Below are 102,237 nucleotides of genomic sequence, written 5' to 3'. Positions count from 1 at the left end.
CTCGATACGATAAGTTAGAAAGGAATTATGCCAGTATGGTATCACTGGCATTTATGTTAATGTGGCTGCCAATGTATTGTTGAGTGATTTATGTACAGCAAAGATCAACAGCCCCTACAAAACGAGATAGTTGGCTAATCAAGCACTATTTGAATATATTGAAATCTATTATAATCGGATACGCCGTCATTCAGCCAATGGCTGGGTATCACCGCAGCAATATGAACAACAATATTACCAAAACGAAAAAATGATAGAGGCGGGCACTGTCTAATATTTTGGCGAGGATCACAGTGAAGCTAAAATAGGTTTTACCTAGCTAGTATGATACTCATTTTAACTTTAATCTTTAATTATTTTTTATTCATTTTATGATGGAGATCAACATGAATCGTATTATCTATCAATTTAATATAAAAACCTAGCTAGAGCACATAGTTGATTATTATGGCCATATCGGTTTTAATGCGCATCCTTCAGCTTGGATTTTAAGAGATAATTAAAATGAGAATCATATTAGCATCAACATCTGTATCCCGTAAAAAAGTGCTTGAAAAATTAGCTATCCCTTTTGAGTGTGTGCCGCCAATTTGTGACGAAACACCACTAGCAGGTGAGTCAGCTAAGCAATTGGTGGTTCGCCTAGCTAAACTTAAAGCCCAATCATTAGCTATGCAGTTTGCTGATAGTTTAATTATTGGCTCTGATCAAGTTGGTGTGTTAGACGGTAATATTGTTTGCAAACCGCATACAATTGATAATGCCCGTAAACAGCTTCGACAAAGCAGCGGTAAAGCTTTCTATTTTTATACAGGTATGACAGTAATTAATACCAAAACACAACAACAAACCACTATTTGCGAACCATTTAAGGTAACTTTTCGGCATTTAACTGATTCAGAAATTGATGCCTATATTAGCAAAGAGAAGCCACTACAATGTGCTGGTAGTTTTAAATGTGATGAACTGGGCATCACCCTGTTTGATAAACTTGAAGGTGATGATATTAATTCATTAGTTGGGTTGCCATTATTAAAACTCAATAAAATTATGATCGACATGGGTTGTAATCCACTTTTAATATAATAATTTAGTTAATAAATAAACCCATTAGTCAATAAATCGCCCTGCTGACATTTTCATGATTTTTTGGCTATAACAAGCAACATCATGATCATGAGTGACAATTAATAATGCTGTACCTTGTTGATGAATTTCTGACAGTAGTTGCATAATTTCGGTCGCGCTTTCTTCATCAAGATCACTGGTTGGCTCATCAGCAATAATCATTTGTGGTTTACAAATCAGTGCTCGCAATATCGCAATACGGCGCATTTCACCGCCCGACATATTAGCTGGATATGCATCTTGCAAATGGCTTATTTTAGCTTTTTCAAGCAGACTTTTGGCTTCATTTAGGGAATTTTGATTTGCTCGCTTGGTTAAATAAAAAGGCAGTCGAATATTATCAATTGCGGTTAAATTAGGCAGTAAACTGCTACCTTGAGGAATATAACCAATATGCTGATTGCGAAAGGCGGATACTTGCTGATCATTAAGCTCAAACAAATTTGTATTATTAATGGTGATTTTTCCTTGTGTTGGCGTAAGTAACCCAGCAATCATATTTAGTAAAGTGGTTTTACCACTGCCTGATTTTCCCATAATGCAAATAAAGTCATCTTTTGTCATTGAAAAACTAACATTATTCACAGCTGAAAAGGTTTGCTGTCCTCTGGTGTAATCTTTGCGTAGGTTTTTAACATTCAGTAACATTATTCGCCCTCTCTAAGGGTGCTATAAGTATCAAATTTAGTCATTGATAAGGCACTATAGGAACTTGATAAAGGTCCTATAATTAGCGTAAGAATAAAAACAACAATTGCATATAATAATGCATTAAATAGTGAGATATTTACACACGGCAAACCAATAGATTGGCAGATCAATAAGCTAAATGCATAAAGTAATACCGAGGCGATAACAATGCCACTAATTCCACCTAATGCACTAATAATTAAAGATTCACGAAGCAACATTTTGACTAAATCACGTCGTGAAGCGCCTAATATTCGTAATAAGCTAATTTCACGCTTGCGTTCATTTAAGCTTGAAGAAAATATCACAAAAATCACAATAATAGCTAAAACCCAAAAAATAGCCGATAGGCTATATACAATGGTTGAAAAGCCTGTTAACCATTTTGATATATTACTTAACATACTTTTGGTCATAATAAAGTCAATATTATAGTCAATGGCGTATCTGGGCATAATTTGATTAACAATATCTTTAGGTTGATAATCTGAATTGACCTTAATGAAAATCGACGAGGCATAATCAGCAAAATGGTCAACATCCCCTTCAATTAATTTTGCATTTTTCATTAATGATTGGGCTGCCGACATAGTCATAAAGACGGAGGTATCAAATCCCATCCCTGTGCTATCCATTTTAGCAATAATTTTAAAAGGATGATTAAAAAATAAGATTTCATCCCCCACATTAGAACTAATTTTAGAACCAACAACGACTTGATTATCAGTCAATGGCTCTGAAAGTTGTGATTGTAACCAAGGCTTAATTATAAAATCAGTATGCTGTTCAAAACCAATTAATTGGACTTTAGACGAACAACATCCTGCATTTAATGAAGCAATAAATAGCTGAGGTGAAATGGCCTCAATCCCTTTGATACCTTTTATTTTATCAATCAAATCTACTTTTAAATAAAAAGTACTCGGTTCACCACGCAATAAGGCAACTTCCATATTTTTTTCGTAACCATTAGGCACAATAAGAATATCAGCCCCTAACCTGTTAGCCATGCCTGAAATACCAAGGCTGAGATTTTTCATCAGTATACTTCCACCAAACAGCGTTGCCGAAAAAAGCGTAATGATGATAATCAAACAGCAACTTCTAAATGGTCGCCGCTGAATATTTCGCCATGCTAAATTTGCCATGGTAATCGGTTTTTCGTGCATATTGACTTTCCTGCTTGTTGGATTTGAATATTATCTTTACCTATATCAGGTAAAGATAAATATGGTATTTGTTTGCTAACAAAGGCTATCTATTTTTTGTTTTTTTATTTAAATAATAAATATTAACTGCTGAGGCAATAAATAATAAACCCGATAATAATACTAAGGCAGGCTTAGAGCCCATATTGCACCGCATCATTTCGTTAGAACAAACGCCAATTAGGATCGTTGGAATTGCAGCGGCTAACAACGATATGCAAGCTGTCGCCATGCTTAATCCCATTCGAATAAAAGCCGTACGACTAATCAGTAGTAATGCACCGATGACTATCACTAAACAACCGATCCCTATTTCGGCTCTTGCTGTCCAAAAACATTTCATAATTTTTCCTGTACTAGCGTGCATATGTCCACTATGTGCAAGCTCACCACTAACACCGTTCATTGCATTACTCATACTATGGCTCATAGTGTCAACAGGTGTTACAACAGACTCTGGCGGTGGACAAACTGGCAATATATATAATGGAAATAAGATAATTAATACGCCAATAATAATAAAGGTACTTGATGAAATAAGACGGTTTTTCATATACGACAACCTTTTGTTGGTTAGTTGTTAATTACACGCGCGACTTTGCCGTGCTCTAGTACTACGGTGGTTTGTGCATGTTTTGACACTTCTAGTGAGTGAGTAACCACAATGATTGTACTGCCTTCTTCGTGCAGTTGATGCAGTAAATTCATGACCATCGCTTCATTGCTTTCATCTAAATTACCCGTTGGTTCATCGGCTAAAATTAATTTTGGATAATTAATCAATGCTCTAGCAATACAAACACGTTGTTGCTCGCCACCTGATAACTGCCTTGGTAAGTGTTTAGCACGAGCTGCAAGCCCAACACGTTCAAGCGCTTGCATGGCTTCTTTTTCGTCGACCATACTATGATAATACTGAGCAAGCATGACATTTTCGAGTGCGGTTAAATACGATACTAGGTGAAATTGTTGAAAGATTAGACCTATTTTGTCTCGACGTATTTCAGTTAATTGTGACAAAGAAAGCTGAGTAATATCTTGCCCGTCTAAAATAACCGAACCAAGTGAAGGTTTATCCATACAACCAATGATATTCATCAAAGTTGTTTTACCGCTACCAGAAGGTCCCATAATTGATAGCCATTTACCTTCTTCAACTGTTAAATTTACTTCAGACAGTGCATGTAGTGAACCATAAATTTTAGACACATTATTTACTTCGAGTATATTCATACTTTATATCCTATTCGCCACGTAAAACTAACGCAGGTTCGACTTGTAGTACTCGTTTTACTGGAATTAAACACGCAATTACCGTAACTATCACTGAGATAATAACTGTGGTTGGAATCAGATAAAACTCAATAATAATTGAACGGCCAAACACATTGGTACTAATGATTTGTGCAAAAATAAGCCCACAAATTGCACCAATAATGCCACCAAGGATACCTAAAACGATCCCTTCAGCTAAAAATTCTTTGGCGATACTTTGGTTATTAGCTCCAATTGCCTTTTTAAGCCCAATTTCTTTACGACGCTCCATTACCACTGTCATCATTGTTGTGGCCACGCAAATCATCGTTAGTACTAATACCACAAAAGTGACCAAATAAAGTAATGAGGACAATTTGCCAAGTACCGATGTTTCAGATTTTGTCACCCATTTGATCAAATGCGGTGTTATTGTAGTGGATTGTTGCTTGATATTTTCAATATACTGCTTTAACTCAGCTTCAGTCGCCGTAATGCTTACTTCAACCACTTCGGCTTGTTCATTTTCTTCTAATAGTTTTTGTAAATCATGTAAATCAATAAAAATAAAACCATCTTCGGCTCGTCCTGTTTTAACAATGCCAGTTATTTTTAGATCCTCATCAAAACGTGAATTTTGCTTAGATTTACCTGAAATTGGCATAGTACCACCAACGCTTAAGTTAGCAAAATTAGCAATATCAATACCAATCATTATTTCATGTGGGTTTTGTGGCAATGCGCCTTCAATGTGCCAATAAGGGCTAGTTTTTGTTACTTGTTTAAAGTCAGTGCCCACAATAGTATAAGGATGCTGATTACTGCGAATTGACGCATAACGAAACGGGGTTACGCCGAGTAATTTATCTTTCGGTAAAAAACTCACTGCGTTATTAACATCCGTCATTGCTACCGTTGGCTGGTTATTAGCAGGTAACAATAGAAGATTAGCACCATAGGAACGGAACTCTTGTCCCATTTGCCTTGGGATATCATAACAAAGTGTGATCATACCAAGAAGCACTGTTGCACCAATAGCAACGCCAAGCAAAGCGATGGTAATACGAGACCGACGACGGATAAGTGAACTTAACACGGTTTTAATTATAAAGCGTCTATTTTTATTGATCATGAAACTTCCTTTCACTTTATCTACCATGTAATACATCAGTTGGGCGTAAAAACATCATCATCCGAAGTGCAGGTAAACTACCCAAGAGCGTAATTAAAAAGACCATTATTATGGTTAATGGAATAATCAACATTTTGGGTTCAACAAATGCCCCAAATACTGTATAACCAATAATTTGAGCAAAACCAATGCCGATAAAATATCCCAAAACCCCACCTAAAAAAGCAATAAGGAATAATTCAGTAAAAATGAGCAAAGATACTGCCATATTTGTTGCACCTAATGCTTTTAATAAACCAATTTCGGTACTACGCTCGATAACGTTAGCTGTCACTAAATTGGAAATCGCTAGCGCCGAACAAATCAATGACAAAATGGTGAGTAATAACATTAGTAATTGTGTTTTTTGTAAAATCGAACCTTCAGATTCAGCCACTTGCATAATGGCTTTAACTCTAACATCAGGCATTAATTCTTCAAGTTGATAAGCGATTGAGCTGATATAAGCTGTGCAATACCATGTATCCCACTCAGTTCTAGATAAACTATTAGGATCTTGCGCCGCTTTGCGCGCTAATTCATTTTCGGGGGTGGTTAATGCACTCACCTCAACACGTTCAACTAGCCCTTTTTTCTCAGCAAGATCTTGTGCAACTGGCAATGATAAATAAATTTGCGTATCTTCTACACCTCCGCTATGAAAAATATTGTGCACTGTGAGTGTAAGCTTTTTGTGGCTTTGCATTGAGATAATATCTATGGTATCGCCCAGCTTTAAATTCCATTGTCTGGCTACAGATTCACCCACCATAGCTCCTTGCAAATTATCATCAGTCATGGTGTTTCCTTCAATGGTCCACCATGATTTCATAGCTAACATGCCCGTATCAACCTGATCACCTGTTGGAATATTAAGGTGTTTATTAAACCAAGTACCTACCACCGTAATTGGCTTATCATGAAATGTCGCTTGAGTTGTTAGGAAAGGGGCAAAATCAACAATATTATAAGCCCAAAAGATCATCTTAATTTTGACAAGTTCTTCTTCTTTAATATACTGCACAGCTTGCCCACTATCATTGTTATCAAGTTGGTACATTTCATTAATGACAGCACTACCACGAGGAACGATATTGAGATTAGCACCATAGGCTTTTAGCTCTTGATTCACCTTATCACCTACGTCAAACATTACATTTAGCATAGCAGTAGCAAGCGAAACACCTAAAGCAACCGTTAAAGCAATAAGAAAGAGTTTCTTTTTTTGGCGAACTAATACACTCAGTAACATTCTGCAAAACATAATCTATTCCTTTTAATTCGCCTTTATTTAAAACGGTTTTTTTCTGCTTCAAGATTTGCAGGGCGAATCACCATATTACCGTCAATAATTTCATACTTAAGTGGCACAGGATTACACCCACCAGAAAACCCAATCGTTGCAATATTCATTACTACATCACACAAAATACAGACTACTTGATTTCCACGTTGGTAGTAACCACTTGCACCACAAATATCACAAGCATCAAACCCAACGCCATACGCATTTTCACTTTTTTTAATAACAATAAAACGAACTAAAGTACCATCCGTGGCTTGATAGCCATAACGGTGTAAATTGCCATCATTTACTTTATCAAGGGGAATAACAATTAAATTATCGGTATTCGGTGTTACTGGCTCAGCAGGTGTCAGTTCTACCCCTTTTTCAAAAATATAGCGAGCGCGAGTTACGGTATAAGCAGTGATCGCTGTACCTGCCATAATCATTAAAGCGCATCGTCTATCACTACGTAATTGGGCTTTAAGTTTACGAATTTGAGCAGGGTTACTACCGACTAACGAGGTTGTTTTTGATTTGATATATAAAACAATAGCTAAACAAAGCACAATAGCGATAAATATAAAAGTAAAAAAGTTAACGTGCCCAAGAATGAAAATAACCAATTTCATCATCCATGGTTGTGATGAAATAAAGCGTCTAACAATTAAGATTTGTAAAATGTTAATACTATTTTGCAGGGTAAAAATAACGATCGACAGTGAAGTAATGGCAAATACAAATCGCGCTGATAATCGGCCACAAGTATGATAAACAAATAACCCTGTCAACAAAATTACTAATAGAGCAACCCCATAGCCCACCCATTTAAACAAATAATCATGATTAAAAATAGAGTCCATCCCGACAGAAAATTCGAATGGATAGAGCATTAAATTAGGTAAACACTGGGCGCTTATCAAACCAATACTGAGTGCAAATAGTAGTGTAAAAAAGAATTTAGCTGTTCGCTTATAAGTGGATTTTTGTAAGCAAATAGCAATAATCAACGGTATAGCAATAATAACCCAAGGTATGACCACTCCAAGATCATAATATTCACGAACAGCAAAACCTGTATTACGTTTTAAAACGGCATAGGCCAATGCAGCAATAAATCCCACAATAAAACCGAATAAAATAATTTTTTTACTGTAATTAGGTATTGATTTGGCAATCGTCGCACTAAGTAGTGCCATTATCATGGCAGAAACAAATGTATTATCGGTAATATTGATAAGGTATTGAAGCATATTCATTGCCTAGCTATTGCAAATATTATTGGTGAGCATAATGCTCACCATAACTGACTATTAATTATGATATTAATTATATTTAGTATCTAAAAAAAATTACCATGCACGCGGAATATAATCAAAGTCCCAAGAAACTTCAATCGGTTTAGTCCAGAAGCGACCTTCTACACCAGTTTCTTTATCAACGTGTAATAAATAACCTTGTTTTTCAGGATTTTCAATAATAAAAGTTACTTTATATTTACCAGCACCTTCAAGTTTAATGTTATTACCATAGTGAGGACCATCTGATGCGTTCATTGGCATAAAGTTACCTTCAAGAACTTTATCACTGCCTTCTTTTTTGATTTTGTATTTAACTGTTAAGTAAGGAACAAAATCACCAACGCCATAACCTAATTTATTACCTTCGGCTGCCGAAATATCTGCTTCAATATGCATGTCTGATTTTGAAGCTGGTAAACCACCCATACCAGCAGGTTCCATATCAACAGGTTGGAAATAAACAGCACCAATATGTAATGGGCCAACAGTAACTTCATCACCAATAGGGAACTCTTCAAAACCTTTTTGTTCACCTGGCGCTGGCGCTGCAGCATGAGCAAATGAAGATAGAGCCAGTATTGAAGCAATACCCGCCGATAATACTAATTTTTTCATTGAAAACTCCTTCACTTTGTTTTTAAAGACTTTTTTAATAATTATTTCTAATTATTTAATATTATGAATTTTTTTATAATTTGTGATTTTTATGACTACGTTCAAATGTGTAATACATAACTGAAAACACCACAATTAACACCATAATTATTTGTGGAATTAATGTTTCGAGCGTTGGATAAATACCTAAAATTTCAACAGAATGAACAAAATCAACTGGAGTAACTGAAATAATATCCGCTTCTTGTAACTCTTTCATTCCTCCACCCGCAAAAGCAATGGCCATAACGTACATTAATACACTAGTACCAATAAAAAATGGCTTAAGAGGTAATTTGAGCGAACCAAAACGGATCACCATAAAAATTACCGCCAAAACTATTGTTCCAACAGCAAGCCCATACCAAACCTTATCCATATGATCTTGTGTATCAGCTAACATAGCTTGGTAAAACAAAATTGTTTCAGCTCCTTCTCGAAAAACAGCTAAAAAGGCAGCAAATCCTAATGCAAAGCGGCTTCCTGACGAAATTGCTGTTTGCACTTTGCCTTGAACATAATTTTTCCATGTTTCAGCTTCGGCTTTAGAAAACATCCAATTACTAATAAAAAATAACACCACTGTCGCAAGCAACATTGCCGAGCCTTCAATAATTTCTTGATTAGCGCCGCTGATTTTAATTGCAGAACGTAGCGCTATTGCGGCAAGTACACTGACAAAAACAGCAGCAAGCGAGCTCATATAAACCACTTTTACCATTGCTATATTGCCTGAACGAACAAGGTAAGCCGAAATTGCCGCAATGACTAAAATCGCTTCTAATCCTTCCCGAAATAGAATAATAAATGAAGCAAAGAAAACACTCCAACCACTCTCTTTTTTACCATCCAATTCATTGGCATCTTCGTGCAACATTTTTAAAATTGTATCGATCTCAACACGAACAGCTTTATTAGGCGCCCCACTGCTCATCAATCGTTTGATTTTAGCAAATTGATATTCGGTATCAGTTCCTCGTTTCCCTGAAATATAAGACATTACCGCTCGCTCTACTCCATGCTTTTCATAAAAGCCGAAATAGGCATTATTGACTTGCGCTTTAGCACGCTCAGCATCTTTCATAAAATAGATATCATAAGCGTCATTTAAAATCACATCCATTTCATCAACAATGGCATTCCAACTTTCATATTTTTTTTCCGCAGCATAAGATGATTGAGCAAAAGTCATTAAGCTCACAATAAGAAGTAAAACAAGTGTCAAAAATCGTTTCATATTGTGTTGTTACCTGTTATTTTCCTAATAAGAGCATACCAAGTGGCTTACTGCCTTCGGGTAATTGTAGTTCTTGGCTTATGACTTCGGGTTTGATAGAGTGAATATAACGAGCACTTAATTTTAACGCTGCTGCTGCTAAATAAGCATTTTGACTCATGCCGCCAACAGCTGTGTAACTAAAGTTAGTGATCTGTTCTGGATTGATATCAGTAAATGCACTAGCGTCTGACACAAAAATCAACGAATAAGCAGCTCGCCTAGTAAAATTTTGCAAACCAATATCGGCACGTATATCTTTATTATTAATTTCTTTTAGATAATGACCTTCCCATTCATATAAAAAAGTTCCCTTTTCGCTAGCGACATAAATTCTTACATAAGGAGAATTGCCATTAGCCATGGGCACTGTCCAACCATTTTTGCCCCGATTTAAGCCACTTGCCGCCCAAAGTACAGTTGACAGTTCATCATCAGAAACTTGACCAGCAGGGAAACCTCCTCCTGATGTTGAAGATCGTTTTTTTAAACTTTCAAATAAACTCATACCATCTTTAGTTTGCGGTGTTGGTAATGTGATATCGGCATAACAAAAAGAAAAGCAAAATAAAGATAAAATAATAATGATTTTCCTTACAAAACACGGCATAACAATTCCTAACATTATAAGTATGGGATGGGAATATATTATTGCGAATGACATTAATTATCAATATTAAATAATAACAGTTATCATTTTAAATATTAATACCACATATTTTATGCTGTAATTTATAAAGCAAATTAGCCAATATTTTTATTTTTTTATGCATTAAGTATATACTTAGGCAAAATTGATTATTGAATAGATTGAGCAACATATTTTATGCCATTATCGACACTGATTGTTTTACCGCTTTTTATTATCACTATTGTTTTTGCTTCGCTTTTTAAACAAAAAAAGTGGCAACTTTTAAGTATAACGTTATTCACGATCTTTATCGTAATGGAGCTTACTTCCATCTACTTTAGTGGTGGATTTATTGATTATCAGTTTTATGTCAATTTAAATATCAATGACATTATAGAAGGGTTATTTATTTTTAAATTGCAAGCGCTCTTAGTTATTGTGGTCTTTTTTGCCCTTATTTTTTTGCTATCAAAACTCGCAAATTGGTGTAAACGCAAATGCCATTTAATTGTTCGTTTGTTATTAGCCGTTGTAGCAATCATCTCAATTAGTTATCACAATGGACCATTAAGCCGTTTGTACGAAATTTATCAAGTCACAAGTGCCCCACGTGAGCCGTTTGAGCAAGCATTACAATCACTCAACATGACTAACTACACAAATAAAGATCAGCTTGTTAGTCATCAGGGGAAAAATATTATTGTGCTATCATTAGAATCATTTGAACAAGGCTTTTTAGATTTTCAAGAAATAACCCCAAATTTACAAAAACTTAGTCAAGACTATACTTTTTTCGCTAATATGCCAATGAGTTCAGGTAGTAGCTGGACTACCGCATCAATGTACACCTATATGACTGGCATGCCTTTTTTAATTGGAGGTTACACAACATCACCATTAATGCGTGCAAACGAAACAAATCTCGTGAGCTTGGGAGATGTACTTAAAAAAGCTGGCTACCAAACCCGTTATGTAATAGCCGGGCCTGAGTTTGCAGGTATTGGCCATACAGTGGATATGTTAGGTATACAAGTCATTTCAGAAAAAAACTATGTTGGACAATATCCATCAGCACCATTTGGGTTATATGATAAAGATATTTTTGATATAGCGAAAAAACAAATTACGCAAATGCGTCAAAACAGTCAACCGTTTGCCCTATTTGTGTCAACGATTTCAACCCATGCACCAAATGGTTTTGATGATGAAAGAATGAAACCCATCATTTCGCCTAAATCTGATAATATGTCGTTCGTTGCTGCATCTTTAGATCATAATTTAGGAGTTTTTATCAATCATTTAAAAGATGAAGGATTATTGGAAAACACCGTATTTTATATTTTTCCTGATCATTTGATGATGGGATCAGGCACACCAATGATCAATCGCCTGTCACAAAAAGAGCGCAAACTTTACTTATTAACGAATGCTAACACGCAAGATCTACAAAAAACAACGGATCAAACTATTTATCAAATTGATTTGCCTCGTTTAATTCTAAATGGTGCAAAAGTTGAAAGTAATGCCAAATTTTTGACAGACTATTTAACCGAACCTAATTTTGATAAAAAACAGTTTATTGAGCAAAATAAAGCCAATATAGCAACAATCAATAATTCAGCACAAGTATACAAATAGGTCAACAAAATGACGTTTGATACATTAATTTTAGTCACTACAATTAACTTTTTAGGAATGATTTCACCAGGGCCTGATTTCTTTTTGGTATTAAAAAATAGCTTGAGTTATAACCGAAAAGTAGCATTACTCACTGGTTTAGGTGTAATTACAGCCATCTTAGTTCATATGAGCTATTGTGTTGCGGGCGTTGCAGTGCTTATCGCTACCACACCATTACTTTATAACGCTTTACGCTATGCCGGCGCTACTTACTTAATATGGCTTGGCATAAAGGCTCTAATGGCTAAAAAGACAAATATAACCTATATTGGTGAACAACAAATTTTGCAGTCAATTTCAGGTAAATCAGCCTTTATGCAAGGCTTTTTATGTAATTTACTTAATCCAAAAGCAACATTATTCTTTTTAGCTACCTTTACTCAAGTACTCAATGCAGAGTCATCAATCTTTGATAAGCTCATTGTCGCATCTATCATTTGGATGGAAGCTATTTTTTGGTGGCCTTTTGTGGTATTTATTTTTCAAACGCAAAGCATACAACATCGTTACTTTAAACTTCAATTTATCATTGATAAATTACTGGGTATTATTTTAATTATACTAGGGATCAAAGTTGCTTTAGGTTTTTAGATTATTAAAAGTTAACAAGTAGATATTGATATGATACTTTTTTGAATATTCAACCGTTAATTGTTAAACTAATACCAATTTAGCTTTTATAATCGTTATACCGCTATTCACCGATTATATTTGCCGTTTATTTATTTTTATTCGATAGGTTAATTAAAATGGATAAAATATTACAATATGGTCGAGAGCTTCTAGAATTAGAGTTACAAGAAGCAAAAAAATTGCCTAATCGGCTTGGCAAAGATTTTATTAATGCTTGCCAACTAATTTTAAGTACCAAAGGTAAAGTTGTTGTTTCAGGTATTGGAAAATCTGGACACATAGGAAAAAAAATTGCCGCTTCGTTAGCAAGTACAGGTAGCCCAGCTTTTTTTATGCACCCATCGGAAGCCTTACATGGTGATTTAGGAATGGTCACCCAAAACGACGTAGTCATTTTAATTTCTTATTCTGGTCGAGCTAAAGAATTTAATTATATTTTACCTATTCTTGCTGAAATGAATGTACCTGTTATTGCAATTACCGGAGGGCTAGATTCTCCTCTAGCTAAATCAGCTCAAGCAATTCTTGATATTTCAATTGAAAAAGAAGCCTGCCCAATGGGACTTGCACCGACATCAAGTTCAACCAACACATTATTAATGGGCGATGCGCTAGCAATTGCTGTAATGCGCGCACGAGGGTTTAAGGAAGAAGATTTTGCACGATCTCACCCTGCTGGTAGCTTAGGAGCTAAATTACTCAACCATGTACGGGATATAATGCGAACTGGGGATCGAATACCTAAAGTGCCACAAACAGCAACAGTTCTTGATACAATGTTAGAATTAAGCCGTACAGGTGTAGGCTTAGTTGCAATCTGTCAAGATAATAATAAAATAGTTGGTGTATTTACCGATGGTGATTTACGTCGATTATTATTAAAACAGGGAACACTGCAAGATAATATTATGGACGTTATGACCTGCCCTGGACATCGTATTCCTGAAAATTGGAAAGCGGTTGAAGCATTAAAATCATTTAATGATCATAACATTACCGCCGCACCAATTGTTAATAGCAAAGATGAATTAGTGGGCGTTTTAAACATCCATGATTTGCATCAAGCTGGTATTAGCTAAAACTATTGGTAAATACCTATTGCCAAAAGGTACTATCTATTGAGATAATTACCAACCTAAATTTTTGTCGTTAGACGGAGATCCAAGAAAAGTTACACAGTGATAACTAAAATAATTTTATAAATTATAATGAGTTATCAGTGTGTTGTATATTTTTAACCCAAATTAATAGATGATGAAACTACAATGGCAGAAAAGCGAAATATCTTTCTAATTGGCCCAATGGGGGCGGGAAAAAGCACAATAGGCCGACAAATTGCACAACAGTTAGGCATGGATTTTTTTGACTCAGATCAAGAGATTGAAAAACGTACTGGTGCAGATATCGCATGGATTTTTGACCTAGAAGGGGAAGAAGGGTTCCGTGCCAGAGAAGAAAAAGTCATTAACGAATTGACTGAAAAACAAGGTGTTGTTCTTGCAACAGGCGGGGGGTCGGTCTTATCTAAAGAGACACGCAATCGATTATCCGCTCGGGGAATCGTTGTCTACCTTGAAACAACTATCGAAAAACAAATGGCAAGAACGCAAAAAGATAAACGTCGCCCATTGTTACAAGGTAGTAGCACGCCGCGTGAACTTTACGAAGATCTTGCCAGTGAACGTGAACCTCTTTATGAAGAAATTGCTGATATTACCATTAAAACCGATGAACAAAGTGCCAAAGGTGTTGCAAGTTATATTATTGATAAAATAGAACAAATTTAAGTAGCTTATTTTAAAAATAATAACTAATCATGAAGCAATAAATCTTTTGATAGGTTAAGGAGTAAGTATGCGTGTAGATAAAGATGACCGTTATATATCAGAACAACCTAATAAGGACTCTACGCCCCCATTAAAATTGCTCGGTTTTCTTCAAGATTTTCCAAAGAGAAAGTTAATTATTTTGGGGTTAGCAATTATTATTTTTTTATTACTTTGTTTGATTATCTTTTATTCTTCTCACAAAAAAACAGAAACACCATTAACGCCTCCAGAAGTTAATGGAGTAACGTCAACAGAAGAAACCAATGATACAATTGCTGATGAACAAAACATTAGTGAGGTTAATGGAAATCAAATTAGAGGTACTGATTCAATAATAGAAACATTATCAGACAATGCTTTGAATCAATCTAATACGCAACTTGAATCTTTTGGTAATACAGATGATAGCTTAGATTCACCAACTAATAACCAAAATAAAGGTTATAAAGCAAATCATCATACAGCTACAACATCCAATGGTAGGGCCATCGCTAGTAAGACAGATACGAAAAAAAATAACCATAATTTGGTTAATAGCAAAAATGAAAATGTTGGTTTAGAAAAAAATATTAAGATAAAAAATGATCGCTATGTTATTCAGCTTAGTGCATCTAAATCATTGGAAGGATTAAAAAAATTTATCAAACAAAACAATATAACCGATTACCATATTTATCAGTCTAAACATCAATCTGGTTCGTGGTTTGTTTTAATAAAAGGTAATTATTCATCAATAGATGAAGCGAACGAAGCGCTTAAGTCCTTACCAAGCGCACTGCAAAAAGACAAACCATGGGTTAAATCTGGCGCAACGATTAACAAAGAAAAAGTAAGTAAATAACAAAGAATATCGTTTATTTATCCGATCAACGACAAATAGGAGTTTCCGTTGAAGAAGCAACGAGCCTTTTTAAAATGGGCTGGAGGAAAATATGAGCTTGTGGACACAATTAAACGGTATCTACCAGAAGGTGAACAACTGATTGAACCTTTTGTCGGGGCTGGCTCCGTGTTTTTAAATACTAACTACAACAGTTATATTTTAGCAGATATCAATCATGATTTAATTTCATTATTTAAATTGTTACAATCAAGACCTGATCAATTTATTGGTGACCTGCGATTGCTATTTGACACTCAAAATAATAATCCCGATGCGTTTTATCAACTGCGCGATTTATTTAATGGTAGTAAAGACCAATATTTGAGATCACTTTTATTCGTCTACTTAAATCGTCATTGCTATAACGGTTTATGTCGTTATAACAACAGCGGGCTATTTAATGTCCCATTTGGGCGTTATAAGACAATTTATTTCCCTGAAAAAGAACTTTACTTTTTTGCAGAAAAAGCGCAAAAGGCTCAGTTTATTTGTGCGCCTTATCATGAGGTGATGAAGCAAGCCAAAAAAAATTCAGTAATTTATTGTGATCCACCCTATATATCGCCGAATGAATCTGCGGGCTTTACAGCTTACTATTCAAATATATTTGGATTTGAAGAACACAAAAAACTATCAAAATTAGCTGAAACCATGGCATATAAAAAAAATATACCTGTACTTGTTTCTAATCATTATACTGATTACACAATGACCCTTTACAGTAAAGCAAGTGAGCTTTATCGGGCAGAAATGCGGCGCTCAATTAGCTGTGCGGGTGAAGGCCGTAAAAAAATCGACGAGATTTTAGCGTTATATAAAAAGTCATAAGCAGGCTTGATTACAGTAAAAGTTATTAGAGGTAGGTTATGAAAAAATACATTATTGCGCCATCAATATTATCAGCCGATTTTGCGCGTCTTGGTGAAGATACTCAAAAAGTGCTTGATGCAGGAGCCGATGTTATCCATTTTGACGTAATGGACAATCACTTTGTTCCCAACCTAACCATGGGTTCAATGTTTTGTAAAGCTTTACGAGACTATGGCGTTAGCGCACCTATTGATGTGCATTTAATGGTATCACCAGTTGAAGATCTAATAACTAGTTTTGCCAATGCTGGGGCAAGCAATATATCAATCCACCCTGAAGCCACTATTCATTTAGATCGTTCATTGCAATCAATAAAAGATCACGGTTGTACAGCTGGCATTGTATTTAATCCCACAACCCCGTTAAGCTATTTAGATTATGTCATAGATAAAATTGATATTATTTTATTAATGGGCGTTAACCCCGGCTTTGGTGGACAATCATTTATTCCATCAACCTTAAAAAAACTACGACAAGTAAAAAAACGTATTATTGAATCAGGACGCGATATCCGATTAGAAATTGATGGCGGCGTAAAAGTAGAAAATATTGCTGAAATCGCTAAAGCTGGTGCAGATATGTTTGTAGCTGGTTCGGCCATATTTAGCCAACTTAATTATAAAACCGTTATTGATGCAATGCGAAAAGAGTTAGCAGGAGTTCAACATGACTAAATTAAATGACATCCAGGCCGTAGCTTTTGATTTAGATGGTACACTTGTCGATAGTGTCCCAGGGCTTGCACTGGCCTCACAAAAAATGCTAGCAGATTTAAACCTACCAACAATCAGCAATGAACAAATCAAAAACTTTGTAGGTAATGGTATTGATATCATGCTAGAAAGAGTATTTAAAGCAATTGCAGTTGATCCATCAACAGAACTCTTTGCCAAAGCTAAAGATCTATTTAATCAGCACTATGATAAAGTCATTGATGCAGAAACTATATTATTTCCCAACGTTAAAGAGACCTTAAAAGCACTTTATGATAATAATTATCCACTCGCATTAGTAACTAATAAACCCGCACAATTTTTACCAGCTTTACTGACTTCTTTAGGTATAAAAGAGTACTTTTCATTAGTGCTTGGTGGTGGAGATGTGATTAAATTAAAACCACACCCAGCACCTTTATATCAAGTTATGGCAACATTTGGATTGTTTAGTGATCAGCTCCTATTTGTTGGTGATTCTAAAAACGATATTACAGCAGCACAAAATGCCAACTGCCCGACAGTGGCATTAAGCTATGGTTATAACTATGGCATCTCGATCGTCACTAGCAATCCTGATTTCTTATTGGATGATTTTAAAGACATATTAACATTATTGCCTCAGCCCAAAGCTGATGCAAAAAAATAATTAGCATAGATTAGGAATAAATTATGAGTAAACCGATTGTATTTAGTGGCGCTCAGCCATCAGGAGAACTAACACTTGGCAACTACTTAGGTGCATTAAAAAATTGGGTGGCTTTGCAAGGTGAATATGATTGCGTTTATTGTATTGTCAATCAACATGCGATCACAGTACGTCAAGATCCCAACAAATTACGCAAAGCCACATTAGATACACTTGCCCTTTATTTAGCTTGTGGAATTGACCCCAAACAGAGCACTATTTTTGTACAATCACACGTCCCTGCACATGCAGAACTTGGTTGGGCATTAAATTGTTACACCTATTTTGGTGAACTCAGCCGTATGACACAATTTAAAGATAAATCATCACGCCATGCCGAAAACATTAACGCAGGTCTATTTGACTATCCAGTACTTATGGCAGCAGACATTTTGCTTTATCAAGCAAACTTAGTACCTGTGGGCGATGATCAAAAGCAACATCTTGAATTATCGCGTGATATTGCTATGCGCTTTAATGCACTTTATGGGGATGTTTTCACCGTTCCAGAACCGTTTATTGCTAAAGTTGGTGCACGCGTTATGTCATTACAAGAACCAACCAAAAAAATGTCAAAATCAGACGAAAATCGCAATAACGTAATAGGGTTACTTGAGAACCCAAAAGATATTGAAAAGAAAATAAAACGCGCAATGACTGATTCTGATGAACCACCAATCGTTCGTTACGACATAAAAAATAAAGCTGGTGTATCAAACCTGCTTGATATTTTAACGGGTATCACAGGAAAGTCTATTGCTGAGCTTGAAAAAGAATTTGAAGGCAAAATGTATGGTCACTTAAAAACCGAAGTGGCAACCCAAGTTATTGACATGTTAACCATCTTGCAAGCTAAATATCATGAATATCGTAATGATGAAAGCTATCTATTTTCAATCATGCAAGAAGGTGCCGAAAAGGCACGCTCAAAAGCCGAACCAACATTGAAAAAGGTCTATGACGCAATTGGGTTTGTTTAATTACTAAAACAATACTCTATTGTTACAAAAATAAAATAGTATGTAATGGCTTTAATAAAGTAGATAAACAAGCAACCATTAAAGCCATTTAACGATACAGGGTAGTTATGAAGATTATTATTCTTGGTGCCGGACAAACAGGTAGTGCACTTGCTGAATATCTCGTTACCGAAAAACAAAATGATGTTACAGTGGTTGATGAAGATCACGACAAATTACAATCTTTGCAAGAACGCTTTGATTTACAAATAATTTGTGGCAAACCATCTTATCCGCAAGTCTTAAAAGACGCTGGTGCCGAATCGGCAGACATGCTTGTTGCCGTTACTAACTCTGACGAAATCAACATGATAGCTTGCCAAATTGGACATGTGATGTTTCACATTCCCCAAAAAGTCGCGCGTATCAGAGAGCCCGAATACAATAACGAAGATTACCCCTCCTTCAACAAAGATTGCATTAACATTGATCATATTATTGCTCCAGAAAACCTTATCACCAACCATATTAGCCAGTTAGTACAATACCCTGGTTCACTGCAATTTGCCTCTTTTTGTGATAATCGTGTCTGCTTAGTAGCTGTAACTGCCTATTATGGCGGTGCTTTAGTGGGTAATGAACTATCCGAACTCAAAGAACATTTACCGCATGTTGAAGCTCGTGTTGTTGCCATTTATCGTAAAAATCGCTTTATTCGCCCACTCGCCTCAACCTTAATAGAAGCGGGTGATATGGTCTACTTCATCACACCGCCAGTCAATATTAAAGCCGTTACTAGCGAATTACAACGATTAGAAAAACCCTATAAACGAATTATTATCAGCGGTGGCGGAGGTGTAGCTGTTGCTTTAGCAAAACGTTTAGAAAATGACTATCAAGTCAAACTAATTGAACGAAATGCAGAGCGTGCAGAATTAATTGCCGAGCAACTTGTTAACACCACTATATTGCATGGAGAATCATCTGACCAAGAATTACTATCACAAGAGCAAATTGAGCTTACCGATCTATTTATTGCGGTAACTAGCGATGATGAATCCAATATTATGTCATCCATGCTTGCCAAAAGAATGGGTACTAAAAAAGTTATTGTATTAATTCAACGCCAAGCCTATCTTGAACTCATTAATGACAGTGTGATTGACATTGCCATTTCCCCACAACATGCCACCATTTCAGAACTATTAAGTCATGTAAGGCAAACTGGCGTAGTTAAAGTTGTCTCGTTAAGGCAGGGCGAATCTGAAATTATCGAAGTCGTTGCTAATGGTGATAATGACACCTCAAAACTTGTTGGCAAAAATATTAATAGCCTAAAACTCCCTTCAGGGGCAACTATTGGCGCTGTAGTTCGTGGTGAAGATATCATTATTGTCAATACCGATCTTACCATTGAAGACAATGATCATCTTATTATCTTCCTACCTGATAGAAAGGCAATTACTGATATAGAAAAATTATTACAATAGCTTGTTAAAAACAAATAGTCAGTTCATAATAACCAATAATTTTGACTCGGGGTGTTTTTTGTTCTAACAAAAAACTGAGATCTTACCCGTTGTACCTGATCTGGATAATACCAGCGTAGGGAAGTCTCAGCCATAAAAACCCTAGCTTAAATTTGGCACATTCTTCCCTGCATTTACCGATTAATAAATAAAAAAGGAAGGAAAGAATATGCCAATAGCCCAACCATTCCAAACTGCGCAAGCAATTACATTTATCAACCATATAAAACAACAGTGCCCACTAGTACATTGTATCACCAACGACGTAGTCCAAAACTTTACGGCTAATGTGCTCCTTGCTATTGGCGCATCGCCAGCGATGATTATTGCCGAACAAGAAGTTGAATCATTTGTGATCATTGCCGATAGCTTACTAATTAATATTGGCACCATCCACAACAGCACAGCTAACAGCATGCTACTTGCAGCCAAAAAAGCCCAACAAACACAAACCCCATGGGTACTTGACCCTGTCGCAGTTGGACCAGCGCTTAGTTATCGAACCGATATTGCTCATCAATTGTTATCATTTAATCCAACAGTAATACGCGGTAATGCTTCAGAAATACTCGCGTTAAATGGACAAAACGCCTCATCCAAAGGACCAGATAGTCAAGACTCAACCCAATCGGCTTTAAATACTGCCAAAGCACTTGCTCAACAATACCAAACTATTGTTGCTATGACTGGTGATGTCGATTACATCACCGATGGCAACACCACCTATAGCATAACAGGTGGTGATGTAGCGTTAACAAAAGTGACAGGAACGGGATGTTCATTATCTGCCATGGTAGCGGCTTTTATTGCAAACTCACCCGATCCATTACAAGCCACTGCATCAGCATGTTTAATGATGAAAAAGGCAGGCGAGCTTGCCAATAAACAGCAAGGACTAGGCACCTTTGCTGTTTCAATATTAGATCAGCTCTCTACATTTAACTCAACGCACGAATAAGGAAACAAATGAAAAAACAACTCGATCTTACTCTTTATTTAGTTCTTGATCCCTTATTATGCGAAGGAATTAATGGCATGGTAAACACCACCAAAATTGCCATTGCCAATGGTGTAACTGCAATTCAATTAAGATCAGAACAAACATTTTCAGGTAAAGATTGGTATTACGCCGCATTAGCATTAAAAGAAACACTGAAAGGCACGCCTGTACCACTATTTATAAACGATCATGTTGATATCGCACTTGCTGTTGATGCTGATGGTGTACACATAGGGCAAAGCGATCTTCCTGTCGATGTTACACGACAACTTATTGGCAATAAAAAATGGTTAGGATTTTCAATCTCAAACTACCAGCAACTTAATGCTGTGCCTTGGCAAAAAGTCGATTATTTAGGAATTGGTCCAATCTATCCAACTGCAACCAAAAAAGATGCCGCCAAAGCGCTTGGTACTAAGCAATTAACCGAATTAGTAAAATTAAAACTGTGCCCAGCTGTTGCTATTGGAGGTATTGATGAAAACAATATCACTGACGTCATTCACACAGGTATTGAAGGAGTTGCCGTCGTTTCGGCAATTTGTGGTAAAAAAGATATTCAACAAGCAACATTATCACTTATTAACAAAATCAAACAAGCTAAATAGGAAAGATTATCATGACAACAATTGCACTCACCATTGCAGGATCAGACCCTAGCGGTGGTGCAGGTATTCAAGCCGATTTAAAAACCTTTTCGGCACTTGGTACTTATGGCATGTCAGTTATCACCGCGCTAACGGCACAAAGCACACAAGGCGTTGATGCGGCACTTGCAATATCGCCCGAATTTATTGAAGCCCAATTTAACACGCTTTATCAAGATATCAAAATTGATAGCGTAAAAATAGGCATGCTGATGAATAAAGAGATAGTCACAACCGTTCACCATCTTCTTAAAACAAACCCAATTCCAGCTATCGTATTAGATACCGTAATGGTTGCCAAAGGTGGGCACCCTCTTTTAAAATCCGATGCTGTAACGGCCATTCGTGAGCTTTTATTACCCCTAGCCACCATTATCACTCCCAATCTACCAGAAGCTGCTGCATTACTTGATTGTGATGAAGCAAAAACCGAAGATGAAATGCAAAACCAAGGACAAAAATTACTCAAGCTAGGTTGCAAAGCAGTATTAATGAAAGGTGGACACTTACCAAGCAAAGAAAGCCCTGATTATTTGATCACACACAATAATATAATAAGAATGACCTTTCCACGCATCCAAACTAAAAATACTCACGGAACGGGGTGCACATTATCAGCAGCTATTGCAGCATTATTACCTAAAAATAATTTAGAAGAAGCAATCGCCCAAGCAAAAAATTATCTACAAGGCGCAATTAGCCATGCCGATGATTTAAATATAGGGAAAGGAATTGGAGCAACGCATCACTTTTACCAATGGTGGTAAAAATACAATATTATAATTTGTCGCCCTGTAGAGAATCCAGTTTTTGCTACAGATTAATTTTACCAAGGAATAGAAATGAAGCATTTTATCTCATATTGTTATTTAATTTCATCTATTTACCTTTGCAGTTGCGACTCAGCAGAAAATCCTTTTAATTGTTTAAATGAAGAACCTTCTATAGCGCTATACGCGCGCTATATAAAAAAACAAGTGTTTAAATCAGAAGCTAATGGCGAATTAGAAAGTGTTGCAAGTTATCAATACACAAAATCAGGAAATATATTATCAAGTCATGTCAAATACACTAACTCAAATGCGCTTGAAACCAATTTTGAATTCGATTATAAAAAAATCCAATCATTACAATAAATTACATCAAATCAATATCACTGAAGGAAACTTTATTTTAGATAATAATGATTTTTAAAAATTTATCACTCATTTGGCGCTTTCCCCTTCAAATAACTTATCAAGATCTTCGATAAACGCTTGTTCAGGTAGATGGTAAAAAATACCGTGCTCGGGCATTCCTCGTAAAAAGAGATAGTATACCCCTCCAAAATGCGTTTGGTATTGGTAATTAGGTAAGCGTCCTTTTAAGAAACGATGCAATGCTAAACAGTAAAGTTGGTATTGTAGGTCATAACGGTGCTCACACATTACTTTTTCAAGTGCTTGTTGGTTATAAGCATCAACACATTCACCTAACCAATTTGATTTGTAATCAACCACATAATATTTACCCTCAAATTCAAAAACCAAATCAATAAACCCTTTTAACATGCCTTGCACGGACTCAAAATCTAACTCAGGGCATAATTTTGATAAGCGATCATATTGTTTACATAAGCTATCTAATTGTTGGCTAGTAACAGTACTTCGTATTGGGAGATAAAATTGCAATTCGTTAATGCACTGCCCTTTTAATACTTGTGATAATATTAGATTCGGTTCTTGTAATTGTGTTAAAAGTATTTGTTGTATCCATTTTGTTATTACCTTATTCCATATCGAATCTAAATTAAGCTTTTTTATCATTTTTTCAGATAGTTCATCAAGGTTATCTGAGCTGATATTTTCCATCATGCTATGCATTAATGTGCCAACATATGCACCTTTAGGAAAGTGATGAATATCGTATGGTAAATCGTCTGGTTGCACAGTATCAGATGCGAGTGCAGACTCATCCCAATCATTAATAATATCCGAATTATAATCTAATATACTATGATTATGTTTTTGTAATTCAGTATAGCTTGTCACTCGCCAACTGTTTGAGATATTACACGAAAATACGTTAGCCGATAATGATTGATTTGGTAGAATTGGAGGGTTATATTGTTTGCTTTCTATTGGCAATTGGATATCAATTAAATGAGCCATATTGGCAATTGTTCTTAATTCCCCTTTTAGTAAATAGTTTATAGCAGATCGGCTTTTTTTCAAAGGAGCAAGCCCTATACTGCAATGATAAACTGAACGAGTCATTGCAACATATAATAGTCGTAAATCTTCAGCAAGGCGTTCATCTTCTATTTGTTGCTTAATTTCGTCAGTCAATACCCATGCATAAGTTGGTTGATAGTCATTGTTCTTATCGTGGTAAAATTGGTTATCAGACTCACGATACATCGAAATAAAGGGTAACCAAACAACAGGAAATTCTAACCCCTTAGATTTGTGAATAGTTATGATTTTGACAAGATTTTCATCACTTTCAAGGCGTTGCTGATGATTTTCTAAATTAGGATCTGGACTAACAATTTGTTTTGTCAACCAACGAATTAAAGCATGCGGGCTGTCTAATTCATCAGATGCATCTTGAAGTAGTTCACCCAAATGCATTAAGTTAGTTAATATTCGCTCACCATCTTGGCGAGCTAAGATGTTTTCAGCTAGATGCCGTTTTTTCATCATTCGGCGTAACATAACCAATACACCATAATATTGCCAAATTGCTTGATATTGTTTGAATTCTTCCACCAAACTTTCCCATTTATCTTGATCATCAGTGATTTGTTCAAGGTCTGTCATGGTTTGACCTAATAGCGAGGTCATTAATGCTAATCTTAGTGTTGTTTCGTTTTCTGGCATTAAAACAGCTTGCAATAGGTTCAATACATCTTTTGCCTCAATAGAAGAAAAGACACTACTATTATTTGATAAATAAACACTTTTAACACCACAATTTGACAATTTTTGTTGGATAATTTCAGCTTCCCGACCTGTGCGCACTAAGATTGCAATATCAGCAGTAGTTACTGAGCGTTGTTCGCTTTCGTTATCAATGAATAGTGAAGAATTAGATAACAAAGTCACAATTTGGCTAGCACAACAACTTCCTATATGTTCTTGGTAATCTGCATTCGTGGTAATATCATCAGGCAATAAATAAGCCGTTAATGCAGCAATTTTTTGGTTATTAACTTGTAGGAATTTTTGCTGGTTTCGCTGTGCCACATCCATAGGCAAAAAAGGAATATCATTAAATATAAATGGATTATCACAATTAGAAAATAATTGGTTAACCGCTTTAACCATCGAAGCTGATGAACGATGGTTTACATCCATGGTAAAAGAATTTTCCCCTGTCGATTGTTTAGCTTTTAAGTAAGTGAATATATCAGCACCTCGAAAGCTGTATATTGCTTGTTTTGGATCACCAATAAATAGTAGACCTTGATCTAGCTTTTGCTTGTCATAAATACGGTCAAAAATTTGATATTGAGTAGGATCGGTATCTTGGAATTCGTCAATTAAAGCAACACAATATTTTGAGGCTATACTTTGTGCCAATCGATCACCTGTTTTTGCTTTTAGTGCGCGATTTAGTTGCCAAATGAGATCGTCAAAACTCATCTCGCCATTTTTGATTTTTTCGTTATAGACCCCTTTTTGAATTACGCTGACGATATCCATTAAAATTTGACTTCGTAGATCAAAAGGTTGTTTATATAGTTCGTCAATTTGTTCAAAAAACGAATGATATGGAACACTTTTTCCTTCTTTCGTCTTTTCGATTAAAACTGATTGCTTAAATTTTTCAAGTTCATTGGGCAATTCAAACGTTCGAGTTTCACTGTTAGCCCATGTAGAGACTTTATTTACCCAATTAGGTAGATTTCGGCTACTATATGATTGTTTGCTGACACCTGATTGTGTAATGATTTCAACTAATTTTTCAGACAAAGCTAGCCAAGATTGTTTAATATTTTCAATTTTTTCATAACTTTGTTGGTAAAAAAGCTTTATTGTTGTACTTATATCTAAGTTTACCTTGTCAGCATTGTTGAAATCTAACCCTAAATAAGGGCTGATGTCTTTTAGCAATGCCGTTGGATCTTGCCATGTAGCAAGCACTAAATAAGCAAGTGGTTTATCAAGCGGTGTAAAATTGTGACGCCAAAAATCTTGGGTTACTCTTAATTTTAATTCATATTCATCAGAGATTAGCTTTTGCTCAAATAAAACACCCGATTCAAATGCATGGCTAGTTAGTATTCGTTGGCAAAAACTATGTATAGTATAAATTGCTGCATCATCCATTGACTGTTGAGCAACAGTAAGTTGTTGCACAGCCCACTTGCGATCAACAATTAATTCAATGAGTTGTTGATAAATAGGATCTTTATGATGTCCTTGTAATAGCCCTATTCGCAGTTCTTGAATATTTTGCCTTATCCGCGATCGAAGTTCTTGAGTTGCCGCTTTGGTAAAAGTTACAACCAGAATTTCGTTAACATTTAAAGGCCTTGGATAACTATTTTGACCTATGCCCAATAATAATCTTAAGTAAATAAAGGCAAGAGAATAAGTTTTACCCGTTCCTGCCGATGCTTCAATTAAAGTTCGGCCCGTTAAAGGTAAATCAAAAAGATTAAGTTTTTTTACTCCGCTTGATGAAACCATTCAAGATTTCCTGCAGAGTTTGGTAATAAACTAATACAAGCAATTGCAGCAGTAGAAAACATAGGAGGAGCAACTTGCGGACACAGTTCATTAACTAAATAGCCCACTAATGGCAAATGCGATACAATAATCACATTTTCAATACCATCATTTAACAACATCGTTAGCATATCGGCAATATAAGATGGACTACCGCCAGGCACTAAAAATTGATTAGTTTCAACTTTTGCAACATTAACGTGTGATGATAATTCGGTTAACGTTTGTTGAGCACGTAAATAAGGGCTCACTAAACCAAAATCAAATTGGTAATTTTGTTGTTTAAGCCATAGTCCTGCTTGATTTGACTGTTCAATACCATAATTTGTTAACTTGCGAGCCGAATCCGATGAAGCAGAAAACCCTGCTTCGCCGTGTCTCATAATACAAACTTTCATCAATATTCAATTAGCGTAATTTTAATTGGAAAATCATGCATTCTGCACCGCAACAAAAAGTGAAATTAGCAGTAAGTTTAAAACCATTGTCTGCCTTTTCAATATTGCTTGTAATTTCACATGGTTCAGTTGCAACATCTTTGGCTGCCTGAGTCAATAAGTCTAATTTAGCTTGTGCTTCTGACTCTGTCGCAAAAATATGTTCATACGCTGCACTACAATCTTCATTGTCAATTATTGTGCCAACATCCACACAACAACATGCTGCTGTTTCATTTGCTTTACATTTGTTTAAAGAATCTGTCATGCTTACCTCTAATTAACTGTTAATATTTGTAATAGTATACTCTTAATCATAACTTAGGGCAAAGCGCTAACTCTGTTTTGTTATCTAGCTGAATATGATGCAGTATGTGGCTACTAAACTATGTTGTTAGTTGAGATAAAAGGAATTAAAGATACCTCTGCCGAATGGCAGAGGTCAATACATTAGAATTTAGGTGCTGATGGCCGACCACGTTTTTTAGCAAATCCTTTATCAGAAGTATCGGATTTACTGCCTTTACGACCTCGTTTTGCTTCAGATTTACTACCACTAACAAGGCTCATTTTCATTGGTTGGTTAAGCACTCTTACTTTTTCAAAGTGTTTCAATATGTCTTTAGGCATTCCTTTTGGTAATTCAACTGTTGAATAAGTCTCATAAAGCTTAATATTACCAATGTAACGACTACTAATATCAGCTTCATTAGCAATAGCCCCTACAATATGACGAACTTCAATACCGTTTTCTTTGCCAACTTCAATACGATACATATCCATATCACCAACATCGCGTCGCTCTCGACGTTTTGGAGATTCACGGTTATCACCACGTAAACGGCGTTCACTGCCACGATTATCACGATCTCGCATTTCGCGCGATGGTTTAAACACTGGATCTGGTGGCAAAATTAAAGGGCGTTCCCCTTGTGCTAATTTTAATAAAGCGGTTGCAATCGTTTCAAGATCAGCTCCGCTATCAGCTTGTATTTGTTCTAATAACTTTTGGTATTCATCTAAATCACTACTTTCAAGTTGTTTCTGGACTTGCTCAGTAAATTTAGCTAAACGACGCTGTTCAAGTAGCTCTTTTGATGGCAATCCGACTTCTGGAATCGGTTTTTTGATAGTTTGTTCGATATTCTTAAGTAAACGACGTTCACGGCTATCAACAAATAAAATAGCACGACCAGCACGACCAGCACGACCTGTACGCCCTATACGGTGAACATAAGATTCAGAATCTAGCGTGATATCATAATTGATAACTAAGCTAATACGCTCAACATCTAAACCACGAGCAGCAACATCAGTTGCAATTAATATATCTAAACGACCATTACGTAAACGATCTAATGTTTGTTCACGCAATTGTTGCGTCATATCACCATTTAATGCAGCACAACTATAGCCGTGCTTTTCAAGCACTTCTGCCACATCTAAAGTGGCTGATTTTGTTCGAACAAAAATAATAGCCGCATCAAAATCTTCTGCTTCTAAGAAGCGAACAATTGCTTCGTTTTTACGCATACCACGAACAAGCCAATAACTTTGGTCAATATCAGGGGCTGTTTGATTGGTTCCTTTAATTTGAACTTCTTTAGGGTTATGCATAAATCGCTTAGTAATACGACGAATAGGTGCTGGCATCGTTGCCGAAAATAACGCTGTTTGGTGATTTTCAGGAATAGTTGCCATGATGCTTTCAACATCATCAATAAAGCCCATTCTTAACATTTCATCTGCTTCGTCAAGAACTAAACCTTTAAGGTTTGAAAGATCTAATGTTTTACGATTAAGGTGATCTAATAAACGACCTGGTGTACCAACTACAATTTGTGGACCTTGTTTTAACGCACGTAACTGAACGTCATAACGTTGACCACCATATAGAGCAAGTACTTTCACTCCTTTCATATATTTTGAATATTCAGAACACGCATCAGCAACTTGTATTGCCAACTCACGGGTTGGCGCTAATACTAAAAGTTGTGGTGCTTTTAAGTTTGCATCAATATTCATTAAGAAAGGGATTGAAAACGCAGCCGTTTTGCCACTACCTGTTTGTGCCATTCCCAATACATCGTTACCTTCTAATAGTAAAGGAATACACTCAGATTGAATCGGTGATGGTTTGCTAAAACCAAGATCATTTAATGCGTTAAGAATATCCTCGGATAAACCAAGGTCAATAAAAGAAACTTCTGTTGTCATGTAAACTCGCTTATAAATTTTGAATATATAAACTTGTATATTTAGTTAACAAAAATTGATGGTTATTAACTAACACAATTTTGTGTTTCTCATTTTTGTTAAACTAAATAAAAAAGCAGATATAAATTTATGCCAGCTCACTAAATTGAAAATTTACAACTCACCCCAATAACTAACTGCCAATATCAACTCAACAAGTATTCGATATGCATAATAAATAAACTTAGAGCTAATTAATATTTATATTATCGAGGAATAAAGTTAATTACATTATTTAATGTTGAGAATATATTATTTGGCAAATCAGAACTCCGCTATAACAATATTTTCACTTTTAAAACTGGCATGACCCATGTTACTTTTCTTTTTCTTCAAGTAACTTCATTTCATAGAGTGCCTGTTGATGTTCAACATAGTTATAAATATTATTGGCTAAAGCATATTTAAATAACATTTTGGCACGCTCGTTGTCACCTTTACTTTGATAATATTTACCTAAGTAAAAGTAGGCTTCACAAAGGCGTTCAGCTAACTGCCGATTATTCTCGACACCTTGTTGAAGGTTTTGCATTAATTTAGACTCGCTTATTTTTCCTAAATAAAATGCAATAATATTGCCACTATAAATCGTTTTATCATTAATTAGATTATAACGTTTTTGTAGCTCATTTTTGGCGGCTTTATTATCATTTTCCTTTTCAATCAAATAAAGCCATAAAATTCTAATAGGTTCATTCACATCATATTGATAAAACCGTAATGCATCACGCTCTGCAGCTTGATAATGGCCTGTACGATACAACGTAATAGCACGATTTAAATATGCATAAGTATAAGTGGGATCAAGCTCTAATGTAGTATTAAACGACATCAAAGCTGTATCAAAATCACCATCTCTTAATGCATAAGTTCCTAAAAAGTTGTAAATGTCAGGAACTTCCGGATTAAAACCTAACAAATACGAAAAATCACTTTGTGCAAATGCTTTAAAACCTAATGAATCATAAACAATACCACGTTCAAATATGAGCTGCATCCGCGTTACAGTGTCAAGATTTTTTCGTGACAATTGCTGACTGATCTGAGCAATTTTTAATTCATCATCATATGAAACTTGCTCAGGAACAGCCAGTAAATACTGAGAATTAGAACAACCTGACAACAAAGCAACAGCTAGCAAAAAGCAGCATACAGTTCTCAGGTTGAATAATTTCATTTTTATCCCCTAGTGAATAATATTTTTATTCTGCGCTTGGTTCTGTTTCTGATGCAGATGTTGACTCAACAGCATCTTTCATGCTCAAACGGATTCTACCTTGGCGATCAATTTCTAGTACTTTAACATTCACTTCTTGACCTACTTTTAAGTAGTCAGCCACTTTTTCAACTCGATGATCGGCAATTTGGGACACATGAACAAGTCCTTCTTTACCACCAATAACCGACACAAAAGCACCAAAATCAACGATTCTTGTCACTTTACCTGTATAAATTTTACCAATTTCGACATCAGCAACTAAGTTAGTAATACGTGCCATAGCATCTTTGGCTTTATTGCCATCTGAAGCTGCAATCTTAACAGTACCATCATCAGTGATTTCAATAGTTGTTCCTGTTTCTTCGGTTAAAGCCCGAATTGTTGCGCCACCTTTACCGATAATATCGCGAATTTTGTCAGGATTTACATTCATTGTATAAATACGTGGTGCAAATTCTGAAATTTCTTGGCGAGGCTTATTAATTGCTTGTTCCATTACACCTAAAATGTGTAAACGAGCACCTTTAGCTTGATTAAGTGCTACTTGCATAATTTCTTTAGTGATACCTTCAATTTTGATATCCATTTGCAATGCACTAACACCTTCGCGTGTACCTGCTACTTTAAAGTCCATATCACCAAGATGGTCTTCGTCACCAAGAATATCGGATAATACGACAAACTGATCACCTTCTTTTACTAATCCCATTGCAATACCAGCAACAGATGATTTGATTGGTACCCCTGCATCCATAAGCGCAAGTGAAGCACCACAAACAGAAGCCATTGAAGATGAACCATTTGACTCAGTAATTTCAGACACTACTCGAACAGTATATGGAAATTCTTCACGGCTTGGCATTACAGCCGCAACACCTCGTTTAGCTAGGCGACCATGACCAATTTCTCGGCGTTTTGGTGAGCCAACCATGCCTGTTTCGCCAACAGAGTATGGAGGAAAATTGTAATGAAGTAAGAACCGCTCAGTATATTCACCAGTTAACTCATCAATGATTTGTGCGTCACGCTCTGTACCTAATGTTGCAGTAACTAGTGCCTGAGTTTCGCCTCGAGTAAACAATGCGCTACCATGTGTTCTTGGTAAAACATTAGTACGGATATCAAGTGCACGAATCATATCTTTTTCACGACCATCAATCCGTGGTTCACCGGCAATAACACGCTGACGAACAATTTGGCTTTCTAAATCAACAATAATATTAATCACTTCGTTTTCATCAAGCTCTTCATTTTGTTCTTTTAGCTTGGCTAAAACTTCTTCTTTGATTAAATCAATTTGTTCATAACGTGCTTGTTTTTCAGTAATACGATAAGCTTCGCCCAAACGATCTTTAGCTAGTTCAACAATGGCGTTATATAGCACTTCATTTTTAGCCGGTGCTACCCAATCCCATTTTTCACAATTGGCTTTTTCTACAAATTCGTTAATATTATCAATAACAACTTGTTGTTGTTCATGACCAAATACTACCGCTGCTAACATTTGATCTTCAGTGAGTAAATCAGCTTCAGATTCAACCATTAATACTGCACTTTTTGTGCCCGCAACAACTAAATCTAGACGACTGGCTGCAAGCTCTTTTACTGATGGATTTAATACAAATTCATCATTAATAAAGCCAACACGTGCAGCACCAATAGGGCCGTGGAATGGAACACCAGATAAGCAAAGTGCAGCAGAAGCACCAATCATTGCAACTAGGTCAGGGCTCACCTCGGGATTAACCGAAACAACGGTTGCAATAATTTGGATTTCATTAACAAATCCTTCAGGAAATAATGGACGAAGCGGGCGGTCGATTAAACGTGCAATTAGAGTTTCACCTTCACTTGGACGACCTTCACGTTTAAAAAATCCACCAGGAATACGCCCTGCAGCATAGGTACGTTCTTGGTAATTAACTGTCAATGGGAAGAAGTATTGACCTTCTTTTACTTTTTTATTTGCAACAACCGTGACAAATACAGCCGTATCATCCATATTAACCATAACTGCTGCGGTTGCTTGACGAGCCATAATACCAGTTTCTAAAGTCACTGTATGACGACCATATTGAAATTTTTGACATGTCGGATTAAACAAAATAATGTCCTCTTGTTATTTGTTATGTTGAAGTTTGATATTTCGACAGGACGCAACATTACGTTACGCTTATTGATATTCTCTTCAACAATGTGGGGATATATACAACAACAAAAAGATTATTTCACTGTCACGACTAATGACAAATCTATAAATTATAGAGTTCTCATTAGTCGCGCGAAACATGAGATATAATCTTTACTTTGTTGGCTTACATAAAATAATAATTTTTAACGCTCAATATTATATCAGAGCATCGATTTTTCACAACGAAAAAGAGGCCTAAGCCTCTTTTCAAGTAGATAATAATTAGCGACGTAAACCTAGTTTTTTAATCAGTTGGTTATAACGTTCAATATCTTTACGACGTAAATAATCTAATAATTTACGACGACTAGATACCATACGTAATAATCCACGACGACTATGGTGATCTTTTTTATGCTCAGAAAAATGACCTTGTAAATCATTAATTCGTGCAGTTAAAAGAGCAACTTGAACTTCAGTTGAACCTGTATCGTTAGTACCACGACCATATTCAGCAACGATTTTCGCTTTAGTTTCTACAGTTAGAGACATAATAAACCTCTTAAAATTAGCATTAAATATAGAGCGACCGATCTCTAATTCAGACACTCTTGAGTATTCATAGCATACATATATGAACCGGACAATTATACTGAAATTTATAAAAATAGCAATTTGATTTATTTGTTAACAATAGGCTTTATTTGAGTTCAAAACCATACTCTTCTTGAATAAGTTTTTTTAGTGCCTCAATATAATTTTGAGCCGACAAGCTTAGTTGAGCCTTTTGTGATGTGATCCAGCCTATTAGGATTTTTTCTTGTACATCTAACGGTATTGATAGAATATCAGATCCGTTTAAGTCAGCACTTAAAACCCCTGTACTAATGGTATAACCATTAAGCCCGTGCAATAGGTTAAATAAGGTTGCTCTATCACTAACGTGTATACTCTTTTTATGATAAACCGTGCTTAAAATTTCTTCGGAAAAATAAAATGAGTTATATTCGCCCTGTTCAAAAGATAGATAAGGATAATTTTCTAAGTCATCTAAAGTTAATAACTTCATGGATGATAATGGATGATGAGTACTAATAAATACATGAGGATCAGCTTCAAAAAGTGGATTAAAGGTTAATCTATGTTCTTTGAGTAACCGTAAAATCACTTTTTGATTAAAATCATTCAAATACAAAATACCAACTTCACTACGTAAATTAGCAACATCGGTGATAATATCATGTGTTTTTGTTTCCCTAAGCGTAAACTCATACTCATCTGTTTGATTCTTTTTAATTAAATTAACAAAAGCATTAACCGCAAAAGCATAATGTTGAGTAGATATGCTGCATAGCTGCTTAGAGGGTTCTTTCTTGGAGTAGCGCTGTTCCAATAGCTCAGCTTGATCTAAAACTTGTTTGGCATAACCTAAAAACTCAACGCCATCAGGTGAAAGTGAAACCCCTTTAGAACTGCGCACAAAAATCTCAATACCAAATTCAGTTTCTAGATCTTTCACCGCCGTTGATAAGCTTGGCTGAGTAATATATAAATTCTTAGCGGCTTCATTTATTGAGCCCGAACGTGCTATTTCTAAAATATAGCGTAATTGTTGAAGTTTCATAATATTGGGACGTGTTAACACAAACTATCATACATAACACAAATATATACTAAATAATATTTAAGTGAAGTAAATACTTGTTGCTATTTTATACTCAAACATATAGTTACCTGAAAGTTTTTGACAAAAATTTTAATATAAATGAATTATGAAAAGTAAAAATGAGAAGCAGTAGAATTGATAATAAAATTACTTTAGATATTTTAGGTAGAGAAAAATGTGAATTATTTAACTTATAAGCAATTAAAAAAGTTTTCGTAAATTAATTTTATACTCATAAGAGTCGAAACTGTAATTAACATTGGTCGAATTAATTTACGACCTTTGGCAATGACCATTTTAGCACCAAGCCTTGCTCCTATAAATTGACCAACTAGCATAACCAACCCAATTGACCAGATTACTTCTCCCCCTATAATAAAAAACAGCAAGCCGGCCAAATTTGAGGTGAAGTTTAGTACTTTGGTATGTGCAGTCGCTTTTGTTAAATTAAAACCGGCTAACGTGATATAAGCTAACGCATAAAATGAACCTGCACCAGGGCCAAAAAAGCCATCATAAAAACCTATACCAAAGGCAGGAATTAATGCGAATTGAATAAGTGAAAGGCGACTGTTACGGTCGTTTTCTCCAATAGTTGGAGAAAGTAAAAAATAGAGTCCGACACTAATAGTTAAAATAGGTAATAATAATTTTAAAAAATCAGCTTGGATACGCATCACAGATAATGTACCAATTGCTGAACCAACAAAAGCAAAAACGATTGCCCATTTTTGTTGTTTTAAATCCACCATATGCTGCCGGATAAAATATAGGCTAGCAGAAAACGAACCACCGCAACTTTGCAATTTATTGGTTGCCAATGCACTAGCTGGTGGCAGTCCAACAGCAAGTAATGCAGGGACAGTTAATAAACCACCTCCGCCAGCAATAGAATCAATAAAACCAGCCAAAGCAGCAATCAGAAAAAGTAAAATAAGCAGATCATAACTCATAATTTATTTACATCACCACATTGAGCTCGATAACGAAGGTAGTGATCCATCAGCACGATAGCAACCATTGCTTCTGCAATTGGTACAGCTCGAATGCCAACACATGGATCATGTCGACCATGTGTAGATACGTCAACACTTTCACCAGAAATATTAACTGATTGACCTGGAATTTCTATACTAGGCGTGGGTTTAAGAGCTATACTAGCTGATATGGTTTGTCCTGAACTAATACCACCTAAAATCCCACCGGCATGATTAGATAAAAAGCCTTTAGGTGTTATTTCATCACGATTTTCGCTACCACGTTTATTCACAACAGCAAAACCATCGCCAATTTCTACACCTTTCACGGCATTAATACTCATTAGTGCATGCGCAAGATCAGCATCTAGTTTATCAAATACAGGTTCGCCAAGTCCTACTGGAATATTTTCAGCAACAATGCAAACTTTCGCACCTATTGAGTCACCCTCTTTTTTTAATGACCGAAGCAGCTGTTCAAGTGCATCTAATTTACTCTCATCTGCGCAAAAAAATGGATTGTGTTCAACTTGTTGCCAGTCTTTCAATTCACATTTTACATCACCCATCTGAGCCAAATAACCACGAATAGTAATGCCAAACTTTTCTTGTAGATATTTTTTTGCAATAGCGCCGGCAGCAACTCTCATAGCCGTTTCACGAGCAGAGGAGCGACCGCCACCGCGATAATCGCGTATGCCATATTTATTTTGATAAGTGTAATCTGCATGGCTTGGTCTGAAGATATCTTTAATTTTACTATAATCTTGAGAACGTTGATCGGTATTTTCAATAAGTAAGCCAATACTCGTCCCAGTTGTAACACCTTCAAATACGCCTGACAAAATTTTGACTTGATCTGCTTCTCGGCGTTGAGTTGTATAACGAGATGAGCCAGGTCTACGACGATCAAGATCATTTTGCATGTCTGATTCGGTTAACGCAAGTCCAGGAGGAACACCATCGACAACACACCCTAATGCTATACCGTGCGATTCACCAAATGTGGTTACTTTGAATAATTTTCCGATTGAGTTTCCAGCCATAATAAATTTATTCCAATGATTAATAACAGCTTATTTAAAACAGTAATGATATTGAATCAGTTCTTCACGTGTGATAGAAAACACACCCAACCCACCACGTTCAAATTCTATCCAATTAAAAGGGACATCGGGATATTGCTCTTGTAAGCTAACCCAACTATTGCCGACTTCACAAACTAATACACCTGCTGGTGTTAAATAATTTATCGCATCTCGTAAAATTTTTTTTACCAGATCTAAACCATCAAAGCCCGCTTCTAATGCTAATTTAGGTTCATATAAAAACTCGTCTGGCAAATCACTCATATCTTCACTATCAACATAAGGCGGATTAGTGACAATCAGATCGTATTGTTTTTCAGGCACAGCATCAAATAGATCTGACAAAATAGGAGTAACTTGAAAATCCATTTCGTGCATCTCAATATTTGTTTGGGCGATATCTAATGCTTCTAATGAAATATCAGTTATATCAACTTGAGCATCAGCAAACTCATAAGCGCAAGCAATCCCTATACAGCCACTACCAGTACATAGATCTAAAATATTTTTAGGTTCGGTTAATATTATTTGCTCAAAATGGTTATCAATGAGTTCACCAATAGGAGAACGAGGAATTAATACACGCTCATCCACATAAAAAGCATGTCCACAAAACCAAGCTTGGTTAGTTAAATAAGGGGTTGGTACGCGATCTTTTATTCGCTTTTGAATAATGTCAATAATTTGATTTTTTTCATCATTAGTTAGATTTGCGGAATAAAATTCTTCAGGAATAAACAACGATAATCCTAACGTTGCTAAAATTAATTGTTTAGACTCATCAATAGGATTATCTGTACCATGACCTAAAAAGACATCTGATAGACTAAGTTGTGATGCTGTCCAACGTATAAAGTCTTGAACTGTGCGTAAGTTTTCCATAATGGCTCCAAATGATCGCGGAGAGGAAGGTATTACTTGTCATTTTAAGCAGCTAATCTTAATTGGATTTGTTAAAGTAATTCTGATAGCCATTTTAACAATAACATTGAATCAGATGCTCTTTCCTGCTATGACTAAATATTTATGGCGGTGAGGAAGGGATTCGAACCCTTGATACGTTGCCGTATACACACTTTCCAGGCGTGCTCCTTCAACCACTCGGACACCTCACCTAATTATTAGAACCTGCTTTGTTAAGCAGGTTGCATACTATAATAATCACAAGATAATTAATCAAGCTTTTTTAATTCATACAAACAATAATACCAAATATAGCTATAATAGCTAGTATACCAACGGTTGTGATCAATGCATATTTTAAATCTGAACACATATTATTATCTCCAATTATTTTGTTATTAGTTAGCTTTTTCGATTGGTGAGTCGAACGAAATAATTTCACTAATAGATTTATTGCTTTCAATTTTCGGATAATTAGGTGCAAAATCTAGGAGTATCTCAATTGACTCATCTAAGTAAGCATCAGGTTGTTTGTAATCTTTAGGTAAATCATCTAATTTAGTAATTGATGGTAAACCGGCTTTCTTTAAGCGTTCATTCATTCTTGTTAAATCACGTTTGTCATTAGCTTTTTGTTCTAATTCTCGCTTTTTCTTATTAAGTGAAACAATATATTGACGTTCTTTTTTATCATTAAATCGTTTAATATCTTCATCAATATAGATAAACTCAGAATTCTTCGAAATTCTAGCCAAATGTTGTGATTCTAAGTCAGGTAGCAATGGCTTAATGTTGGCAAGAGTTAAATAATCAGCCGAAGGAATTTTATCCCAAGGCAACGCATTATCTAAGAATCGTTCCCCCGTCTCATCAACATATTTCACTTTATTCATTTCAATGTCTGGTTCAACACCTTTTAATTGTGTACTACCGCCATTAATACGATAGAACTTTTGTATTGTGTACTGGGCGCCGCCTAGCTCAGGCCAATTTGGGTGTAATCTTGCATCAACTGGATAAGAAATATTACGAGAAGTTTGGACGGTTCCCTTACCATAAGTTGTTTCACCAACTATTAATGCGCGGCCATAATCTTGCATAGCAGCAGAAAATATTTCTGATGCTGAAGCACTGTAGCGATTAATCATTACAACAAGTGGTCCAGTATATTCAATACCTTTATTTCGGTCATTATAAGTAATAACCTTTTGTAAATTATCACGAACCTGAACAACAGGTCCATTATCAATAAACAAACCGGTTAAAGTAATAACTTCAGCTAATGAGCCTCCACCATTATCGCGTAAATCAATAATCAAACCTTGCAAATTTTCTTTGTTTGCTGTTAATAAAAGACTTTCAACTTTTCCGGTTAGTCCCATATAGAAACTAGGTATTTCAATAACGCCTACTCTACCACGCTGATTATCAACGATCTTTAATTTCGCTTCACGATCTTCAAAACGAATTTTATCACGAGTAAGTTCAATTACTTTCGTCTTACTATTATTGCCCGCAGGTAAAATTTCTAATTTCACAACAGTGCCTTTGGGACCGCGTATTTTATCGACAATATCATCTAAACGCCAACCAATAACATCTTCAATTGCAGAATCTTTTTGACCTACACCAATAATTTTATCCCCGATGCTAAGTAGCTTACTTTTTTCCGCTGGTCCACCCGTTACAAAAGACATAATTGTAGTATAATCATCTTGTTGGCTTAATGTTGCACCAATCCCTTCAAATGATAAACTCATTTCAGAATCAAAATCTCTTTTTTTACGTGGTGCTAAATAGCTAGTATGGGGATCGATTTCTCTTGCAAATGCGTTCATAAATACTTGGAAAGCATCTTCATTGTTTGACTGCATTATCGTTTTTAGAACACGATTGTAACGTTTAGTTAATACTTCACGGATCTGTTTTTCATTTTTTCCTGATAAGGATAAACTTAGCTCGTCATATTTAACCCGTTTATCCCAATAGGCATTGAGTTCTGTTTCAGAAGTCGGCCATGCAATTTCTTCACGATTGAAATCAACTTCATCATTATCAGAAAAATCCATCGGTCGTTGTAAAACTTCAAGAGCATATTGATAACGATTATAACGTTTTAATAAAAAACGATTATAAATGTCATAAGCCGTGTTTAAATTACCATTAACTAATTCCTGACCTAATGACTCTTGTCTGTCTCGAAAGCTATTAATATCACTTTGAATAAATATCGATTTATTCCCATCTAATAATTTGAAATAACGATCAAAAATTTGAGCGGAAAAAGCACCATCTAAAGCAAAATTACGATAATGTGATTGAGTAAAAAAATTAGTTACACGTTTAGCAACAACTTGGTGAATTTCATCTTGCTTCAAAACGGGGATTTGTTCTTTACCATGATCATGCGATTTTGCCTGAACGTTTTGACTAATAATACTCAAAATAAAGCTAAGTGTAATACCTTTCAGTAATTTATTCATTCAAACTCTCTACTTATTGATAATATGCTCAGGTTTAACCGTTAATTCCATACCGACACCAACCTTTACCTTAATATGTTCTTTTTCAATATTAATAATTTGTACTTTTATAGGTTTATTACCTACAATAACTTTAACAAAATCACCAACTTTTAAAGTGTTAGATTTTTTAAAAGGAGAATGAGTAGTTTTACGTTTTCCTTTTGCACGTTCTTTAAAACGCATTTTGGCCTTTTCTTTGCTCTCTTTTAATTGTTGTTGGGCATACTCCATCTGCTCTTGGTTGATGACTTCATGAGGATTACCATCTAAATCAACACGATTAATGCCTTCTTTTATACTATATAAATAGCGCCAACTCATTGTGTATGCGCGTAGCGCAGCACGAAGTTTGGTTTTACTAAGTATTTCACCATTATCTAAGCAAGAAAGAATATCTTGAAAAATTCCAATTTTTAATGGTTTAGCTTCACCTTCAAGGGTAAAGCAATTCGGGAATTGTTGAGCTAAATAAGCAATAATCTCTTTACTATTTGTTAATTGAAACTGACTTTCCATTGTTTATTCCATAGTAACTAAATATCAGGGGCGTTAAAGTATATCGCAGCTTGTACAATAACACTAATCATCTTTTTTCTGTTTGTTAATAAAAGTAATAAAATCTTTAATACCATTTCGCATCAACCATGAAGAGACGATAGATTGTTCGTCAGCAGATAGCTGTTTAAATGCGGTGATCCAAAGTTGTAAAGGTTCGATCGGCGAAATAATATAGTTAGCACTTTCTTCTTCACTATATAGTGCTTTTTTGACGTTAAGTGGTAAGCTACCAATATGATATTCTAAGGCTTTACCTCGAACACCTGTTCTTTTTCGAGCTGTCCAATTTTCAGTTCTTGCTTTACGATTAACACCTTGTATCGTTGACGGCATCCCTGCAACACTTGATAGCTCTTTTGATGAGAACCACTCTTTCATTTTTTACTATCCCATTTTAACACAATTAAGAAAAAATTATAGAAATTAAAGAAATTTTGATACAATAAATAAGAAACATTTTATTATTGATAATTTAAGTTCAACTCAAAACTTACTTGTTTTAGTAACTTTAGAGCATAACATAGATATATAAGGTTATAAACTAGGAGGAAATAAAAAATGAAAATAAAGTTTAATGATTGGCATCCTGCAGACATTATAGCTGCCCTGAAAAAGAAGGGTACAACACTTGCCAATCTATCTCGCCAATCGGGTTTAAGTTCATCAACACTTAGTAATGCATTAGTTCGCCCCTGGACGAAAGGAGAGATTATTATAGCCAAAGCACTAAATTTAGAACCTCACCAAATTTGGCCTAGTCGTTATATCGATTCGAAAACAAAGCAACCAATAAAGCGTGTTCTACGGCAGAGCAAAGAATAAATTTTAAAATAGCCTGTAGATAAAAAATGAATCCTAACAACATTAAAGAAAATATGGAAACATATAGAAACATAAATTGTGTTTCCATGTTTCTATCTTAGTTATGATCTAATTGAATATTAATTAATTTTTCTAAAAATATAAAATTTTTGCTCATTTTAAACGTTGACCAATATATGCTGAAGCTGTAAATTATAAATTAAAAATCAAACACTTAAATAAAAGTGTAATGAAAAATATAATAAAATACTTTATCTCATTATTTTCAATCATAATATTATCAAGTTGTTCACAAAAAAACTTTGTAGAATATGGAATGCCTTTAAGTAAAGAAAAAGTAAGTAATATCGTCAAAAGTTCGACAACTGAATCCCCAATTTTATCTATATTCGGTGAACCAACAAACTAAACAATTCTTAATAGTAGTGAAACTCAATACGACATCATTGAAGGAAAGCCTGATATTATTATGCCTAAAAGAGTAGGAACTTGGTTCAATTATGATGAAAACCAAAGACAAAAAAAATGGTAATAAATTCTGTTTTTATAGCTCATCACTAATAAGATGTGCTATAAATTTGATGTTTCAATTCTATTCAGTTACATTACCTTACAAAGGTTTAAACTTCACTCACCTATCTTCTATAGATAAGACAGTTCTGGACAAAATTGCACATTAGGTTATACTCATCATCGAAATTAACCAGACAATCGCTGCTTTGTTGTTTTTATAAATAAAGAAACAAAGGGGAGGAAAGTCCGGGCTCCATAGGGCAGAGTGCCAGGTAACGCCTGGGGAGTTTTGGCGAGAGCTAAAATTCACGACTAGTGCAACAGAAAGCAAACCGCCGATGGCTTATTTTATAAGATCAGGTAAGGGTGAAAGGGTGTGGTAAGAGCACACCGCGCAACTGGTAACAGTTGTGGCACGGTAAACTCCACTCGGAGCAAGGTCAAATAGGGATTCATTGGCGTGGCCCGCGTTGAATCCGGGTAGACTGCTTGAGCTAATGCGTGAGTATTAGCCTAGAGGAATGATTGTCCACGACAGAACCCGGCTTATCGGTTAATTTCACTTTCTACTTCTTGTTATTGTTATTGTTATTGTTTAATCCAATTTTAGATTACTTTTTATTACTTAAAGAGCGCTTAACTGCAAGAAAAATTGAAAAAACCAATCCCAAAACTAATAATAAAACAGGTATTAGCATTAACAGAGACATAATTTGCTTTTCATATTCTTTGAAAATTGGTGATAATCCAAATAAATAACCTAATGTTACAATCAAGAAAATCCATAATGTAGCACTGATTATATTATAAATATGGAATTTTCGACTATGTAGTCCTGATAATCCAGCCATCATTGGTAATAATGTACGAACAAAAGCAATAAATCGCCCAATAAATAGCGCTTGTAATCCATACTTATGGAATAATACTTCCGATTTATGATGATACTTTTCAGGTATATGCGCCATCCAACCTTGGACAAGCTTAGTATTACCAAGCCAAAGTCCTTGGGCATAACCTAACCAAGTACCTAAAGCAGCGCCAAAAATTAAAATAAAATTAATTAAACCAAAATGAAATACATTTTGGCTAATTAACACACCAGTTAAGAATAATAGACTATCTCCAGGTAAAAAAGCCGCTGGTAAAACGCCATTTTCTAAAAGAATAATGACAAACAACATCCCATATAGTGTCCATAGCACATTAGGATTTGACAGCGTTGCAATATCCATGTTAACAAACGCATGATAAAGTGTAATTATTGTTTCCATCTATTTTTAAATCCCATTAAAGTATTATTAGTGGTTAATGGTACCACCAACGGTTAAATTATCTACTTTTAAAGTGGGTTGTCCAACCCCGACAGATACACTCTGTCCTGCTTTGCCACAAACACCTATACCGGGATCTAATGCTAGATCATTACCTACCATAGATATTTGCTGCATCGTTTCAATACCTGAACCAATTAACGTTGCACCTTTAACCGGTGTTGTTATTTTACCCTTTTCAATCAAGTAAGCTTCTGAAGTTGAAAAAACAAACTTACCAGAGGTGATATCTACTTGTCCACCTGAAAAATTAGGAGCATAAAGGCCATAATCAACGCTACTAATAATATCATCAAAAGAGGATTTTCCTGCTAACATATAAGTATTAGTCATTCTTGGCATAGGTAAGTAAGCATATCCTTCACGACGACCATTACCGGTCGAATACGTATTCATCAATTTTGCGTTGAGTTTATCAAACATATAACCTTTTAAAATACCATTTTCAATAAGCACTGTTTTTTGGCTTGGAGTTCCTTCATCATCAATAGATAGTGAGCCACGGCGATTCTCAATTGTACCATCATCAACAATAGTACAAACTTCTGAAGTGACTTGTTCACCAATTTTTCCAGAAAAAACTGAACTATTTTTACGGTTAAAATCACCTTCTAAACCATGGCCTACTGCCTCATGTAACAATACACCAGGCCAACCTGCACCTAAAACAACAGGCATTGTTCCTGCCGGTGCGGCTTTAGCCGAAAGGGAAATAAGTGCTTGGCGAACGGCTTCTCGGACATAGCTGTCAGCATAACTTTCTGATGTTTTTGGGTTGGTGGTTAAGAAATATTCATAGCCAAATCGCCCACCGCCACCACTACTGCCACGTTCGCGTTTACCATCTTTTTCAACTAAAACTGAAATGGATAGACGTACTAAAGGACGAATATCAGCGCATAATGTACCATCTGTTGCTACGATTAAAATATCTTCATAACTTCCGGTTAAACTGGCTGAAACTTCAACTATTCTAGGATCTATCGATCGAGCTAATTGATCAACTTGTCGCAATAAAGCAATTTTTTGTTCTTGAGAAAACAAATTGATTGGATTTATTGATGGGTATATGGGTACTGTTTGGACTGATTTAAATGGAGTTACTTCAATGGGCATTTGTGTTTTTGTTATTGAGTTTGCTGCTAATATACTTTGTTCTAACCGCGCTAATGAAAGTTGATCAGTATAAGCAAATCCGGTTTTTTCACCAACAACTGCTCTAACGCCAACACCTTGGTCACGGTGAAATGAGGCATTTTTTATAATACCATCTTCAAGTAACCAGTTTTCATAATAGCCAGACAAAAAATACAAATCACCAAAATCAATTTTCCTTGAGCTGAGCATATCAAGTAAATGCAAAAGATCTTGTTGGCTTAGATTGTTGGGATTGAGTAGTCGTTCACTCACTTGAGTTAGTATCATAAATTCCTTAAATTCTAATTGTGGATGAAAGCTTTTTTGATAATCGATTATAAAGATTCAATCGTAACAACTAGTTAACTTTCATCATTTTTATACTCAAAAGTATAGTTTCCTGAAACTTTTTTACAAGATATTGTTTTTACATTAATACAACATCGTATTGTTCTTGAATATAAAGTGGTTCAACTTTTACTTCAACACGTTTACCTACAAACAACTCAACTTCAGCTAAAGCATGAGATTCATCATGAGTTAAAGCATTAGCCACAGAGGCTGATGCATAAACCAAAAAGTATTCTGAGTGATGTGCTTTATAGATACGAACTATCTCACGTAAAATTTCATTACAAACAGTTTCGACTGATTTGACCATACCACGCCCTTTACATGCTGGACATTCTTCGCACAAAATATGCCCTATGCTTTCGCGTGTTCGTTTACGTGTCATTTCGACCAAACCTAAAGGTGAGAATAAATTAACGGTAGTTCTTGCTCTATCTTTAGATAAAGAATCTTGGAGCGATTTTAATACCCTTTCACGGTGCAGGTTTTCTTGCATATCAATAAAGTCAATAATAATAATGCCACCTAAATTACGTAATCGTAACTGACGTGCAATCGCTATTGTTGCCTCAATATTAGTATTAAAAATCGTTTCTTCTAAATTGCGATGACCAACAAATGCACCAGTATTGATATCAATTGTTGTCATTGCCTCGGTTTGATCAATAATTAAATATCCACCTGACTTCAATTTAACTTTACGATCTAATGCTCTTTGAATCTCATTTTCGGTATCATAAAGATCGAAAATCGGTATACTACCGCGATAATGTGATAATTTACTGGTCACTTCTGGCATAAACTCTTGCGTAAACTCAACCAATAGATCATAGGTTAATTTTGAATCAACCAAAATTCGCTCAATCGGCTCACCAACAAAATCACGTAACACTCGTTGTGATAATGCCAACTCCCCATAAACTAGATTTTTACTTACTGGACGAGCCATACGCTGTTGAATTTTAGCCCAAAGTCGTTGTAAAAAATTAGCATCTTGCTCTAACTCATGTGCATTTGCACCTTCTGCGGCCGTTCTAACGATAAATCCGCCTTCTTCAGTCACATATTGCTCGACAATTTTTTTAAGCCTTTCACGTTCTTGTTCACTTTCTATGCGTTGTGAAGTTGCTACATGTGCAGAATTAGGTCCTGTCATTAAGACTAAATAACGTGATGGTAAAGTAATATCGGTTGTAAGCCTTGCGCCTTTAGTTCCCAGTGGATCTTTAACTACTTGTACCATTATATCCTGTCCTTGACGAACAAGTTCAGAAATATCTTTTACTTGAAATTGCTCTTGTTCAGTATCAGACACACACTCAGTATGAGGCATAATATCTGACGCATGCAAAAAAGCCGCTTTTTCAAGACCGATATCAACAAAAGCAGCCTGCATACCGGGCAAAATACGGATCACTTTACCTTTATAGATATTTCCAACAATACCACGTCTAGATTCACGATCAACATGGATTTCTTGCAATACACCATCTTCAATATAAGCAACCCGTGTTTCAGATGGCGTCACATTCATTAATAATTCAACAGACATAAGATTCTCTTTTAGTTTATAGCAAAGCTCCGTCTTACTAGTCGTAAAAATAAATAAATGACAATCCATAAGAAGCCATCAATACAGCTAGATAGTAAAATTAATGGCGATATCGTTATAGTATGATAAATACTAACTTGAAATAAAAATACAAGTAAATTATAACACACCGAAACCGCAAAGATGACAAATGACTGTTGCCATAAAGCTAAATTACGTATCAATTGGAATTTAAAAACTAGTAAATAAGCAATAAATGAATAAATAAAAGCATGGATCCCCAAAATTGAACCAGTACATAGATCGATCAAAGCACCAAACACAAAAGCAGTGCCAATCCCAACCCGATGAGGAAGTGCAATTAACCAATAAACCAAAATAAGCATCAGCATATGTGGTTTAAATATACTATATGATGACCAAGGAATAATTTGCAAACATAAGCCAATCAATAGCGTTATCCAAATAATAAATATTCGATTACGAGCCTTCATATTTTGCTCCTTCATTTCCCCACAATAACAATAGATAACGCAAACGTTTCAAATCGGCTGTTGGTGTTGCAGAAATAATAGGGGTTGAATCAGTAATATCAAGTTTTACTGAGCTCACTACTGCAACTGGATATCCTTCAGGAAAACGTCCATCAAGTCCAGAAGTCACTAAAACATCGCCAACTTTTATATCAACATTATTAGATAAAAATTCTAATGTTAAATCATTACTACACCCATTACCCACTGCAACCATACTTATATCGTTTCTTAGCACTTGTACTGGTATTGCATGTTGATAATCACACACTAAAATTGCACGACTTGTTGATTGCGCAGTTTCATAAATTTGTCCTACGATACCTTTTTCATCAACAACCGGTTGACCAACATAAACACCATCTTGCTTACCTTTATTTAAAACAAATTGATAAACATAAGGATCAGTATCTGCTAGTAATACTTGCGCGGCCATTTTATGTTCATCATGTCTTAATGGGGAACCGAGTAATTGGCGAAGTCTACCGTTTTCATGTTTTAAGTGCTCAAGCAATAATAAATCGTTTTTTTGTTGCAATAATTCTGCATGCAATGTTGTATTTTCACTGATTAAAGTTTCTCGCGTCTTTGACATTTCGTAAAGAGAATCAAATGATGACCTTGGAAAATTTGAAATCTGATAAAGCGGAGAAATGATCGTATCTAAATAGTAACGAATTTCTTTAAATGGGCGATAATGAATATCTAACACAATTAGCGTTAAGGCTAACGCCAAAGAAGTAAATAATTGTACACTGAGAGGTGAACGTTTAGAAAAAAGTAATTTCATTGTCCTGTACTTGCCTGTTTTATTCTCAAGGTTTAATTATTTCAAGATAAGATTCCGCCGACACGATTGTCGGCGGAAGAAAATATGAGGTGTATACGTAATAATTTTCTCATAAATATGAAATTAATTAATAATGAAATTACCATTACTCTTCACTAAAGAGATCACCACCATGCATGTCTACCATATCTAGAGCTTTACCCCCTCCTCTTGCAACACACGTTAGTGGATCTTCAGCCACAACTACATGAATACCAGTTTCAGCTGATAATAATTTATCAATATTACGTAACAAGGCTCCACCACCAGTTAAAACCATACCATGCTCTGAAATATCAGAAGCAAGCTCAGGAGGACACTGTTCTAAGGCTACTTTAACGGCACTTACAATACCACTTAATGGTTCTTGCAACGCTTCTAAAATTTCGTTAGAGTTTAAAGTGAAGCTACGAGGAACACCTTCAGCAAGATTACGCCCACGAACTTCAATTTCTAGTACTTCATCACCTGGATAAGCGCTACCAATAAAATGTTTGATTTTTTCAGCAGTTGCTTCACCAATTAATGCACCATAATTGCGACGAACATAATTAATAATAGCCTCATCAAACCTATCACCACCAATCCGTGCAGAAGCAGAATAAACAACACCATTTAATGAAATAACAGCAACTTCTGTCGTTCCACCACCGATATCAACAACCATTGAACCTGTTGGTGCAGATACAGGTAAATCAGCACCGATTGCAGCTGCCATTGGCTCTTCAATTAAATACACTTCGCGAGCCCCAGCTCCTAGTGCTGACTCACGAATTGCTCGGCGCTCAACTTGTGTAGCACCTACAGGAACACAAACAAGTACGCGTGGACTTGGTCTTAAAAAACTATGGCTATGAACTTGGCGAATGAAATGTTGTAACATTCTTTCAGTGACAGAAAAATCAGCAATAACACCATCTTTCATCGGTCTAATTGCAGCTATATTACCAGGTGTTCGGCCTAACATCTGTTTCGCAGCATGCCCAACAGCAGCAACACTTTTTGGAGTGCCTGTGCGATGATCTTGGCGAATCGCTACAACTGAAGGTTCGTTTAACACGATACCTTGTCCTTTTACATAAATAAGTGTGTTTGCTGTACCTAAATCGATCGATAAATCATTTGAAAACAAGCCGCGAACTTTTTTGAACATAATAAAAACTCTTCCTAGAATTAATCTTGTTTAAGTATATTTTAATATTTAAAAACCACTATGGAATTAAAAATAAATATTTTTAACTTTATTTAGATTAAATAAAACTTTATTTAATCCCTTTAAACCATAGTAAACTTCAATATTAATTGACGGTTAATATTGTATCTCAATTATAAAATAATACCTAGAAAATAGTATAACAAGTGTTTGTAAAAGAGATATATAATGACAAAACCTGTTTTACAGTGTATTCTTCCGCGTTAATATTGAGTTACAACTTTATTATCGACTAAAAGATCACCTTTAGCTGATGATAAAGATGCATTTAAATAATTGTTACTTATATCAAATAAAAACGGTGTAATTCATGGATATACGCAAAGTTAAAAAATTAATTGAATTAGTTGAAGAATCGGGTATTTCAGAGCTTGAAATTTCTGAAGGTGAGGAATCAGTTCGTATTAGCCGTTCTGCATCCACAACAAACTATTCAGCGCCAGTACAAAATATTCAAATACCTCAATCAGCTCCTGTGGTTGTGGCTCCGACAGTTCAAACTGAAGTTGTCACAGATATTGTTGCTACAGATGGTACAACAATCAAATCACCTATGGTTGGAACTTTTTATCGCACACCAAGTCCAGAATCAAAAGCTTTTGTTGAGGTTGGTCAAACAGTAAATGTGGGCGATGTGCTTTGCATTGTTGAAGCGATGAAAATGATGAACCAGATCGAGTCAGAAAAAGCCGGTACGATAAAAGCCATCTTGGTTGAAAATGGTCAACCAGTTGAATTTGAACAGCCACTATTCATTATTGAATAATCTGAATTTATTATTGACTATACGATTAAGAGATTGAATATGCTTGATAAAATTCTTATTGCCAATCGTGGAGAAATAGCTCTACGTATCTTACGAGCATGTAAAGAACTTGGAATTAAAACTGTCGCTGTTCATTCTACGGCAGATAAAGATTTAAAACATGTATTATTAGCGGACGAAACTGTCTGTATTGGTCCTGCCGCTTCAGCAAAAAGTTACCTTAATGTTCCTGCATTAATTTCGGCAGCTGAAGTAACTGGTACAGCTGCTATTCACCCTGGATATGGATTCTTATCTGAAAATGCAGATTTTGCCGAGCAAGTTGAACGTTCAGGTTTTATTTTTGTTGGTCCAAAACCTGACACTATTCGTCTAATGGGCGATAAAGTATCGGCAATTAATGCTATGAAAAAAGCAGGTGTTCCTTGTGTACCAGGTTCTAATGGTCCACTAACTAATGATATTGAAACCAATAAGCAAATCGCAAAACAAATTGGCTATCCGGTTATCATCAAAGCTTCTGGTGGTGGTGGTGGACGTGGTATGCGCATTGTTCGTGAAGAAAAAGATCTCGAACAATCAATCCAAATGACCAAGCTAGAAGCAAAAACAGCTTTTAATAATGACATGGTTTATATGGAAAAATTTCTAGAGAATCCTCGTCATATCGAAATCCAAGTGCTTTCTGATGGTCAAGGTCATGCCGTTTATTTAGGTGAACGAGATTGCTCAATGCAAAGACGTCATCAAAAAGTTATGGAAGAAGCTCCGGCACCAGGCATTACCCCTAAAATGCGAAAGTTCATTGGTGAACGTTGCGTTAATGCATGTATTGAGATTGGTTATCGAGGTGCTGGTACATTCGAATTCTTATTTGAAAATGGTGAATTTTATTTCATTGAAATGAATACCCGTATTCAAGTGGAACATCCAGTTACCGAAATGATAACCGATGTTGATCTAATAAGAGAACAAATTTTAATAGCTGCAGGTAAACCACTTTCAATTAAACAAAGTGATATTGAAATTAAAGGCCATGCGATTGAATGTCGAATTAATGCCGAAGATCCAAAAACATTTATGCCATCACCAGGGAAAATTACTCGTTTTCACGCTCCTGGAGGATTTGGTATTCGTTGGGAATCACATATTTATGCGGGTTACAGTGTCCCTCCATACTACGACTCAATGATTGGTAAATTAATTGCTTATGGTGAAACTCGTGAAGTTGCTATAGCTCGTATGAAAAATGCCTTAGCAGAATTAGTTATTGATGGAATCAAAACCAATATTGATCTTCATATTGAAATTATGAATGATGAAGGTTTCCAAAAAGGCGGCACAAATATTCATTATTTAGAAAAAAAATTAGGCATTTATGAGTAACAAAATAATCCCTATCTATTAGGGATTATTGCTTTATTTAAGTATCAATAAGGTGTGGGTAAAAACAAATGAAAAAATGGAAACAAAGTGCTGAAGAAATTTTAACCATGGGGCCAGTGGTTCCGGTTATTGTTATTGAACGAATTGAGGATGCTGTACCACTAGCTAAAGCGCTTATTGCTGGCGGAGTAAAGGTACTGGAAGTAACGTTAAGAACAGCTTGTGCGATTGAAGCAATTAAGAAAATAATCAAAGAAGTTCCTGAAGCGATTGTAGGGGCAGGAACAGTAACTAGTGTTGAACAACTAAAACAGGTTACTGAAGCAGGTGTAGAGTTTGTTATTACACCAGGAATTACCGATGCTATTTTAGAAGCTGCAGTTGCAGGTCCTATCCCTGTTATTCCTGGTATTGCAACTATTTCTGAATTATTAAAAGCACAAGAATATGGTTTAACGGCATTAAAATTCTTCCCTGCTGAAATCAATGGTGGCGTTGCAGCATTAAAGGCATTTGCAGGCCCTTGTGGATACATGAAGTTTTGCCCTACAGGCGGTGTGAATCCTAAAAACTACCGTGATTATTTGGCACTTGATAATGTATTATGTGTCGGTGGAACTTGGTTTATTCCAACGGATGCCATAGCAAAAGGTGATTTTACTAAAATTACTGAGATGGCTAAGGAAGCTGTTGCAGGGGCACTGTAGCTAATATTATTCCGCCGATACAATAATCGGCGGTTAATTACTATTTCCAAGCTTTAATTAACTTCTCAATCCTAGTCCTCTATCAATCAATCGCCATGCAATTACATAAAGTACAGTTACAAATAAAATAAGCATTGAAAATGTGATCCATAATGGCACGTCTGACACTCCCAAAAATCCATAACGAAAACCATTAATCATATAAACAATAGGATTAATTTTCGATACCCATTGCCAAAATGTTGGTAGCATTGTAATTGAATAAAAAACACCACCTAGATAAGTTAATGGTGTTAACACAAATGTTGGAATAATGCTTATATCATCAAACGTCTTGGCAAATACAGCATTGATTAGACCTGCTAATGAAAATAAAATCGAGGTCAATAGCAATGTAAAAATAACAAACAACCAAGAATGTACATCGAAGCGAACAAAAAATAGCGATACAATAGTAACCAAAATACCCGTTAAAATACCGCGCATCACACCACCACCTACATACCCTAGAATAAGAATATTTGTCGGTACTGGTGCCACCAATATTTCTTCAATGTTACGTTGAAATTTAGCACTAAAAAAGGATGAACAAACATTGGTATAGGAATTAGTAATTACTGACATCATTATTAAGCCTGGCACAATAAATTCCATATAACTAAAACCACCCATGTCACCAATACGAGAGCCAATTAAATTACCAAAGATAATAAAATAAAGCGACATGGTAATGACTGGTGGAATTAAGGTTTGGATCCAAATTCTTAAAAATCGGGTTACTTCTTTACGCCAAATACTTTTTAAGGCAATCCAATATAAATTATTCATCAAATATCACCTTTTTGTTTGGTATCATTGTGCAACAGATCAACAAATAACTCTTCTAACCGATTTGCTTTATTTCGTACGCTGATCACTTTAATATTTTGTTTATTTAATTGTTCAAATAATTGATTTAATCCATTTTGCTTATCTACTTTCACTTCCAACATTCCAGGCTCGACATTGGAATAATTATAGCCAATTAACTCAATCTTCTTAGGCGTCGCCACATAATCAATAACAATTGTTTCAGATTGGCTTTTCGCCAATAGCTCACGCATTGATGAGTTTGCTATCAATTTACCGCTCTGAATAATACCAATTTTTCTACAAAGCATTTCTGCCTCTTCTAAATAATGTGTGGTCAAAATAATTGTGATACCTTGACGATTGATTTCACGTAAAAAATCCCACATAGAACGGCGCAATTCAATATCAACACCTGCAGTCGGTTCATCAAGAATTAATAATTTGGGTTCATGCACAAGAGCTCTGGCTATCATTAATCGCCTTTTCATTCCCCCTGACAACATGTTAGCTCGACTATGGCGTTTATCCCACAAATCTAAAACTCGCAAATATTTTTCGGCTCGCTCTAATGCGATTTTTCGGGGCAATCCATAATAACCACCTTGATTAGTGACTATTTGCAGCACTTCTTCAAATTGGTTAAAATTGAATTCTTGCGGTACAATCCCTAATTGTCTTTTAGCATTTACAATATCGGTATCTAAGTCATAACCAAAAATTTTTACTTGCCCACAAGTTTTAGTCACTAATGAACTAATAATACCAATAGTTGTTGATTTACCAGCACCATTTGGTCCTAGCAAAGCATAAAAATCGCCAGCTTGTACAGTTAAATCGATACCTTTTAATGCTTCTATACCATTTTTATAAATTTTTTTTAGTGAGATTAACTCAAGTGCGGGAATTGATGGCATGAATATATCCTAAGTGAATCAATTGCTATTTAAATAATATGATATCATGTTAAATCAATTGACAATAAAATCAATCAATGTACAGGTCTTTTTAATTTTATTTATATCAATGCGAATAAATTATCATTGTAAGATCATAGCGCATATTATTATTGGTTGGGCACAAACAGTGTAGTTTTAATTTTCGAGCTGTGTGCCTTTATCGTTGAAGGAATAAGTAGCATGTTTAAAATTGGGTTAATTTCAGTATCAGATAGAGCTTCAAGTGGCGTTTACCAAGATGAAGGCATTCCATCATTAGTTTCATGGTTACAAACCGCATTGAAAACGCCTTTTGTAACCGAAAATCGTATTATTCCTGATGAACAAGCTGTCATTAAACAAACATTATGTGAGCTGGTTGATAATCTACATTGCCATTTAGTTTTAACCACCGGAGGCACTGGCCCTGCAATTAGAGACGTAACACCTGATGCAACACTTGCGATCGCTGATCGGGTGATACCAGGATATGGAGAACAAATGCGTCAAATCAGTTTGCATTTTGTACCAACCGCGATTTTATCAAGGCAAGTTGCTGTTATTCGCAAAAAGTGTTTAATCATAAACCTACCTGGTAGGCCAAAATCAATTAAAGAAACACTTGAGGGTGTTAAAGATGATCAAGGTAATGTTATTGTGAGTGGCATATTCGCTAGTATCCCTTATTGTATACAACTACTAGAAGGACCTTATATTGAAACCTATGACCAAATAGTGAAATCTTATAGACCGAAGGATGCTATTAAATCAACACTTTAATTTTATGCATATTTAACGCATAATTATTTATATAATAATTGCTACTGATACATTAAAATTGGTAGTAGTTATTTTGGTTTAAATATCAATTAGACTTTATTATGAGTCTTATAACGACATTTATTAGTAGTAAAGAGTAACAAATTAGAAGCCAAGGAGCATTATGAAACAAGCCGATCTCACCAAAACATTTAAAGAGATGCTTCGTCAAGAGAAGTTTAGTTCACAAGTAGAAATTGTACAAGCGTTACAAGAACAAGGATTTGATAACATTAATCAATCAAAAGTTTCACGTATGCTAACCAAATTTGGTGCGGTGAGAACTCGAAATGCAAAATCCGAAATGGTCTATTGTTTACCTGCAGAAATAAGCGTACCAACAACTAGTAGCCCATTAAAAAACTTAGTGATTGATATTGATTTTAATAGCTCAATGGTAGTGATACGTACTAGCCCTGGTGCCGCCCAACTCATTGCTCGATTACTAGATTCAATTGGTAAATCAGAAGGTATTTTAGGTTCAATTGCTGGTGATGATACAATCTTTAGTACACCAACTAAAGAATGTACAGTAAAAAAATTATATCAAACCATTATTGAATTGTTTGAACGAGAGCTATAAATCTTTCAATTTCACCATATTACAACCAAATAATTTTTAGCATTTAACCTATTGACACAATTAATAAAATCGTTAATCCTATATAGTGCTGATTTCGTAACAGAAGTTGCAAAACGAAGAGGCGCATTACTCAGGTAAGTCATTTTATGGACTGGAACCACTAATAAATGATCGAGGGGATGTAATGCCGAGGTTTGATTACCCATCCAGAAGTAATTAAATCGACTGCAAGGGCTGAATCCCTTGGGTTGTCACCTTAACAGGTGGAGCGCTTCATGGTTTGTACTTTTTAATTGTAAATAGAACATGCCCGCTCTAGCTCTGTTAAAAATAAAAATTTTTAATATGAGGAATCCATGGAAACATCATTTGTAATTGCTAAATTTGGTGGTACTAGTGTTGCCGATTATCCAGCAATGGTAAATAGTGCCAATATTGTAATCGCTAATCCTAATGTTAAAGTTGTAGTGTTATCGGCATCTGCCGGCGTGACCAATTTGTTAGTTGCATTAGCAGAAGGTCGTGATACCGATGTTCGCTCTCAACATATTGCAAAAATTCAATCTATCCAATACAACATCTTAGAACAGCTACCTGAAAACCCCGAACTCCGAAATGAAATAGACCAAATCATTGCTAATATAGCCTCTTTGTCTGAAGCTGCAAGTTTAGCTACATCGCCAGCATTAACCGATGAACTTGTTAGTCATGGTGAAATAATGTCTTCCAAACTCTTTGTGGAGATATTAAAAGAAAAGCAAAAAAATGCCACATGGTTTGATGTACGTAAAGTATTGCGCACTGATAATAAATTTGGTAAAGCCACACCTAAAATTGAAGATATTAAACAACTTTGCTGTGCACATTTAAAATCACTAAACAATCAAAATATCATAGTAACACAAGGATTTATAGGCAGTGAAAGTTCAGGAAAAACTACAACCTTAGGGCGCGGTGGTAGCGACTATACCGCTGCTTTATTAAGTGAAGCATTAAATGCAACTCAAATTGACATTTGGACTGATGTGGCAGGAATTTATACTAACGATCCGCGCATTACTCCAGCGGCTAAACGTATTGATGAAATATCTTTTGCCGAAGCAACAGAAATGGCAACATTTGGTGCAAAAGTGTTGCACCCTGCCACATTAGTACCCGCTGTGCGTAGCAATATCCCAGTTTTTGTTGGTTCAAGCAAAACGCCTCAAGAAGGAGGAACAATTGTTTACAACACAAACAGCATTACATCTAAATTACCCGTATTTAGAGCTTTGGCATTACGCCGTAAACAAACTTTACTAACCCTAACCAGTTTAAATATGTTACATGCGCAAGGTTTTCTTGCAAATGTGTTTACGATATTAGCCAAGCATAATATTTCGGTTGATTTAGTTACTACATCAGAAGTAAGTGTCGCATTAACTATTGATACCACAGGTACTAACACCAACGGTAACAGTTTATTAACAAAAGAATTATTTAATGAACTATCAACCGTTTGTAATGTAACTGTAGAAGAAGACTTAGCACTAATTGCGATCATAGGCAATAACTTAACCTCAACACGAGGCATACCAAAAGAAGTGTTTGGTGTATTAGATGAGTTTATTATTAGGCTTTGTTGTTATGGAGCAAGTACACACAATCTTTGCTTATTAGCAAAAAGCAATGATGCCGAATCAATTATCAAAATTCTACATAAAACAATTTTCGAACAATAAGATTAAAAGGGGGATTAAATCTCCCTTATATTTCATTGCTAATATTTACTTGTTTTTATTATAACCTCGTAAAAAAATGAAAACACAGAATATTAAAATTAATAATCTTTATATTTTACATATCATTTCTGACTTTTGAACAATCGGTTAAAACTATTACATTGAACATCAGCATCTGTTAGATTTTTTAATCTATTTGAGTAAACTAACTTTAATTTCAATAACAAAAGGAAATAATCATGGGTATCATTAGTTGGATAGTTCTAGGATTAATTGCCGGCTGGATTGCGAAGTTTTTTATGCCACTTGGACGTGTAGGGGTGATTAAAACTATTTTATTAGGTGTAGCTGGGGCCTTAGTCGGAGGGTATATTAGCACCTTCTTTGGTTGGGGTAGTGTGACAGGATTTAATTTCCCAAGCTTGTTAATTTCAGTGCTTGGTTCGATTATACTTATTTATATCTATCGCCATTTAAAACAATAAGTTATTTTAATTTAAATTGGCGGGTAAACCGCCAATTTAAATAAGACTAAGGTTTGTATTTATAGTACATCATATTTCTTATCATCACCTTTAAAAACATCTATACAAACTCAACAAATTTAATTCAGTTGTATTGGTATATACATTTTCTCAATTTTGCTTGCAAAGTTCTTAATAAGTAATTTCGTCATATCCAGAATTTTGTTATATTATTTAACAAAATTCATCAATTTTAACCTGTATATTATAATGTTAAAAATATTCAACACATTAACCCGAGAAAAAGAAATATTCCAACCAATTACTCCTAATAAAGTTGGACTCTATGTTTGTGGAGTGACAATTTACGATCTTTGTCACATTGGTCATGGGCGTACTTTTGTTGCTTTCGATGTTGTTACACGTTATTTACGTTTTTTAGGTTACGATTTAACTTATGTTCGTAATATTACTGATGTCGATGACAAAATAATTAAGAGAGCATTAGAAAATGGCGAAACTTGCGAGCAATTAACAGATCGCATGTTACAAGAGATGTATGCCGATTTTGATGCACTGAATATAAAACGCCCTGATGTTGAACCTAGGGCAACGCATCACATGCCACAAATAATTCAATTGGTTGAAGAGTTAATTAATAAAAATCACGCTTATATTGCCGAAAATGGGGATGTGATGTTTGCTGTTGATAGTGCACCTAATTATGGTGTGTTATCTCGCCAAAATTTAGAGCAGCTACAAGCTGGTGCTCGTGTTAATGTGGTTGATGTTAAACGTAATCCAATGGATTTTGTATTATGGAAAATGTCAAAACCTAACGAACCAAGTTGGGATTCACCATGGGGTAAAGGTCGCCCTGGTTGGCACATTGAATGTTCAGCAATGAACAGCTATCAATTAGGTAATCATTTTGATATTCACGGCGGTGGTTCAGATTTAATGTTTCCACATCACGAAAACGAAATTGCCCAATCAACGTGCGCCCATGATGGACAATATGTCAATTATTGGATGCACTCAGGTATGGTGATGATCGACCAAGAAAAAATGTCAAAATCACTCAATAACTTTTTCACAATTCGTGACGTATTAAAGCATTATGATGCAGAAACAGTACGCTACTTTTTATTATCTGGGCATTATCGTAGCCAACTCAATTATAGTGAAGAAAACTTAAAACAAGCAAGAATAGCACTTGAGCGACTATATACAGCCTTGCGAGATACTGATGCGAATCATCCACATACGACACCTGATAGTAATTATTATCGCCAGTTTTGTAACGCTATGGATGATGACTTTAATACACCAGAAGCTAATTCAACGCTTTTTGACTTGGCTCGTGAAATAAACAAAGCCAAAGCCGATAATAATATGCAACTGGCTAATGAATTAGCTGCTGAGTTACGTTATTTATCGGCAGTACTTGGATTATTAGAGCAAGATCCTGTTAAATTTTTACAAGGCGATAAGCAAGATGATGTCGATGTGGCATTAGTTGAAGCATTAATAAAACAACGTAACGAAGCAAGAGCAAGCAAAAATTGGTCGCAGGCCGATGAGGCTCGTGACAAATTAAATGCAATGAATATTGTGCTTGAAGATGGCGCCAATGGTACAACATGGCGCAAAAAAAGCTAATATTTTTAACGTGACAATTTTATGAATAAATAAAATAACACATTAGGCTAATTGACTAAAATAGCCCTCATAATTTTATGGGGGCTATTTATAATTATCATAATGATTTATCAATCGAAGTTAAAATACCACGCAAAATATTTAGTTCCTGTTGTTCAATACGTGCACGTGTAAATAAGCGACGCAAACGCCCCATAATTTGCCCTGGATGATTATTATTAATAAAGCCAGTCCGTAATAAAGTCTGTTCTAAATGTTGGTAGAAACGTTCTATATCGGCATTTATAGGAAACTTAGCTTCGGTTATATTCGTATCTTTTGATTCTTCAAGTAGCTTACTTTCAAGATTTAACATTGATATACGAATTTCATAACACAATACTTGCACCGACATGGCAAGATTTAAAGAGCTATAATCAGGATTAGCGGGAATTCCGACATGATAATGGCATTTTTGCAATTCTTCATTAGTTAAACCAACCCTTTCACGTCCAAATACTAAAGCAACTTGAGCATGCTGGTTTGAAGCTTCTTGAATAATTTTATCACCACACTCTTTTGGTGTTAAATAAGGCCACTGTAAACTGCGAGAACGTGCACTAGTTCCTATCACTAAAGTACAATCGGCAATGGCATGTTCCAGTGACGAGAAGATTTGTGCATTTTTAATAATATCACTAGCTCCTGCTGCTAACGAAATCGATTGAGAATCAGGTTTTATAACTGGATTAACCAAACAAAGATTAGTTAATCCCATGGTTTTCATTGCTCTTGCAGCAGATCCCATATTACCAGTATGCGATGTTTCAACCAAAACAATCTTCACATTATCTAAATAACTCACATAGTCCTCATTATTAAATAATATTCTATAACAATAGAATAAACTATATTCTTAAAAAAGAAGTATATATTAAAATAATTGAAAAATCAGTTTTGGCTTCTTCTGTTATACAATATTTAATTAATTGAATCTTTCCCTAATTTAAATTCATAAAAATGAGTTTAATAATAAATATCTTATTGACGAGACTGAAATAATTTGCCAATGTAGTAACAACATTATAAATCTTAGCTTGTTGATAAAAGAAAGGAGATCAATTATGACTTTAAGTATTACCAGTAAACAAATGGATATTACTCCTGCAATTCGTAGCTATCTAGAAGATAAATTTTTGAAGTTAGATAAATGGAGAGCGCAGCTAATCAACCCTCATTTTATTTTATCCAAAGAGCCAGATGGATTTATTGTTGATGCAACAATTGCTACCAAAGGAACACCATTAGTTGCATCTGCCAAACATATTGATATGTATGCAGCTATTAATGATCTTATTGATAAACTTGAAAAACAGCTTAATAAACTGCAACATAAAGGCGAGTCTCGACGTGCAATGAACAGCATAAAAGATAAAATATTAGAAGATGAAATTTAATTAATCTATTTTTTTAGATTAAATAAAAAGGCACTTTAATGGTGCCTTTATTTTCGTGCTTGTTATAATATACACTATCTTTTTTTAACATCTAATAAAAATGACTACAAACCCTTTGCTACCTTTACGCAATCAAATTAATGAGCTAGATAAAACGTTGTTAGAACTTATTGCCCAAAGGCGTAATCTTTCAACACAAGTGGTTCATACAAAAATTGAAGCCAATATGCCTGTGCGTGATATTGAGCGAGAACGTTCACTTGTCAAAAGCTTGGTTAATCAAGGCAAAAATTATCATCTTGATGATATGTTTATAAAACGCTTATATCAATTAATTATCGAAGATTCCGTACTATTACAACAAAAAATCTTACAAGAAAAACTTAATCACAACACAATTACTACCGCCAAAATTGCCTTTTTAGGTCCAAAAGGATCTTATTCACATTCCGCTGCTCGCCGTTATGCTCGCACTCACTTAGATGAAATGGTTGAATTAAGTTGTTCAACGTTTAAAGGTATTTTTGAACAAGTCGAAAATGGTTCTGTAAATTATGGAATTTTGCCAATAGAAAATTCTAGTTCTGGATCAATTAATGAAGTTTATGATTTATTGCAAAAAACGAATTTGCATATTATTGGTGAGCTCTCTTTACCTATTGATCATTGTGTTCTTGCTATACAAAATTCACAGCTAGAGCAAATCGATACTATCTATAGCCATCCCCAACCGTTCCAGCAATGTAGTAACTTCTTAGAAAACTACCCAAATTGGAAAATTGTATATTGTGATAGCACTTCATCAGCAATAGAAACGGTTGCTAAATTGAATAAACCTAACATTGCAGCAATGGGTAATAAAGATGGTGGTGAATTATATGGATTGCAAGTCCTTGAACATAATTTTGCAAATCAAAAAGAAAACATTACTCGTTTTATTGTGTTAGCTCGTCATCCTATCGAAGTATCAGATCAAATCCCTGCTAAAACCACAATTCTAATGAAGACTGGTCAGCAAGCGGGTGCTTTAGTTGATGCATTATTAGTATTACGTAACCATAACATTGTTATGACTAAACTTGAATCACGCCCAATTCATGGTACGCCTTGGGAAGAGATGTTTTATATCGATTTGCAAGGTAACATTCATTCTTATGAAATGCAAACAGCTCTTAAAGAATTAACTTCCATGACGCTATACACCAAAGTGCTTGGGTGTTATCCAACGGATTCTGTTGTTTCTGTAATATAATAATTATGATGGCTATGCAGCATTTTTCTCAATCTGTGCTTAATTGGTATGACCTGTATGGTAGAAAATCACTACCTTGGCAAATCGAAAAGAGTTCTTATCATGTTTGGTTATCAGAAGTCATGTTACAACAAACTCAAGTTGCAACGGTTATTCCTTACTTTAATCGTTTTATTGAGCACTTCCCACAAATAGCAGATTTAGCAAAAGCGCCAATTGATGATGTATTGCATTTTTGGACAGGACTTGGCTATTATGCAAGAGCACGTAATTTGCATAAAGCAGCACAATTAATTGTTGATAAATTTAATGGTATGTTCCCTACAAAGTTCGATGATGTCGTCGCACTTCCAGGCATAGGACGTTCAACAGCTGGTGCAATATTATCTCTTGCACAAAATCAACATTACCCCATTTTAGATGGTAATGTAAAACGTGTATTAACTCGATATTTTGCTGTTGAAGGTTGGCCCGGTATTAAAACTATCGAAAATAAACTCTGGCAATTGAGCGAACAAGTGACTCCTGAAACTGATGTTGCAAAATTTAACCAAGCCATGATGGATATTGGCGCGATGGTTTGTACGCGTACTAAACCTAAGTGCTCTTTATGTCCTTTGCATAGCAATTGTCTTGCATATAAAACAGAAAGTTGGCAACAATATCCAACCAAAAAACCTAAAAAGATTATTCCTGAAAAAACAGCTTATTTTTTAATGCTAGAATACAATCAAACTGTTTGGTTAGAAAAAAGACCACCATCAGGCATTTGGGGTGGGCTATATTGTTTACCACAGTTTTCAAGTAAGCAAGAAATAATTGACTGGCTAAAAAAACAAGGTATCGAAACTTCACCTTTAAAACAGCTTATTGCATTTCGCCACACATTTAGTCATTTTCACTTAAACATCGTTCCTTTCCATTGTGTCATCACAAAGCATACAAAATGTTGGGATGAATCTTATGGGTATTGGTATAACCTTAAATCTGAAAATGAAAAAATTGGGCTTGCTACGCCCATTTATAATCTATTAAAACAAACAATTTTCTAACATTTTTTACTTATTTTTATATTGAAACACATTCTTTCCTGAAAATTTTTAACAAAAGTAACAGTAATAAAATGTAAACTTAGATCAAATCTTCATAGCATATTTGATCAGTTGTTTTTTTAATAGTGAGCTATGATCGATGGTATTCATACCTATTGTTCTTAATGTCTTTTTTAGTAAATTATCACCATTAAACATATCTTGAATAGTTTGCATGGCCGTGAGCATAACTAACGCATCTTTACGACGATTAAACTCAAATGATTTTAAATTTTTTGCAAGCCCAATATCTTTATTAGTTTCAATTAATTGTTTAATAGTTGAAACTAATAAAGCAGAATCTTGAAAACCTAAATTTACCCCTTGTCCTGCTAAAGGATGAATAGTATGAGCTGCATCGCCAATAAGTACAAACCGATGCTTAATAAATTGTTTAGCAAACCGCGCTTTTAATGGAAATACCATTCTAGGGTTAATTAACTGGCATTTACCGACTTTATCACCCGTTAACCGAAATAATTCGTTCGAAAATTCTGATTCTGAAAATGAAGTTAAAGTAGACGCATTATCTGGTTTTGTTGACCAAACTAAGCAACTTTTATTTTCCTGCCAAAGAGGAAGAAAAGCGATAATTCCATTTGAATAAAACACTTGCTTAGCACAAGATTGGTGAGGGAACTCTGTTTCAACCGTTGTAATAACAGCATGATGAAGATAATCACGCTCAAAAACTGGAATATTTTCATACCTACGCACCCAAGAATGAGCACCATCAGCCCCTATCATTAATCTAGCTTGTAAAACAGTTTTATCTGTAAGAGTCAAAAAGACAAAGTCGTCATTAAAAGCACAACCAATTGCTTCGCAATTATATATATTAATATTAGAGCAATTTAAAGCATATTGATAAAGATAATGAGAAATGACATTATTTTCAATAATATAACCTAAATTTTGATAGTTATAATCTTTAGCATGAGCTGATAAATGTGCTTGACCATTTTTCTCCCATACGCCAATTTCAGTAAATTCTTGAACTCGCTTACTCTGGCATAATTCATCCCAAATACCTATTTGCGAAAAATACCGTTGGCTTGAACCATTAATAGCTGAAGCTCTAATACCTATTTCAGCATGCAAGAAGGAGTCATGTTGATGAACTTTATTGTCTATAATAGCAATATTTAAAGCATTTTGGCTTAGTGCGCAGGCCGTAGCTAAACCGACTAACCCACCGCCAATAATTACTACATCAAATTGAATATTCATATTAATAAATGCAACTATTTAATTTAATTTATCATCATTTTTTGATTCAACTTCATCATCACTCATCGCTTTTTTAAAACCTTTCAATGCTGAACCAAGATCGGAACCTAAATGACGGAGTTTTTTAGTGCCAAACAATAAAATGACCACAGCCAGAAACACTAAAAGATGTGGAATACTAAAAGACATAATCAAATCCTCTCAATAAAATATAACTCTCTATTGGGATAAGTTGTAAAACAAATTTTATACGTATCTTATTATACTCTTTTTGAGAAGGGATTTCATGAATAGTTCAAGAATAAAAAAAGACCTGTATAAAACTATACAGGCCAACATGAAATATAAGGAATATAAGGAAAGAAAACAATGAAAAATCCTTACCCTGCCTATTATCCATTTTTTTTCGCTCGAGTCAACGTTTTTATTTGTTTTTCTATTTATTTTTTATTTGCTCGATAATTAAGCACTAACAAAATAACCAAATAAAACATCAATATAGATGATTATTACTGCTTTTTTATATTTGATTAATATCAAATATTAATAAAAAAATTATTTCATTTCACTTAAATAAATATTTTTTGCAATAAAATACGAGTTATTAAGCGGAAAAAAACAATTCATTTATTTTTTAAAAATATTATCAACAATAAACAAAGAGCGGAAAAAAGCAGAAAAAATCAGAAAATAAAAGAACGTAATTTAAAAAAACAATTAAAATCATAAACAAAATCAAATTAAGCGTTTTTTCGCATTTTTTGCTATTTAAAATAACAAAAACACTTTATAATTAACAAATTTACAAAAGAAAAAATAATGGTACAAAGATGAAAGTAACTAAAAATAATAATGTCAAAACATTTAAAGATAGATTGCATAGCTCAATGCAGGGATTATCAGTTTCCGCCTTCGCGAAAAAATGTGATATGTCTGAAACAGTCATTAGAGATTATTTATCGGGTAAAACTTACCCTTCCCTTACTCGTCTAGAGGTAATTGCTGAAAAATGTAATGTTTCTTTTAATTGGCTGGCTACTGGTTATAGACAAGAATTTGTGGACTGGAAAGACGAAGAAGATGTTTACAACGAAAATATTTATCGAATTCCTGTTTATAAAAAACAATTACCCTCGAAAGAAGAAGCACAAAAAGAACGTTTTGTTAGAGAAACACCGCCAGTGATGAACTATCCCATTATTGAGGGGTGGGTTAAGCATCGCGGCTTAGATGCTAAAAAATTAATCATATATTGGGCCAAAGGCGATTTGATGTCACCAGAAATAGAAAATAATAACGGTCTAATTCTTAACACTGAAATAAATGATATTGTAGATGGGGCAATCTATCTTATTGAATATGAAGATATAACCTTTCTAAGAAAGGTACGCTTAACACTTAATGGATGGTTATTGATTTGTAATAATAGCCAACATCCTACCATTGAAGTACCAAAAAGTGACTTTCATAAATATCATATTGTTGGACGTGCTGTGCTAATTATTAAAGATATTTTTTAATAACGTTAATAGATATATCAACTTTTAATACATAATCTAAAATTGAGGAAATATTTAATATGTATTTCCTCAGAAAAATCACCGTTACTAATTTGGCTAAAGGCGATAACAAAACCTATCCGGGTGAAATGCTACACGTTGATACCAAACGTTTACCTTTACTTAAAAATGAAACAAAATAACAAACGAGAGAATATTTGTTTGTTGGCATTGATGCTTTTTCACGTGAGCTTTATGCCGGTATTTACCCTGATAAATCCCAATTTAGCTCGGCACAATTTTTACAAAACGATGTGTTAGCCCAGTGTCCTTATACCACTGATCCTCGCCAAAACATTAGACAGTGCCCACCTCTATCATTTTTTCGTTTTGGTAATATTGTTGTTCATATTGCTGCGGTGATACCTAGCCATTGGCTGAATGACGGCGTATCCGATTATAATAGATTTCAATATATTCAAATAGTGCTTTACTAGCCTGCTTCCTCGTTTTGTAGTAACAGTCATGAATAATATGTGTTTTGAGTGTATGAAAAAAACTTTCAACAACCGCATTATCAAAGCAGTTTCCTCTTCGACTCATGCTTTGCCTTAGCTCATATTGTAACAATAATTGCTTGAAATCAGCGCTGCAATATTGGCTTCCTTGGTCACTATGGATGAGTACATTTTTAGGAAAGTGACGCCGAAATAAAGCTTGTTTTAATGTATTACACACTAAATGGCTGTAACCACCACTTTCTAAAATAGGAAACGTAAAATCGAAAAATTGATTAGTATTCTGAAAGTTTTTATCTAAAAGAATCAAATCTTCAAAAAACATTTTCCCGTTAGATTCATTTCCCATTTCGACCTCCATCATGGTGTGATCTGCTACTTTATAAAACATGACTAATTTGCTATAGCCTGAACTAAATCAGTGCTAATTTGATAGCATCAATTTTAGGAAATTAAGATAAAAGAGACGAATGAATTTGATACCAAATAATATCCAAGATATTGCTCATCATAGGGATAATGATGTTATATGTAGACATTTCTAGCATTGTTTACAGTAATTTAAGAAACAACTGTAATAAATATACATAAAAAAAACAAAACTAACGCCCTATCATAAGCAAGCGATATAACGCTGACACTATAAAGAAAAATAACCGTTACTAATTAGGTCAAACACTCTATGGTCATTCGCGAGAGCATTTATAATATGCTAAAAAAGCCTGATGAAAGCTGTTTGTGCCTTTAACCAGTAAGAACCAATGTTATAAAACCATCAGCTAGGGTATTAAACGTTTATTTAAAATCGAAAAAGCCATTAAAAATAAATTAAGGCGGCAAGCTAAAGGCGATAACAAAACCTATCTAAGCGAAATACGACAGGCTGATACCTAAAGTTTGCCGTTACTTAAAAATCAAACAAAACAGCAAACTAGAGAATACCTACATTTTTATATTTATTTGATTTTTTTAGATAAACCGTGTAATAACCGGTATATCAAGCAAAAATCACCTGCCTATAAACTAATGGAAAAGCCGAAAGCGTGATACGAACTTTGAATTGAGATGCGGCATAATCAGCCAATATTTAGCGATGCAAAAGAGTGAAAACAAAAGCTTAAACGCTTTATTCATTTTTATCATACCGTTAAACCGCATAAAGCGATTTCAGGAAAAACGCCTTATGATTTTTAGCGGATTATTTTAATTATAAAGTGTAAATAACTTGGCGTTTACCTACACCAAAACATTTGTCATGGAGGATATGCTACTTTTGCATTATTTGATATTGTAAACCTGCAACTTAAGGATTCGGAATATAAATTTTATGCTTTTAATAATGGCAATGAGTTATCTGGTATGTTTATGTCAAAAAATGAATATCAACAATATTGCTATAGATTAAAAGTAAATAAAGCTAAACCCAGTAATTTTCCTTACATACCCACGCTAGAGCCTGATTGGTTTGAGCAGTATCATGAGATATAATAAAAATTAATTTGTTTAAGTGATTTATTTTATTATATATATTGTTAAAATTAGAAATTAATGTGATTTATTCAAAAATAATATTTACTAAATCAGGCTGGGAGAACAATGCAAGTTTTTTTAAATAAAAATCAAAATTTAACATTTTTGAAAGAAAAACCTTTTAAGTTAGAAAAAGAAATTCAAACATTATTTGAAAAAAATTTAGATATTATTGGTAATTTAACTTTTGTAAAATCTGAATTTAGAATTAAAGATTACCGTATTGATACCTTAGCTTATGATACCGAAGCAAATGCCTTTGTTATTATTGAATATAAACGTGAACGCAATTTTAGTGTTATCGATCAGGGTGTGACCTATTTAAATCTTATGCTTGATTATCAAGCTGATTTTATTGTCGAATATAATGAATCTTGCCAAGCTAATTTAAAACGTAACCAAATTGACTGGTCGCAAAGTAAAATTATTTTTGTTTCTCCTTCCTTTACTGACTACCAAAAACAGTCGACTAACTTTAAAGATTTAGCCATAGAACTATGGGAAATTAAACAGTTTGATAATGACTTAATTTCGATTAATCCCATTAAACGTTCTAAATCGGCACCTAATATTAAGCAAGTACAACATACCCGAAATTCGGCCTTAGATAAGGTGACTAAAGCGTTAGTTGTATATGATGAGGATTATCACTTAAATGATAAATCTGATGATGTACTAGAGCTTTATGATAGCTTCAAAAATGCGATTTTGTCCTTATCAACAGAGCTAGAAATATTGCCTAAAAAGCTTTATGTCGCTTTTAAGCAGGGTAAAAACAGTATTGTTTCTATACATTTACAGAACAAATCATTAAAAATCTGGATTAATACCAAAAAAGGCAATCTTGATGACCCTAAAAAATTAACAAAAGATGTTTCAAATGTGGGTCATTGGGCGGCTGGTGATTATGAGTTAACTGTGTCTGATACTAAAAACTTAGAATATATTATGAGCTTAGTTAAGCAGATATTGTGATAAGTTGAACTCCAGATTAGGAATAAAAAATACTATGTGGCAAAAAATAAGGGCTTATTTGGATACAAATCTATTATTGGACATATTAAGCTTATGCTGGATTTTTATAATACTTTATCTTATAGATAATCAACATTATTTTATTGCTGGAATTATCTTTTATATTCCCATTATTATTTATATTGTTACACATTATAAACGATTACTATCTCGTATAAAAAAATGGTGGGAAATATTATTTGGTTTTGGTGTATTATTCTTTTTTTCTTGCATTTATGCCAAAAAATCATTAAGTTATACTTATGATATCGACCCAGAGTATTTAAATTACTCAGTTAGTATATATGCAACGTTAATTGCATTGCACCTTGGTACCATCTTAATTTTTTTATTTTATTTTGTTTCTTATATAATAAAATTTTGTTATTGGAAATTTCTTAGTTTTTTTTCCTCTAAGTATCAAAGAAAGATACAATCACTTGAATTTTGCTTTGCTCCATTTGTGATGATAGGTTTGTTTATACCAATTTTATCATTATGTTATGCAGGGAATCTGTTGACGGATTATTATATTATTACTGATGCTTACCCTGTTTCTGACTGCGGGGAAAAATATAACGATATTGTTTATATCAGAAAAAGTAATACGGAATGTTATTCGATTAAGTTAACGATTCCACCTGTATTTAATATTATTAAAGCAGCGAAATAAACCTTTAAAACGGTTACATTCTTCTTGGACTACTTGCATCAAGTTGCATTTAAAAATAGGCGCTTGTTCACACTTTAGAATTTTATATAAAATGGTAGCACGCAAAAAATAACTATAATTAAAACAAATATTAAACACCTATTAAAAAAACAAGTTAGTTTAAGTAAAACACAACTAGATCTATTGAGAAAAAGTATACCTATTGTAACTATTTTTATATGGTCTATCAGACTGAGTTTCTTTTAATATTGATGCAGTCCTGAAAGATCATAATTAACCAAATAAGAGCCTATAGAATTACTTTGTACTGTAACTAGTGCTTGAGTATTATAATCAGAATGTTTTCTATTATTAAAACAGAGGAAAAAAATACCTGATGTATATTGATCTTGTATTTTTATTCCTTTGTTGCAACTGCTAAATCGTCCAATACGAGGGCCAGATGTGGTGATCTCATAATGAGTTAAATACGTATTTGTTTCTTTAGGGAAAAAATAAACATAATAATCAAATAAAGGGAAAATTATTATAAAGCACAAACAAGCAATACTATAAAATCGATTACAATATTGCATTATTCTTTTTTTAATCGGTTTATTAATAAGCGTCTTACGACGAAAAGAAAATATAAATGCAATGAACACTGCAAATACTAGAGAAATCAGAATATCTGGTATAGGCAATGAAACAATTATTCTTTGGCTAATTTTTATAAAAAAGAGAACATGAAGCATAAAAAAACCAAAAAGAATAAATATTATCATTTTAAGAATAAGCCTTTTTCGCTTATCTTCATAAGGGATATTTATATTCCAGCTTTTTAATTCATACTTCATCAATACATTAATCCTATTTATAACGATTAATAATAGGTGAGAAAAATAAAACTATATTCTTGTATTGTATCATCAATTTAAATTAATTGTCTTTTTAATAAACTCTTTTACCTTATCGAATTATCCATTATTTCAATTAAGTAGGTTGAGAGGTGATAGATTCACTTTACTTCGTTTTTGCCGTTATGCACAAGATCCGGCTTAATTTCATTGGGATTGAATTTGACTTTCTTAGATTTGTCTGGAGGGGATAAAAACAAAAATTAAGTAATTATTTGTTTTTTATATATTGTTAGCTTTATGAAGTTCTATATAACCATATAGTGGTGGAGCTGGCGGGAGTTGAACCCGCGTCCGAATTTCAATATCAATATAAATAATAACAATTTTTTATTTTGTTTGTTTTTTGCGTGCATTAGACGTGCATTTTATTTTGATGCTTTTTTGATTGATGTATTACCGTCGTATGATTCAAGGTACGAACCGTAATGCCGGAATAACATTTCTGGCCCTTTATGCCCCATTTGCTCTGCTAACCAGAATAGATTAACACCGTTGCTTAGATGATATGTTGCAAACGTGTGTCTAGTTTGATACGGGTTGCGGTAGCGTACTCCAGATCGTTTTAACACTGGTACCCAAGCTTTTTTTCGTATTGCATCAGCACCTTCCCATTGTTTATTTGTTTTTGGATCCAAAAAAACATACTCATTATGTAAAAAACTAAATTTCTTTTGTTTAGCTAATGCTATTAGTGCATTATTATCCAGATCAATAATACGAGTTCCTGCTTTTGTTTTTGTCCCTTTTTCAACTCCAACCACTCGAGCAGAATTTACATGTACTTTGTTTTTAATAAAATCAATATTTTTCCACTTTAGTGCACAAAGTTCACTAGATCTCATACCAGTTGCAAATGCAAATCTGAATAAATTTTCCCATTGCTCGTTACTACAAAATTGTAATATCGCATTAACTTCATCTGGCGAGAACGGATCAACAACGTAATCACTTTTATCTTGTTCTGTGCTTTTGTCATGATATTTAGATACTGATACAGACTGAACGGGATTAATAGAAATTATCCCATCAATAATAGCATCATCAAGAGATGATTTAAGGTAAGATAAGTTATTACGTTTAGTCTTAATTGATGTTGTTTGTTCTTGTACCCAATTTTTTATAATTCCTGGTGTTAATTCGGTTATGCAAATATCATGAAGATCATGAAGTGCATTAATGCACTTCTGATAGCCGTTGATCGTTGATGGAGATAATTTTCGTTTTTCACATAAAGATAAATAACTATCTAAATAGTTCTTAACTTTTAAGCCTTTACTCGAATAGCCAAATATTTTTAACTTATTTGACTTCGGAAAAAAATCAGCATAATTAAAAGTCCCACGTTCAATACTATTTAATATTTCACCTCTTTGTCGTTCTGCATATTTTATGTTTGATGGGGTAACAGGCAGTCCACGTAGCGGTTCACGACAGCAAACACCTTTGAACGTAAATGTGATAATTAATGTTTGAACGTTTGCGTGTTTTCGAATTGTTACACCACGCGACATTTTTGTTTTTCCTTTCCTTTCCATTCATCAACCGCTACTATATCTACCTGACGCTCTTTTATACCCTCAACACGGAAAACATGTACTCCAAAAGCCCAAATGCCTCGTTTGAGCCTTTTGTCTACAGCACATACCGTGTCGCCATATTCGCTACAATATTTAGAAATTGGTAAATAACGTATCATTTTTTTTACTCCTTTTACTCCACAAAATTATTAAATAATTGTTATCTACAACTTAACAATTATTTTGAAACCAAACACATTTGTTCTGCATCGGACATTGCATCATGTAGTGCGTTGTGTTTTAAAAAATTAAATGACGACGTATAGTTTTCAATTTTTCCTTTTGCTGTTCGTGTTAATGCGTCAATATATGTTCTAACATCTCTGACTTGATAATATAACCACGGCGTTTGTAATGAATATTCATTGAATGCATTTTCTAAAATAATCGGGTCAAAATTTGTTCCTCTAAAATAAAATGCAATATCAGGGTTAATTTTTTTCCATTCATTTATTTTAGATATTAATTTCTTAAGAGCTTCTTCTAGGTGAGAATATCCTGGTTCAAGGGATATATTTTTTTTATCAACTTGAGATCTCCACCATTCTAGCGTTTCATTGCTGACCGTTCGGTTGGAATAAAATAATTGGTCTGTCAGGTCACATGACATGCATAGATGATGATCACTGTAACAACCCGAAATTTCAACCATAACCATTTCTATTGTTTCTAACGTTTCATTTAAATTAAATCTATCAAATGCAAATGCTCCAATTGACAATATAATTGCTGTCGGTTTTGTATCTAATGTTTCAATATCAATAATAACTGTATTAATTGTCATTTTAATTTTCTCCTTGTTTGCTATATCTAGTCATATTTAGCCCTCAATTGCTTGCTCTATGCTTTATAGTCGTTCTAAATCTAAATATAGTTCTTTAATATCGTTATCTATTCTTTGTTTTGTTGAATAAACTTTACTTTTTATTAACCTAATTTCTGCTCTACGATTTAGTATTTCGACAGCCATAACCATTTCAGTGGTTGGTGGGTTTTCACGATCGTAACTTCCAGCTATTTCCAATAATTGGTCTTCTGTTAAATATCTGATTTTATCCATGTATATCACTCCGTTTAAAATGTGGCTTTGCTTTGTTGGTACTCATACCCAGTCATAAAATTATTAAAACCTTTTTTACTATTAATCATTTTCATGACAACTTGTTCTGTAATTTCAGTTTCATTTGGTGTAGCTAACCAGAATTGAGTTAATCTATGTAATGGGTTGGCCGTTTCCCAAAGATCAGCTTGAAACTCAACCAGATAATCAGATAGTTCAGATGTAAAATACTCATTAGCCGTTATAAATGTGTCTGTTTTTAAATATTCGCGTTTTAGTTGATCTCGACAAATAACACCCGCCATTATTTGCCATTTATAACGCACTTCGTTTAACATCCTTGCTTCAAATGATTTAGGTTTGATTTCAGAACCTTTGTAATAAACAAACACATCAATAGCAGTGATATCTAAGATCATGTAATCTTTGGCAACAATTCTAGATATTTGTTGATATTTTAGTGTTGGGTTATATTTTTTGTTTCGCTTCTTTTTCATAATTACGTTCTAGCATTTATTAACTGCAGTTATAAATTACTATCGATATAAGATAATAAGTTTTTGGTTAGGCTTCTTAGCTTGATATAACTATCAGGAACTATATGGTCGGTTGCTTTATTCATAATGTCATTTTTATTTTTTATGCTATGTATTTCCTGGTTCAAAGATGTATTTAAATCAGCTAACTCATCATTTCGAACTTGATACCATTCTAGGCTATCCTTTTGCTTCTTAACCTCAGATTGAAGGTCTTTTATTGTGTTATGATTTCTTGCTAACTCATTTTTTTGTTTTGATATTTCCGTTTTTAGTGAAGATATTTCTTCTTGCATACCGTCACTTTTTTTTATTTCTTTTTTCAATAGTCCATTAATTTTAGTTTTTTCATTATCTAATTCGTTGTAATTGTTGCATGATGCATTATATTTTTTAGTTAACTCAGATAGTTTCTTATTTAATAAAATAATCTTTTCATCTGTTTGAGATTGTTTTACAACTGCATTTTGGTCCTTGGAGTTAATATCAATACTGACAACGATAAAACCGTTTTCAATTCCATTTGCGTCAATGTCAAAACTGGTAATAATCGCTTCAACTGAGTTATCAGGATTGTTTCTATCAGTGATAATTAATATGTCCCCAATCATTGGATCACGTGCAGTAGTTAGAATTAAAAACTTTTGTTGCCCAGATGAGATTTCAATAAAATTAGAGCTATTAACTTTTACGCCATATTCTGCCATTTTTACATCTCCTGTTTGATCAACTCATAAAATCGACGCATGAAGCGGTTATAAGCAACACCACTTGGTACTGGCTCTATTTTTCTCTCAAGCAATGGAATGCCTTTTAACATTGGCCACTCTTTGCCATCATTAGCTATATCACGATGTTCAGTTGCTAATAAAATAAGGTCAGCTTGTTTAACTTCAGGAGAAATAGTTAATGGCAAATTAAATTTTTGCCTGATAACTTGATCAACCTTGTCTTCAACTAGGCGGTAATCAGGTAATAATTTTTTTAGTGGTGACGGGATGTCTTTGCAGTACGCTTCAACAGCATCATGTAACAATGCTTCTAATTTAAATTTATCGGCAACAACGTAACTACATTCAACAGAATGTTGAGCTACAGAATAAAATCTATCAAGCTGTCCTGTGTAACGGCATTCATGAGATAAGCCTTTTGCGATATCTTCAATACAGATTGAATCGATGATAGGGTTTTGGTAATCAAAATGTAACCCTGAATGGGTTGTAATCCAAGTCATATTAATACTCCACATTTAATTAATAACGTCTGCACTCGTTATTTGTAATTTAAAAATTTTTGAAAAATTATTCTTTTTTAGAATCCTTATTATTAAATTCATCGCATATAATATTTGCTGCTTTTATGATTGTGTTCATCTGCTCATATGTGATAAAACAACCATTGTTTTGTTCATCTATTTCTTTCATAATTGAACAAACCAAGCGTATTTGGTCTACTCTAACCGGTTTATTAGTTGGCATAATCACGCTCATTCTTTCTCCAGTTGCTTTAAATTTTCGTCAATTTGATGCTGTATTTTTTCAATGTGTACTTTTAATCTAAAATTCACGGCTTGCGTTGCGTCGTTTAAACTTGAATGCAATAAATAACTCTCCTTATCAATTCTTGTCTTGTCACAATAAACAGATTGTTTTGTTATTTTGGTGATTATTAATTTTTCGGGAGTTAATGCATGTTGATCTGCATACCAAATAACATCCCCAGATTTTAGCTTTTTCCACTCTTCATCTGTAATCATAATTACTCCGTTTTGTGAGCCCAATAACACGCTGTAGAATCACCGTTATTTGAGCTTTGACAATATACATGACCTGTTACACCAAGTTTTTTATTAACAATTGCGATCTCAGCTATACCTTCCTGGGTGAGTAAATACGGAAATTCGCAAAATTCCCAATCTGTCAAATCGTCATCCGTTATATCATTTCCGTCATTATCATAAACAGTGATATCAGCCCAGTCACAGCAGTCACCACCACGTTCAAAACCGACTAAATATTTGTTTTTATCATCTATTAAATTGTTGTCTATCCATTTCATTTTATTTACCCTTTAACTCAAGCGCTGCATCGTTTGAGTGAACAGACTCTTTTATCTCACCCCAACAAATATCTACATTGTTTTCATCGTCGTTTTGCAGATAAAAATCTAAAGACTCTTCAGCGTATTTTTTTGCTTCTTCTGCCGTTTTGTGATATTCAAAACCATTGCCATTGTGATCATAAGTAAAATATTTCATAATTACTCCTCCGGTAGCGGTAGCTCATCTGCATAAATCCAGTGCGTGATTTCATCGTTATCATGCATAGACCATTTACCAACATAATCATCTAACCACTCATCGAATTCCGCGTGTTCGTCGTACCAGTCATATACTGTTGCATCGCATAATTCTTCACGTCCATTTAAAAACCGGATACGTACGATACACAGTTTTTGAGCAATACCATCTTCTTTCTCTGGCACTTCATCTGGAAATTTGCGCCAATTTAATTTAGTCATCATTCACATCCTCTGGTGTTTCTAATTCACACACAAATATCCAGTATAATACTTTCCCGCTAATGTAATTTTTAGTACTCATATTACAACAAGGACAAATAGCACTTTCCGTAAAAAATTTATCTTCACTTTCATCGTAACAACAAGCCTGTATACTTGGACAGTCATCATATATATTCTCTATTACAACAATAACATCATTAAATTTCCAACTGTCACAGGGTTTTTCATCTGGATATTTATGCCAACATATGTTCATCATCATCATTATCACCTATTTTTATATTTTATAACCTGCTCTAATTCAACTGTAGTATCTTCTCCCATATCAGTGTATGTATAAAAAGTACTATTAAGTAATTCTTTAGCTTTTACCTCGGCTTCTTCTTCGAAATTAGCTTCAACTTCTACCCTTTTGTAAGATTCTGTCACCACTTTTAATATTACATAATACTTATTCATAATTTTCCTCTGTTATTGTTATGTTTCACTCACTCAAACCTCGCTTATAATTAACAATTACATTTCCACATTTGAACGGAACAATCAGAATTAGGCACGTATCAAAATTACAGTTATTGATCGACTTTTCACCGCTCGGTAATAAATACTGATAACGACCATCTGGGACGTAAATAATACAGTTTTGTCCGTGTATGTTTTCACTCCACGCTTTTGTTGCAGGAGTGTATGGCAGGACCATTAATACTTGCTCGCTCCATTTATTCACTTGCTCAACCGCTTTTTGAAAAAATTCCCATTTTCGCGAAAATGGTGGATTGCAGAACGCGATAGGATATCTGCTACGAAACCAAGTGTAAGCGTCTAATGAATCTTCTTCTTCATCGATATATGTTTCAGCATGCTTTATGATATTAATGTCGTTTATTGCTGGCTCGAAACGACAACACACATCAGTACCAAAACTTTTTATATTCAGTAGTTTTAACGCATCATTGATTAATAATTCAGACGTTCGCCAGTAATCTTTATTCTGCTTCTCTGTTTGTGATTTGTTTAGAATAGCCATTTTAAAAACTCTCTGATGTAGTGATTTGGGTGGGCGTCACTCTGTCGCCGACGGCGTGACTACCGTCATATCAAACAGTACGGCTTGTATATTTCAAACTAGTGCGCTAACTGAAAGGACGGCAGTGTCTCTGCTAACACTAATCATCAACGCATATACCAGACGCCACCTACGTTATTGCACCGCTTTAGTAAAATCGTTGATTAAATTAGCTAGTTCATTAGCAACTAAAAAGAAATCAGCTTCTATTCGTTTTGCTTTATCATCTAGTGAGATATCGCTATTTTCATCTAACATTTCAGATGAATAGCTAATTTTGGAAAAAACGAGCTCAGTATTTACTGTAAAAATTGTTTGCTGTTTATATGAGAACGATAGCGATTTAATTTCACGCCCGCCATTTAGATAACTTTTGACTTCTTCTGCAGTGAGGTTTTCGTCAATAAGCTTTATTTTTCCATTCCCCTCTAATGGGTCGGCTAACATTGCATCATTGAGTACAAAAAAGTTAGGTGGAGTGCGGTCATTACATACCCATTCTTTTAACATGAATGATATATTATTTTCAACAGAAAGTGGTTTGAGTGCTAATACGCCTAATTCTTTTCTTATCAGCGCAAGAACGTCTTCGGCTTTTTTAAAGCTGGCTGTTTCTACCGCTATAAATTTATCTTTATCATTAATCCAGACATAGACGTATTGATCTTTTGTGAATGCAACGTGCAATAAGTCAATAATAACCTCATCTTTTACACAATGTTTTTCGCTCTTAGTTGCGCTACGACCAAGTTTTTGTTCGAGCTGTTCAATTCGTTCAGAAGTTTTTTTCTTGATAACAGATGCCGGTAGCAGCTTGCTTTCAATGCGTAACTTTAATAATGAGTGGTGCCCTTGGACCTGTAATTTTAATACGTCATCGTCATCAATTGGCGAAACAAAACCTTTTTTAATTGAATCTGTTGGTCCGCAGGGTGTGAATGCCATGTTTTTTAGCATGTCGTTGTCTAAACGTTCTATGCTACTGTTTTTATCAAATTGATAAATAATTAGGTTTTTGAAAAACATATTTAATACTCCACATTTTATTTTATCTTTCTGCACTAAGATGTTTAATTAACCGCAATGGTTCGGGTAAACAATGTCGTCTATCATGTCACAGTCAAATACAAGTTTGGATTGTCCGTAATAAAGAGCAATAATTAAGTTTTGATATTTTGTGTTTGTGGGTTGAATTAATTTTCCAATACATTCGCCATCAATTTTTGCTGAATAAACTTCATAAGCGTAACATTCAGCTAGCTCAAATTTATCTTTTACTTTTTCGTCTAAACAGCGACAAGCGAGATTGTTGTCCAATTCGTACTCACTTCCATCCATGTATGATGAATAACTCTCATTTTTAGGTATCTTATCAAAATAGATATGCATATAATGACAACTGCTTTCATTAGTTCTGACGTCTGGTCGATCCCATCCATTCTCCATGGCTTCTTCTGCATATTCTTCAACAAAAGCCTCCAGTAAATCAGAAAGATAAATATATTCAGGAATAGGGTATTCATTAATAATGTTATTAAGCATTTTTGTCGCTTTATCCACAAAATTTTGCTCAACATTCGATGAAAGCCATTGTCGTTGAAGCGAGTTGACAATTAATTGGTTATATTTAGTTAGAGAAATAACATCTTGAATATTAGCAGGTAATGCTTCTTTGAACGCTTCTTTTACAGCTAGCCCAAAATCGCTATACCGTCCAAATGCAGATTCAATTGTATTTTTAAATAATTCTTCAAGTGCTTCATCAATTATTGAGGCAGGTTTATCACTATTGTTAAAACGGTCAACACCTTCTAGTAACAAGTCTTTTAATGTTTTATCTGTCATTTCTATTCTCCACAAATGTTGTAAATAATTTTGTTCGTAAGCTCTCTGCGCAGGACTCACATGTTTGTTATTAATAAAAACGCTCTGGTCTGCACTCCAAGAGCGTACGATTTACTCCATACTCCACTAACATTCTGTAATCAGGAACTGCATTAACTAAGTGTGCCTATCTTTATACTTGTTAGGCTCAAGTGTCCTTTTTGTCACCACAACAGCAAGGAATCTATTTATAAAATAATGTTATTTATGTATAATTTATATACCACAACAATAAGGATAAGACTAATGTCAAATGAAGAACAAAATATAGCAATATTACATGCGACCATGAAAGCAAGGCCTAAAAGGCTTCAGCCTGTTTATGAGCCTATTCAGGAAGAAAAAGGCGCTCCACCAAAACCACGTCCACAACCAAATCCTAATAAGTAAGGTTAAGTGTTATGAGTGATGAGGATAAATACAAATATAGTGTTCCACCTAAAAAAAGGCCAACACCTATACCAACACCTAAAAAGTAGAGATAAACGTGAATAAAACAAAATTCAACGGAGGTGTTCCTCCTAAAAAACGACCAACACCAAAACAAGACAATACAAAAAAATAAGTAATGCTGGTTGTTTTACCACTCACAGCTATCGTGGTAAGATTAGTTGTCACGCCAATCTTAGATTTAATAATTTAAGATAAGGGGAGGTATTATGTCTGAAACTGATCAAACTCAAGAATCATCATGTCGAGATACTTTAATTTTCGATATTCACTATAACTATTACATGAATAAAATGACTTCACTCCTATTAGGACGGGTTGATCGTTTTTTATCTTTTATTGTTGTATTTTTAGGTGGTGCTGTTTTTGCTGATGTTAAAAACACTATGTGGTATGGTTTATTAATTGCATTATCAATGGCGCTTAAACAAGTATTTCAGTTCTCTGAATCATCAGCTAGAGCTGACTCTCAGTGTAAAGCTTTTCTTCGATTGATTAGAGATGAATCTCATATTAATTGTGATTTAGAATTAACAAAACAAATTCAAGATGTAGAAAAAAATGATATACATCATTTGAAAGCAATCGAATTCGCTGCTATGCAAAGGGCTACTATTGTTTTGAGCGCAGATGTTGAACCTGATAGTGCCGTTTCTTTATCTATACTTCAAAAATTAGTTGCATGGTTTGCTGGCGATCTTCCTGAAGAGAAAGATTACAAAAGCTTTATCAAAAATTAACCCCAAATATAAAATACACTTAGTTAATACTGTTCCTGATTTTTAAAGAACTATCAAAACAATTCATTAAAAAAACACTGTATATAAATTCAGTATTTTATTATAATGAATAACTCTAATTAACTGATCTAAGACTATGGACGAGATTAAAACAATAAAACACAGTTGTGTTATATGCCAAAGCCACGAATATCTTTTCGAACATGAACCTAAGCTAAGCCAAAATGATGAGGCTATTTTTGTTAAAAGCATCTCATGCGCTTTATGCGGTTATCCAATTTCAGCAGTAGAATTCATGGAATCAGAAACGGGTTTCAAATACGACGAACTGAAAACAAGAACAATTAATTAGATGTTTTGATTTTTAAAGAGCTATGTAAAACTAACTGCATTTAATTTTAGATAACTAAACAAAAAAGTCAATATTATTTTTATCGAATAATAAAATAATTTTAGAAAGGTAAACGTTACGGCAGGAGAAAGTGACCTGATAAGGTCACTATTTTATTGTTATTTTATTTTGCACGTTTTTTCTACATCTGTAACGATATTATCGTAGTTATCAAGATCAAAAAATGCAATAAATTCCGCTTTGGTATTCTTTGTTAATGGTATCATTGTAACAATGATACGTTTCTTATTTTTCATGAAGTTAAACACTTCTGTAACATCGAGACTACCTTGTTCTAGTTCTATATACTCACCATTAGAAAACATTTTTTTTCTAATGGAGTTTTTATTAAGATCCTCAATTAAAACCTCTACCTCACCTGCATTTTTGAAGTTAGGGTCTTCTGTGTAAATGAAAAATCTTAAATCCCCATTATCATTTACACTAAAAAGATCTGTACAACCAATCGACATTGAAGTGTTTTTTTCAGAGCTTCTTTCTGCATGAATACTTGCTGTTATTTCTGTTTGACCTTCTTTTTTTATTTCCCAATCTGCATAAGCTATATTGCTCATACAGCTTAATAATAAAATTAATGATATACATTTATATTTCATGCTCGTTTTTTCCTAAATATTCTATGTTCAACCATTGTACCTATTATATGTATTTGCTGATTTAATGTGCTCATGGGGCTATAATCTGGGTTCAGTGGTATTAATTCAAACTGCATCCGATTATATTTGTCATAACCTAATTCACGATATTTTTTAAAGGTTGCTTCGGACTCACCATTCATTGCAACTACAAATTCACCTGGATAAGGTTGTACTTCAGGATCTACAATTATTAAATCACCTTCTTTAAACTCGGGCTCCATGGAATCCCCTTTTATTTTAAGTGCAAATGCTTTTTTTGATAGATCTAAAGAGGTTATTATATATTCAAATCCTGTTGAGTCTCTTAGTTCACAAGACTCTGTCCACGCTCCTGCTTGGACGTAACTAATTAATGGTACTTTGTATGAATGTAATTCTACTGGGACTATATTAGATTCAAAGTTTCCCTTTAATAACCACGCAAAATCACAATTAAGAGCAATTGACAGATCAAATAAATTTTTAGAACTGGGTGTAGATATATCTGACTCCCATTGCGAAACCGAAGAATGGTTTGCCCCTTTTATTGATTTAGCTAGTTCGCGTTGGGTTAAGCCCAGTTCTGTTCGTTTTTGTTTTATTCTAGATCCAATTGTATTCATAAAGACACCTATTAATAAATAGTTTAGTTATCTTAACACCTGTTGACTTTAGATAAATAAACATATAATATTTAGAAAACTAAACAAAAAAAGGAGGCATAAATGTTCAAAAATATCGTTTTAAATTATTTTAATGGTGTAACTCAATTAGCTAAAAGTTTAGGTATATCAAAAGGGGCTATCTCTCAATGGGGAGACATTATTCCCGAAAAAAATGCTTATCGGATTCAGGAAATAACCAATGGAGCATTAAAGGTTGATACAAAATTATATCGAAATAAACATTAAAACAACCACCAAAAATGAGAGGCAAATGTGGACAATAGAAATTATCCAACCCCAAAAGAGATAACCGATGCAATTCATCAGTTAATCACGGCATTTAACGGTAAATACCCTGAGATGGCGAAACGATTAGATCCAACGTCAGGTACAGAAAACGCATTACGCAATCGTGTGCGGCAATTAAATGGGCAAATGGTACCACTGGGAATGATATTAGAAATGGAAGCAGAAGCCAATTCTAATGTTATTACAGAGGCAATTGCAAAATATCGAGGCGGTGTTTTTGTTAAGCTGCCTGAGTTTAGTGAGTTTGATAATGATGATCTACTAAATAAATTTAATAATTTGATTGCAGAGCTTGGTCAGTTTTGTCGGCAACATAATGAATTTACGTCCGATGGAATATTGGATAAAAAAGAGAAAAAGTCATTAAAAGCTACGTCATATGCAATTCAATGTAGATTGAGTGAAATTATCGTTATAACTGAGATGATTTTTGGAAATGGTGACCGATAGCAATTTTGCAGAAGGCTATCGGTCGGTTGCGAAAACACTTGTGGAGTATTAGTCGCATGAATAGTTTAACACTAAATTGTACTGTAACGCAATTGCGTTGTAAGTTTTCACAATCAGGCTTTGAATATGAAGCTATGATAAATCACATCTGGACACCTGTCAGCCACAAAATTGCCAAAGAATTGTGGGAGTCTTTCAAAAGGTTTTATGCATGAGCCGATTATTTGATGTTGTTTCTCAAATGAGCGGGCAACGGAATAACATTAGTATTCCACGTCCGTACATTATATTTTGCAAAGGAGATTACAACCTTGCTGCCGTTCTTGCTCAACTTGTTTTTTTATCAGGGTTAGGAATGCGTGATGATGGTTGGTTTTGGAAGAAAAATGAAGAACTGGGCGATGAGCTTGGTTTGACGGTTGACCAAGTTAGATATTCGATCAAGAAGTTAAAGTTATTACTCGGTAATAGTTTAGAAACGTGTAAAAAGAAAGCATACGGAACGCCAACAACTCATTATCGGTTTAATGAAGATGAGCTGGTTAAATTATTGTTTCCTGAAGAAGAAGCCCGATTCGGTAAAATTCCCGAATCGGAGGGGGAACCGTTACCGTGCTCATTCGGTAAAATTACCGAATCGAAACGGGAAAACTCCCGAAACCATGGATTCGGTAAAATTCCCGAATCTATAACAGATCCTATTACTAACATACAGATCCTAATTTCTTTGTCTCGGAATTTTTCAAATTCACAAGACGAAGAAAAATTAAATAAATTTTTATCCAAATATCCCGATGCGTTTATCTATACACCTAGCGGTAAAAAGTGGGGTACTGAGGACGATTTAAAAGCTGCCGATTATATTTATAAAAAAATTCAGGATGTAAATCCAACTGCGCAGGTGCCGAATTGGTTCGAGTGGGCTAATGATATTCGATTACTAAGAACCCAAGTGCTATGCGATAAGTTTAGTAATCCACATCATGAAATTTGTCGCCGTTTCAAAATAGCGTATCAAGATGATTTTTGGAATAAAAATATTTTGAGTCCAGCTAAATTGCGTAAACACTGGGATAGATTCCATTCTACAACAAACAATAAACCAACATCATCAGAAATCGATTGGCACAGTACTGGGTGGGCAGGAGGAACGGTATGAAATCGTTAGCCGAGATTTATGACAATGGTAATGGGTTAGCCGTTAAAGCTCAGCCTGTTGATCGAAAAACTTATGTTATTAATGAAATTGAAAAACAATTCAATCAAATATTCATTGAGTTAAAAGCGGTATTTCCTGCAATAACTGCTGTTATTAAAACACAATCAGATCTGGATACGTTTAAAAAACAATGGTTATTGTCATTTGCTGAAAACGGCATAACAACGTTACGTCAGTTTGAAATTGGCATGAAGAAAGCACGTCAACAAAGCACGCCATTTGTCCCGTCACCTGGTCAATTTATTTCATGGTGCAAAGAGGGCGAGGCATCAGATATGGGGTTGCCAACAGTTGCTCAAGTTATGCGAGAGTTCAACAAGTATAGTGCTGAGATTGGGTTTTCATGTCAAACAGCGGAGCAATTCCCTTGGTCTCATCCAGTTATGTACTGGATTGTTACCGACCTTAGAAAACACATGCGCCAATACAACCAATCTGAGTTTGAGGTTGAAAAGCGTGCAGAAATGCTAATTAACAGGTGGGCAAAAAAATTGAGTAATGGTGAAGTTATCCCTGAAATTCGTGTCCAACTAGAAGAAAAAAAGCCAGGCTACGGCGTATATTATTGCAATTCTGATGCAGTCAATGCGATGAGAGAAAGAGCGAGAGAGAAAGCAAAAAGGAGTATAGCAGAAAATGGCTAAAGTTGATTATAAACATTCAAAAAGCAAAACTGATTCAGATATAAAAGATCTATGGCAAACACCGATTGAGTTATATGAATTTTTAAATGCTCGCTTTAGTTTTGTTTGTGATGTGGCTGCTAGTGATCACAATCATTTGCATTTGAATTATTTAACTGAGTCATATGATTCGTTACTGAACGGTTGGGCTCACTTAAAAAGCGGTTTTGCATTCTGTAATCCACCTTACTCTCGTATATTGCCGTGGGTTAAAAAAACACGTGAAGCCGCAGATCGCGGGGTTGGCACAGTGATGTTGTTACCCGTTGATACGTCTGTTGAATGGTTTAACGAGTTACGAAAATTAGCTAGTGAAATTTATTTTATTGTGAATGGTCGTATTTCGTTTGTACGTTCTGACAACAAACAAAAAATTAACGGTAATAACCGAGGTTCATTATTTGCGGTATTCAATCCAAAGTCGTTTGGCGATTGTCGTGTTTCATTTGTTGATAGAAGTGAGATTTATGCAACCTACGAAAAAATCAAGGAAACATTACCAGATCCTGCGGTGAGTGTTACATGGCCAAAAGAGGTTGATCAGATATTTAATTCAATTGAGTATGCAAAAAATTTAACAATTGAACATCAAACAAAAGTTAAACAAAGCATTAACAAAATGATTATTGATCGGCTATCGCCAGAGCAAATCAATAATGCTGCTCGGTTTTTGGTAAATAGAATGGAGGCTATGCGGTGATTATTTTATCGTTATTCGACGGCATTAGTTGCGGACGTGTTGCGCTTGAGCGAATACACACTGGATATCATTTATTAAATATATTAATCATAACTAACAAGGAGCAATAAAATGAATTTAACTAGCATTATTTATATAGCATCTGTCGTCGATAACATTCGTGATGTAGCAATAACATGTTTGTTAATCGACCTCATTTTTATCTCGTTGCACATAATCAGCAACTTCATTAAATATAAAAATGGTGAAACATGCAAAGGTAATCGTTTTTTGTTATCTAAATATAATTTAATTGCCGTAAGTTTGCTTGCATTCATCTATGTCGCAACACCTTCTAAAGACACCATGAGCCTAATGATAACTAACCACACAGCTAGCTCAATGTGTTTAATTGATAGTAAATGAATGTAAGGTCAAATAATGATAAATATTAATTTAGAACGCATGGAGTTTGAAAAAACAATGCGTAAAAAAGGGTGTCCTGATATTCATTTAAGAAAGGACCGAAAGGGCGGATATTTAAGAAAAAATATGGAATCCGCATTTCAAGGCTGGGTATTAAAAGCATCAATACAACAAAGCATAAAGGGGTAAATGATGAGTGATGGAGCGATTGTAGTAATAGCCATGCTGATTTTTGCGGGATTTGTTGTTTGGAGAATGACTAAGTAATTGGTCAAACAGTAATGACTAAATTAACAGAGCAAAATTAGATGGGAATCGAGGTACGTAATGAGATATTTAATCTACTTTTTAAGACGAGCTGTAATAGATCATTTATATAAATTTAATCAACACTGGGACAAAAAACTTAATGAAATCATTGATGATTTTGAGATTGTCGAGTTTGATAGATATCAAGTAACGCTTAGGCACAACAGCGACGATTATCAAATAAGGATTGCTAATTATCCATATTCGTCACATGTGCTTGAATTCAAAAATGAAGTACGTATAAAAGAACGTTTTAGACCATCGATTCGCACTCAGTATCGATTTGATAATTTAGTGTTAAAACCTATTTTAAAAGAACTGACAAACCAAGAACAGCAAAGATTTAAGAATATTTGTGGGTGATAATTGATGAATGATAACAGTAGTGAGGGAATGGTAACTTTGGTTTTGCCATTCCCGCCATCAATGAATACATATTGGCGTAATTTAAATGGAAGAACGTTATTAAGTGCTAAAGGTCGCAGATATAAAAGTGAAGTTATTGCTGCAGTATATGAGCAGTTAAAAAAGAAGCCTAAACCAATTACAGATAATGTTGCTGTCAAAGTTGAATTTTATCCGCCTAATAATATTAGGCGTGATATGGATAATTATTTTAAGGCTTTGTTTGATTCGCTCACAACAGCTGGTGTTTGGGTTGATGATAGTCAAATAAAAAGAATTGAATCTGACTGGTTTAACGATAATAAAGGAATGGTTTTAATAAGTATTTGTGAGAAAAATCATAAAAATAAATAAAAGCCCTGAAAATCAGGGTTATTTTATATGTTTTGGTTAGGACGCCCTAGCTGTCCATCAAAATTTTCAATACAAAATTTATTTTGTAAATTTGATGTTGTTTCCCCCCATTTTTAGTATTTGTTGCATTGTTTGCAATATTTCGAGTCGAGTGTTCATTTTCATAAAAACATTGTCATCGATTAATTCTTTATATTCTGCGTACAATTCGCGTTGTAATTTTTGTAATTTTTCAACTTTTTCTTCTAGTTTTATCTCGTTAAATTTATTCATTTTTTCAACCTTTTTTTGCTTGTTGTCTGTTTCAATGACGATAATGTAACTTTCATCAAAAACAGAGTCCAGTATTATTTTTATCTTTTTTGATAAAAAAAGTTATTTTGATATTTTTATTAAAATAGGTAATATTTTATTGATGTTTTTATCAAATTTGATATAATTATTAAAAATAACAAAACGAATTAGTTAAATGTTCACGATAAAAACACATGATGATGCAAAACTTGAAATTCTGGGTTTACCCTCGGAATTAAAAGGTCGAACAATTAAATTGATTGAAAAACTGGAGCTATTCGGACAAATGCAAATGCCACATAGTAAAGCGCTAGGTGGTGGGTTGTTTGAATTGAGAGCGTTAGAGCGCAATAATATAGCTAGAACTATTTATGTATATCAAAAAGAAAAAACAATTTTTATTTTGCATGCATTTGTTAAAAAAACACAAAAAACGCCTGCCGGTGCACTACAAATAGCACGAACAAGACTATTGGAGATGATTGAAAATGAGTAAAAAACACAGCACAACATTTAGTGAAATTAAAGAAATGGCGCTAGCAGATCCTGCTGCGCGTGCAGCATATGATGAAGCTGAGAACGAGTGGAAATTGCGTGAATTATTGTTAACAGCAAGAGAAACAGCAAAACTATCTCAAACAGAGCTAGCGAGACGTTTAGATGTTGCACCGTCAAATATAAATAGAATTGAGAAATCACCGCTTAACACTAATATAAAAACGATTTTAAAATATTTAAACGCGTGTAATACAAATATTGATTTTGTAATTTCCTAACTATACGTATAACGCCTCCGAACGATAAAAATTCAACTTTATTTGTTCGGAGTCATCATTCCTTTTTGTTATCTCTTCAAGTTTATCAGCCAATAAAAACAGTAAACATACCATCTTACATCTTTTATTTTCTTTATAATTTTATATAATGTATATATTAACAGTGTCAGAGTGCAGACTGACATGTTGCGAAAAGGTGCTTAACAATGCAGAAGTTAAGCGTATCGTGTATTGAAAACAAGTGGAGTATTAAAATGTATAGCCAATCTTCTATGGTGGTAGGTAATGCCACATCAACAATGCCGTCAGGCAATCAATTTACCATGTCTAGTCGTGATCTATTAGAAATGATCAACAAGGTAAGGCTAGAAGAAAATGAGAACGCTGTCAGGGTTAACCAGTTTCATGAAAGAGTAGCTGATGAGCTGTCAGATTTTAACTACAAAACTTTTGTAGTAGAAAATTTAAACAATACAAAATCTACTTATTTTGAGCTAACACAAGATATGTGTATGTTAGTTGCAATGAGAGAATCAAAAAAGGTTAGACGAATTGTTCTTGAACAATTAAAAACCAAATTTAATCATCGCCAAATAGTAATACCTCAGACATTGCCAGATGCCTTGAGACTAGCTGCTGAACTTGCTGAAGAAAAATTGAAATTAGAATACAAAGTTCAACAAGATGCCCCCAAAGTCGCTTATGCAGATAAAGTATCGTTATCACAAAATGGAGAAAGCATCTCAAATTATGCAAAAAGCATAAAAGTAGGACCGATTAAATTATTTAATTACTTGAGAAAGAAAAAATATTTAAATTCTGAGGGACGAAGGCACAATACTCCAAGACAATCATATATAGATCAAGGTTATTTCACACTAAAAGAAAGTCATTATGAATCTAAGAATGGAGAAGTTAGAACGGCATACACAACACTAATAACAGGAAAAGGCCGTGTATGGCTGACTAACAAACTTATCAACGATGGTTTTATTTCTTAGGAGTATAAAATGATTAATAACACAAATAATTCATATATTGGTTGTACTGCAGAAAATCTTAATAAATTAATTCTTATTCATAATGTTACTTTATCTCCAGAGAGATTATTACAAAAAATTAAAAGACTAGGTATTGTTCGGGTTGAGTATGTCAAAGTTAATGGTAAAAATAAAAAATACTGGGTAATAAATGAAGAAGCAGAATGGTTTGGTTTAAACTTATCAACGGGTGATGGTGATGAAACCGTGCCATATTTCTGGGATGGTAGATTTCCGATAATTCTTGAGGGTGTGCGTCAGGTAATGAAAAAGGAACTGACTGACTATGTTAATAGTACTAGGATATTTCATTAACCAATGAAAGCATTACTTACTCCTTATTATCAACCCGAGCTTGGAATTATTATTTTAAAACCTGGTGCAGAGTTACTAAAAAAACTGTGCACAGGTAATCGTATTATTATTTCTCAAAGCGGTGAGGAACACGCAGGTATTAAATCCGGCATTATTCAAGATGAACAACAATTATTAAATAATAAATATATCGATTCATTTATATTACATGACACAGTAGTTGATAAACTAAAAAATCTATATAACTTTGATTATTGGTTAAATCAACGATATAAATGTCAGTTAGAAGATGGCGAGTATTGTCATAATGAATTAGTGAATGAAAAAGTTTGTCATTCGGCTATTCGTGTGTGCTGGCATCACAATAAAGATTTAGTTATTGATGATAAGGTGAAAACGCTAGCAAAGCGCAACTTAAAACAATTTCTAATCGAATGCGTTATAAACCAGTTAAAACACGATAGTAACCATCAATTATCAATTCAAGAATTAGCGTGGTGGGCTGTAATCAATCAACTGCATGAACTCATACCTGAGAATATGGCAAGATTACTGCATAATAGACCAATTGAAGAGATAAAATCTGTTTATAAAGAATCAGAGTTGGTCGCTAGTGATGATCGCTCAAAACCTAGATTACAAAATGAAATAAATAACACACACCAACAACTACAAGCATTATTTAAACCAGTTAAGAAAATAGCAGTGGATCCTGAATCACCGGAATCATTCATGTTAAGGCCAAAATTAAAACGTTGGGAATGTGAAAAATATGCCAAATGGGTAAAAACTCAACCGTGTGTATGCTGTGGTAAACAAGCTGATGATCCTCACCATATAATCGGTTATGGACAAGGCAAGATGGGAGGAAAGGCGCATGATATCTTTACATTGCCACTCTGCAGAATTCATCACAACGAGTTGCATAAGAATGCCGAAGAGTGGGAACAAAAGCACGGTTCACAAATATTATTGTTAATTCAATTTTTGGATCGTGTTTTTGGGATGAAAGTAATCACGTAACAATAACTTTTTAAATTTTATTGATAAATAATTTTGGACTTCTTTACGTCTATATATCTAGATGGTAAAATGACATTATTGTGGAGTTATAAGCAATAAACAGAGTGCAGACTGTTATATTGTAAAAATTCCTCTCTTATCAATATTGGAGAGTTACATGAAGAGAGATATTAAACAAGTCCTTGTCGCATGGGCTAATGTTAGACGTAGTATAAGAACGGGTTTAGAATACCCATATAAATCACCATCAATGCTTAACAATAATAATGGCTTTGATTCTCGCCCATTACTAAGTGAAGATGAAGCTGAAATAGTTGATAAAGCTATTTTATGCTTATCAAAAATAGATACTATTTCTTATTCTATTCTTAAATCAATTTATATCAATCAACAGTCTTGTCGTCAATTAGCTAAAAATATACATAAAAGTAAAGATTTTGTTTGTGACAAATTAAAGATGGCTGAAATTTATGTGTTCGCTAAAATTCATGATGTAATAAGTGATGTAATTTTATAATTTGACAATAATTTTGTCGGGTTGTATATTTGTGTTTGAGTGCTCAACACACTTATATAACCAAAAGCGGATAACCGCAAACCGAGATTTAGCGGTTTTTTTGTATCCAGTTTATGCTAGGTGGCGAACTATCCGTAAGGACGTTGGCAGGTGTAAATCTTACTTTTGGGGTTTATATTTGTGTTGAAGCACCTAGCGCCCAATCAACATGGGGAAAATAAACTAAATCAAAAGGTACAAAAATATGTCAAACATATCTATTAATTTCTTTACGTTTAACTTCAATAATTCACCTGTTCGTACCACTGAGATTAACAACCAATTATGGTTTTTAGCTAATGACGTTTGTTCTATTCTTGAATATAAAAACCCACGCAGAGCAATAGAGTTACATTGCAAAGAAAAGGGAGTAACAAAACGGTACACCCTTACAAAAGGTGGTAATCAAGAAATGACTTATATTAGTGAGGCAAATTTATTTAGATTAATCATTAAAAGTAAACAAGAGAAAGCTGTTATTTTTGAAGAATGGGTTATGGAAGATTTATTACCAACAATCCGCAAAACAGGCTCATATTCATTAACAATTAACGCCCAACAACAACAGCAAATCAAACAAGCAGTAAACGAACGAGCATATAGAACAGGTGAGCATTATCAAGCAATTTACACTAAGCTCTATGAGCAATTCAAAATACCTCGTTATCAAGATTTACCTCTAAATCAATTTGATAATGCAATTGAATTTTTAGGTGGATTATTAATAAAACCAGAAGCGTTAACTGGCGATGAGCTTTGTGATTTTGCTTGGCTCTATAAAGCAGCAGAGCATATGCGTAGAGAAATTGAAGAAATAGAGCCAGCACTTAGAGTGTTAAAATCTGAAAAAGCCTCACTATACTATACGATGAGTAGAGAATACCGTAACTTAACTCAACTTTGCAAAAAAATAGTACAAAGTAAAATGAAAAGTACCCAGATAAATAAAAATGATTTGTCTTGGCAACGTGTATTACCATACTTTCAATAAAACAAGCCCCGAAAGGGCTTTTTTAGATGCTATACATTGCCATTTTATGAAATTTAACAATAATTGATTCAATTTCTTTCATATATATTTAAGGGTTCATTTTGAAATTTTTCAAGTTGGCGGGTTTTTTATTGCCTCAACCCATTAAATAACATACCATTAACGAAAATTTAAGGAAAATGGCATGAAAAAGTTAATTGTATTTATTATGTTTATTGTGATATCAATAGTAGTATTGTTGATTTACGTATCTGAGACTATTAGTGATAATGACGTTTTTTTGTATGACTTAAAACAGCGTTGTTCATTTGTAACAAAACAAAGAATGGTATCCCCGTCTTCTTACAAAATTCTGAATTCATCTTTGTATGGCAAAAAAAATTGGAACAAAGAAAGAATCGAAAAATATTTCTCAGCATATAAAACAAGAGAAATTTTAAAAGAAAAGTATAGTGATCCTAATAATTTTTATGACATAACAGCTATAGTTAAGTTTTCTTCTAAGAACGGGCTTGGGGTTGACTTGGTCGGATATTCATCATGCGAATATTTTATCACTAACGTTTATACAACAAACATTGACGGGGTGGGCGATATAAATATAGATGGACATGATTTCAGTAAGGATGGTTTAGATTATATTTATGCTGAACTAACTTTGAGAAAAAAAGTGAAAGAGTATTCATTAATGGATAAAATAAAAATGCTAATGAATATGGAATTTGACTATTGACTACCAGAGCAATTGAATCAAACCCTCTTAGAGGGTTTTTTAATATCAGGAGTTATTATTTTTTGGGGAAATAAGCCCTGAAGGACTTTTTTAGATGCCATACATTGCCATTTTATGAAATTTTTCAATAGTTAACTCAATTTCTTTCATGTATATATTTAAGGGTTCATTTTGAAGTTTTTCAAGTTTCAGGGTTTTATTTTTTCTATTTTCTAATAATGACATAATAGACAAAAGTCTATCTTTATGTTCCGGCATAATTTCTAGTAGATTATTATAGTATACATGTGAACTTTCACCTTTTCCATTTTTGAAATGAGGAAAATGCCTTACAAGATTAAATAATTTATTATCGAAAGAAACAATCCAATTATCTAATTTTTCGCCATCAATTCCATTAAAATCACCAATGTTACATATATTTATAAGTGCTAAATCAAAAGAGCCATTTGATGCTATGGACTTCATTATTTCTAAAGGTGATAACTTTTTAAATGACTTCGATTCTTTTCCAGAATAAAAATTCTTTTTAATATCTTTAATTAATTCTTTATAAGGACCATTGTTTTGTCTTACAGATGATGAGTAGAAAACAATACAAGCAATAAAGAATTCTTTCATAGACACTAAATCAAGTTCATCTATAACAATACGAATATAGAGATTAATTTTGTCATCAAAAGTTGAGTTGTTTAGATTCTTTTCAATAATTTGAATTAATAACAATGAACAGTAGGAAAAAGAAGATATTAATTTTTGCCCTGAAGTGAAATTATCTATCGTTTTTCTGGTTTGTTGCTTATCAAATGTATCATCATTGATATTATCTTCTTCATAAGCACATTCGAATTTAAATTTTTTATCGAATAATTTTAGTTTTTTATAGCTATAATTTGCATATTTACCGGGCATTTCAGATAAAGAAAAAAAAGGGCACCATGCAATATTTGAGTATGAGTTTAATCCCAATAAGTTAAATAACTCTATTAAATCATGATCTTTCAAAATTCTAATTCTATCTTGGTCATTATTTACTTTCTTATCAGCACATTCTTCCATGGCTATAAGAATATTTGTATCGGGGATTAAATTAGTTGTAATTCCGTTCTCATAGTTATATTTTATTCGTTCTAACGTGAGTGTTTGCACTTTTTCACTTGGATATAGTGATGGTTTAATAAATCGAAGTTTTCTTGACATGTTTCTTATCTCTTATAATTCAAAAAAATTATCCTTATTATATAAAAAATAAATTTTATGTGATTGACTGTCGCTGTGTAGCGACATATAATACGCCTATATTGCGGTTTTCGCATCCAAATTAAACCCCTGCTTACTCAGTTGGGGTTTTTTATTGCCCAAAAATTATGGCGAGAGATATAAACGCTATTACTCCACATTAGCTCCACAGTGTTTATATCGCTGCAACTCGCCGCCTTTCTTTATTTGGAACATGTTCGTTAATTATACTCACTTATTAAACATTTAAATTAAAAGGGTAAAACATGCAAGAGCCAGCAACTACATCAGCATTTTTAGCGGTAATGTGCGCTATTGGTGTTGTGTCTGGATCTGACGCATATCCAGTAATAATTAGTTCATTTGCCGGCGCAACACTATATATGACATCTAGCCATAATATTAGTTTGAGTCGGCGATGGTTGTATTTTATTTTGTCATTTTTTCTCGGTATCACGACATCTAACGCGGTTGGGAAAATTATAGCTGCATTGGTTCCATTTGTTCAGTTAACTGTTGATCAGTCATTAGGTGCGTTGTTGTCCTCCGCATTTATTGTAAAAGTGCTAGTGTATTTCTTAGAGAACAAAGATGTAGAAAAATCTATTTTTAGTTCAATTATAAAATGGCTCTCCAATAGGAGGGATGATTAATGTATCTATTAGCTAGTTTATTTAACTTCGATATGAACTCGGTACAACCTTTCCTTAAATGGATTGTTGTTTTATTGAGTTTATCATCTGCAGGTGTGTTGTTTTGCTATAGACGTGGTAAGTCAAAATTTAGATTCTTTCCATCTCTTCTGGCCTATTCATTAATGCTTGCAATGATTTCCGACCCTATTTTGGTATTTATAGGTCAACCTAAAATAATTGATCTTACGGAAATATTGGGTAGAAGTTTTATTCTGGCTGTTTTGTTGGCACACAACGGTAATGTTGTTGGCGCATTTAAAAATTCAACTTGGCCAAGGATATTTAATTTTAGGAGGAAGAATGAAAACAAGCATTAATGGAAAATCTAAATTAAAGTCGTTTGAGGGATTACGGTTAATAGCATACCAATGCTCTGCAGGTGTTTGGACTATCGGTTGGGGTCATACTACAGGAGTAAAAGAGGGCGATAAAATAACAGTAGGACAAGCTGAAATTTTCCTAACGGGTGATTTAGTTCAGTTTGAAAATGCAGTGAATAAATTAGTTAAAGTGCCGATTAATCAAAATCAATTTGATGCTCTAATTTTGTTGGTTTTCAATATCGGCATTACTGCATTTACTGGTTCAACATTATTAAAAAAATTAAATGCGGGTGATTATTCAGGTGCATCTAATCAATTTTTAGTGTGGAACAAAATCAGGGTAAATGGTGTTAAAAAAACTTGCAATGGTTTGACTCAGCGTCGTCAAGCAGAAAAAGAGCTATTTGATAGAGCGTAATCATGAATAAAAAAATAGCAATAACAATCTTTGTTCTGATCGTGTCGTTAATTTCAAGTAATGGGTTTTGGATTTATAACTCTGAACGCCTAAAGGGCAGAATTGCAAAAATACAATTGAGTTACGCTCAAGAAGATTTGAAGCGAGAGAAAGAGTATGTTGGTAAGTTGGAATATCAGCGCGAACTGACAAAAAGTTCAATCGAAACAGTTGTGCAAGAAACAAATCTTTATATGAACTTAAACGAGCAGTTACAAGGTGAGTATGATGTATTACAGAAAGACATGGATGCATTACTTAAAAGTGACGATTGCGGCAATAGTAATATTGCTGATGATGTTCGCCACAGGTTGTTCTCAACAAACTAAAATTCAGTATGTAACTCCGACTTACGTTCCATTGCCAGATGCCATTTCGAAACAAAATCCTGAACCGGCAATAACAGAGCAAAATCTTGTTAAGTGGAAAGATGCGCTTAAGTTAATGAATGAATATAAAACATGGGGTGAAAAAGAACGGAATCGTGCTAACTCATGTATAACTATTTACGAAAAAATGATTGGTGAAAATAATGCAAACAGTAAAGATAAACACAAATAACAACACAATTATTAGCGAATGTGATTCAGTAGTGATAGCTAGACCTGGTCAGTTAATGTTTGATTCAACAATTGCCGAGGCCAAAAAAAAGGGGTATGAGAGACCAGAGCATATGATTTGCTATGGGAGAGCCACTGAAATTGAAAAAGGCGTTTATCGCGATGATAGTAAGGTTTTTATTATTCCTCGTTGCATCAACGATAATACGATGATCATAGGATTAGTTTGTTTATCAACAGATGATAAAAATGATAAAGAGGAACTTTCATATTTGTTTATTTATGAAGGTGAAAGCGTCTTTATAACAAACTCTAATGGTGTCGAGATTGAGGTGTTGAGGTGAGATGTAAGGCAAAAGGCTGTTGTGTTTGTGCGTATTCAGCAAGTGGTTATTGTGATAAACATTTATACATGATCAAGGTGAATAAAATAAAACGCAAAATGGATTGGTCTGTTTGTAGTAAGAAGGGATGTAAGAACAAAACATCGCAAGGAAAACGTTACTGTTCTCAACATAATTGGTTTGTCTAGTTTGTCTAATTTGGAGTAATATGCCAGCTCGCACACCGAAAGCTTGTAGAAAACAAGGTTGCCCACGGGTTACAACTGATGCGTCAGGTTATTGTACAAGTCACAAACCAACTGAGAACGGTTGGGCTAGGTACCAAAAGGGTCGTTCAAGACATGAGCGAGGTTATGGATCATCTTGGGACAAGCTAAGAAAACAAGTCTTGCAGCGTGATAAATATATTTGTCAGTGTGATGAATGTAAGGGATTGGGTTTGGTTAAAGAAGCCACTCACGTTGATCACATCATTGCCAAGGCTCATGGCGGAACAGATGACCTAAGTAATCTGCGTGCAATTAATAAGCACTGTCATGATAAGAAAACAGCAAGAGAGCGGCTTAGGTAGGGGGGATCAAATCTCTGTAGCTTTTCTTCCTGAGTACCGCCCCCCTAGTCAAATTTTTACAACCGCGAAAAATGAACTTTAAATTGGAGATGTTATGGCTGGAGCAAGCGGACGGTCAGGACGTAAGCCAAAACCAGTCGCAATAAAAAAAATCACTAATAATCCTGGTAAACGAAAACTCAACAAATATGAGCCAACATTCACTCCGATTGTGGGAGTTAGTCCTCCTGAATGGTTCGTAGAAGCTGGTTTACAACTGGCAATACTCATGTGGGAGCTAACAGCAAAAGAGCTGTGTGCCGAAGGACTATTGTGTGTAACCGATTTGAGTATTCTTGAGCGTTGGTGTGTCGCATATGAATTTTGGCGTAGAGCTGTAATTAATATTGCTCGGCAGGGTAATACCGTGATCGGCGCAACTGGTGGACCAGTAAAAAATCCTGAGTTAACTGCTAAAAAAGAACAAGAATCTGAAATGAACACAACTGGTGCACTGCTGGGTTTAGATCCTAGTAGCCGCCAAAGATTGATTGGTTTAGCGACTAAAGAAAAATCAAATAACCCATTTAGTAATTTATAGTTATGGCTAAAAAATCATATAAAAATGTTAATGCTGCAAATCAATATGCAAGAGATATTGTTAAAGGGAAAATTATTGCGTGTAAATATGTAATTGATGCATGCCAAAGGCATTTAGATGATTTAGAACAAGAAAAAAATAAGTCGTTTAAATATAAATTTAATAAAGATCTTGCGGAAAAAGTATGTAAATTTATTCAATTATTGCCACATACAAAAGGTGAGTGGGCATTTAAAAGGATGCCGATCACATTAGAGCCGTGGCAATTATTTATATTTTGTTGTGTATTCGGATGGGTTCATAAAAAAACAAATTTACGTCGATTTCGTGAAGTGTACACTGAAATTCCGCGTAAAAATGGGAAGTCGGCAATTTCAGCAGGAACGGGGTTATACTGCTTTTCGGCGGATAATGAATTTGGTGCAGAAGTTTATTCTGGTGCCACAACTGAAAAACAAGCGTGGGAAGTTTTTCGCCCAGCTCGATTAATGTGTAAACGAACACCTCTTCTTTGTGAAGCCTTTGGTATAACCGTAAATGCTTCTAATCTTAGTCGAATTGCAGACGGTGCTCGCTTTGAACCATTGATCGGTAATCCTGGTGATGGTGCTTCTCCTAGTTGTGCAATTGTTGATGAATATCATGAACATGATACCGATTCACTTTACACAACAATGCTAACCGGTATGGGTGCGCGCAAACAACCGTTGATGTGGGCGATTACAACCGCAGGTTATAACATTGAAGGTCCTTGTTATGACAAGCGTCGAGAGGTGATTGATATGCTAAATGCAACAGTCCCAAATGACGAACTGTTTGGCATTATTTACACGATTGACGAAGGCGATGACTGGACAGATCCCTCCGCGCTTGAAAAGGCCAATCCCAATATAGGTATTTCTGTTTATCGTGACTTTTTATTAAGCCAACAACAAAGAGCAATTAATAATGCAAGATTGGCAAATACGTTTAAGACTAAACATTTGAACGTGTGGGTTTCAGCAAAATCAGCATTTTTTAATATGATCAGTTGGGCAAGCTGTGAAGATAAAAGTTTATCGTTAGAGCAATTTGAGGGGCAATCAGTAATACGTGGATATGATTTGGCCAGAAAATTGGATATGAACAGTGGAGTCAGGCTATTTCACCGAATTCTTGATGGTAAACGCCATTATTATTGTATTTCTCCAAAGTTTTGGGTGCCCTATGACACTGTTTATGGTGCAGATGTTGAAGATAGAAAAACAGCAGAACGATTTCAAAAATGGATTAATACTGGGCATCTAGATGTTACTGACGGTGCCGAAATTGATTATCGTGAAATATTACATGATGCTATTGAGTCCAACAAAGATAATCCTGTCACAGTTTCAGCGATAGATCCGCACGGAGCTACAAACCTATCACATCATTTAGCTGACGAAGGATTAAACCCAGTCACAATTATTCAAAACTTTACTAATTTAAGTGATCCAATGAAGGAATTGGAGGCTGCTATTCAGTCGGGTAGGTTTCATCACGATGGTAACCCCATTTTGACGTGGTGTATTAGTAACGTTGTTGGAAAAAACGCACCAGGTAATGATGATATTGTTCGACCAATAAAAGAGCGAAACGAAAACAAAATTGATGGAGCGGTAGCGTTAATAATGGCTATCGGTCGAATTATTCTATCTGAACAAGATGACGAAGATTCAATTTACGAAAAAACGGATGTCTTATGCTAAACATAATTATTTTTTTAATTGGGGTTCTGGGAGGGGCGTTAGTCTCTTACGGAGCATGGCTTATATTGCCCGCATGTGGTTTTATTACTGCAGGTTGTATTTTTATCATGTGGTCATATTTTGCTTCAAAGGTGATTGCTAACTCACAACAAATTGAAAATAAAGAAGGTTAATAATGTTTACTCCCTCAATGTTCAAAGGGCATAAAATTCAACAGAGTGGAGCTTGGCGTTGGATTAGCTCTATTTCTGGAAGATCAAGCTCGGCAGGGGTGATGGTAAATCGTGAAACAGCATTTGCACAAAGCGCAGTTCAGGCCTGTGTTACTCTTTTAGCCGAGTCTGTAGCACAGTTGCCCTGTGAACTCTATCGTCGTGGTAAAAATGGACAGCGAGAACGAGCAACAGATCACCCTTTATATGATTTAATTCATAATCAGCCAAATAAAAAAGACACTATTTTTGAATTCAATGAACAAAAGCAAGGCTATCTTGGCGTTGATGGAAATAGTTATTCATTAATAGAGCGTGACGGAAGTGGTTATGTAACAGAGTTAATCCCTGTAAATCCTAAAAAAATTCAGGTTTTAAAAGGTCCTGACGGATTACCGTATTACAACCTTTTAGATCACAATGAAATTGTCCCCATGCACATGATGCATCATGTTAAAGCATTTTCATTTGATGGTTTTGTGGGTGTTTCACCGCTACAAACTAATGCCGATGTTATCGGTTTGAGTATTGCCGTTGATCAGCATGCATCACAAGTGTTTGCTAATGGCACAACAATGAGTGGCGTAATAGAACGTCCTAGTGATGTCAAACCGATTGAGTCCCAAGAAAAAGTTGACGCTATTTTAAATAAATGGAGAGAAAAGCATAGCGGTATACGCAATGCATTCTCAGTAGCGTTACTACAAGAGGGCATGACTTACAAACAATTGGCTATGGATAACGAAAAGGCACAACTACTAGAAAGCCGCCAATACGGCGTAATTGAAGTCTGCCGATTATATAAAGTTCCTCCTCATATGATTCAGTCCTTGGACAAAGCCACATTTAGCAATATTGAGCATCAAGGGTTACAGTTTGTTATTTATACCTTATTGCCTTGGTTAAAACGTCACGAAGCAGCAATGATGCGTGATTTATTATTACCGTCAGAACGTAAAGATTTATATATTGAATTTAACGTGTCGGGATTGCTTAGAGGCGATCAAAAAGCACGGTATGAATCATATGCGATTGGCAGGCAGTGGGGGTGGTTATCTGTCAATGATATCCGAAGAATGGAAAACCTAACCCCAATATCTGGCGGCGATACTTATTTAACACCGTTGAATATGATTGATACATCAATGTTAACAGGAATTAAAAAAGCAACGCCATCTCAAATAAAAGAAATAGAGACAATATTATGCCGAAATTAATTAATTATCCTCATCTAGCAAATCAGGTTTTTGGAGTTCCTCATTATGCAACACCGCAAACATTGAACGCAGTAAAAGCGGTTGTCGTTCCTCGTATGCTAAGCGGTTCATTGACATTATCAGATCTTGAATTGAATAAAATCAATTTAAGCACGAATGATGTTGAAGTAACTGCTGTGACAAGCACCGCTAGCCCTGTTAAAGTTATCCCTATCCACGGTTTGTTAACTACACGTCGTGGATCAATCAATGCCGCCTGCACTGAGCTTGTTAGCTATGAGAAATTACGTACTGATATCAATCAAGCACTGAATGATTCCTCAATAAAGGAAATTGTGCTTGATATAAATTCTGGAGGTGGATCCGCAACAGGTTGTAAAGAGCTGGCTGATTTTATTTTTCAAGCAAGAGAAATAAAACCAATAACGGCTATTGTTAATTATTGCGCTTTTTCTGCTGCTTATTTCATTGCTTCGGCATGTTCTAAAATTATTATCAGTGAAACATCAGGAGTTGGATCAATTGGTGTAATTCTAGAACATATGGAAATGTCAAAGCTGGAAGAAAATGAAGGTGTTAAATTTACAACACTCTATCGAGGTGATTATAAAAATGCAGGTTCAATTCATGAGCCATTAAGCGATCATGCTCTGGAATTTCTTAACGCACAGCTTGACTGGATGTATAAATTATTTACTGAATCAGTTGCTAAATATAGAGGTGTTGATGTTCAAACGATTATCAATACACAAGCAAGATGTTATTTTGGTAATGAAGCAATAAGCGCAGGACTAGCGGATGAATTACAAACGCCTCAAAATGCAATTAATTTAATTGCATCACAGTATCAACAACAAGCAAAAGCTCAAAATAACATTAAGATTCGTGCACAGGCAATTGATCACGCATCACGAATTTAATAATTTTTACTCTCATCAAGCGACTTCGGTCGCTTTTTTTATATCTAAATCAAGGTGAAAACATGTCTAAAATTCTAGAATTACGAAGAAAACGTTCAGAAGTAAATGATAAAGTGCAAGCTTTAGCTAAAAAGTCAGAAGCGGGGTTAACGAGTGATGAGTCCGCTCAATTCACTCAACTTTGTACTGAATTTGATGAAATTACAGCGCAAATAGAACAACTTGAAAAAGCAGAAAAAATGCAAGCAGCTATTGCACAACCAGTTAGTGCCGTTAATGCTCCGGCAGTTGTTGTTAAGCAAGATCTTAAACAATATCCTGGTGCCGGGTTGGCTAGAATTGCCATGTCTATTGCTGCAGGTAAAGGTAATCTTCAAGATGCTGCAAAATTTGCCGAAACAGAAATCGGCGACAAAGGCGTTTCAATGGCAATTAGTACTACACAAGCATCGGGTGGTGCATTAATTCCGCAAAATTTATATAGCGAAGTGATTGAGCTTTTACGTGATCGTACTGTAGTTCGAAAACTGGGGGCGCGTTCAATCCCATTACCAAATGGTAATTTGAGTTTGCCTCGTATGTCAGGTGGTGCAACAGCTTCCTATGTTGGCGAAGGTAGTGATGCAAAAGCCACAGAGTCAAAATTTGACGATGTTAAATTAGCGGCTAAAACAATGATTGCGCTTGTTCCGATGTCTAACCAATTAATTGGTCGAGCAGGTTTCAATGTTGAACAAATGGTATTAGCTGATGTGCTGTCAGCAATTGCAGTGCGTGAAGATAAAGCCTTTTTACGTGATGATGGTAGTAATAATACACCGAAGGGTTTTAAAGCCACGGCCTTGAGCAATTCACGTAATGTTGATTGGTCAGGGGCTGTGGATTTGAACGCAGTTGATAAATATTTAGACTCATTAATTTTAAAACTGATGGAATCAAACAGCTTGATGATTAAGTGCGGCTGGGCAATGTCGCCTCGCACGTGGATGCATCTGTATGGGCTTCGTGATGGTAATGGCAATAAAGTTTATCCAGAAATGGCTCAAGGGATGTTGAAAGGCTATCCAATTGAGCACACAAATGCAATCCCATCGAATTTAGGTGCTGGATCAAATGAAACTGAAATTTATTTTGCTGATTTCAATGATGTCGTAATTGGCGAAGATGGCAATATGACAATTGACTATTCACGAGAAGCAACATATATCGATGCTAACGGTAATCAAGTTTCTGCTTTTGCTCGTAATCAGTCCTTAATTCGTGTTGTTACTGAACATGATATCGGATTCCGTCATCCAGAGGGGTTGTCATTCGGATCAAAAGTTACTTTCTAATTTAGGTAATTTTGTCTAATTAAAACATATCAATAATAAGGCCATCAATATCGATGGCTTTATTTTTAGGAGAATATTATGAGCAAAACTAAAACCTTAGTGGCTGATGCACAATTATCTGTATTATCGATAAACAAAGAG

Annotated in this window: 123 protein-coding genes, 1 tRNA gene, 1 other RNA gene, 3 pseudogenes and 2 riboswitches (1 of these 130 cut by a window edge); of the genes and pseudogenes, 68 read left to right on the top strand and 60 right to left on the bottom strand. The window is 34.5% G+C overall.

Going from position 1 to position 102,237, the window contains the following annotated elements; all coding sequences use genetic code 11:
- From GQ590_RS02525 to GQ590_RS02515, 3 genes and pseudogenes are all read left to right on the top strand, one after another.
- Positions 1-83, top strand: a pseudogene (locus GQ590_RS02525) (IS5/IS1182 family transposase); the annotation flags it as partial.
- 56 nt (positions 84-139) lie between these two features.
- Positions 140-274, top strand: a pseudogene (locus GQ590_RS02520) (IS3 family transposase); the annotation flags it as partial.
- Positions 275-504: 230 nt separating this feature from the next.
- Complete coding sequence (locus tag GQ590_RS02515; RefSeq protein ID WP_160406069.1) at positions 505-1,086, top strand: nucleoside triphosphate pyrophosphatase; 582 nt, start codon at positions 505-507, stop codon at positions 1,084-1,086.
- Between the two features lie 24 nt (positions 1,087-1,110).
- Here the strand turns inward: GQ590_RS02515 and GQ590_RS02510 are convergent, their stop codons facing one another.
- From GQ590_RS02510 to GQ590_RS02465, 10 genes are all read right to left on the bottom strand, one after another.
- Positions 1,111-1,776: an ABC transporter ATP-binding protein gene (locus GQ590_RS02510; RefSeq protein WP_160406070.1), complete on the bottom strand. Its 666-nt coding sequence runs from the start codon at positions 1,774-1,776 to the stop codon at positions 1,111-1,113.
- Positions 1,776-2,987, bottom strand: a complete 1,212-nt coding sequence (locus GQ590_RS02505) for an ABC transporter permease (protein WP_160406071.1) — start codon at positions 2,985-2,987, stop codon at positions 1,776-1,778. Before GQ590_RS02505 ends, GQ590_RS02510 begins: the two co-directional genes overlap by 1 nt.
- An 85-nt stretch (positions 2,988-3,072) precedes the next feature.
- Entirely contained in the window at positions 3,073-3,579 is a 507-nt protein-coding gene (locus GQ590_RS02500) for a DUF4418 family protein (protein ID WP_160406072.1), read from the bottom strand.
- A 20-nt stretch (positions 3,580-3,599) separates the two neighbouring features.
- Complete coding sequence (locus tag GQ590_RS02495) at positions 3,600-4,259, bottom strand: ABC transporter ATP-binding protein (RefSeq protein ID WP_065576050.1); 660 nt, start codon at positions 4,257-4,259, stop codon at positions 3,600-3,602.
- Positions 4,260-4,269: 10 nt separating this feature from the next.
- A complete protein-coding gene (locus tag GQ590_RS02490) occupies positions 4,270-5,412 on the bottom strand; it encodes an FtsX-like permease family protein (RefSeq protein ID WP_160406073.1) in 1,143 nt (380 codons plus the stop codon).
- Between the two features lie 16 nt (positions 5,413-5,428).
- The gene (locus GQ590_RS02485; RefSeq protein ID WP_160406074.1) at positions 5,429-6,715 is read right to left on the bottom strand and encodes an ABC transporter permease; all 1,287 of its coding nucleotides are present in this window, start codon (positions 6,713-6,715) and stop codon (positions 5,429-5,431) included.
- Between the two features lie 23 nt (positions 6,716-6,738).
- On the bottom strand, positions 6,739-7,989 hold the full coding sequence (locus GQ590_RS02480) for a Fe-S-containing protein (protein WP_160406075.1): 1,251 nt from the start codon (positions 7,987-7,989) through the stop codon (positions 6,739-6,741).
- Positions 7,990-8,088: 99 nt separating this feature from the next.
- Positions 8,089-8,652 (bottom strand): iron transporter, encoded by a 564-nt coding sequence (locus GQ590_RS02475; RefSeq protein WP_160406076.1) that lies wholly within the window; start codon positions 8,650-8,652, stop codon positions 8,089-8,091.
- 73 nt (positions 8,653-8,725) lie between these two features.
- Positions 8,726-9,928 carry an FTR1 family protein gene (locus GQ590_RS02470; RefSeq protein ID WP_160406077.1) on the bottom strand — a complete coding sequence of 401 codons (1,203 nt, stop codon included), beginning with the start codon at positions 9,926-9,928 and terminating at the stop codon, positions 8,726-8,728.
- A gap of 16 nt (positions 9,929-9,944) precedes the next feature.
- On the bottom strand, positions 9,945-10,577 hold the full coding sequence (locus GQ590_RS02465) for a nitroreductase family protein (RefSeq protein WP_160406078.1): 633 nt from the start codon (positions 10,575-10,577) through the stop codon (positions 9,945-9,947).
- Between the two features lie 216 nt (positions 10,578-10,793).
- On the opposite strand from GQ590_RS02465, the gene GQ590_RS02460 reads away from it, so the two are divergent.
- The 14 genes from GQ590_RS02460 to GQ590_RS02395 all read left to right on the top strand — a co-directional run bounded on the left by GQ590_RS02460 (position 10,794) and on the right by GQ590_RS02395 (position 23,165).
- A complete protein-coding gene (locus GQ590_RS02460) occupies positions 10,794-12,236 on the top strand; it encodes an LTA synthase family protein (protein WP_160406079.1) in 1,443 nt (480 codons plus the stop codon).
- Between the two features lie 9 nt (positions 12,237-12,245).
- Positions 12,246-12,869, top strand: a complete 624-nt coding sequence (locus tag GQ590_RS02455; RefSeq protein ID WP_160406080.1) for a LysE family transporter — start codon at positions 12,246-12,248, stop codon at positions 12,867-12,869.
- Between the two features lie 158 nt (positions 12,870-13,027).
- The gene (gene gutQ, locus GQ590_RS02450) at positions 13,028-13,990 is read left to right on the top strand and encodes an arabinose-5-phosphate isomerase GutQ (RefSeq protein ID WP_160406081.1); all 963 of its coding nucleotides are present in this window, start codon (positions 13,028-13,030) and stop codon (positions 13,988-13,990) included.
- Positions 13,991-14,176: 186 nt separating this feature from the next.
- Positions 14,177-14,698, top strand: a complete 522-nt coding sequence (gene aroK, locus GQ590_RS02445) for a shikimate kinase AroK (RefSeq protein WP_160406082.1) — start codon at positions 14,177-14,179, stop codon at positions 14,696-14,698.
- A 67-nt stretch (positions 14,699-14,765) separates the two neighbouring features.
- Positions 14,766-15,581, top strand: a complete 816-nt coding sequence (locus GQ590_RS02440) for an SPOR domain-containing protein (RefSeq protein ID WP_160406083.1) — start codon at positions 14,766-14,768, stop codon at positions 15,579-15,581.
- Positions 15,582-15,629: 48 nt separating this feature from the next.
- Positions 15,630-16,451 (top strand): Dam family site-specific DNA-(adenine-N6)-methyltransferase, encoded by an 822-nt coding sequence (locus GQ590_RS02435; RefSeq protein WP_160406084.1) that lies wholly within the window; start codon positions 15,630-15,632, stop codon positions 16,449-16,451.
- Between the two features lie 38 nt (positions 16,452-16,489).
- Positions 16,490-17,167, top strand: a complete 678-nt coding sequence (rpe, locus tag GQ590_RS02430; protein ID WP_160406085.1) for a ribulose-phosphate 3-epimerase — start codon at positions 16,490-16,492, stop codon at positions 17,165-17,167.
- A complete protein-coding gene (locus tag GQ590_RS02425) occupies positions 17,160-17,855 on the top strand; it encodes a phosphoglycolate phosphatase (protein WP_160406086.1) in 696 nt (231 codons plus the stop codon). The genes rpe and GQ590_RS02425 overlap by 8 nt, the downstream gene beginning before the upstream one ends.
- Before the next feature lie 23 nt (positions 17,856-17,878).
- Positions 17,879-18,874 carry a tryptophan--tRNA ligase gene (gene trpS, locus GQ590_RS02420; RefSeq protein WP_160406087.1) on the top strand — a complete coding sequence of 332 codons (996 nt, stop codon included), beginning with the start codon at positions 17,879-17,881 and terminating at the stop codon, positions 18,872-18,874.
- A 107-nt stretch (positions 18,875-18,981) separates the two neighbouring features.
- Positions 18,982-20,343 (top strand): Trk system potassium transporter TrkA, encoded by a 1,362-nt coding sequence (gene trkA, locus GQ590_RS02415; RefSeq protein ID WP_160406088.1) that lies wholly within the window; start codon positions 18,982-18,984, stop codon positions 20,341-20,343.
- A 37-nt stretch (positions 20,344-20,380) separates the two neighbouring features.
- Positions 20,381-20,482, top strand: a riboswitch (TPP riboswitch).
- Positions 20,483-20,551: 69 nt separating this feature from the next.
- Positions 20,552-21,340: a hydroxyethylthiazole kinase gene (gene thiM / locus GQ590_RS02410; RefSeq protein ID WP_160406089.1), complete on the top strand. Its 789-nt coding sequence runs from the start codon at positions 20,552-20,554 to the stop codon at positions 21,338-21,340.
- Positions 21,341-21,348: 8 nt separating this feature from the next.
- Positions 21,349-21,990 carry a thiamine phosphate synthase gene (gene thiE / locus GQ590_RS02405; protein ID WP_160406090.1) on the top strand — a complete coding sequence of 214 codons (642 nt, stop codon included), beginning with the start codon at positions 21,349-21,351 and terminating at the stop codon, positions 21,988-21,990.
- An 11-nt stretch (positions 21,991-22,001) separates the two neighbouring features.
- Complete coding sequence (gene thiD / locus GQ590_RS02400; RefSeq protein WP_160406091.1) at positions 22,002-22,796, top strand: bifunctional hydroxymethylpyrimidine kinase/phosphomethylpyrimidine kinase; 795 nt, start codon at positions 22,002-22,004, stop codon at positions 22,794-22,796.
- Between the two features lie 75 nt (positions 22,797-22,871).
- A complete protein-coding gene (locus GQ590_RS02395; RefSeq protein ID WP_160406092.1) occupies positions 22,872-23,165 on the top strand; it encodes a hypothetical protein in 294 nt (97 codons plus the stop codon).
- Positions 23,166-23,234: 69 nt separating this feature from the next.
- On the opposite strand, the gene recB is transcribed toward GQ590_RS02395, so the two are convergent.
- The 16 genes from recB to GQ590_RS02315 all read right to left on the bottom strand — a co-directional run bounded on the left by recB (position 23,235) and on the right by GQ590_RS02315 (position 40,882).
- Complete coding sequence (gene recB, locus GQ590_RS02390) at positions 23,235-26,705, bottom strand: exodeoxyribonuclease V subunit beta (RefSeq protein ID WP_160406093.1); 3,471 nt, start codon at positions 26,703-26,705, stop codon at positions 23,235-23,237.
- Positions 26,684-27,142, bottom strand: a complete 459-nt coding sequence (gene sixA, locus GQ590_RS02385) for a phosphohistidine phosphatase SixA (RefSeq protein ID WP_160406094.1) — start codon at positions 27,140-27,142, stop codon at positions 26,684-26,686. Before sixA ends, recB begins: the two co-directional genes overlap by 22 nt.
- A 10-nt stretch (positions 27,143-27,152) precedes the next feature.
- Positions 27,153-27,449 (bottom strand): YfcZ/YiiS family protein, encoded by a 297-nt coding sequence (locus tag GQ590_RS02380; protein ID WP_160406095.1) that lies wholly within the window; start codon positions 27,447-27,449, stop codon positions 27,153-27,155.
- Between the two features lie 182 nt (positions 27,450-27,631).
- A complete protein-coding gene (locus GQ590_RS02375; protein ID WP_160406096.1) occupies positions 27,632-29,398 on the bottom strand; it encodes a DEAD/DEAH family ATP-dependent RNA helicase in 1,767 nt (588 codons plus the stop codon).
- A 355-nt stretch (positions 29,399-29,753) separates the two neighbouring features.
- Positions 29,754-30,614: a lipoprotein NlpI gene (nlpI, locus tag GQ590_RS02370; RefSeq protein WP_160406097.1), complete on the bottom strand. Its 861-nt coding sequence runs from the start codon at positions 30,612-30,614 to the stop codon at positions 29,754-29,756.
- 25 nt (positions 30,615-30,639) lie between these two features.
- Positions 30,640-32,760 carry a polyribonucleotide nucleotidyltransferase gene (pnp, locus tag GQ590_RS02365; protein ID WP_160406098.1) on the bottom strand — a complete coding sequence of 707 codons (2,121 nt, stop codon included), beginning with the start codon at positions 32,758-32,760 and terminating at the stop codon, positions 30,640-30,642.
- Between the two features lie 309 nt (positions 32,761-33,069).
- Positions 33,070-33,339 carry a 30S ribosomal protein S15 gene (gene rpsO / locus GQ590_RS02360; protein ID WP_085164450.1) on the bottom strand — a complete coding sequence of 90 codons (270 nt, stop codon included), beginning with the start codon at positions 33,337-33,339 and terminating at the stop codon, positions 33,070-33,072.
- Between the two features lie 148 nt (positions 33,340-33,487).
- Complete coding sequence (locus GQ590_RS02355) at positions 33,488-34,411, bottom strand: LysR family transcriptional regulator (protein WP_160406099.1); 924 nt, start codon at positions 34,409-34,411, stop codon at positions 33,488-33,490.
- A 233-nt stretch (positions 34,412-34,644) separates the two neighbouring features.
- Positions 34,645-35,406 (bottom strand): TSUP family transporter, encoded by a 762-nt coding sequence (locus GQ590_RS02350; RefSeq protein WP_065560644.1) that lies wholly within the window; start codon positions 35,404-35,406, stop codon positions 34,645-34,647.
- A complete protein-coding gene (aroC, locus tag GQ590_RS02345) occupies positions 35,403-36,476 on the bottom strand; it encodes a chorismate synthase (protein WP_160406100.1) in 1,074 nt (357 codons plus the stop codon). Before aroC ends, GQ590_RS02350 begins: the two co-directional genes overlap by 4 nt.
- 30 nt (positions 36,477-36,506) lie before the next feature.
- Complete coding sequence (prmB, locus tag GQ590_RS02340; RefSeq protein WP_160406101.1) at positions 36,507-37,400, bottom strand: 50S ribosomal protein L3 N(5)-glutamine methyltransferase; 894 nt, start codon at positions 37,398-37,400, stop codon at positions 36,507-36,509.
- 145 nt (positions 37,401-37,545) lie between these two features.
- A tRNA-Ser gene (locus GQ590_RS02335) sits at positions 37,546-37,633 on the bottom strand.
- A 71-nt stretch (positions 37,634-37,704) separates the two neighbouring features.
- Positions 37,705-37,794 carry a YnhF family membrane protein gene (locus GQ590_RS12820; protein WP_160406102.1) on the bottom strand — a complete coding sequence of 30 codons (90 nt, stop codon included), beginning with the start codon at positions 37,792-37,794 and terminating at the stop codon, positions 37,705-37,707.
- 25 nt (positions 37,795-37,819) lie between these two features.
- Positions 37,820-39,904: a carboxy terminal-processing peptidase gene (prc, locus tag GQ590_RS02325; protein ID WP_160406103.1), complete on the bottom strand. Its 2,085-nt coding sequence runs from the start codon at positions 39,902-39,904 to the stop codon at positions 37,820-37,822.
- 9 nt (positions 39,905-39,913) lie between these two features.
- Positions 39,914-40,462 (bottom strand): RNA chaperone ProQ, encoded by a 549-nt coding sequence (proQ, locus tag GQ590_RS02320; RefSeq protein WP_160406104.1) that lies wholly within the window; start codon positions 40,460-40,462, stop codon positions 39,914-39,916.
- Between the two features lie 63 nt (positions 40,463-40,525).
- Positions 40,526-40,882 (bottom strand): DNA-binding protein, encoded by a 357-nt coding sequence (locus GQ590_RS02315; protein ID WP_160406105.1) that lies wholly within the window; start codon positions 40,880-40,882, stop codon positions 40,526-40,528.
- 180 nt (positions 40,883-41,062) lie between these two features.
- Here GQ590_RS02315 and GQ590_RS02310 point away from each other — a divergent pair, with 180 nt between their 5' ends.
- Both GQ590_RS02310 and rnpB read left to right on the top strand, forming a co-directional pair.
- A complete protein-coding gene (locus tag GQ590_RS02310; RefSeq protein WP_160406106.1) occupies positions 41,063-41,326 on the top strand; it encodes a helix-turn-helix transcriptional regulator in 264 nt (87 codons plus the stop codon).
- Between the two features lie 695 nt (positions 41,327-42,021).
- Positions 42,022-42,404: RNase P RNA component class A (gene rnpB / locus GQ590_RS02305), an RNA gene on the top strand.
- 46 nt (positions 42,405-42,450) lie between these two features.
- Here the strand turns inward: rnpB and GQ590_RS02300 are convergent.
- The 6 genes from GQ590_RS02300 to GQ590_RS02275 all read right to left on the bottom strand — a co-directional run bounded on the left by GQ590_RS02300 (position 42,451) and on the right by GQ590_RS02275 (position 48,728).
- A complete protein-coding gene (locus tag GQ590_RS02300) occupies positions 42,451-43,113 on the bottom strand; it encodes a DedA family protein (RefSeq protein WP_160406107.1) in 663 nt (220 codons plus the stop codon).
- A 27-nt stretch (positions 43,114-43,140) separates the two neighbouring features.
- Positions 43,141-44,598 (bottom strand): metalloprotease TldD, encoded by a 1,458-nt coding sequence (tldD, locus tag GQ590_RS02295; RefSeq protein WP_160406108.1) that lies wholly within the window; start codon positions 44,596-44,598, stop codon positions 43,141-43,143.
- Between the two features lie 139 nt (positions 44,599-44,737).
- Positions 44,738-46,213 (bottom strand): ribonuclease G, encoded by a 1,476-nt coding sequence (gene rng, locus GQ590_RS02290; RefSeq protein ID WP_160406109.1) that lies wholly within the window; start codon positions 46,211-46,213, stop codon positions 44,738-44,740.
- 11 nt (positions 46,214-46,224) lie between these two features.
- Positions 46,225-46,707, bottom strand: a complete 483-nt coding sequence (mreD, locus tag GQ590_RS02285) for a rod shape-determining protein MreD (protein WP_160406110.1) — start codon at positions 46,705-46,707, stop codon at positions 46,225-46,227.
- Entirely contained in the window at positions 46,694-47,536 is an 843-nt protein-coding gene (gene mreC / locus GQ590_RS02280; RefSeq protein WP_160406111.1) for a rod shape-determining protein MreC, read from the bottom strand. Before mreC ends, mreD begins: the two co-directional genes overlap by 14 nt.
- A gap of 145 nt (positions 47,537-47,681) precedes the next feature.
- Entirely contained in the window at positions 47,682-48,728 is a 1,047-nt protein-coding gene (locus tag GQ590_RS02275; RefSeq protein WP_160406112.1) for a rod shape-determining protein, read from the bottom strand.
- Between the two features lie 370 nt (positions 48,729-49,098).
- On the opposite strand from GQ590_RS02275, the gene accB reads away from it, so the two are divergent.
- The 3 genes from accB (at position 49,099) to GQ590_RS02260 (ending at position 51,647) form a co-directional block, all read left to right on the top strand.
- A complete protein-coding gene (gene accB / locus GQ590_RS02270) occupies positions 49,099-49,554 on the top strand; it encodes an acetyl-CoA carboxylase biotin carboxyl carrier protein (RefSeq protein ID WP_160406113.1) in 456 nt (151 codons plus the stop codon).
- A 39-nt stretch (positions 49,555-49,593) separates the two neighbouring features.
- Positions 49,594-50,940, top strand: a complete 1,347-nt coding sequence (gene accC, locus GQ590_RS02265) for an acetyl-CoA carboxylase biotin carboxylase subunit (protein ID WP_160406114.1) — start codon at positions 49,594-49,596, stop codon at positions 50,938-50,940.
- Positions 50,941-51,008: 68 nt separating this feature from the next.
- On the top strand, positions 51,009-51,647 hold the full coding sequence (locus GQ590_RS02260; RefSeq protein ID WP_160406115.1) for a bifunctional 4-hydroxy-2-oxoglutarate aldolase/2-dehydro-3-deoxy-phosphogluconate aldolase: 639 nt from the start codon (positions 51,009-51,011) through the stop codon (positions 51,645-51,647).
- Positions 51,648-51,704: 57 nt separating this feature from the next.
- Here the strand turns inward: GQ590_RS02260 and GQ590_RS02255 are convergent, their stop codons facing one another.
- A complete protein-coding gene (locus tag GQ590_RS02255; protein WP_160406116.1) occupies positions 51,705-52,475 on the bottom strand; it encodes an ABC transporter permease in 771 nt (256 codons plus the stop codon).
- A complete protein-coding gene (locus GQ590_RS02250; RefSeq protein ID WP_160406117.1) occupies positions 52,475-53,413 on the bottom strand; it encodes an ABC transporter ATP-binding protein in 939 nt (312 codons plus the stop codon). The genes GQ590_RS02255 and GQ590_RS02250 overlap by 1 nt, the downstream gene beginning before the upstream one ends.
- Positions 53,414-53,635: 222 nt before the next feature.
- Between GQ590_RS02250 and mog the strand changes: the two genes are divergently transcribed.
- The 5 genes from mog (at position 53,636) to cysS (ending at position 58,683) form a co-directional block, all read left to right on the top strand.
- Positions 53,636-54,214 carry a molybdopterin adenylyltransferase gene (gene mog, locus GQ590_RS02245; RefSeq protein WP_160406118.1) on the top strand — a complete coding sequence of 193 codons (579 nt, stop codon included), beginning with the start codon at positions 53,636-53,638 and terminating at the stop codon, positions 54,212-54,214.
- Positions 54,215-54,377: 163 nt separating this feature from the next.
- Positions 54,378-54,836 carry a transcriptional regulator ArgR gene (argR, locus tag GQ590_RS02240; protein WP_160406119.1) on the top strand — a complete coding sequence of 153 codons (459 nt, stop codon included), beginning with the start codon at positions 54,378-54,380 and terminating at the stop codon, positions 54,834-54,836.
- A 108-nt stretch (positions 54,837-54,944) separates the two neighbouring features.
- Positions 54,945-55,118: riboswitch (Lysine riboswitch) on the top strand.
- 74 nt (positions 55,119-55,192) lie between these two features.
- Positions 55,193-56,557, top strand: coding sequence for a lysine-sensitive aspartokinase 3 (gene lysC / locus GQ590_RS02235; protein ID WP_160406120.1), 1,365 nt, complete (start codon positions 55,193-55,195; stop codon positions 56,555-56,557).
- A 239-nt stretch (positions 56,558-56,796) separates the two neighbouring features.
- Entirely contained in the window at positions 56,797-57,042 is a 246-nt protein-coding gene (locus GQ590_RS02230; protein ID WP_160406121.1) for a GlsB/YeaQ/YmgE family stress response membrane protein, read from the top strand.
- Between the two features lie 249 nt (positions 57,043-57,291).
- On the top strand, positions 57,292-58,683 hold the full coding sequence (cysS, locus tag GQ590_RS02225; RefSeq protein WP_160406122.1) for a cysteine--tRNA ligase: 1,392 nt from the start codon (positions 57,292-57,294) through the stop codon (positions 58,681-58,683).
- Positions 58,684-58,780: 97 nt separating this feature from the next.
- Here cysS and trmJ read toward each other — a convergent pair whose 3' ends face one another.
- A complete protein-coding gene (trmJ, locus tag GQ590_RS02220) occupies positions 58,781-59,527 on the bottom strand; it encodes a tRNA (cytosine(32)/uridine(32)-2'-O)-methyltransferase TrmJ (protein ID WP_160406123.1) in 747 nt (248 codons plus the stop codon).
- Positions 59,528-59,786: 259 nt separating this feature from the next.
- Between trmJ and raiA the strand changes: the two genes are divergently transcribed.
- From raiA to mutY, 3 genes are all read left to right on the top strand, one after another.
- Complete coding sequence (gene raiA, locus GQ590_RS02215; protein WP_160406124.1) at positions 59,787-60,119, top strand: ribosome-associated translation inhibitor RaiA; 333 nt, start codon at positions 59,787-59,789, stop codon at positions 60,117-60,119.
- Between the two features lie 100 nt (positions 60,120-60,219).
- Positions 60,220-61,371 carry a bifunctional chorismate mutase/prephenate dehydratase gene (pheA, locus tag GQ590_RS02210; protein WP_160406125.1) on the top strand — a complete coding sequence of 384 codons (1,152 nt, stop codon included), beginning with the start codon at positions 60,220-60,222 and terminating at the stop codon, positions 61,369-61,371.
- Positions 61,372-61,376: 5 nt separating this feature from the next.
- Positions 61,377-62,423 carry an A/G-specific adenine glycosylase gene (gene mutY, locus GQ590_RS02205; RefSeq protein WP_202112839.1) on the top strand — a complete coding sequence of 349 codons (1,047 nt, stop codon included), beginning with the start codon at positions 61,377-61,379 and terminating at the stop codon, positions 62,421-62,423.
- An 84-nt stretch (positions 62,424-62,507) separates the two neighbouring features.
- Here the strand turns inward: mutY and GQ590_RS02200 are convergent, their stop codons facing one another.
- Together GQ590_RS02200 and GQ590_RS02195 are read right to left on the bottom strand one after the other, a co-directional pair.
- Positions 62,508-63,692: an FAD-dependent monooxygenase gene (locus GQ590_RS02200; protein WP_160406126.1), complete on the bottom strand. Its 1,185-nt coding sequence runs from the start codon at positions 63,690-63,692 to the stop codon at positions 62,508-62,510.
- Between the two features lie 18 nt (positions 63,693-63,710).
- Complete coding sequence (locus tag GQ590_RS02195; protein ID WP_081300157.1) at positions 63,711-63,881, bottom strand: Sec-independent protein translocase subunit TatA; 171 nt, start codon at positions 63,879-63,881, stop codon at positions 63,711-63,713.
- Between the two features lie 641 nt (positions 63,882-64,522).
- On the opposite strand from GQ590_RS02195, the gene GQ590_RS02190 reads away from it, so the two are divergent.
- Positions 64,523-65,212 (top strand): S24 family peptidase, encoded by a 690-nt coding sequence (locus GQ590_RS02190; RefSeq protein WP_160406127.1) that lies wholly within the window; start codon positions 64,523-64,525, stop codon positions 65,210-65,212.
- A 59-nt stretch (positions 65,213-65,271) separates the two neighbouring features.
- Positions 65,272-65,394 carry a hypothetical protein gene (locus tag GQ590_RS12625; RefSeq protein ID WP_255471404.1) on the top strand — a complete coding sequence of 41 codons (123 nt, stop codon included), beginning with the start codon at positions 65,272-65,274 and terminating at the stop codon, positions 65,392-65,394.
- Positions 65,395-65,620: 226 nt separating this feature from the next.
- On the opposite strand, the pseudogene GQ590_RS02180 reads toward GQ590_RS12625, so the two are convergent.
- A pseudogene (locus tag GQ590_RS02180) lies at positions 65,621-65,932 on the bottom strand (DDE-type integrase/transposase/recombinase); the annotation flags it as partial.
- Positions 65,933-67,074: 1,142 nt separating this feature from the next.
- Between GQ590_RS02180 and GQ590_RS12620 the strand changes: the two are divergent.
- The 3 genes from GQ590_RS12620 to GQ590_RS02170 all read left to right on the top strand — a co-directional run bounded on the left by GQ590_RS12620 (position 67,075) and on the right by GQ590_RS02170 (position 68,926).
- Complete coding sequence (locus GQ590_RS12620) at positions 67,075-67,197, top strand: hypothetical protein (protein WP_255471403.1); 123 nt, start codon at positions 67,075-67,077, stop codon at positions 67,195-67,197.
- A 108-nt stretch (positions 67,198-67,305) separates the two neighbouring features.
- Positions 67,306-68,214 (top strand): DUF5655 domain-containing protein, encoded by a 909-nt coding sequence (locus GQ590_RS02175; RefSeq protein ID WP_160406129.1) that lies wholly within the window; start codon positions 67,306-67,308, stop codon positions 68,212-68,214.
- A gap of 34 nt (positions 68,215-68,248) precedes the next feature.
- Positions 68,249-68,926 (top strand): hypothetical protein, encoded by a 678-nt coding sequence (locus GQ590_RS02170; protein ID WP_160406130.1) that lies wholly within the window; start codon positions 68,249-68,251, stop codon positions 68,924-68,926.
- Between the two features lie 242 nt (positions 68,927-69,168).
- On the opposite strand, the gene GQ590_RS02165 is transcribed toward GQ590_RS02170, so the two are convergent.
- From GQ590_RS02165 to GQ590_RS02080, 18 genes are all read right to left on the bottom strand, one after another.
- Positions 69,169-69,762, bottom strand: a complete 594-nt coding sequence (locus GQ590_RS02165; RefSeq protein WP_160406131.1) for a hypothetical protein — start codon at positions 69,760-69,762, stop codon at positions 69,169-69,171.
- A gap of 428 nt (positions 69,763-70,190) precedes the next feature.
- Positions 70,191-71,336, bottom strand: coding sequence for a site-specific integrase (locus GQ590_RS02160; RefSeq protein ID WP_202112838.1), 1,146 nt, complete (start codon positions 71,334-71,336; stop codon positions 70,191-70,193).
- Complete coding sequence (locus GQ590_RS02155) at positions 71,321-71,521, bottom strand: excisionase (protein WP_160406133.1); 201 nt, start codon at positions 71,519-71,521, stop codon at positions 71,321-71,323. The genes GQ590_RS02160 and GQ590_RS02155 overlap by 16 nt, the downstream gene beginning before the upstream one ends.
- A 59-nt stretch (positions 71,522-71,580) precedes the next feature.
- A complete protein-coding gene (locus GQ590_RS02150) occupies positions 71,581-72,186 on the bottom strand; it encodes a 3'-5' exonuclease (RefSeq protein ID WP_160406134.1) in 606 nt (201 codons plus the stop codon).
- 63 nt (positions 72,187-72,249) lie between these two features.
- Complete coding sequence (locus tag GQ590_RS02145) at positions 72,250-72,462, bottom strand: hypothetical protein (protein WP_160406135.1); 213 nt, start codon at positions 72,460-72,462, stop codon at positions 72,250-72,252.
- Positions 72,463-72,476: 14 nt separating this feature from the next.
- Positions 72,477-72,959, bottom strand: coding sequence for a hypothetical protein (locus tag GQ590_RS02140; RefSeq protein ID WP_160406136.1), 483 nt, complete (start codon positions 72,957-72,959; stop codon positions 72,477-72,479).
- A 29-nt stretch (positions 72,960-72,988) separates the two neighbouring features.
- A complete protein-coding gene (locus GQ590_RS02135) occupies positions 72,989-73,705 on the bottom strand; it encodes a hypothetical protein (protein ID WP_160406137.1) in 717 nt (238 codons plus the stop codon).
- A 2-nt stretch (positions 73,706-73,707) separates the two neighbouring features.
- Entirely contained in the window at positions 73,708-74,232 is a 525-nt protein-coding gene (locus GQ590_RS02130; RefSeq protein WP_160406138.1) for an HD family hydrolase, read from the bottom strand.
- A 67-nt stretch (positions 74,233-74,299) separates the two neighbouring features.
- Entirely contained in the window at positions 74,300-74,488 is a 189-nt protein-coding gene (locus GQ590_RS02125) for a hypothetical protein (protein ID WP_160406139.1), read from the bottom strand.
- A complete protein-coding gene (locus GQ590_RS02120; RefSeq protein ID WP_160406140.1) occupies positions 74,485-74,754 on the bottom strand; it encodes a hypothetical protein in 270 nt (89 codons plus the stop codon). The genes GQ590_RS02125 and GQ590_RS02120 overlap by 4 nt, the downstream gene beginning before the upstream one ends.
- 2 nt (positions 74,755-74,756) lie before the next feature.
- Positions 74,757-75,056, bottom strand: coding sequence for a hypothetical protein (locus GQ590_RS02115; RefSeq protein WP_160406141.1), 300 nt, complete (start codon positions 75,054-75,056; stop codon positions 74,757-74,759).
- 1 nt (position 75,057) lies between these two features.
- The gene (locus GQ590_RS02110; RefSeq protein WP_160406142.1) at positions 75,058-75,255 is read right to left on the bottom strand and encodes a hypothetical protein; all 198 of its coding nucleotides are present in this window, start codon (positions 75,253-75,255) and stop codon (positions 75,058-75,060) included.
- A gap of 2 nt (positions 75,256-75,257) precedes the next feature.
- The gene (locus tag GQ590_RS02105) at positions 75,258-75,521 is read right to left on the bottom strand and encodes a hypothetical protein (RefSeq protein ID WP_160406143.1); all 264 of its coding nucleotides are present in this window, start codon (positions 75,519-75,521) and stop codon (positions 75,258-75,260) included.
- Positions 75,511-75,786: a hypothetical protein gene (locus GQ590_RS02100; protein WP_160406144.1), complete on the bottom strand. Its 276-nt coding sequence runs from the start codon at positions 75,784-75,786 to the stop codon at positions 75,511-75,513. The genes GQ590_RS02105 and GQ590_RS02100 overlap by 11 nt, the downstream gene beginning before the upstream one ends.
- Positions 75,787-75,788: 2 nt before the next feature.
- Positions 75,789-75,980 (bottom strand): hypothetical protein, encoded by a 192-nt coding sequence (locus tag GQ590_RS02095; protein WP_160406145.1) that lies wholly within the window; start codon positions 75,978-75,980, stop codon positions 75,789-75,791.
- Positions 75,981-76,005: 25 nt separating this feature from the next.
- Positions 76,006-76,548, bottom strand: coding sequence for a DNA N-6-adenine-methyltransferase (locus GQ590_RS02090; RefSeq protein WP_160406146.1), 543 nt, complete (start codon positions 76,546-76,548; stop codon positions 76,006-76,008).
- A 174-nt stretch (positions 76,549-76,722) separates the two neighbouring features.
- A complete protein-coding gene (gene rdgC, locus GQ590_RS02085) occupies positions 76,723-77,613 on the bottom strand; it encodes a recombination-associated protein RdgC (RefSeq protein WP_160406147.1) in 891 nt (296 codons plus the stop codon).
- 48 nt (positions 77,614-77,661) lie between these two features.
- The gene (locus tag GQ590_RS02080) at positions 77,662-78,432 is read right to left on the bottom strand and encodes a hypothetical protein (RefSeq protein ID WP_160406148.1); all 771 of its coding nucleotides are present in this window, start codon (positions 78,430-78,432) and stop codon (positions 77,662-77,664) included.
- A 285-nt stretch (positions 78,433-78,717) separates the two neighbouring features.
- Here GQ590_RS02080 and GQ590_RS02075 point away from each other — a divergent pair, with 285 nt between their 5' ends.
- Both GQ590_RS02075 and GQ590_RS02070 read left to right on the top strand, forming a co-directional pair.
- The gene (locus tag GQ590_RS02075) at positions 78,718-78,861 is read left to right on the top strand and encodes a hypothetical protein (protein WP_160406149.1); all 144 of its coding nucleotides are present in this window, start codon (positions 78,718-78,720) and stop codon (positions 78,859-78,861) included.
- A 269-nt stretch (positions 78,862-79,130) separates the two neighbouring features.
- Complete coding sequence (locus tag GQ590_RS02070; RefSeq protein WP_160406150.1) at positions 79,131-79,661, top strand: hypothetical protein; 531 nt, start codon at positions 79,131-79,133, stop codon at positions 79,659-79,661.
- 510 nt (positions 79,662-80,171) lie between these two features.
- Here the strand turns inward: GQ590_RS02070 and GQ590_RS02065 are convergent.
- Both GQ590_RS02065 and GQ590_RS02060 read right to left on the bottom strand, forming a co-directional pair.
- On the bottom strand, positions 80,172-80,669 hold the full coding sequence (locus GQ590_RS02065) for a hypothetical protein (RefSeq protein WP_160406151.1): 498 nt from the start codon (positions 80,667-80,669) through the stop codon (positions 80,172-80,174).
- Positions 80,666-81,313, bottom strand: coding sequence for a LexA family transcriptional regulator (locus GQ590_RS02060; protein ID WP_160406152.1), 648 nt, complete (start codon positions 81,311-81,313; stop codon positions 80,666-80,668). The genes GQ590_RS02065 and GQ590_RS02060 overlap by 4 nt, the downstream gene beginning before the upstream one ends.
- A 102-nt stretch (positions 81,314-81,415) precedes the next feature.
- On the opposite strand from GQ590_RS02060, the gene GQ590_RS02055 reads away from it, so the two are divergent.
- From GQ590_RS02055 to GQ590_RS02015, 9 genes are all read left to right on the top strand, one after another.
- Positions 81,416-81,601 (top strand): Cro/CI family transcriptional regulator, encoded by a 186-nt coding sequence (locus GQ590_RS02055; RefSeq protein ID WP_160406153.1) that lies wholly within the window; start codon positions 81,416-81,418, stop codon positions 81,599-81,601.
- Between the two features lie 27 nt (positions 81,602-81,628).
- Positions 81,629-82,114 (top strand): YmfL family putative regulatory protein, encoded by a 486-nt coding sequence (locus GQ590_RS02050; protein WP_160406154.1) that lies wholly within the window; start codon positions 81,629-81,631, stop codon positions 82,112-82,114.
- A gap of 241 nt (positions 82,115-82,355) precedes the next feature.
- A complete protein-coding gene (locus GQ590_RS02045; RefSeq protein WP_160406155.1) occupies positions 82,356-83,273 on the top strand; it encodes a hypothetical protein in 918 nt (305 codons plus the stop codon).
- Positions 83,270-83,977, top strand: coding sequence for a replication protein P (locus tag GQ590_RS02040; RefSeq protein WP_160406156.1), 708 nt, complete (start codon positions 83,270-83,272; stop codon positions 83,975-83,977). Before GQ590_RS02045 ends, GQ590_RS02040 begins: the two co-directional genes overlap by 4 nt.
- Positions 83,970-84,716 (top strand): phage N-6-adenine-methyltransferase, encoded by a 747-nt coding sequence (locus tag GQ590_RS02035; protein WP_160406157.1) that lies wholly within the window; start codon positions 83,970-83,972, stop codon positions 84,714-84,716. Before GQ590_RS02040 ends, GQ590_RS02035 begins: the two co-directional genes overlap by 8 nt.
- A 111-nt stretch (positions 84,717-84,827) precedes the next feature.
- Positions 84,828-85,121: a hypothetical protein gene (locus GQ590_RS02030; protein WP_160406158.1), complete on the top strand. Its 294-nt coding sequence runs from the start codon at positions 84,828-84,830 to the stop codon at positions 85,119-85,121.
- A gap of 15 nt (positions 85,122-85,136) precedes the next feature.
- Positions 85,137-85,310 carry a hypothetical protein gene (locus tag GQ590_RS02025; RefSeq protein ID WP_160406159.1) on the top strand — a complete coding sequence of 58 codons (174 nt, stop codon included), beginning with the start codon at positions 85,137-85,139 and terminating at the stop codon, positions 85,308-85,310.
- Positions 85,311-85,448: 138 nt separating this feature from the next.
- A complete protein-coding gene (locus tag GQ590_RS02020; protein ID WP_160406160.1) occupies positions 85,449-85,793 on the top strand; it encodes a hypothetical protein in 345 nt (114 codons plus the stop codon).
- Positions 85,794-85,799: 6 nt separating this feature from the next.
- A complete protein-coding gene (locus tag GQ590_RS02015) occupies positions 85,800-86,189 on the top strand; it encodes a RusA family crossover junction endodeoxyribonuclease (protein ID WP_202112837.1) in 390 nt (129 codons plus the stop codon).
- Between the two features lie 78 nt (positions 86,190-86,267).
- Here GQ590_RS02015 and GQ590_RS02010 read toward each other — a convergent pair whose 3' ends face one another.
- Positions 86,268-86,462 (bottom strand): hypothetical protein, encoded by a 195-nt coding sequence (locus tag GQ590_RS02010; RefSeq protein ID WP_160406161.1) that lies wholly within the window; start codon positions 86,460-86,462, stop codon positions 86,268-86,270.
- A 196-nt stretch (positions 86,463-86,658) separates the two neighbouring features.
- Here GQ590_RS02010 and GQ590_RS02005 point away from each other — a divergent pair, with 196 nt between their 5' ends.
- The 8 genes from GQ590_RS02005 to GQ590_RS01970 all read left to right on the top strand — a co-directional run bounded on the left by GQ590_RS02005 (position 86,659) and on the right by GQ590_RS01970 (position 91,917).
- A complete protein-coding gene (locus GQ590_RS02005; RefSeq protein ID WP_160406162.1) occupies positions 86,659-86,979 on the top strand; it encodes a type II toxin-antitoxin system RelE/ParE family toxin in 321 nt (106 codons plus the stop codon).
- Positions 86,972-87,259 (top strand): helix-turn-helix transcriptional regulator, encoded by a 288-nt coding sequence (locus tag GQ590_RS02000; RefSeq protein WP_160406163.1) that lies wholly within the window; start codon positions 86,972-86,974, stop codon positions 87,257-87,259. Before GQ590_RS02005 ends, GQ590_RS02000 begins: the two co-directional genes overlap by 8 nt.
- A gap of 206 nt (positions 87,260-87,465) precedes the next feature.
- The gene (locus tag GQ590_RS01995) at positions 87,466-88,260 is read left to right on the top strand and encodes a phage antirepressor KilAC domain-containing protein (RefSeq protein WP_160406164.1); all 795 of its coding nucleotides are present in this window, start codon (positions 87,466-87,468) and stop codon (positions 88,258-88,260) included.
- Between the two features lie 9 nt (positions 88,261-88,269).
- A complete protein-coding gene (locus tag GQ590_RS01990; protein ID WP_160406165.1) occupies positions 88,270-88,614 on the top strand; it encodes a hypothetical protein in 345 nt (114 codons plus the stop codon).
- Between the two features lie 3 nt (positions 88,615-88,617).
- Positions 88,618-89,637, top strand: coding sequence for a DUF968 domain-containing protein (locus GQ590_RS01985; protein WP_160406166.1), 1,020 nt, complete (start codon positions 88,618-88,620; stop codon positions 89,635-89,637).
- Between the two features lie 157 nt (positions 89,638-89,794).
- Positions 89,795-90,154, top strand: a complete 360-nt coding sequence (locus GQ590_RS01980; RefSeq protein WP_160406167.1) for an antiterminator Q family protein — start codon at positions 89,795-89,797, stop codon at positions 90,152-90,154.
- A 244-nt stretch (positions 90,155-90,398) separates the two neighbouring features.
- Positions 90,399-91,184 (top strand): BRO family protein, encoded by a 786-nt coding sequence (locus GQ590_RS01975; RefSeq protein WP_160406168.1) that lies wholly within the window; start codon positions 90,399-90,401, stop codon positions 91,182-91,184.
- Between the two features lie 184 nt (positions 91,185-91,368).
- The gene (locus tag GQ590_RS01970) at positions 91,369-91,917 is read left to right on the top strand and encodes a hypothetical protein (protein WP_160406169.1); all 549 of its coding nucleotides are present in this window, start codon (positions 91,369-91,371) and stop codon (positions 91,915-91,917) included.
- Between the two features lie 90 nt (positions 91,918-92,007).
- Here GQ590_RS01970 and GQ590_RS01965 read toward each other — a convergent pair whose 3' ends face one another.
- Entirely contained in the window at positions 92,008-93,117 is a 1,110-nt protein-coding gene (locus GQ590_RS01965; protein ID WP_160406170.1) for a hypothetical protein, read from the bottom strand.
- A 305-nt stretch (positions 93,118-93,422) separates the two neighbouring features.
- Between GQ590_RS01965 and GQ590_RS01960 the strand changes: the two genes are divergently transcribed.
- The 14 genes from GQ590_RS01960 to GQ590_RS01895 all read left to right on the top strand — a co-directional run.
- Positions 93,423-93,809: a putative holin gene (locus tag GQ590_RS01960; RefSeq protein ID WP_160406171.1), complete on the top strand. Its 387-nt coding sequence runs from the start codon at positions 93,423-93,425 to the stop codon at positions 93,807-93,809.
- On the top strand, positions 93,809-94,168 hold the full coding sequence (locus tag GQ590_RS01955) for a phage holin family protein (RefSeq protein ID WP_160406172.1): 360 nt from the start codon (positions 93,809-93,811) through the stop codon (positions 94,166-94,168). The genes GQ590_RS01960 and GQ590_RS01955 overlap by 1 nt, the downstream gene beginning before the upstream one ends.
- The gene (locus GQ590_RS01950; RefSeq protein ID WP_160406173.1) at positions 94,152-94,592 is read left to right on the top strand and encodes a lysozyme; all 441 of its coding nucleotides are present in this window, start codon (positions 94,152-94,154) and stop codon (positions 94,590-94,592) included. Before GQ590_RS01955 ends, GQ590_RS01950 begins: the two co-directional genes overlap by 17 nt.
- Before the next feature lie 2 nt (positions 94,593-94,594).
- Positions 94,595-94,960: a hypothetical protein gene (locus GQ590_RS01945; RefSeq protein WP_160406174.1), complete on the top strand. Its 366-nt coding sequence runs from the start codon at positions 94,595-94,597 to the stop codon at positions 94,958-94,960.
- Positions 94,926-95,192: a hypothetical protein gene (locus GQ590_RS01940; RefSeq protein WP_160406175.1), complete on the top strand. Its 267-nt coding sequence runs from the start codon at positions 94,926-94,928 to the stop codon at positions 95,190-95,192. The genes GQ590_RS01945 and GQ590_RS01940 overlap by 35 nt, the downstream gene beginning before the upstream one ends.
- Positions 95,164-95,535: a hypothetical protein gene (locus tag GQ590_RS01935; RefSeq protein ID WP_160406176.1), complete on the top strand. Its 372-nt coding sequence runs from the start codon at positions 95,164-95,166 to the stop codon at positions 95,533-95,535. Before GQ590_RS01940 ends, GQ590_RS01935 begins: the two co-directional genes overlap by 29 nt.
- A 208-nt stretch (positions 95,536-95,743) precedes the next feature.
- On the top strand, positions 95,744-96,106 hold the full coding sequence (locus tag GQ590_RS01930) for an HNH endonuclease (RefSeq protein WP_160406177.1): 363 nt from the start codon (positions 95,744-95,746) through the stop codon (positions 96,104-96,106).
- A gap of 94 nt (positions 96,107-96,200) precedes the next feature.
- Positions 96,201-96,686 (top strand): phage terminase small subunit P27 family, encoded by a 486-nt coding sequence (locus GQ590_RS01925; RefSeq protein ID WP_160406178.1) that lies wholly within the window; start codon positions 96,201-96,203, stop codon positions 96,684-96,686.
- A gap of 2 nt (positions 96,687-96,688) precedes the next feature.
- A complete protein-coding gene (locus GQ590_RS01920; RefSeq protein ID WP_160406179.1) occupies positions 96,689-98,413 on the top strand; it encodes a terminase large subunit in 1,725 nt (574 codons plus the stop codon).
- The gene (locus tag GQ590_RS01915) at positions 98,407-98,586 is read left to right on the top strand and encodes a hypothetical protein (RefSeq protein WP_065611385.1); all 180 of its coding nucleotides are present in this window, start codon (positions 98,407-98,409) and stop codon (positions 98,584-98,586) included. Before GQ590_RS01920 ends, GQ590_RS01915 begins: the two co-directional genes overlap by 7 nt.
- A gap of 2 nt (positions 98,587-98,588) precedes the next feature.
- A complete protein-coding gene (locus tag GQ590_RS01910) occupies positions 98,589-99,842 on the top strand; it encodes a phage portal protein (RefSeq protein WP_160406180.1) in 1,254 nt (417 codons plus the stop codon).
- The gene (locus GQ590_RS01905) at positions 99,830-100,762 is read left to right on the top strand and encodes a S49 family peptidase (protein WP_202112836.1); all 933 of its coding nucleotides are present in this window, start codon (positions 99,830-99,832) and stop codon (positions 100,760-100,762) included. The genes GQ590_RS01910 and GQ590_RS01905 overlap by 13 nt, the downstream gene beginning before the upstream one ends.
- Positions 100,763-100,824: 62 nt before the next feature.
- Positions 100,825-102,096, top strand: a complete 1,272-nt coding sequence (locus GQ590_RS01900) for a phage major capsid protein (RefSeq protein ID WP_160406181.1) — start codon at positions 100,825-100,827, stop codon at positions 102,094-102,096.
- 78 nt (positions 102,097-102,174) lie between these two features.
- Positions 102,175-102,237, top strand: partial view of an Ig-like domain-containing protein gene (locus tag GQ590_RS01895; RefSeq protein ID WP_160406182.1) — the beginning only. The gene runs 474 nt beyond the window's last position; only the first 63 of its 537 coding nucleotides appear in the window; its start codon is at positions 102,175-102,177; its stop codon lies off the right edge, out of view.

Origin of the sequence: Gilliamella sp. Lep-s35 (genome assembly GCF_009795845.1) — a bacterium.
Classification (GTDB): domain Bacteria; phylum Pseudomonadota; class Gammaproteobacteria; order Enterobacterales; family Orbaceae; genus Gilliamella.
This window is presented reverse-complemented; position numbering and strand designations above follow the sequence as displayed.

Coding starts and splice junctions, on each gene's coding strand:
- GQ590_RS02170 (WP_160406130.1), top strand. CDS start 68,249: ATGTGGCAAAAAATAAGGGCTTATTTGGATACAAATCTATTATTGGAC.
- GQ590_RS01935 (WP_160406176.1), top strand. CDS start 95,164: ATGCAAACAGTAAAGATAAACACAAATAACAACACAATTATTAGCGAA.
- accB (WP_160406113.1), top strand. CDS start 49,099: ATGGATATACGCAAAGTTAAAAAATTAATTGAATTAGTTGAAGAATCG.
- GQ590_RS02065 (WP_160406151.1), bottom strand. CDS start 80,669: ATGAAATATAAATGTATATCATTAATTTTATTATTAAGCTGTATGAGC.
- GQ590_RS02040 (WP_160406156.1), top strand. CDS start 83,270: ATGAAATCGTTAGCCGAGATTTATGACAATGGTAATGGGTTAGCCGTT.
- GQ590_RS01905 (WP_202112836.1), top strand. CDS start 99,830: ATGCCGAAATTAATTAATTATCCTCATCTAGCAAATCAGGTTTTTGGA.
- GQ590_RS01985 (WP_160406166.1), top strand. CDS start 88,618: ATGAAAGCATTACTTACTCCTTATTATCAACCCGAGCTTGGAATTATT.
- GQ590_RS02495 (WP_065576050.1), bottom strand. CDS start 4,259: ATGAATATACTCGAAGTAAATAATGTGTCTAAAATTTATGGTTCACTA.
- GQ590_RS02100 (WP_160406144.1), bottom strand. CDS start 75,786: ATGATGATGATGAACATATGTTGGCATAAATATCCAGATGAAAAACCC.
- pheA (WP_160406125.1), top strand. CDS start 60,220: ATGACTACAAACCCTTTGCTACCTTTACGCAATCAAATTAATGAGCTA.
- tldD (WP_160406108.1), bottom strand. CDS start 44,598: ATGATACTAACTCAAGTGAGTGAACGACTACTCAATCCCAACAATCTA.
- GQ590_RS02300 (WP_160406107.1), bottom strand. CDS start 43,113: ATGGAAACAATAATTACACTTTATCATGCGTTTGTTAACATGGATATT.
- GQ590_RS02455 (WP_160406080.1), top strand. CDS start 12,246: ATGACGTTTGATACATTAATTTTAGTCACTACAATTAACTTTTTAGGA.
- GQ590_RS02195 (WP_081300157.1), bottom strand. CDS start 63,881: ATGTCTTTTAGTATTCCACATCTTTTAGTGTTTCTGGCTGTGGTCATT.
- GQ590_RS02230 (WP_160406121.1), top strand. CDS start 56,797: ATGGGTATCATTAGTTGGATAGTTCTAGGATTAATTGCCGGCTGGATT.
- GQ590_RS01960 (WP_160406171.1), top strand. CDS start 93,423: ATGCAAGAGCCAGCAACTACATCAGCATTTTTAGCGGTAATGTGCGCT.
- GQ590_RS01990 (WP_160406165.1), top strand. CDS start 88,270: ATGATTAATAACACAAATAATTCATATATTGGTTGTACTGCAGAAAAT.
- recB (WP_160406093.1), bottom strand. CDS start 26,705: ATGGTTTCATCAAGCGGAGTAAAAAAACTTAATCTTTTTGATTTACCT.
- rpsO (WP_085164450.1), bottom strand. CDS start 33,339: ATGTCTCTAACTGTAGAAACTAAAGCGAAAATCGTTGCTGAATATGGT.
- GQ590_RS02160 (WP_202112838.1), bottom strand. CDS start 71,336: ATGTCGCGTGGTGTAACAATTCGAAAACACGCAAACGTTCAAACATTA.
- GQ590_RS01920 (WP_160406179.1), top strand. CDS start 96,689: ATGGCTAAAAAATCATATAAAAATGTTAATGCTGCAAATCAATATGCA.
- GQ590_RS01945 (WP_160406174.1), top strand. CDS start 94,595: ATGAATAAAAAAATAGCAATAACAATCTTTGTTCTGATCGTGTCGTTA.
- GQ590_RS12620 (WP_255471403.1), top strand. CDS start 67,075: ATGTCAAAAAATGAATATCAACAATATTGCTATAGATTAAAAGTAAAT.
- GQ590_RS02425 (WP_160406086.1), top strand. CDS start 17,160: ATGACTAAATTAAATGACATCCAGGCCGTAGCTTTTGATTTAGATGGT.
- cysS (WP_160406122.1), top strand. CDS start 57,292: ATGTTAAAAATATTCAACACATTAACCCGAGAAAAAGAAATATTCCAA.
- GQ590_RS02250 (WP_160406117.1), bottom strand. CDS start 53,413: ATGCCATCAATTCCCGCACTTGAGTTAATCTCACTAAAAAAAATTTAT.
- GQ590_RS02125 (WP_160406139.1), bottom strand. CDS start 74,488: ATGAGCGTGATTATGCCAACTAATAAACCGGTTAGAGTAGACCAAATA.
- GQ590_RS01900 (WP_160406181.1), top strand. CDS start 100,825: ATGTCTAAAATTCTAGAATTACGAAGAAAACGTTCAGAAGTAAATGAT.
- GQ590_RS01955 (WP_160406172.1), top strand. CDS start 93,809: ATGTATCTATTAGCTAGTTTATTTAACTTCGATATGAACTCGGTACAA.
- GQ590_RS02045 (WP_160406155.1), top strand. CDS start 82,356: ATGAGCGGGCAACGGAATAACATTAGTATTCCACGTCCGTACATTATA.
- GQ590_RS01975 (WP_160406168.1), top strand. CDS start 90,399: ATGTCAAACATATCTATTAATTTCTTTACGTTTAACTTCAATAATTCA.
- proQ (WP_160406104.1), bottom strand. CDS start 40,462: ATGGAAAGTCAGTTTCAATTAACAAATAGTAAAGAGATTATTGCTTAT.
- GQ590_RS02030 (WP_160406158.1), top strand. CDS start 84,828: ATGAATTTAACTAGCATTATTTATATAGCATCTGTCGTCGATAACATT.
- GQ590_RS01995 (WP_160406164.1), top strand. CDS start 87,466: ATGCAGAAGTTAAGCGTATCGTGTATTGAAAACAAGTGGAGTATTAAA.
- GQ590_RS02060 (WP_160406152.1), bottom strand. CDS start 81,313: ATGAATACAATTGGATCTAGAATAAAACAAAAACGAACAGAACTGGGC.
- GQ590_RS02510 (WP_160406070.1), bottom strand. CDS start 1,776: ATGTTACTGAATGTTAAAAACCTACGCAAAGATTACACCAGAGGACAG.
- GQ590_RS02315 (WP_160406105.1), bottom strand. CDS start 40,882: ATGAAAGAGTGGTTCTCATCAAAAGAGCTATCAAGTGTTGCAGGGATG.
- GQ590_RS02350 (WP_065560644.1), bottom strand. CDS start 35,406: ATGAGTTATGATCTGCTTATTTTACTTTTTCTGATTGCTGCTTTGGCT.
- GQ590_RS02470 (WP_160406077.1), bottom strand. CDS start 9,928: ATGAAACGATTTTTGACACTTGTTTTACTTCTTATTGTGAGCTTAATG.
- sixA (WP_160406094.1), bottom strand. CDS start 27,142: ATGAAAGTTTGTATTATGAGACACGGCGAAGCAGGGTTTTCTGCTTCA.
- GQ590_RS02110 (WP_160406142.1), bottom strand. CDS start 75,255: ATGAAATATTTTACTTATGATCACAATGGCAATGGTTTTGAATATCAC.
- GQ590_RS02505 (WP_160406071.1), bottom strand. CDS start 2,987: ATGCACGAAAAACCGATTACCATGGCAAATTTAGCATGGCGAAATATT.
- trkA (WP_160406088.1), top strand. CDS start 18,982: ATGAAGATTATTATTCTTGGTGCCGGACAAACAGGTAGTGCACTTGCT.
- GQ590_RS02460 (WP_160406079.1), top strand. CDS start 10,794: ATGCCATTATCGACACTGATTGTTTTACCGCTTTTTATTATCACTATT.
- GQ590_RS12820 (WP_160406102.1), bottom strand. CDS start 37,794: ATGTGTTCAGATTTAAAATATGCATTGATCACAACCGTTGGTATACTA.
- GQ590_RS02115 (WP_160406141.1), bottom strand. CDS start 75,056: ATGAAATGGATAGACAACAATTTAATAGATGATAAAAACAAATATTTA.
- accC (WP_160406114.1), top strand. CDS start 49,594: ATGCTTGATAAAATTCTTATTGCCAATCGTGGAGAAATAGCTCTACGT.
- GQ590_RS02440 (WP_160406083.1), top strand. CDS start 14,766: ATGCGTGTAGATAAAGATGACCGTTATATATCAGAACAACCTAATAAG.
- GQ590_RS02005 (WP_160406162.1), top strand. CDS start 86,659: ATGTTCACGATAAAAACACATGATGATGCAAAACTTGAAATTCTGGGT.
- GQ590_RS02155 (WP_160406133.1), bottom strand. CDS start 71,521: ATGATACGTTATTTACCAATTTCTAAATATTGTAGCGAATATGGCGAC.
- GQ590_RS02010 (WP_160406161.1), bottom strand. CDS start 86,462: ATGAATAAATTTAACGAGATAAAACTAGAAGAAAAAGTTGAAAAATTA.
- GQ590_RS01910 (WP_160406180.1), top strand. CDS start 98,589: ATGTTTACTCCCTCAATGTTCAAAGGGCATAAAATTCAACAGAGTGGA.
- GQ590_RS01940 (WP_160406175.1), top strand. CDS start 94,926: ATGATGTTCGCCACAGGTTGTTCTCAACAAACTAAAATTCAGTATGTA.
- GQ590_RS02135 (WP_160406137.1), bottom strand. CDS start 73,705: ATGGCAGAATATGGCGTAAAAGTTAATAGCTCTAATTTTATTGAAATC.
- mreD (WP_160406110.1), bottom strand. CDS start 46,707: ATGAAGGCTCGTAATCGAATATTTATTATTTGGATAACGCTATTGATT.
- rpe (WP_160406085.1), top strand. CDS start 16,490: ATGAAAAAATACATTATTGCGCCATCAATATTATCAGCCGATTTTGCG.
- GQ590_RS02475 (WP_160406076.1), bottom strand. CDS start 8,652: ATGAAAAAATTAGTATTATCGGCGGGTATTGCTTCAATACTGGCTCTA.
- GQ590_RS01970 (WP_160406169.1), top strand. CDS start 91,369: ATGAAAAAGTTAATTGTATTTATTATGTTTATTGTGATATCAATAGTA.
- GQ590_RS02055 (WP_160406153.1), top strand. CDS start 81,416: ATGTTCAAAAATATCGTTTTAAATTATTTTAATGGTGTAACTCAATTA.
- GQ590_RS02120 (WP_160406140.1), bottom strand. CDS start 74,754: ATGATTACAGATGAAGAGTGGAAAAAGCTAAAATCTGGGGATGTTATT.
- thiM (WP_160406089.1), top strand. CDS start 20,552: ATGCCAATAGCCCAACCATTCCAAACTGCGCAAGCAATTACATTTATC.
- gutQ (WP_160406081.1), top strand. CDS start 13,028: ATGGATAAAATATTACAATATGGTCGAGAGCTTCTAGAATTAGAGTTA.
- lysC (WP_160406120.1), top strand. CDS start 55,193: ATGGAAACATCATTTGTAATTGCTAAATTTGGTGGTACTAGTGTTGCC.
- GQ590_RS01915 (WP_065611385.1), top strand. CDS start 98,407: ATGCTAAACATAATTATTTTTTTAATTGGGGTTCTGGGAGGGGCGTTA.
- GQ590_RS02070 (WP_160406150.1), top strand. CDS start 79,131: ATGTCTGAAACTGATCAAACTCAAGAATCATCATGTCGAGATACTTTA.
- GQ590_RS02130 (WP_160406138.1), bottom strand. CDS start 74,232: ATGACTTGGATTACAACCCATTCAGGGTTACATTTTGATTACCAAAAC.
- GQ590_RS02255 (WP_160406116.1), bottom strand. CDS start 52,475: ATGAATAATTTATATTGGATTGCCTTAAAAAGTATTTGGCGTAAAGAA.
- mog (WP_160406118.1), top strand. CDS start 53,636: ATGTTTAAAATTGGGTTAATTTCAGTATCAGATAGAGCTTCAAGTGGC.
- GQ590_RS02200 (WP_160406126.1), bottom strand. CDS start 63,692: ATGAATATTCAATTTGATGTAGTAATTATTGGCGGTGGGTTAGTCGGT.
- GQ590_RS02080 (WP_160406148.1), bottom strand. CDS start 78,432: ATGACAGATAAAACATTAAAAGACTTGTTACTAGAAGGTGTTGACCGT.
- GQ590_RS02025 (WP_160406159.1), top strand. CDS start 85,137: ATGATAAATATTAATTTAGAACGCATGGAGTTTGAAAAAACAATGCGT.
- argR (WP_160406119.1), top strand. CDS start 54,378: ATGAAACAAGCCGATCTCACCAAAACATTTAAAGAGATGCTTCGTCAA.
- GQ590_RS02075 (WP_160406149.1), top strand. CDS start 78,718: ATGTCAAATGAAGAACAAAATATAGCAATATTACATGCGACCATGAAA.
- thiD (WP_160406091.1), top strand. CDS start 22,002: ATGACAACAATTGCACTCACCATTGCAGGATCAGACCCTAGCGGTGGT.
- nlpI (WP_160406097.1), bottom strand. CDS start 30,614: ATGAAATTATTCAACCTGAGAACTGTATGCTGCTTTTTGCTAGCTGTT.
- GQ590_RS02515 (WP_160406069.1), top strand. CDS start 505: ATGAGAATCATATTAGCATCAACATCTGTATCCCGTAAAAAAGTGCTT.
- GQ590_RS02175 (WP_160406129.1), top strand. CDS start 67,306: ATGCAAGTTTTTTTAAATAAAAATCAAAATTTAACATTTTTGAAAGAA.
- raiA (WP_160406124.1), top strand. CDS start 59,787: ATGACTTTAAGTATTACCAGTAAACAAATGGATATTACTCCTGCAATT.
- prc (WP_160406103.1), bottom strand. CDS start 39,904: ATGAATAAATTACTGAAAGGTATTACACTTAGCTTTATTTTGAGTATT.
- GQ590_RS01930 (WP_160406177.1), top strand. CDS start 95,744: ATGCCAGCTCGCACACCGAAAGCTTGTAGAAAACAAGGTTGCCCACGG.
- GQ590_RS02490 (WP_160406073.1), bottom strand. CDS start 5,412: ATGATCAATAAAAATAGACGCTTTATAATTAAAACCGTGTTAAGTTCA.
- GQ590_RS02105 (WP_160406143.1), bottom strand. CDS start 75,521: ATGATGACTAAATTAAATTGGCGCAAATTTCCAGATGAAGTGCCAGAG.
- GQ590_RS02480 (WP_160406075.1), bottom strand. CDS start 7,989: ATGCTTCAATACCTTATCAATATTACCGATAATACATTTGTTTCTGCC.
- thiE (WP_160406090.1), top strand. CDS start 21,349: ATGAAAAAACAACTCGATCTTACTCTTTATTTAGTTCTTGATCCCTTA.
- GQ590_RS01965 (WP_160406170.1), bottom strand. CDS start 93,117: ATGTCAAGAAAACTTCGATTTATTAAACCATCACTATATCCAAGTGAA.
- GQ590_RS01980 (WP_160406167.1), top strand. CDS start 89,795: ATGAAGAGAGATATTAAACAAGTCCTTGTCGCATGGGCTAATGTTAGA.
- GQ590_RS02150 (WP_160406134.1), bottom strand. CDS start 72,186: ATGACAATTAATACAGTTATTATTGATATTGAAACATTAGATACAAAA.
- aroC (WP_160406100.1), bottom strand. CDS start 36,476: ATGGCTGGAAACTCAATCGGAAAATTATTCAAAGTAACCACATTTGGT.
- GQ590_RS02035 (WP_160406157.1), top strand. CDS start 83,970: ATGGCTAAAGTTGATTATAAACATTCAAAAAGCAAAACTGATTCAGAT.
- GQ590_RS02145 (WP_160406135.1), bottom strand. CDS start 72,462: ATGGATAAAATCAGATATTTAACAGAAGACCAATTATTGGAAATAGCT.
- GQ590_RS02090 (WP_160406146.1), bottom strand. CDS start 76,548: ATGGCTATTCTAAACAAATCACAAACAGAGAAGCAGAATAAAGATTAC.
- mutY (WP_202112839.1), top strand. CDS start 61,377: ATGATGGCTATGCAGCATTTTTCTCAATCTGTGCTTAATTGGTATGAC.
- GQ590_RS02275 (WP_160406112.1), bottom strand. CDS start 48,728: ATGTTCAAAAAAGTTCGCGGCTTGTTTTCAAATGATTTATCGATCGAT.
- aroK (WP_160406082.1), top strand. CDS start 14,177: ATGGCAGAAAAGCGAAATATCTTTCTAATTGGCCCAATGGGGGCGGGA.
- GQ590_RS02190 (WP_160406127.1), top strand. CDS start 64,523: ATGAAAGTAACTAAAAATAATAATGTCAAAACATTTAAAGATAGATTG.
- trpS (WP_160406087.1), top strand. CDS start 17,879: ATGAGTAAACCGATTGTATTTAGTGGCGCTCAGCCATCAGGAGAACTA.
- mreC (WP_160406111.1), bottom strand. CDS start 47,536: ATGAAATTACTTTTTTCTAAACGTTCACCTCTCAGTGTACAATTATTT.
- GQ590_RS02020 (WP_160406160.1), top strand. CDS start 85,449: ATGAGATATTTAATCTACTTTTTAAGACGAGCTGTAATAGATCATTTA.
- prmB (WP_160406101.1), bottom strand. CDS start 37,400: ATGGAAAACTTACGCACAGTTCAAGACTTTATACGTTGGACAGCATCA.
- GQ590_RS02380 (WP_160406095.1), bottom strand. CDS start 27,449: ATGACAGATTCTTTAAACAAATGTAAAGCAAATGAAACAGCAGCATGT.
- GQ590_RS01925 (WP_160406178.1), top strand. CDS start 96,201: ATGGCTGGAGCAAGCGGACGGTCAGGACGTAAGCCAAAACCAGTCGCA.
- GQ590_RS02485 (WP_160406074.1), bottom strand. CDS start 6,715: ATGTTTTGCAGAATGTTACTGAGTGTATTAGTTCGCCAAAAAAAGAAA.
- GQ590_RS02015 (WP_202112837.1), top strand. CDS start 85,800: ATGAATGATAACAGTAGTGAGGGAATGGTAACTTTGGTTTTGCCATTC.
- GQ590_RS02500 (WP_160406072.1), bottom strand. CDS start 3,579: ATGAAAAACCGTCTTATTTCATCAAGTACCTTTATTATTATTGGCGTA.
- GQ590_RS02375 (WP_160406096.1), bottom strand. CDS start 29,398: ATGACAACAGAAGTTTCTTTTATTGACCTTGGTTTATCCGAGGATATT.
- GQ590_RS02095 (WP_160406145.1), bottom strand. CDS start 75,980: ATGAATAAGTATTATGTAATATTAAAAGTGGTGACAGAATCTTACAAA.
- GQ590_RS01950 (WP_160406173.1), top strand. CDS start 94,152: ATGAAAACAAGCATTAATGGAAAATCTAAATTAAAGTCGTTTGAGGGA.
- GQ590_RS02140 (WP_160406136.1), bottom strand. CDS start 72,959: ATGAAAAAGAAGCGAAACAAAAAATATAACCCAACACTAAAATATCAA.
- rdgC (WP_160406147.1), bottom strand. CDS start 77,613: ATGTTTTTCAAAAACCTAATTATTTATCAATTTGATAAAAACAGTAGC.
- GQ590_RS02000 (WP_160406163.1), top strand. CDS start 86,972: ATGAGTAAAAAACACAGCACAACATTTAGTGAAATTAAAGAAATGGCG.
- GQ590_RS02310 (WP_160406106.1), top strand. CDS start 41,063: ATGAAAATAAAGTTTAATGATTGGCATCCTGCAGACATTATAGCTGCC.
- GQ590_RS02260 (WP_160406115.1), top strand. CDS start 51,009: ATGAAAAAATGGAAACAAAGTGCTGAAGAAATTTTAACCATGGGGCCA.
- rng (WP_160406109.1), bottom strand. CDS start 46,213: ATGTCTGTTGAATTATTAATGAATGTGACGCCATCTGAAACACGGGTT.
- GQ590_RS02165 (WP_160406131.1), bottom strand. CDS start 69,762: ATGAAGTATGAATTAAAAAGCTGGAATATAAATATCCCTTATGAAGAT.
- GQ590_RS02395 (WP_160406092.1), top strand. CDS start 22,872: ATGAAGCATTTTATCTCATATTGTTATTTAATTTCATCTATTTACCTT.
- GQ590_RS12625 (WP_255471404.1), top strand. CDS start 65,272: ATGTATTTCCTCAGAAAAATCACCGTTACTAATTTGGCTAAAGGCGAT.
- GQ590_RS02465 (WP_160406078.1), bottom strand. CDS start 10,577: ATGCCGTGTTTTGTAAGGAAAATCATTATTATTTTATCTTTATTTTGC.
- GQ590_RS02355 (WP_160406099.1), bottom strand. CDS start 34,411: ATGAAACTTCAACAATTACGCTATATTTTAGAAATAGCACGTTCGGGC.